This is a genomic window from Legionella lytica (assembly GCF_044626755.1).
GTDB lineage: Bacteria > Pseudomonadota > Gammaproteobacteria > Legionellales > Legionellaceae > Legionella > Legionella lytica_A.
The window spans coordinates 115,344-230,686 of record NZ_JBGORX010000003.1 but is presented as its reverse complement, the minus strand read 5'-3'; the positions used below and the strand labels follow the sequence as shown (position 1 = coordinate 230,686).

The window sequence follows — 115,343 nt, the reverse complement described above, 5'->3', positions numbered from 1 at the left end:
GAATCGATGGAATAAAAGGTTCTATTCCTAAACTTTTTAGCGGATCAGGCTTTTTATCATCCAGAACCCAATTGGCTAAAGGTAAGGAAATTTGGCTCTGTTGCCCATTTTCTAAAGATTTGACAACAAGGTGCACCGTTTCATTAGAACCCACCATTGGCATCAGGGCGTATTGAAAATCCCGCCAACTATTTATCTTGGCATCATTTAAGGAAATGATCTCCTCTTTTGCCTTAAGCCCCGCCTCTGCAGCAATACTGCCTGGACGTACCCCGTCAATCATAGGCGCCAGAGAGGGCATGCCAATAACCAAAACCAACCACAAGGCAAAAAAAGCAAAAATGAAGTTAAACATCGGGCCAGCAAGCACAATAGCAATACGCTTCCAAACCGATTGATTATTAAAGGCTAAATGGCGCTCGTTTTCTGGCACCTCGCCTTCAGACTCATCCAACATTTTGACATACCCGCCAAAAGGAAAAAGAGACCAGGCATACTCCGTTCCCTTTTTATCTGTCCAGCTTGCCAAAATCTTGCCAAAACCAAAAGAAAAGCGCAGTACCTTTACTCCACACCACCGCGCAACTTGAAAATGACCATATTCATGGATAGTAACCAATAACAATAAGGCCAATAAAAAATACAGCAACGTTAAAAGCATGACGCTACCCCACCGTTAAGCCAAAGTAAAAGACAGGGAGAGCAGCAATTAAACTATCCAGGCGATCTAAAATACCACCGTGGCCAGGAATCAGCGTTCCGGTATCCTTTAAATGACAGCGCCGCTTGAGAATACTGATAAACAAATCGCCGAAAATTGAAATAATTACCGTGCAAAAAGCTAAAAATAACCAGTACCCCATAGCAACGGGATGAAAATACATACTGCCAACCCCTGCTATAATCATAGACAAAATTAAACCACCTAGCACGCCCTCCCAGGATTTTCCTGGGCTAACTTGAGGAATCAGCTTATTTTTACCCATCAATTTCCCACTCAAATAAGCGCCAATATCAGAAGCCCAAATCAAGAACAGTAAATACACAAACAGCGCCTTTCCCTTTGGCAAATGGTATAAATGAACCAGGCTTTGAACAAATAAAGGTAGAAGCACGATACAAGCAGCAGCAACCACGGCAGGATAGCCCCAGTATTCCTGAGACTTAGGAAAAGTAACAATCGCGGCAATATTAAAAACCCAGAGAACTAACCCTAATCCAAGCCAAAAAGAAAATAGCTGACCACATACCCATAATGCCAAGAGCATTACAGCAAGAAAGCCGATTTGCATGCCTAAATTTTGTAAGGGAATTAACTGAAAAGCCTCTCTGCCTGCAGCTAAAAAAATCAAGATGACAATACTTGCCAATAGCCAAGGTGGGCCATAGAAGATAATAAATAAAACCAAGGGCACTAAAATTAAGGAGGTAATTAATCGTTGTAAAAACATAAGACTGCCCTCTATAAGTAATTTAATGCATGCTCTTAGCTCCGGGTCATTAACGGTTGACCGACAGGCTGCATGCATTAGTTCAATTAGTAATTTGGCCGAAACGCCTTTTTCTTTTGCTAAATGAAGCTAAAGCTTTTTCTAGTTCTTCCTCACCAAAATCCGGCCAATGTACATCTGTAAAATAAAGCTCGGTATAGGCAAGCTGCCAAAGAAAGAAATTACTGATGCGTAATTCGCCACTAGTGCGAATGAATAAATCAGGATCCGGTAAATTCACCATATCCAAATAACTGGCAAAACGAGCCTCATCAAGTTCATCAAGGCTCAACTCACCTTGAGCAATTGCTTGTGCCGCTTTTTTCGCTGCGGTAACCAAATCCCATTTGCCACCGTAGTTAACCACAATATTCAGCGTTAATTGCGCATTATCTGCAGTCACAGATTCCGCCTCGCGCATTTGTTGTTGCAGTGAGGGAGACAATAAACTACGGTCTCCGGTAAAACACATGCGCACACCATTCTGATTCAACTCGCTAAGTTCTCGCCGTAAAGACTCTATAAATAGCTCCATTAAAAAAGAAACCTCTTCCATGGGGCGCGCCCAGTTCTCAGAGCTAAATGCAAATAAACTTAAACAGGCAACTTTTTTTTCCATGCATGCGCGAATCATTTTGCGTACGGAGTCAACTCCCGCCTTATGACCCTCGATGCGTGGCAAACCTTGATTTTCAGCCCAACGTCCATTCCCATCCATCACGATGGCAATGTGTTGAGGAATTTTTTGTTCCAAAACGACTCTTCCAACCTTACAAAATGTGCATAGTCTAACCTTTTTAACATCAAATTTTAAGAGTTATTCCACGATGTGTTGCGATAAATCAAGTAAATTCAATAGAAACAAGCCCCCTAACTTCAGATTGTGACCGTACAAAAGATAATAGTATAATCGGCTTCTATTTAACGTATGGAGCGTTGCATGCATAAGAAAGCTCCCCTGCTGCTGATGATTTTAGATGGCTGGGGTTATAATAAGAATAATAAACACAATGCTATTGCTCAAGCCCACACCCCTCAATGGGACGAATGGTGGCAAACACGCCCTCATATTCTTTTAAATGCTTCAGGCTTGCCTGTTGGCCTACCTGATGAGCAAATGGGCAACTCAGAAGTAGGACATATGCACATTGGCTCCGGCCGTGTGATTCAACAAGATTTTACTCGTATTAATCAAAGCATTACTCAGGCTGAATTTGCTAAAAATCCAGTATTTCTTAATATGCTCCAGGAACTAAAGCAAACCGGCAAGTCGCTCCATATTATGGGTCTATTCTCACCCGGGGGGGTTCATAGCCATGAGCAGCATTTATTTGCTTTACTTGCACTCTGCGCCGAGCATAATTTTCACTCAGTTTGTTTGCATCTTTTTCTGGATGGGCGTGATACTCCACCGCAAAGTGCACTACAAAGTATTAAACGCTTAAATACTGAATTACACAAATATCCGGTTGCCCGTATTTGCTCCATTAGTGGCCGCTATTATGCGATGGACCGTGATAATCGTTGGGAACGTATTGCTCCAGTCTATGACTTATTAACCTTGGGGCACAGCCAACACCAATTCCCCGATGCAGAAACGGCCATTAACACTTATTACCAACAAAAACTCTCCGATGAATTTATTCCCCCAACCCAAATTGGTTCAGAGGCAATCGTTAGTGATGGAGATGCGATTTTATTTTTTAATTTCCGTGCTGACCGGGCAAGACAATTAACTGGCGCATTTATTGATAGCGCATTTACGCAATTTAACCGCCAGGCATGCCCGCGTTTATCGCATTTTGTCAGTATGACTCAGTACGATAAAAATTTAGCGACTACCTCCGCCTTTCCCCCTATCCCTTTAAATAATACCTTAGGGGAAGTGATTGCTGCTCATGGGCTGAACCAATTACGCATTGCAGAAACCGAAAAATATGCGCATGTCACCTTTTTCTTTAATGGAGGTAAGGAGCAAGTCTTTGATAATGAAGAACGGATCTTAATTCCTTCACCTAAAGTGGCGACCTACAACCTTCAACCAGAAATGAGCGCACCTCAATTAACTGACCGTTTGGTAGAGGCAATTAATAACCAAACCTATGATGTCATTATTTGTAACTATGCAAATGCCGATATGGTAGGACATTCAGGTGATTTCCCGGCAACCATTAGGGCGATTGAATGTTTAGATCAATGCATGCATCGAGTATGGCAAGCACTGGAAGCACAAGGCGGGCAACTACTTATTACCGCCGATCACGGTAATGCGGAAGAAATGTTTGATGAGTCCACACACCAAGCCCATACTGCTCATACGACTGAGCCCGTCCCCTTAGTTTATGTTGGCGGCGATTGGCACTTTAGCCGCACTGAAGGAAGTTTAACGGATATAGCGCCCACCATTCTGGCACTATTGGGAATTACGCCTCCTGCAGAAATGTCTGGCCATCAATTATTAGAAAAAGACTCATGATTAAATGTACAAAGAAGCTAAGCAATAACCGGGTTAGCATGTCGTTAGGCATGCTGCTTTGTTTGAGCGTGCATGCAGCCCCCTCCAACCTGCAACAAACCCAGAGCCAACTCAAACAAATCGATGTGCAAATTAATAGTTTGCAGCAAACATTAACAAACGCCCATGACAAGCGCGGCGTGTTAAACCGTGAATTAGCCGTCACTGCAAAACAAATCAGCAAAAGTGTGCAAGAGTTAAGAATCATCCAAAAAACTTTAGATAATAAAGCCGCAAAAATAATTACCTTACAAAAACAGGTTAATCAACTGGACCAACAACTATCTGCACAGCAACAATTGTTAGCCAATCATATTCGGGCTCGCTATCAAATGGGGGAATATCAGCCCTTAAAGTGGTTGCTTAGTCAGGACGACCCCTACAAGGTAAGCCGCATTTTAACCTATTACCAATACATCATTAAGTCACGACAACAGCTTATTGTTCAAGTCGATGCCACCCTAAAAGAATTAACTCAAAGTAAAGAAGTACTTCATAATGAGTTAGCTGCCACCCAAAAGCTGAAACAGGAACTGACCACAAACCAGCAGCAACTGGAAAAAAATAAAAATTATCATACCTCTTTAATCAGTTCATTAAATAATGAAATTCAAAGCAAACAAAATAAATTGCAAGAGGCACAAAAGAATAAAAATAATTTAGCCAATCTGTTAAAAACACTTGCGGTCCAAAGTGTTCCGCAACCTAGCATGCCCTTTAATCAAATGCGCAAAAAATTGCCGTCTCCCATACATGCTAAAAAGCAGGCCTTACGTAAGATGAACCAGGGAGTGACATTTTTTGCCGATGAAGGCTCAGTGGTTACTGCCGTTTATCCAGGCAAAGTTGTTTTTAGCAATTGGTTAAAAGGCTATGGTTTACTCATAATTATTGATCATGGCCAAGGATTTATGACCTTATATGCCCATAATGAATCGTTATTTAAAAAGAAGGGAGAACCGGTCAAACAAAATGAACAAATTGCTACTGTAGGTCATAGCGGCGCAATTAAAGAAAACGGTCTATACTTCGAAATAAGACTAAGGGGAAAAGCAATCCCTCCTCTAGCTTGGTTGTCCTAGGTTAAAAGGCAGATTGTTGATTACTTTAACAAATAAGAATAAAGAGGGCTTAAAGTAATCGCCTACACCTCTGGCACTTAAATTGCATTAAAAATATTAAGAATAAAAAAAGAAGACGGCTTATTTTGTTGGCCTGCATCCGAGGAGATCGCTATGTTGATAAGAAAATTATATCCTTGCACGCTTGCTGTAGTCTATGCGTTCACATTGATGTTACCTCTGACGGCCTTTACAGCTGATGAACCCCAAGATAGTTCTGAATCTAAAGGGGTACCATTGGAAGACGTACAACGCTTTTCCAATGCAATAGGTGAAATTAAAAAATATTATGTGAAACCCACAGACGACAAGGAATTATTTGATAATGCCATCCGCGGGATGCTCAGTGGTTTAGACCCTCATTCAAGTTATTTAGATGAAGAAGAGTTTAAAGAACTACAAACATCAACTAGTGGTGAATTTGGTGGATTAGGTCTGGAAGTGACCATGGAAGATGGGGTGGTTAAAGTGGTAACTCCTTTAGTTGATACCCCTGCCTTTAAAGCGGGAATCAAATCAGGGGATTACATCATTAAATTAGGGAAAGAATCGGTTCAAGGCCTCTCTCTAAAGGATGCGGTTAACCTGATGCGGGGTAAATCCGGCAGCACTATTCAGCTAACCGTGCTACGTAAAGGCGTAAATAAAGCCCTGACCTTTGATTTGGTACGTGAAGTCATTCAAATCAAAAGCGTACAAAGCAAAGTATTAACTCCGGGCTATGGCTACATCCGTTTAACTCAATTCCAAGCCTTAACGGGAAGAGATATGTTACAAGCCATTGAGCGTTTAAAACAACAATCAGGCGGCAACTTAAAAGGTCTTATCCTGGACTTAAGAAACAACCCAGGAGGGTTACTTGATGCGGCAATTCAAGTGTCTGATTCCTTCCTTGGTAAAGATAAAACCGGTAAACCCGAAACAATTGTGTCTACTAAAGGCCGTTTACCCGGTACCGACTTTACCGCACTATCTAAGGGAATTGATGTCTTAAATCATGCCCCAATGGTAGTGTTAATTAACAATGGCTCAGCTTCTGCTGCAGAAATTGTCGCGGGAGCGCTAAAAGACAACAAACGTGCAGTGGTACTTGGTACTACCAGCTTTGGTAAAGGTTCAGTACAAACGGTATTACCACTTGATAGTAAAACAGGAATTAAGTTAACTACTGCTCTTTACTACACACCATCAGGTGCTTCAATTCAAGCGAAAGGAATTGTGCCTGATATCGTGGTTAATGAGTTGGAAATTCCTAAAAATACTGCAACTAAAAATAAAGATGCGACTGGATTTAGTGAAGCAGATTTAAATGGTCACATACTTAATAAAACCAAGGCAGAAAAAGCTGCAAAAAGTCCTCAGGCTCAGCTTGATGATCTCTTGCATAATGACTATCAACTTTATACAGCACTCACTGTATTAGAAGGTATGGCTTTAGCTGCTAATAAATAAGCAATAACACATCAGCTGGGCTGAAAATGCCCAGCTCACCTTACCCACCCTACTCCCACGTTCAGTCCTTCGCTTATAAACGATTATTTAAATCCAGCCACGACTTGATAAAAATAGAACAAAATGGTAAATTATTAACGCAATAGACGAACTAAAGGAACATATGGGTATCTTGAAGTCAATTTTTATATTCTTGGCGAGTATCATAACCAGCATCGTAGCAACAGCAGCTCCCATCAGCTTGCACGATAAAATTGGTCAAATGCTACTTATTGGATTTGATGGGAAACATATTAATGCTCAGTCAGAAATAGTAAAAATAATTGCCAAAGATAATATTGGCGGCGTCATTCTATTTGACTACAATGCGCAAACACAAACCTTTGATAAAAACATTGAATCTCCCGCGCAAGTAAAACAATTAAATCATGATTTACAATATTTTACCCAACAAGCTAATTTAAAATACCACCGTCTTGCATTACCACTCCTCATTTCGGTGGATTATGAAGGCGGAAAGGTTACGCGCCTCAGTGAACAATATGGATTTCCTGCAACTCTGACTCCCAGCGAAGTCGGTAAACAAGGTCCCCAAGCGGCTGAGGCAAACTCCGAGCTTATGGCTCAAACTTTGGCCGAGTCAGGTTTTAATTTAGATTTTTCGCCCTTACTTGACGTCAATATCAATCCCAATAATCCCGTCATTGCCAAAAAAGACCGCAGCTTTTCTAGCGATCCCAATAGGGTTATTCAAAATGCGGAAATTTATTCACAAAATTTTTTAAATAAAAAGCTCCAATGCGTTTATAAACATTTCCCAGGGCATGGCAGCTCCACAACAGACTCCCATATAGGCTTTGTAGATGTCACTGAGACCTGGAGAATGTCTGAATTAGAACCCTACCGCTACTTATTAGGGCAAAAGTATTCTTGTGGCGTAATCATGAGCGCCCATATAGTAAACCGTCAGCTTGATAGTTCAGGGCTTCCAGCTACTTTATCCCACAAAATGTTAACTGACCTTTTACGCCATCGAATGCATTTTGATGGTGTTATTATTACTGATGACCTGCAAATGAAGGCAATTAGCGATCATTATGGCTTAGAGCAGGCCCTAGTGTTGGCAATCAATGCGGGTGCAGATATCCTTATTTTTGGTAATACCTTGGCCGCCAAACAAGATCCCGCGCAAGTAATTCAGATTATTGAAGCCAAGGTACGCTCCGGTGAAATTAAACAAAAACGGATTGATGAGGCCTATCAGCGTATAGTTACCTTGAAGAAATCCTTAGTGCACTAATCCTCCTAGCCTCCCACGCCCAAACAATCCTGCTATTGCGGAGGCTTAAGGGGCGCAATAAATTGCCCTATCCTAATAAATGATTGACACACTCCAATGAAAGAAAATAAAATTTCCCATGCTTTTTTCACGATGATTATTATATGCTTTATAAAAAAACAGGGATGTCAAAATTTAAAAAATATATTTCTTACCTCGTTATCTTTTCACAACTCTCATCGATAGCCATAGCAGCTCCCAATATCAATACCGGTAATCGCTCGTTGCAAAAAAACTCGGACACCTCGGTCAATAAATTTATGCCCGCATTTTCAAATGCTCAAGAATCAGTCCCTCTTGATAAATTAAATTTCACTAATAACAGTTTCAATCTCATAAGCCCTTTGAATTGGGGAGTAACCTATAGCGATTTAACGGGAACCTTTGTCAATGCTCAATATGTGCATTCCTTAGGAGACTCTTTTGCCTTTGGGGTACTGGGTGAATATGGCGCGTCGCAATATCGTTTTAACGGAACATTAGGTTATGAACTATCCTCTTTTGCGCAAATAAAATTTAGCGCTGAACGATTAGAACAAAAATTACCCTTTCAATTTGAATTTGAAAAAACGAATTACCGTGTTCATCAGGACGCTTATGGTGTACGCCTGGAAAATGTTTTAAATAACCCTTTTTTACACGACTTAAATTTAGGTGGGTATTATGCCCAAGCAAATAACAAGCGATTTGCTGGGGTTGCTTATATTTCTGACGGGATGAATTGTAACGGTTTTGAAGCAGGATTGAATTGTATTAATTATCGTAACCTTGCAGGAGCTACAAGTTCTGGTGCAGATATTGGTACGAAGTTTTTATTATCTTCAAAAACATTGATTAACACAAATATTTACTATGACACTGTTCGTTACAATACCATTTTTTCCAATACTCCCAATCACAATCGACAAGGATTAGGGCTGGGTGTTCGCTTAAATCAATTGCTCACCGAGCAATTTAAATTAAGCGGTGAAGCCACTGCAAGAGAAATCTATAATACCTATCAGGCCGGCCTCAATTGGCGGCCCACTTTTTTAAAAATGCCTATAGAGGTTTCTCTGATTGGACAACATATCACCTCTCGTAATGCAACACCGGACAATAATAGTATTACCTTGCAGTTCTCACTGTTAACTCATTCAAATCAATATGAAACAAAGTACTCACAGGGAAATCGTATCCTCCATAACATTACTCAATGGGTTAAAGATCCCGCGGTGAAAATGCAGCAAGTTCTGGTTATTTCGGAAGAGATCAACAAACTATTAGCACCACAAATCTTCAATATAACTCCGGCAAGTGGCCCACTTTCAGGTGGTAACCTGGTTACTATTCGAGGCAGCAATTTTGCACCTGGAGTACTAGTATTTGTTGCAGGACAACTTATAGCAAATATACAACAAAACCAAAGTACACTCACCTTTACCATGCCTGCATTCAATGGAAATGAAAATAAAACCGTAGACATTGTCGTTCAAAACAGGGATGGCCAAAAATCCACTTTGTTGTATGGCTACACCTACCTCGATGTGCCACCGCCTTCAGCACCTACAGCAACTATTAACGCAACGGGTACGCTAATCACAGGCACTGCACAACCAGGAACTACCATTACTGCCACGTCAAATGGTCTTCAGCTAGGCACCACAATTACAGACATGAATGGTAACTATTCATTACCACTTAATCCCGCCCAAACGAATGGGCAACTAATCGCCGTAACTGCTTCGCTGTCTGGACTTGTAAGTCTGCCGACCACAATAACCGCACCCAACATTCAAACCCCCACCATTACCATTAATCCCGTTGCTGGGGATAACACTATAAATGCCGCTGAGGCAGCAGCAGGAATAGTGGTAACGGGAATAACTACAGGTACTGAGGCAGGAAATGTAGTTTCCTTAACAGTGAATGGCATAACTTACTCCGGAACCGTAGTTGCTGATGGCTCCTGGTCTATTGCCCTAAGTCCAGCCGATTTAGCTGTACTGCCGCAGGGTACTGTTCCCTTTACTGCCAGTGTGACTAATGCAGCAGGCAATATTGCCACCGCCTCAGTCAATGTGACAGTAGAGACAATTTCTGTTCCCACCATCACCATTAATCCAGTTGCAGGGGATAATGTCATTAATGCAGCTGATGTAGCAGCAGGAGTGGTGGTAACGGGAACAACTACGAGCATTCCGGCAGGAAATACAGTTACCTTAACCGTGGGTGGTACAACCTACTCAGCAACTGTACAGGCTGACGGCTCCTGGTCTATTACCTTACCTGCAGCTGATTTAGCTACCCTGCCTCAGGGTATTATTCCCTTTACTGCCACAGTGACCGATGCAGCAGGCAATGCTGCCACCACTTCAGTCAATGTGACTGTAGATACCACTCCTCCCACCATTACCATTAATCCCGTTGCTGGGGATAACACTATAAATGCCGCTGAGGCGGCAGCAGGAATCGTGGTAACGGGAACGACTAATGCGGGAAATGTAGTTTCCTTAACAGTTGATGGTATAACCTACCCAGCAACTGTACAGGCTGACGGGTCCTGGTCTGTTCCCTTAAGTTCCACGGTTTTATTGGCCCTGCCGCAGGGTAGTGTTCCCTTTACTGCCACTGTGGTTAATGTAGCAGGCAATACTTCTACTATATCGGTAGATGTGACTGTAGATACCACTGCTCCCATCATCACCATTGATCCAGTTGCAGGGGATAACATTATAAATGCCGCTGAGGCAGCAGCAGGAATAGTGGTAACGGGAATGACTGGTACGGGAAATATGGTTTCCTTAACAGTGGATGGTATAACCTACCCAGCAACTGTACAGGCTGACGGGTCCTGGTCTGTTCCCTTAAGTTCCACGGTTTTATTGGCCCTGCCGCAGGGTAGTGTTCCCTTTACTGCCACTGTGGTTAATGCAGCAGGCAATACTTCTACTATATCGGTAGATGTGACTGTAGATACCACTGCTCCCATCATCACCATTGATCCCGTTACAGGGGATAACATTATAAATGCCGCTGAGGCAGCAGCAGGAATAGTGGTAACAGGAACGACTACCGCTGATGCGGGAAATGTAGTTTCCTTAACCGTGGATGGTATAACCTACCCAGCAACTGTACAGACTGACGGGTCCTGGTCTGTTCCCTTAAGTTCCACGGTTTTATTGGCCCTGCCGCAGGGTAGTGTTCTCTTTACTGCCACAGTGACCGATGCAGCAGGCAATGCTGCCACCACCTCAGTCAATGTGACTGTAGATACCTCTCCTCCCAACATCACCATTGATCCAGTTACAGGGGATAACATTATAAATGCCGCTGAGGCAGCAGCAGGAATAGTGGTAACGGGAACGACTGATGCGGGAAATATGGTTTCCTTAACAGTGGATGGTATAACCTACCCAGCAACTGTACAGGCTGACGGGTCCTGGTCTGCTCCCTTAAGTTCCATAGTTTTATCTACCCTGCCGCAGGGTAGCGTTCCCTTTACTGCCACGGTGGTCAATGCAGCAGGCAATACTACTACTATATCGGTAGATGTGACTGTAGCTACCCTTCCCCCCAACATCGTCATTAATACGGTTGCAGATGATGATGTCATCAACGCCAGTGAGGCAGCAGTAGGAGTATCTGTCACGGGAACAACTACTGCAACTCCAGGAGAAACTGTTATCCTAACGGTGGGTCCAGGGAACTACCTCGCAACGGTGGATGCTAGTGGCAACTGGAGTATTTTCTTGTCCTCAGCGGTTTTAATGGCCCTGCCCGACGGGACTATTACCTTTACGGCGAGTGTAACCGATGTTGCAGGAAATGTTGGGAGCACATCACGAGATGTGGTAATAGATATTAATCCTTAGCTCTCTTTGGATAGATGGGATTATGTGCATGAGTTTTAGAAGAATAACCGAGCAGGAAACCTGCTCGGTTAGTTAAAATGATAGTTCATCATCTGCGTTGTAGAAAAATACACCTGCTACTGACCTCGCAAAAGCGGGCTTTGCAAATAAGCCTGCATTTTCTTAACGTCTGAATCATAAAGATTAATCCATTACCTTTATCCGGAGAATTAAAAAAATGCTCCTACTCTCCAAACTAATTGCCATGCAGGCGCATTCTCATAAAGAGTAGGGAAAAAAAATCGCATTAAACAACCTCTTTTAGCGAGTTAGTCTTGGTATAGGCAACCCCATTTTTATTCAAATTAAACGCTCCCATAACACCAGTACCCGAGCCAAGCGCTAATAACCGTGCTGCTATAGCCTCGCAAGAAAACTCTGTGTTCGCTTTCATTGCGATCAGGGCGCTACTATTTAATAAATGAAAAATATCATAAGCATAACCCGCCTCAGTAACGGGTTGGCTCAAATACTCCTCTTTGAACTGGGCTACAAACTCAGGCTTTATGGTGCTTGCTAATGCTGCTCCACGTTGGTGGTTTGGGCTTTGTGCCTGAAAATTATTTTTACCATCAGCAACCGCATCACAGCCTAGGCAGAAATGAATGACATTATTTTTTGCGGCTAAAGGGGCGACAACCGTGCCAGATGCAGAACCTTCTGTCAAAAGCACATTAATATGACGTGCCTCAATGAATTTCTGTAAGGTCTCCGCGATATGCTTGTTCTTGGGTTGCGCATCCAAAGTATAAAACTCATAATTAATTTCAGCAGATTTGCTTTGCTCACGGGCAATTTCCATTGCAGCCAAGATGTTTCGACCGATATAAGCTGATTTAGTAGAAAATGGCGCATAAATACCAATATTAATGGTTTGCTTCATCGTTTTTGCCGAAGCACTGCCCCCAGCGATTATAAGGCCGAGATAAAACATAACGCCCATAAAAACACTCAAAATAGCGCTAAATCTTGATAGTAGTTTGGTCATATTTATTTAATTTGGTTAGATATTGGTAAAATCATTTTGCAATGAATAAAGTCGAAATACAATGCTTATAATGAAACCCTCAACAAAACTCAAAATATCTACGCTTGTTAGGTTCACGTTTTAATCCTCACTTTTTTTATGAGATAATCCAACTTTAATTGGGACCCCAAAGGACATTATGAACAAACCACTCTCCTCCTTGCTTGGCCTTTTTCTTATTTCTCAAGCGCAGGCCAACGTTCAAACCTATTTTGATCAGGCGAAAAATGATCCCAATGCCCTATACGCCTTTTTCAAAAAAATGCCTAAGGGAGGAGAGTTACATTACCATTTAGCCGGAGGTGCTTACCCAGAAGCAATGCTTGAAATAGCCGCAAAAGGTAACTATTGCCTGGACACCAAAACATTGGCGGTCAATGACAATGTAGAACTCTGTAGAGACAAAATAAGTATGGGTGAACTGACCAATACGCCTGCACTCTATACTAAAACAGTTAGAGCCTGGTCACTACAAGATTTTATCCCTGGTGTCGAATCAAGTCATGATCACTTTTTTAATAGTTTCTTCAAATTTTTACCCATCGTCAGCAATCACAGTCCTGAACTTATCGTTGACGTGGTTAAAAGAGCAGCTAATCAACAGGAACAATACTTGGAATTGATGATTTTACCAGATAATGCAAACTCACTTAGTTTTGGCGTACTCCTAAAGGGGGCCAGCTCGTTTGCGGAAATGCGGGAAATTTTATTAGCGAATCAAGAGTTTCAAAAAAATATTGAACATACCATTATCGAGACTGAAAGAGCACTAAAACAAGCGCGACACGAATTAGGTTGCGATAGCAACCCGGAATCCGAAAAGTGTAAGCTTACCCTTAAGTTTTTATATTACTCCTTAAGAGAACAACCTTTAGATGCTGTTTTTGCCCAAACTCTAAATGCCTTTGAGGCCGTTTCCCGTTCGCAAAGCAAAGGGGGAAGTTTAGTGGGGGTAAATCTGGTACAAGCAGAGGATGGCATTATTTCCTTGCGTGATTATCGACAGCAAATGCAAATCTTTCAGTACCTGCATCAACTCTATCCCCAGGTTAATATTTCCCTGCACGCAGGTGAAATTACTTCGGAAATAGTCACTCCATCGGACTTAAACTACCATATTCATGATGCACTTTTCATCGGACAGGCACAAAGAATTGGGCATGGTGTGGATATTGCTCATGAAGATGATGTCGATAAAACCTTGGACTATATGGCCAAACAACAGAAAGCGGTGGAAATTAATTTAATTAGTAATAAACGAATCTTAAATGTTTCCGGGAAAGAGCATCCTTTAAACTATTATTTAAAACATCATGTTCCCGTGGTCTTATCTACTGATGATGAAGGAATTTTGCGTACAGACTTAACCAGTCAATACGTAGAGGCCGTGATTGGGCATGGTTTAGATTATCCCACCATAAAACAGATAAATCGTAATGCCCTAACCTACTCCTTTGCTCCAGGGAAAAGCATTTGGGCTGATGCGGTGAAGGCGCAATTGGTGTCAGAATGTCAGGATTTAAATAGTGTGGAGTGCAAGGAATTCATTAAGAATAATCAAAAAGGGCAATTGCAATGGACGCTGGAACAGAAATTAAAGGCCTTTGAGAGTCAGTATTAAGAAGTTTTATATTGACCTTGTACTCATTGAGCTCATGGCTACCTTAAACCTTAAGTATTATTGAGCAGAATTACCGCGATATCCAGAGAGTTATTGCCTCTACCCCGAACTTATGAATACCGCGGTCAAGCCGCGGTAATTCGAGAGTATTATAATGGATGCGAAAAACGAAGAGCGTGCCATAGTCCAACCTATGACCTAGTTCTTAAACAGTAAACGGATCCTGAAGAATAATAGTGGAATCGCGCTCAGGTCCTGTTGATAACATATGAATAGGAACCTTTAACAGGGATTCAATACGCTTCAAATAAGCGATTGCATTCGCTGGTAAATCAGCCATATTGGTCACATCTGCCGTAGACTCACTCCAGCCAGGCATCTCTTCATAAATAGGCTCTAAACCTTCAAAATCAGCCGCTGCTTGAGGTGGGCGTGAAATTAAATTGCCTTGGCTGTCTTTGTACGCTACGGCGATACGCAATACGTCCAGATTGTCTAAAACGTCTAATTTAGTGATGCACAAGCCAGTAATGCTGTTCAACTCAATAGAACGCTTTAATAAAACCGCATCGAACCAACCACAACGTCGCGGTCTACCAGTCACTGCACCAAATTCTTGACCACGCTCAGCAATGCGCTTGCCCACATCATCAAAAAGCTCGGTTGGGAAAGGCCCACCACCAACACGAGTGGTGTATGCTTTGGTTATACCTAAAACATAATCAATGAACTTAGGACCAAAACCAGCACCATTAACTACCGAACCGACACAGGTGTTTGAAGAGGTAACAAAAGGATAAGTACCGTGGTCAATATCCAAATAAACCCCTTGGGCTCCTTCAAATAGGATGTTATCACCCTTTTCACGGTGCTCATGCAAGGCGGTAGGAACATCACAAACCATAGAACGAAGCTCATCAGCCCATAGTGCAGCAGCATCCAAAATCGGTTGCAGTTCAACCGCAGGTTGTTTGAAATATTGAGTCAGTACGAAATTGTAATAATCTAATACGTCATGCAATTTTTGGGTAAAACGCTCAGGATGGAATAAATCCCCCACTTTCAACGCGCGTCGCGCCACTTTATCTTCGTAAGCAGGACCAATTCCACGACCAGTAGTACCAATAGCGGATTTCCCCATATGCGATTCACGTGCCTTATCTAAAGCAACATGGAACGGGAGAATTAATGGGCAAGCCAAACTAATGCGCAAGCGAGAACGAACATCAAGTCCGGTCGCCTCCAGCTCTTTAATTTCACTCAGTAAAGCTTCTGGCGACAAAACCACGCCATTCGCAATGTAACAGGTTACGTGCGGTCTAAGCATACCTGATGGGATTAAACGTAGAACCGTTTTCACCCCTTTAATTTTTAAAGTATGCCCCGCATTATGTCCGCCTTGATAACGAACAACAACCTGCGCGTCTTGCGTTAATAAATCGACGATTTTGCCTTTGCCTTCATCGCCCCACTGTGTACCTAAAACAACAACGTTCTTACCCATGATCCACTCTTAATCTGAAAACACTGCCAGGAATTGAACCTGATTTCAGCAAAATCGGACATTATAATTACTTTTTAGCAGCGATACCATCATTTTTTGGTATTGGTTGCTTAAAATAATTAAAAAATGCACTGCTTTGATCCAAAACCAGGATGTCTCTTTTACTGTTAAAACTACCTTCGTACGCTAACAAGCTACGATATAAAGTAAAAAAGTCCTTATTCTTACTGTAGGCTTCCGCATAGATTGATGCTGCTGTTGCCTGTCCTACTGCGCGCACTTTTTGTGCTTGGCTTTCTGTTTGGGCAATTAATACCATCACATTCGCATCCGCCTTCGCTTGAATTTCTTCAGCCGCAGCCTGTCCATCGGCTCGATGTCGGTTAGCAATTTTTTGCATGTCTGCACGCATACGCTGATAAATTGCATTGCTGGTATTAGCAGGCAGTTCAATGCCTTTAATACGCACATCCACAACATTAATACCCAACTCACCGGCTTGCTTTTCCGCGGCAATGCGTAATAAATCCATCACATTATCACGACCACCGGACACTACTTCAGAAATAGTACGCTTACCAAATTGAGCCCGGAGTAAGGTATTTAACTGCTGCTCCAGTAAGGTTTCTGCTTTAAATTCATTACCACCGGTGGATTTAAAATAGCGCGCCAAATCAATGATTTGCCATTTCACGTAATAATCAACCATTACGTCTTTCTTTTCTTTGGTAACAATACGTGTTGATTTAATATCCATTGTTTGAATACGGGTGTCAAAAATACGTACGTTTTCAATGAAAGGCACTTTGAAATGCAAACCTGGATTGAATACTTTAACCTTATTCGTATCACCATCATTCACTAAACGACCCAAGCGTAAAATAATACCTTGCTGTCCTTCAGTGATGGTAAATACGCAGGCAAAAAACAGCAACAGCGCAATGAATAATAAAATACCAAGAGTTCTAGTTGAATTCTTCATTATTGCTGCCCCCCTTGATTGTAAACTGGTCTGGTAAGCATACGCCCGTCAATTAAATTGCCTGACTCCGCAGTCGTTCCACGCTCAGCTTTGGCATTGTGTTTGCTAGCAGTCAGGGAATTCTCTGGTTGGCTTTTAGCCAGTTTATCTAAGGGTAAATACAATAAATTACCTGCTTTACTATCAACAATAATCTTGCTGCTCTTAGTTAAAACCATTTGCATGGTTTCCAGATACATACGCTGCGCGGTAATATCCGGCGTAAGTATATATTGCGGAAGTAATGCTAAAAACTCAGCAACCTCACCTTGTGCCTGCAACACAACCTGTTTAGAAAAAGCTTCCGCTTCTTGCTTGATACGGCTGGCATTACCTTCGGCAATCGGCACTACCTTCGCAGCATAGGCCAGAGCCTGCTCTTTAAAACGCTTTTCATCTTCTTGTGCTTTAATGGCATCATCAAAAGCATCTTGCACACTCTCAGGAGCACGAGCTGGTTGAGGTGATACGTTGACAATCACAATACCCGTCTTATACATCTCTAGGGTTTTAGTTAAGGTTTCGTGTACTTGATTACCCCAAATCTCTCGCCCTTCGGTGATAATCTGGTCTAACGTAGTTGTGCCAACAACCTGTCTTAATGCGCTGGAAGTAGCCTGTTGTAAGCTTTCTTCCGGATTTGCTACATTAAACAAATACTGTTGTAAATCCCCAATACGATATTGTACAGCCAAAGATACAGAAACCAAGTTTTCATCACTAGTCAGCATTTGGGCTGAATAGGAATAGTCTAAAAGCCTATCGACGTTCATTACTACTTTAGACGAAATAAGTCTTGGTATCCAATGCGGTCCTGGCCCTACAGTTTCGACGTACTTACCAAAACGAAGAATAACTGCTTGTTCAGCAGGATCGACAATAAAAATCCCTGCTAAGGCCCACAATATGAATGCAGACACTGCAACCATAATGGCGATTAAGCTGGTATTCGAACTGGATGTTTTAGGTGGCTCAGTACCTGACTTACCCGCAGTACCAAAAAACATCTTTTTCAACTTGTCATGAAGACGTTTTAGAGCTTCATCCAAATCTGGAGGTTGATTTTTACCTTTCCAGGGATCTTTGCCTTTATCTGGCTCGTTCCACCCCATGCACTACTCCTGACCGATTTTAAGAAAGCTAGGATTTTAGGAGGTATATGAAGTTTAAGCAAGTCCTCAGCATCGAGAGGATGCTCCATTATCAAGCATTTTGGAGCTCCCCCTCAACATACAGGATAAGGTTATGCTTTATTTTAAGGTGTAACGAGCACTGGAGCACTGCCATTCGACGGGATCTCTTCATGCAAGCTTTTTGTCTCTGATTTAATCATGTCTTTAATAATAAGACGGGTTCTACTGGTAGGATGCTCCTTTGAATACTTAAGTACGGTCGCCCAATCCCCCAATCCCTCGGCAATCATCCAATTCATCGTGCTCCAAGGATTGGTAATTCGTTGGCTGTTATAGGCTAATTTATAACGTTCCACAAATACAGCGTATAACTTAAGCGGGTCTTCCTTTCCGGTGTAAGTTGAACCAGCCTTAGAAGGAAGCTCTACACTACCCAAATCATGTTCTGCATTATCGCCATATTTTCGCGTAACCCAGCTTTCTACCATGGAGCCCGCAGCACTAGGACGGCCAAAAAGTTGGCGCAACGCATAACCCCAGGAATGGTCCACATAGATGATTGAATGCAAAGAAGTACCCATCAAATGACATCGCCTTACAAAGGGATCAACCAAGTCAGGGTGTTTTTCAAGGTAAGAATCAATCGCTTTGAGCAACTCCATGCGCTTATTTGCTAATGATTGGCACATTTCTTCCCGACGAGGTGGCTCTGCGCCATGACAAAGTAACATGGCTACGCCATCAATTAGCGATGCTTTTTGTGGTTCCAAGACTAACTGTTGGCACAATGCCTCAATCGAATTATGGCCATGCTCATAAGATTCAGCGCGATCATTATTTTCAGCCTCAAGGTCAAGCTCTCCCGCAGGAGATGTCAGCAAGGCGGCAAGCGCCCTAATTTTTCCTAAGCGCGCCGCAAACAAAAGAGGCGTCTCCATCAAGGGCCCTACAGGATTGTTTAGTTGTGCTCCTGCCCGCACCAATGCTCTCACCCCGACACCAAAATTAAATAGAATTGCCTGATGTAAGGGCTGATATTCAATGGGCTCTTCTGATAATTGATTGCTTTCATGAACATTAGGATTCTGTGCTAAAACCGCTTGCAATAATTGCCTGTTTTTAGTGTCTAATGCCAAGGATAATAAAGTACGTCCTTCCTTATTGCGGCGATTTACATCAAAAAATCGTTGTTCTAAGAGAGAGCTCGCCAAACTAAGCTTGCCTAAAGAAATTGCATAATGTACTGGTTCCCCGACATTTTTATTCTGGACACGGGCTAAAACAAAAGAAAGATGAGGAGTCAAATTAGATGAGGCGTCATTCCGCTCCCCATCATTATCGGGTTCCTGGTGTTGGTGGATTAAATAATTTACTACCGTCAACTGTGTGGAATCAGGCATCCAAAAGGATTGTTCTAGATAACCCTCATCTGCCTCGAGTTTTTGAATAATAAACTCTTGGAATCGCTCCTTCCCTGCTTCAATGGCTTTGTGTAGCTCAATAACAAATCCCATGATATGACATCCTTTTCTGGTTGCTATCGAACTAATACTACACAGGGGTTAATCGAATATCAATGCAGACTGGCACGTCATTCTAGCCAAGCTAAAGGATGACGTGTCTACAAGGCTATCCTACGATTTCAAGAAAATAAGATCCCAAACGCCATGCCCCAAGCGCTCACCTCGCAACTCAAACTTAGTCAATGGTCGCGACTCAGGCTTAGGAGAATAGCCTCCTTCAGCTTGTGAATTGTGTAAGCCCGGAACTGCCGACAGGACTTCCAGCATATGTTCTGCATATTCCTGCCAGTCGGTAGCACAATGAATAAATCCACCCGTTTTAATTTTCTTGGTTAGTAATTGAATAAACTCCGGTTGCACTAAACGACGTTTATGATGGCGTTTTTTATGCCAAGGATCAGGGAAAAAGATTTGTATTCCCGCAAGCGTGTTATCCGCAATCTGTGTCTGAAATGCTTCCACCGCATCATGAGCCACAATACGTACATTAGTTACTTGCTGATCATGCAAATCAGCCGCCAGACTCCCTACCCCTGCTTGATGTACTTCAATACCAATATAATTCAGCTCGGGATGATGTTGCGCCATCTGCAGTAAAGAGGTCCCCATACCAAAACCAATTTCCACAATGGTATCTGCTGCGCGCCCAAATTCTTCGGTTAAATTCCACGGAGAATCTGACATGGATAAAGCATAATCCTTAATCCACAGATCCAATCCTTGCTGCTGACGATTACTTACCCGCCCTGCTCGCAATACATAACTTTTTATTTTACGATGCATACTAATAACTCAATTTATAAAAATTGCGATTATATGTTTCTAGAAAAATCTTGCAACTGTTGCGTTTTTTTGATATAAAACCGCTCTTGTATTTCACATCCGGCTATTTGCCCAGAATATTACAAAGACAACCATAAAATTTCTAAATTTGGAGTAACACAATGTCTAGAGTATGTCAGGTAACTGGCAAGCGACCCATGACTGGTAACAAAGTGTCGCACGCTAACAACAAAACCAAAAGACGCTTTCTACCCAACATTCAAAATCACAGTTTCTGGGTTGAAGAAGAGAGCCGATTCGTCACTTTACGCGTTAGTACTAAAGGTATGCGTATAATTGATAAGTTAGGCATCAAGAAGGTTCTGGATCAAATCAGAGCTAATGGCGAAAAAGTATAATTAAGGGGATAAACCATGGCAGCTGTCACCATCAAAGTGAAAATGGAATCCACAGCAGGAACTGGATACTATAAAACTACGACTAAGAACCCTCGAAACCATCCTGAAAAGATGGAATTGATGATGTACGATCCGAAAGTTCGTAAGCATGTTCTATTTAAAGAAAAGAAAGTAAAATAATTATTGAGCCCCGTTTTGGGGCTTTTATTTCCCTCGTTACAGCTGTATTTCCTTGGCTGGGCTTTTCTTCGTTCAAAATTAACCTCTATTCTTTTTAAATAGCACTCGATTTTACTCAACTTCAATGGAGTTAGGTTAATTTAAGCATCGCAGATACTGGATAATCCTCACGAATCGTTTAAACTGATAGTTAATGGCAGTAGAAAGAAACAAAGAGGATTTGCATGAAACCGTCACTGCAGCTTAGTATAGGCCAACATTTGGCGCTTACCCCACAGCTACAGCAAGCAATTAGGCTCTTGCAATTATCTACTATCGATCTACAACAAGAGATTCAACTCATTGTTGAATCTAATCCAATGCTAGAAGCGACCCCAAATGAAGATAAAGAGGAGTTACTTCAGGAAGCGCAAGCTAGAAGCAACGATGAGTCCACCGATTTTCAATGGTCTGAGCTTTATCAAATTTCCAATAAGCGTCATCAATTTGACGATAGTGATTATAATTTTGATAATTTGCATTGCACTACTACCAATTTACAAGACCATTTACGCTGGCAATTAGCGTTGTCACCAATGAGTGATGTAGACAGAGCTATAGCAACCACCCTAATTGACGCGATTAATAATGATGGTTTTTTAAGTACCTCTATTGACGATTTGCATGCCATACTCAACAGCGAAGAACATCCGATTGACCAAGAAGAAATAGAGGCCGTACGCCATCGTCTACAATTATTTGATCCTGTAGGTTGTGCGTCTTTAGATCTAGCAGAAACGTTAATAGTACAACTCGAACAGTTACCTCTAGAAACCAGCCATCTGGAACTTACTAAAAAAATTATTCTCGAAGATTTGGATTTACTTGGCCAACACAATTACAAACAATTAATGAAAAACCACCAGGTTAACGAAAAAATCATTAATGAAGTGTTACGTATCATTCAAGGCTTAAATCCCAAACCTGGGCATTTGATTCACCATGATATTACTGAATATATTATTCCCGACTTGACGGTTAAAAAGATAAATAATGAGTGGAAAGTCGTCCTAAATCAAAATGTTTTACCCAATTTAAGCATTAACAATCAATATGCCTCATTGATTCAACGTGCAGACAATAGTGCCGACAATTTATTCTTAAAAAATAATCTGCAAGAAGCGCGATGGTTTTTAAAAAGTATTCAAAGCAGACAGGAGACTTTGCTTAAAGTGGCACGCTGCATTATGGAGTATCAACAAGGTTTTCTCGAGTTGGGTGAAGAAGCGATGAGGCCATTGATTCTTAATGATATTGCTTCGGCCTTGGAAATGCATGAGTCAACTATTTCTCGCGTTACAACGCAAAAATTTATTCATACTCCTCGCGGAGTTTTTGAGCTAAAATACTTTTTCTCCAGCCATGTGAATACCGATGCTGGCGCTGAATGCTCCTCTACTGCTATTCGAGCAATAATTAAAAAATTAATTGCGGTAGAAAATGGAAAAAAACCATTAAGTGATAGCAAAATTATGCTCTTACTAGCAGAGCAAGGTATTCAGGTAGCACGAAGAACCGTAGCAAAATATCGTGAAGCGATGGGGATAGCTCCATCGAATGAAAGAAAGAAATTCGTATCTTAAAAGTAAACCGAAGGAGGTTCCTTATGAATATTAACTTTACTGGACATCGCATGGAGGTAACTCCTGCTATCAAAACCTATGCTGAAGAAAAATTTACTAAGCTTGAGCATCATTTCGATCATATCACTAAAATTAATGTAATTTTTGATATTGAAAAACTAAGACAAATTGCAGAAGCAACTATTTTTGTTGCGGGTGGAGAATTACATGCAAGTTCAGAATCAGAAAATTTGTATGCCGCAATAGATGCATTGATTGATAAACTCGATCGCCAGTTGCTAAAACATAAAGAAAAAATTCGTAGTCATTAATCACAAGAGTAGCCTCCTCTGCAACTGAGGAGGTGTTTTCTTTGCTTAAAAGCAAATATAATAAAACCGTGTAAAAAAATACCTATTCAAAAATCCACTTGACTTTTTTTGTACAAGAATCCCTGTACCCTAAGCATTCTTCGTGATACATTAGCTAAAACGCAGTCGCTCTACCCGAGAGTCTGTTCACATTGCGTTTTTAGGACTTAAATACGCTTATGATAAAAACAACGATTACAATCATCAATAAACTTGGCTTGCATGCTCGCGCATCGGCAAAATTTGTTTCAACTGCAGCGCGATATCAAAGCCAAATCAATGTCACCAAAGGTACCCAAACAGTTAATGGCAAAAGTATCATGGGAGTCATGATGCTTGCGGCCAATAAAGGCAGCTCGATAACCATGGAAATTGAAGGCCCAGATGAAGAGCAATTGAATGAGGCATTAGTCCAATTGATTAATAATTTCTTTGGTGAAGGCGAATAATTCTTCCACACCTTTAAATAATGAATATTGAGCACTCTCCACTGCCATCATACAAGCCAAATAAAGCCAGGCCTTTCTACTACTTCCCGTTCAACAAGAGATACGTGACTCAATGAAGGCAGCAGAATCATCCTCTAGTCCCGCTCTGGGACCTATAGGCTAGTAACCATAACTTGATTGCTTCCAACCAAGTTATGCTTTTATATCTTAGTGTTGTCTTTCACTATGCTTTCTTTGCTTTCTCACCTTATGTACCGCCAATAAAGTAATTATTAAGCCTGAAAAAGCATAAAGCCCAAAAGTGATGAAGATAACCCAGGATGGATTTGCAGCAATCGCGACAAATAAAACAATCATCACCAAGACATATAAAAAAGGAACCTTTCCTTTAAAATCCACCTCTTTAAAACTGTAATAGCGGAAATTGGAAACCATCAATGCCGATGCGACTAGAGACATAATCGCCGTTACTACCGCGACAAACATGTTATGCCAGTCATTTTGGTAGCATAACCAAGCAAACGATGCCATAACTGCTGCTGAAGGCGGGCAAGGCAAACCCTGAAAATAACGCTTATCTGCGATTTCCAGCTGGGTATTAAAACGTGCCAATCGTAAAGCAACCGCTGCCGTATAAACAAAGGCAACTAACCAACCTACTTTACCTAAATGACTCAGTGACAAATTGTACATTAATAAAGATGGAGCAACCCCAAAGGTCACCAAATCCGATAAACTGTCATATTGAGCGCCAAATTCAGACTGCGTATTGGTTAAACGAGCAATACGTCCATCTAAACCATCAGCAATCATGCCAATAAATATAGCAATAACAGAAGCCTCATACTGCCCTTTCATCGAAGCAACTAATGAATAAAATGCTGCAAATAAACTAGCGGTAGTAAACAAATTCGGTAACAAATAAATACCTGAACGATTTTCTTTTTCCATTGTCGCGATCAACCCTCAATAAACGCTTTGTTAACAATCACACATGATAGGGATAAAATTCGCTTTTGAAAACACAAATATATTGCAGTAAAGCGAATAAATTTCAATACAGAAACCTGCATTTGATGTTATACTTAGCACAGTGTACTTTAATTGAATAGAATTATGGCAGATTCACAAAAGAAAACAATCATTATTGAAGGAATAACCGCTCAAGGGAAGACTTTTCGCCCTAGTGACTGGGCAGAACGCATGAGTGGCTCACTCGCAAGCTTTAAAAACAAACGCATCCATTACTCCCCTTTATTACGTCCAAGTGTTAATAGCGATGGATATCAGTGTGTCCTTCTTGATCCAAAACTTAAGGAATCCAGCCCCTTACTTTACCAATCCATTATGGACTTTGCCAAAGCAAATAACTTGCGGATTTGTGGAGAGGAAAATTAATTGCCACCGAGGCATCTAGCCACCTGCGCACTCTAGTACCCCTGGCTTTGCTTAATCGCCATAGTCCAGCTCGCAACAGAGCCCATCATATTATTCATTATCGCCACGGTATTATCAAAGTTCATCGATAATATTCCCGCTAAAATAAATATTAATCCTTTCGGCCCATCTTGAGCCCCGGGCTCACTGGATTGCGCCACGAGAACACACCCTCGCACGAACCATAACACTCCAGCAGTACGAATCAATAAGCCCATGGAACTGTAAATATTAGTTGGATCGTAATTAGTATACGTTAAAATATTACCCACACCAAAGGCCGTATTGGCCGCGAGATTAAGTGCCGAGGGTAAGTACAATAAAAGTGCGCCAAAGAGCAAATACATCATCGGCACAAACATCCTCTCTTGCGATTGAGATTGGGCTCGATGATCCCCTATTTTCATTAGCTTCATAACCGCAGTAATGAAAAATAAGACTCCCAATAAATACGCCCCCCCTGTAATTAGCCGCTGCAGAGGGTATAAAGATTTGCTTAGATTGCCTAAAATGGCTATTAAGTCGATGGTAGTCATAAGTTAATTATATGCCTCGAACCCTTGCAATGCATAATTTTTTCCTTATATTAAGCACTTTATATTAAAAGTTGATACATTTATGCAAATAAATACTTTTCCAGTCACCTTAGTACAATCCGTTATGATTACGCCCAAGGTAAAGCATCTTATTTTTAAATGCGATCTCAATCCTTGCTTTAATTATATACCAGGACAATTTATTACCATTCATTTTGAACATGAAGGAAAAATGATAAAGCGTAGTTATAGTATTGCAAATGAACCAAAAAAAGACAATACGATTGAATTTGCAGCCGGATACTTTGAAAATGGTCCAGGAACCCAACTTTTATACAACTTAAAGCCGGGGGATATTATCAACATAAACGGTCCATTTGGACGGTTAGTCATGAAAGACGAGGCTCCAGGTCGTTACATTCTAGTCGCCACCAGCACCGGTATTACCCCTTATAGAGCGATGCTGGCAGAGCTTGGTAGACGGATGGAGCAGAATCCGGAATTACAGGTTGTTATTCTCCAAGGCGTGCAACGACGTGATGAAATCCTCTATCCTGAGGAATTCCGTAATTTTACACAAAAATATCCCAAGGCAACATTTATGCCTTTCTTAAGCCGTCAGCCTATTGAAGAATTACAAGAACATGAGTATCACGGCTACGTACAACATGCCTATCCTAATCTGAACTTAAATCCGCAACAGGATGTAGTTTATTTATGTGGAAATCCAGGTATGATCGACGAGTCATTTAATTATTTAAAAGAGCAAGGCTTTGCCATGCAACAAATTATTCGTGAAAAATATATTTCAAGATAACGACCAGGAGCAAATAGATTATGAGCTATGAAGAATTATCAGCCACTATGGATGACATGTTACAACTAGGCAAAGGTATTTTAGCCGCAGATGAAAGCAATGGAACCATTGGCAAGCGTTTTGCCTCCATTAATATTGAAAACACGGAGCAAAATCGTAGAGATTACCGCTTAATGCTTGCAACCACTCCTGATTTAGGAAAATACATTAATGGGGTAATCTTATTTGAAGAAACCTTTGAACAGACTGATGAGCAGGGCACTCCCATTGCAAAATTATTTGCGGACCAAGGTATTGTTCCAGGAATCAAAGTAGATAAAGGACTTGTTGATTTAGCTAACACTGAAAATGAGAAAGTTACTCAAGGTTTAGATGGCTTAGCTGAACGTTTATTGCACTTTAAAAAATTAGGTGCACGCTTTGCAAAATGGCGTAACGTCTACTCTATTTCAGACACTACTCCCAGCTTATCGGCAATAAAAACTGGCGCAGAAAACCTAGCGCGTTATGCAGCCACCTGCCAATCAGTAGGAATCGTGCCGATTGTAGAACCGGAAGTGTTAATGGATGGTGATCACAGCATTGAACACTGTGCTGAAGTTTCTGAAATTGTATTACATGAAGTATTCCATGCACTATTTATTCACCAAGTTGAATTAGAACACATTATTTTAAAGCCAAGCATGGTTACTTGTGGTAAAGCAAACGCTAAATTCAGCGAGCCTGATGAAGTTGCAGATTACACTGTTGGTGTATTCCGTAATAATGTTCCTGCAGCGGTACCCACCATCAACTTCTTATCTGGTGGCCAAACTCCACAGCAAGCTACAGCGAACTTAAACGCCATTAATAACATCATCCACCAACCATGGTTACTGAGCTTCTCTTACGGCAGAGCATTGCAAGAAGATTGCTTAGCGGCTTGGGGTGGGAAAAAAGAAAATATCAATACGGCTCAAGATGCCCTGTTAAAACGCGCTCGTTTAAACAGCTTGGCATGCCTTGGTGATTATCAAAACGATATGGAATAATATCGTGCCCATGCTAGGTCCATAATAAGGGACTCGCACAAGCTTTGTTTGCTGGGCCTCACAGCCCAGCCTACCTGTTTCCTATTTCTATTGCGATTTCCCTCTTAAATCAATATCCCATATCTCCACTACTTCATTATCCCGAACCATCACAAATTGATCATACAGATTAATCGTTGGATCACAGTGAGGAACCACCATTTCAATTAAGTCTCCATTCCTTGGCAAAACTCCTGGAGCGATAATTTTTCCATGTTCATCGCCAAATCCACCCCAATCATAAGATAAGTGAGGATGGCTAATAATCCGAGGTTGATACTTAGGATCAAAATAAATAGCCTTAGTCCCCGCATCGACCGTAACATGTTCTGATCTATTGCTGCTAATAACGGTACTCCAAAGCGTCATGGCATTTTGAAATTGTCTAAACTGCTGCGCGTTATCTTTAGAGCCGATACGTTCATATTGCACATCCATAACCGTATAAGAACCCGGTTGAATTTCGGTAACTTCAGACGCATCAGGATCAATATCAAACGTCCCGGTGCCAGAACCGGTTAATATATGCAATTCAGGAAAAAGCGGTTGCAGCGCACGAAAGATCTCCGAGGCCATTTCCATAGTTTTTAAAGAGCGCTCTTTACGCTCCTGATAATCAGCAACATGCTGTAAATTTCCTGCATAACACTGCATTCCCTGCACTCGCAGCCAGGGTAGCTCTTGTAGGAAACGAGCAAAGTTCAGCGCATTATTAGGATGAACACCAGTTCGACCAATTCCCGGATCAAGATCAATTAACACCTGAATAGGTTGATTCAGAGTATGTCCAAGCTGATTTAAAGCCTCGGCATTCTGCGGATTATCAAGCACTAAAAGCAGTCTTGGTGCTTTTTTTAAACAACGAGCCAAGCGCTGTAATTTGCATTCAGAAACAATAGGTGAGGTAATTAAAATATCGACAATTCCCTGTTCAATCAGGATTTCTGCTTCGGAAAGCTTTGCTGCGGAAATGCCAATAGCCCCTGCGGCAAGTTGTAGTTTCGCAATTCGCGAACATTTATGCGTCTTACAATGCGGGCGCAGGCCAACTCCCATCTGGGTGGCTAAATTCTGCATCAGGCCAATGTTTATCTCGAGTTTAGCCAAATCGATCACTAAGCAAGGAGTATCAATTTTTTCCATGTTCCTAAATCTACCTTATGTATGTAAGTATGAGACAGCCTTTAAGCTACGACTTTTGTTTAAGTTGTGGCTGTTGTACACCTTCTATCAACTCAAAACGCGCATAAAGCGGTAAATGATCCGAGAGCATTCGCCAAGGTTTTCCCTGTAAGCAAGCAACCTCCTGTACGCGCATGCCGCGGAAATAGACACGGTCAACACAAAGTGCGGGGCGAATCGCAGGAAAAGAACGGGCATGTTGCCCTTCTAAAGAAATAAAAGCCTCCTCCACATTTAAATCTTCAGCTAATGGCTGGGAAAGTACATTGCGCCAGTCATTAAAGTCTCCGGCCATCAGCAAAGGTTCATGAGCAGGTACCACTTCTTTAATTCGCTGCATTAAGGCCGTAGATTGCTCCATTCGCTCTCGTTTAAAAAGACCTAAGTGCACGCATAATAAATGAACCATCACGCCATTTACTTCCAATTGAGCATGCAAAATGCTTCGAGAAGCACGTTTTATGTTTGCTAAATTAATATTCTCGACATCTTTGAAAGCATACTTACTTAAAATTGCATTCCCATGATGTCCTGATTGATATACTGCATTTTTGGCATAGGCATAATGCGGCCAAATGTTTTCGGCAATGTATTCGCACTGAGGGGAGTCAGGCCAGGCATCAATTCGTTTTTTACGTTTTCGATGTTCGCCCTGGACTTCTTGTAAAAAAACAAAATCAGGATTCAAACTGCCAATTGCTTCTCGCATTTTAGGAAGCAAGAAACGAATAGCGCCAACCCCAAAACCTTTATGGATGTTATATGTTATCAAAGACACGCTATGTGCTTCGTGTGGCATCACCTCACCCTTCCCTAACGTGAAACTTTCTTACTAAGCATATCATTAAATTGGAGAAAAAAAACACTAACATCATCATTATTTGTACAAATAATCAATTGCTCTTTAGTTTAAAGCAACATATTAACCGCTAATTCGCTTTTGGTTTATACTTGAAACATAACTTGTTACGGGTACAACCAATATAAAATGCAAGAAATAACCCTTTCTATCCCCGGATTCTCAATTGCCGGCAAAACATGGGGAAATCCCCAAAATCCCCCCATTCTCGCCTTACATGGCTGGTTAGATAATGCCAACAGCTTTGCCCTGCTGGCCCCATACTTGCAAAATGACTTTTACTTGATTGCCGTTGATTTTCCAGGCCATGGACTATCCTCTCACCTCCCGCCTGGATGTAACTATCATTTTTTTGATGGCATTTTTATTATTATCGAAATAATTAAAGCCCTAAAATTAGATAAAGTACATTTACTAGGTCATTCAATGGGTGCTTGCATGGGCAGCTTAGTCGCAGGTGTTGCTCCTGAGCGCTTACACTCCCTTTATCTAATCGAAGCCTTAGGCCCTTTTTCGGCTCCAGCAAAAACAGCATGCAATCAATTAGCCGAATACGCCCAATTTATTAGCCACGCGCATCGCCCCCCCAAAGGTTATGAGCAATTTGAAAGTGCAGCCTTAACCCGTTCACAAAAAGGTTATGTGTCTATAGAGATTGCCCGACTTCTTTGTGAACGTGGTTTAGTGGAACAGGAGGGACGCTTTTATTGGCGTCATGATCGACGCTTAATAGCCCCCACCCCACTGCGCATGACTGAAGAACAAGTACTCTCCTGTTTACACAGTATCAACACTAAGGCTCATTTATTACTAAGTAATGAAGGATTTGCTTTTGATACGGAAATCATGGAAAACCGGATTAAAGCGGTGAAAAACATGGTGGTACATCGATTAGCAGGTGGTCATCATATTCATATGGAAAAGCCCGAGCTTATTGGGCGGATGTTGGTTGAATTTTATAAATAAACGATTGCTCATACCAAAAAACCTGATTACGGGCAATCAAGCGACACTATTTACAAACCTTAAGTAATAAAAAGGCCTAAGAATGGAAACAATTCTTAGGCCTTTTTACAGATAAATTAACGACTAGAAGTACAACGAGAGTAATTAATCGCTACTGTTTTTAGCGCGGCTTTCACAGCATCCACTGAGTAACCTAAATCAGATGCGGCACTAATCACCCCACAAGCACCTTCATCAAAAGTTGAATACGGTGTCCAGTAATCCATATTGGCTTTAACCATTACGTCAAAGGCTAAACGAGCATTCCAACCTTCCGTAGTAGACATCAGATAGAATAAACGGTTGTACACTCCACTAGAATAGTGCACATCTAAACCACCGTAATATTCGTCGGCGGAGTCAATAGAGGAACCGTCACGGCTCGGTACGTCCATATAACGTAGTGCATCGTAACCGCTGTCTTCTTTCATGATCTCACCACCAATACTCCAAGTATTTTTTCCTACAGAATAATACTCAGCTGCTTGTGCTGCCATATCAGAGAATGCTTCGTTCATACCCCCAGATTGTCCATAGTATTCAAGATTTGAATGCTGTTCCGTGAAACCATGGCTGATTTCATGACCGCCAACCCCCAGTGATACTAAGGGATACATCATTGTATCACCATCACCAAAAGTCATTTGACGACCATCCCAGTATGCATTTTCATAACCTTGACCATAATGTACGCGCATTACTAATTGCATTGGCGAACCATCAGACTTGGTTAAGGCTTCAACACCATACCAATCATGGTACATGTGCTTGATAACATAACCAGCATAAAGAGCATCATTTGTTGGTGATGCAGCTCCATTTTCGCGATCATAACCATCCCCTTTATAACCAGTCATGTAAATGCCTGAGTCATTTGTTTGGCAATCAAACTTCATTGCTTTGGTTTTTGCGCTGTACTTATGGAGCATATCAATAACTTTCACATCCGTATTTTCCATGAAACAGGCAGCAGCACCCTCATCACGTGTTATTTCTAAATAAGGGAATTCACCACCATCATATTTATATTCACCCGTTTTGCTGTTTCCACCAAAACCAAACCCTTTAACGACTGGTTTTGCTGTCTTCACATCATTCCATTGTACAAAGGTCTTGTGTGTTTTAGCATCAATAATTGCTGTTGGGCGAGCAGGAATTTTATCTTTATAAGTTACGAAAACACTCACCTTATAGGCCCAATGTGCTTGATTTTTATCATCAACATAAACCATGGGCGCAACATGCTCTTCGCTTAATTCATTCCCTGCGTATTGAGCTTTAAATTGCTCTAAAGCAGCAGGCGCATTTTTAACAAAAGAAGCTTCTGGTTTGCCTAATTCAGATTGTAAACCCTGGTAAACAACGCCATTCATCGCTACATTAGCTTGGGCTTGTCCTAGTGATTTTGCGGGATAGGCACTGTGAAGAATTGCATAACCGCCATGAACAGGAAATCCTGCATAGTGCTGTTGCATACGCACGTGGGTCATTTTGTTGCGGTCGGTATGTTCTCTTACAAAACTTAGACTATCAGTGCCCACAGAGGCACCTTGAGTAGTCAGCGAAAACTTTTGTTTTAATTGAGTAATCGATGCCTGATGTAAAGGCATTGGCTCTGCAGCGCGCACAGGTGAAGCGATTCCTAAAGCTAAAGCAACAGCCAAAGGCGACAGATAGTAATTTTGATGCATAAATTAACTCCTTGAATTGCAACTCTACTACATATAAAAGTAACTCTCCTTCAAAACCAATAATCGTCCTGAAAATCAAGCCATGGAATAACTTGTTAGCTTCAAGGGCGAGTCACACCGAAAAAGTTATAAATCCTAAAAACGTCACCCTTTATGGCGAACAAATAATGTTTTTTTAGGTATAAAACCGCTACAGCTCAACAAACTAATCCAAGCTAGCACAATTTTATTGTTTTTGAAAATACTAAATGCATTTGTATTTGATTCAGGAAACTTACGCCCAAACTCTTGTAGGCCTTATGTGGTAAAAAGCAAACTAACGTGCAGAGAACATGCCGAGATCCTCTTGGATATGGACAATTACCTAAAGATAAGGCAAAATTTGCCAAAAATTATTCTATAATTACGGAATGATGAAAAAAATCCTGGTCTTGCATGGCCCCAATCTAAATCTTCTGGGAACAAGAGAACCCCATATCTATGGTGCTCTCTCGTTAGATCAGATCAATTCTCGTTTAACTCAAGAAGCAACTCGCGCAGGGGTAGCGCTATCTTGCTATCAAAGCAATTCTGAAGGAGAGTTAATCAATGTGATTCAACAAGCAGGTGCCGACAAGATTGATTACATTATATTCAATCCCGCAGGTTATACCCATACCAGTATAGCCCTGCGCGATGCACTAAGTGCAGTTGCCATACCGTTTATTGAAGTACACCTTAGTAACATTTATTCCCGCGAAGCTTTTCGTCATCACTCATACTTCTCTGATATTGCCAAAGGCACCATCAGTGGTTTGGGTGCACAAGGGTATTCGCTTGCATTAACCTCAATTATCGAAGAATTAGAGAGAACCAAATAATGGATATTCGTAAAATAAAAAAATTAATCGAATTATTAGAAGAAACCGGTATTTCTGAAATTGAAATCAAAGAAGGTGAAGAGTCTTTAAGATTAAGCCGTTACAGCAATGCTCCTGTTGAAGCACCTGCCGTTCATTATGTTTCTGCTCCAGCGCCTCGGGTTGAAGCGGCTCCTGTTGCAAGCGCCCCTGCTGCTCATGAAAGCAAACCTGCAGCTGCAATGAGTTCCGGCCATAAAGTACGCTCTCCTATGGTAGGTACTCTGTACGCCTCTCCATCCCCTGAAAGCCCCCCTTTTGTTACTGTGGGCCAATCAGTAAAAGTTGGTGATGTACTATGTATTGTTGAAGCGATGAAAATGTTCAACGAAATTGAAGCCGATCGTGCAGGTAAGATTGTTGAAATATTAGTAGCAAATGGCGAAGCGGTTGAATATGACCAAGTCTTGTTTGTTATTGAATAAAAGGTGCACTAATGCTCAATAAAATTGTTATCGCCAACCGCGGCGAAATTGCGCTTCGTATTTTGCGCGCCTGTAAAGAGCTAGGCATTCAAACCGTAGCCGTGCATTCGGATGTAGATAAAGATCTACTGCACGTGCGACTTGCGGATGAAACCGTATGCATCGGCCCTGCTCCAGCGCAAAAAAGTTATCTTAATATTCCAGCAATTATTTCTGCAGCAGAAATCACCGATGCCGTAGCCATCCATCCTGGCTATGGATTTTTATCGGAAAATGCTGATTTTGCTGACATTGTCGAACAAAGTGGATTTAAATTTATTGGCCCTCGTGGTGATACCATTCGCATGATGGGCGATAAAGTATCGGCTATTCATGCGATGAAAGCAGCCGGGGTACCCTGCGTTCCAGGCTCTGACGGCCCTTTAGGCGATGACGAGCACCATAATCTGGAAATTGGCCGCAAAATTGGTTACCCAGTGATTATTAAAGCTGCCGGTGGTGGGGGTGGACGGGGAATGCGTGTCGTACATAGCGAATCTAATTTGCTAACCGCCATTGCTTTAACCCGCAGTGAGGCAAAAGCAGCCTTCAACAATGCCACCGTTTATATGGAAAAATTTCTGGAAAATCCGCGCCACATTGAGTTCCAGGTATTGGGTGATGGTAAAGGAAAAGCGATTCATTTAGGTGAGCGCGATTGTTCCATGCAACGTCGCCATCAAAAAGTAGTGGAAGAAGCCCCTGCCCCTGGCATCAGCCCGGAATTACGCAAAGAAATTGGGGCAGCCGTAATTAAGGCCTGTGAAGAATTGCAATATCGTGGTGCGGGAACTTTTGAGTTCTTATATCAGGATGGTTGTTTTTACTTCATTGAAATGAATACACGTATTCAGGTAGAACATCCCGTCACGGAAATGATTACTGGTATTGATTTAATTAAAGAACAAATCAAAATTGCCAGCGAGATACCAATGACCTTAACCCAGGATGACATTACACTTCGCGGTCATGCCATCGAATGTCGCATCAATGCTGAAGATGCTAAGACGTTTATGCCTTCTCCAGGAATGATCAAATTGCTGCATCAACCAGGTGGACCAGGAATTCGTTTTGACTCGCATATTTACAGTAGCTACACCGTGCCCCCTAATTATGATTCTATGATAGGGAAACTCATAAGCTACGGTGCAACACGAGCGGAAGCTATTGCTCGCATGCGCAATGCCTTAGATGAAATTATTATTGACGGCATCAAAACGAATATTGAATTGCATCAACGTATCCTCCACGACCAATCATTCGTTGCTGGCGGTACGAATATTCATTATCTGGAAAAAATGTTGAAAGGTTAATATTGTGTGGTTTCAATTAAAAATAGAACATTGCCCTGTTGAGCAAATAGAGCAATTAAGTGAAGAACTGGAAGAGTTTGGCGCCCTGTCGGTTATGCTCACCGATAAAAACGACAATCCAGTGCTTGAGCCTGAACCAGGAACAACTCCGTTATGGCCTGAGGTAATCATGCAGGCCTTATTTCCTGAGGCCATTCAGGCGCAGTACACTCGTGATCAATTAACGCAAATACACCCAGGGTTATCCCTAACCCTGGAAATCCTCGAGGATAGGGATTGGGAACGTGCGTGGATGGATGACTTTAAACCACAGCGTTTTGGTCAACGTTTATGGATTTGCCCAACCTGGTCAACGCCCCCGGAACCTGAAGCAGTTAATTTAATGCTGGATCCGGGATTGGCTTTTGGTACCGGAACTCATCCTACGACCTCCTTATGCTTAACTTGGTTAGAACAAGCAGCCTTGCAACACAAATCGATTATTGACTATGGTTGTGGCTCCGGTATTTTGTCTTTAGCTTCGTTAAAATTAGGTGCTAAGGAAGTTTATGCGGTGGATATTGATCAACAAGCCTTACAAGCAACGCAAAATAATGCGCTGACGAATGGTCTTGACACGAATAAACTTCTCATTAGTTTCCCTGATGAGCTAAGAAATCCCGTAGATTTAATTATTGCCAATATCCTGTTAGCACCATTAATGATGCTTAAAGAGCGTTTCCAGCAATTGCTGCAACCCGACGGCATGCTGGTCGTTTCTGGAATACTCCAAGAGCAAGCACCTCTGCTTATTGAAGACTACACGCATCTCTTTATGCTGGTAAGCCAAGAAAACCTTAATGGCTGGTCCTTATTAGTTTTTGCGCGTAAATAATTACCCCGTTGCAATGACCGGGAGCAATGCATTTCGAGCAGAGCTCCCGTATATGCCAAAATTCTTTAGCTATATTGATTCAATAACCCCACCATCTCCTAAGACAAAGACTCACTCCCTTAAGATAACCATAAGCTTTCAATGATAAAATGGTTTTCATTTATACCGATGTGTTAGGAGAAATATGTCTTTTGCTAAATTTTTTGATTCAAATAAAACTCATGTCATTGAGCTTTATAGTTATAGCGATGAATCAATAGAAGAAATGATGCACGAAATAATTTCTGGCACTGACGCAGGCTCCATTTTAACCGATATTTACGGGCAAGAGCTTAGATTCGTCTACGTACCTCAAGCACCAAAATTTCGACAACTTTTAGCAGAGGCCAAAGCAAGAGGCTATACCCAATCGATAGTAAATCTGTATGAACCAAATAATATCTCCTATTTAGCATTTAGATTACAACATGGCGATTCGATACTTATTAATGCTCAAAGTGATATTCAGAATAACTTAATTGCCGGATACGAGGCTGAAGAATTAGCAAATATCCTTAATGAAGATTTAGGTTTAAACAAATTTTTACTGAAAAATTTAGACGTCGACTCGTGTATGATGGGAAGAATCAAAAGCTATCGTGATGAGCTAAAACGGTATTTAACAACTTTTCAAACTATTACAACCTATACTGATTTATGTTCGGTGTCTAAAAAAAATAATAATCCCTCTAGAATATGGATAGCAGAAAAAAAAGATTGGGACATTTTTTATAGCGAAAATGAATTAAATGAAAAAGGGACCCGTATTATTGAATATACAGACGCTTATATGAATCAATTAAAAGCGAGCAGCCTTAACTTCGAAGAAAGTGAGCTAAAGAAACATGATACTTTAACTGCTTAGCACTGCAAGCGTACCCCAGACATGTTATTTAAAAATAGTCCTGAAAAATGCCGTCATAACTGAGAAGAATTATTCTCCTTAGTTTGACGGCAATGCAATCCAGATCTTATCTCTATTTAATGCGCGGGACCGTTACCACCGCCTTTATCGGTACCAATACCTTGAGTATTTCCTCCATTCCCTAAACCATCATTGTCACCAGGAACACTACTTGGAGTGGGCGTTGGAGCCGGAGTAGTACTAGGATTAGGTGGAGACGGGGAATTAGGAGGAGGATTAGTATTCATACCTGCACCATTATTATGGTAGGTTCCGCTCCCACTAACATCCCCACAGCTTGCATACGCAGAGTAAAGCGCTCCTAATCCGCATAAAAAAACCAATATTTTCTTCATTAGCGTCTCCTTTTCATTGCATTTATCATCCTTCCAGTACTTATTGTAGACAAGTAATACCTGAAGTTTTAGGTTACTATTCTTCCTCGGCCCTACCCTTAATGCAAAAAATTATCCAATTGCTTGATAATCCTCAATAAACATTCCAAAATAAAGAATTCATGTTATTTGTGTCCCAGGAGTTAAGGAATGACCCACGACAGAGAGTTTAGTGATTTAATGCATGCTGTAGCAGAAAAAAGCCTGCAGATTATTAATGACATTCAACAAAAGCCGCTGGATGTGTCATCCTTGATTGACCAATACATTGACTTAACAGAGCACTTTCAAAATGTAGTGTCGGTGATGCTAAAAAACCCAGAGAAAATATGGGAAATGCAATTAACCTATTGGAAAGATGCCATGGAACTGGCACAAACCCAATTCGCCCATTGGCTTGAGGGAAAATCAATGCCCATCACTGACTCTCGCTTCAGTGGCGAAGATTGGCTGCATAATCCTTTTTTTAACTTGCTAAGCCAGCACTACCTTTTAGCAACACAGCATATGAATGACTTATTTGAAAAAATGGAGTATTCAGATAAGAATGCCGCCAAACGCATCAAGTTTTTTACCAAACAATATTTAGATGCTCTCTCGCCGGCAAACTTTGTGCATACCAATCCACAGTTAATGGATGAAACCCTAAAAAGTCGCGGCAAAAATTTACTGCATGGATTACATAATCTACTTTCAGACGTAGAAGTTGGCTCCTCACGCCTAATGATTAAAATGACCGATGTGGATGCCTTCAAGATTGGCAAGAATCTGGCCGTTACTCCTGGAAAAGTGGTTTTTAGAAATGAAATGATGGAGCTCATCCAGTATTCACCTACGACCACCAAGGTAAAATCAATACCTCTATTAGTTATTCCACCCTGGATTAACAAATATTATATCCTGGACTTAAGCCCGCATAATTCATTTATTCGCTGGGTAGTAGAACAAGGGATTACGGTATTCATTATTTCCTGGATAAACCCGGACGCAAGCTTTGCGCATAAAAGCTTATATGACTATTTAAAAGAAGGCCCTCAGGAGGCGATAAACGTCATCAAAGAGCAGATGCAGGTACCTCAGGTTAATACCTTAGGATTCTGCATTGGCGGCACCCTATTGTCTTTGCTTCTCGCTTATAATAAAGCCCATAAGGATAATTCAATTCACAGCGCCACATTCTTGGCAGCCATGATTGATTTCAGTGACCCCGGTGATATTTCCGTGTTTATTGATGAGCAACAAATTGCCAAGCTGGAAAATGAAATGAAGTCTAAAGGCTATTTGGCCGGAAAATTTATGGCTTCCAGCTTTAACTCATTAAGAGCGAATGACTTGGTATGGTCATTTTTTATCAAAAATTACTTACGTGGGCAAAATCCTGTTCCCTTTGATATTTTATATTGGAACTCTGATTCGACGAATATGCCCGCAACCATGCATTCTCAATATTTAAGATGGATGTATTTGCATAATAACCTGTCGCAGCCCAACAAAATTCATCTGAATCATACCCCCATCGATGTAAGCAGCATTGATGTACCTACATTTTTCCTATCGACGGAAAAGGATCATATTGCTCCCTGGCAAACCACTTATACAGGTTATCAGCTGATGAGTGGGCCAAAACGCTTTGTTTTAGGCGGCTCAGGGCATATCGCAGGAATTATTAATCCGCCAACAGCCACCAAATATGGCTATAAGGTAAACCATCATGCACCCTCCACCCCTGAGGAGTGGCTAGCACATGCAAGCGAACATGGAGGCTCCTGGTGGCCTGAATGGATGGATTGGTTAAAAACACATTCCGGAAAATTAATTCCAGCCCCGATTTTTGACAATTTGAAACACCTCCCTATTATGGATGCTCCGGGCAGTTATGTATTATTAAAGAAATAATAGCTAGGTAGCCTGGTTGCCAGCAACCAGGCTAGAAGGATTATAATGAGGTAGTTTCTTCTAGTTGTTTTTCTAAAGTAATGTAATCAATTTTTCCTGAGGCTAATACAGGTATCTTTGCTGCAGGATAAATTTGAAAGGGAATCAGCAGTTCAGAATAGCTCAACTCTTGCACCTTCTTAATGAAGCTTGCCTTGTTTGCTTCAGTTGCTTCACTAAATAAGAGAATCTGCTCACCTTTTTTAGCACATTTTCTAGAAACAGCAGCATGTAATAACTCAGGCCAAATAGATGCCGCAATTCCCTCAACAGCGGTTAAAGAAACCATCTCACCCGCCAGTTTTGCAAAACGTTTTGCACGTCCGGCAATAGTAATAAAATCTTCTTCATCCATGGTGACAATATCTCCAGTATCATGCCAACCATCTTGAGGACCATTAACCATTCCTTGCTTTTCCGAAGACAAGTAACCTTGCATGATATTCGGGCCTCGTAGGAACAAACGTCCTCCTTCAGCAATTCCATCCACCGGCTCAATACGACGCTCCATGAACGGTAACATCATTCCTACGCTTCCTGGAACATAGGCCAAAGGACAGTTCATTGAAATCACCGGCGATGCTTCCGTAGCACCATAACCTTCATACACTTTGACGCCAAAATTATCGCTCCAGTAACGCATGGTCTCTGGTTTTACCTTTTCTGCACCCGCAAAAATATAACGAATACTACTAAAATCATGCCGTTCTGCAGCACGCGCATAACCAGTTAAAAAGGTATCAGTACCAAACATAATGGTTGCGCCAGACTGATACACCAGGCCTGGAATAATTTTGTAGTGCAAAGGAGAAGGGTAAAAGAAACAATTTAACCCTGTCACTAAAGGAAGAATGCCCCCCGCAGTTAAACCAAAACAATGGAATATAGGCAAGGCATTAAAAAATATGTCGCGTGAAGAGAAATCGACACGTGAGGTCAACTGCCAACAATTAGCAAGCATATTGGAATGACTTAAGACGACGCCCTTTGGAATACCCTCAGATCCCGATGTAAATAAAATCACCCCAGTCTGCTCAGGAGTCACGGGCTCGCCAATCAATTGATAGGACCATACCGGAAACATTCCTTTGGCTAAGCCCGAAAGCTTATGACCCAAATTAATTGAGGATTTAAAGTCTTCTAAAAAATGTATTTTCAAGCCCGCATTTTGTAGCTCATCCACTAAAGTTTCTAATTTAGCTGTAGCCACAAATTGTCTTGAAGTGTATATATTTTTTATTCCCGCTGAATGGCAAGCAGAAAACAAATTATAAAAGCCCATGCTGAAATTCAACATCGCCGGAAGACGGCGATAAGCATGCAATGCGAAAAAAGTCACCATCCCCGCAATAGTAGTAGGCATCATCACGCCTACGTGCTCGCCAGCCTGAGTTTGCTTTTTAATTTGTCGCCCTAAAATAAAACAACGCGCCAAAAATTGACGATAACTCAGCGGGGTGCGATTCGAATCTTCAATCTTTGCTTTGTGCTTAATACCTAAATAGGCACCATCAATTAAGGCACGAAATAAAGACTTCGGACGAAAGCTGTTTGCAAAAGTTAATTCACTGATTAGGCGAAATAAGCGCAAGCTAACAGTAGCCCTATCGACAGACCTATCTTTAAGGCGCAAATAAGAAGGGGCCGGTGATACATACAGCGTTACTTTAGGACGAGCTTGAATACGATTCTTGTCCTTACTAATGGAAAATATACTGTGCTGTGCTCCCTCAATACGGATAGGGATCACCGAGGCTCTTGCCTTTTTTAAGATCAACCCTGGGCCATCAAAAACACGAAGACTATCTTCCTGAAGTCCAATTCCCTGAGGAAAAATAACACAACGCTTGCCCGCACGAATAGCTTTAACCAAAGCTCTGGCCGCTTGTGCGCTAGTTGAATCAACGGCGATGACATCGGTAAATAGAGTCATCATTTTCATCCAGAACCACCCGGTAGCATGGGGATGTAAGGCAACGGTTAAGCGCTCAGGCAATAACATTGCAAGCAATAATAAATCGATTTTGGACGTTCTATTGGCAATAATTACAGAATTAGCTTCAGGCTGATATTCACCTTGCAAACTGACTCGAAACCAATAGGTTAATGCTGCTTTAATCCAGCGTTGGGCACGTTGCTTTAGCCCTTCTTTCCACGCGACTTGTTCCATATCTCTTATCTCTAAATAAAAAATTCGCCATCGGTTATACCCAATCAATCTTAATTTTGCAAGATTATTGCCCCTCAGGGCATGTAATGGATTGTGTTCTTATAGTGAAATTCAGTAATATGACAGCGTTCCTAGATAGCCTAAAAAATTTGTCGAAAGGAGTCTTAATTAATTGACCGACACTCATCCCGCTAAATTCGTTTATATTGCCATAGTGTTCACCTTATTTTGTAGCTCCGCGTTCTTTTTTCATAAATACGCCCAAGCAATTATCTCCTGGGTTGAACAATTAGGATGGCTCGCCCCCGTGCTGTTCATCATCATCTATTGCCTGGCTACCATTATGTTTGTGCCAACAATGGTCATTACTTTAGCCGGAGGTGCTCTTTTTGGTCCCACCCTAGGTACCCTGCTCAACTTACTCGGTGCAACTTGGGGAGCCGCCTGCTCTTTTCTAATTACTCGCTATTTCAGTGGCACTTGGCTGTCGCAAAATAAAAATGGCAATGTAATGAAGCTCATTCGCGGCGTAGAACAAAAAGGCTGGATGTCCGTTGCAGTATTGCGCTTATTTCCTATAGTTCCCTTTAGTCTGGTCAATTACGGTTTGGGCGTGACCGGAATAAGATTTCGTACCTATTTATTAACCACTTTTATTTTTTTGATTCCGCTAGAAATTATTTATACTTATTTGGGCTATGCCGGAATGGATGCCTTATCAGAACAAGGCTCTTTTTATCGTCGTAGTGGTATTATTATTTTAGGACTTGCTTTGTTGCTGCTGTGTTTATGTAAATTAGGGGGCCTGAAACTGAATAGCGTTTCCTTCAATCCGTCAAAAAAGACCTTAGCCGCTCAAGCAAAGGATGACTTAGTATAAAATTAACCCCTGCGAAAGAGCGAACCACTTGAAGCCCCTGTAAAGAGTTCGTGATAAAAACCGCCTCAGCTGCCTCTATTCTGGCTTGGGTTAATGATTGTTCATAACAGGGAATATGGTGTTGCTGACAGAAGGTCAGAATCCTCGAGCGCGTGATACCCGGTAAAACACCATCCGTCAGTGGCGGAGTGAATAAAGCATGCTGCTGAATAATAAATAAATTGGCGCAGGTGGTTTCTGTTGCATGATGCTCTGAATTAAAAAATAAGGCATCATCCGCACCCGCCGTCAGCGCCTGACGTCGCGCCAAAATCGCTTCTAAATAATTAACTGATTTTACACTATAGATTGGATTTGCAGCATCCCGCAACCAGGGGGCAGAAATTAAACGTAAAGCTTGTGTTTGAGCGGTAAATTGGAAGCTTTGCAACACTAATTGGCTGTGCTGCCCATATTGAGTCAAACCACGAGGTGCACTCCCGCCACTTAATATGGCCTTAACTCCCCCATTAACCAGCTGATCTTTTTGGATTCTTTTTACTAAATGTTGCAACCAATGCTCATAGGGAAGAGTGAAAGGAATACCTAACTGCTGTGCGGAGCTGTTTAGCCGTTGCCAGTGTAAATCAGCCCAGCACGGCTTGCCATGTACTACTTTAAGTGTCTCAAACAATCCTTCTCCTAAAAGGATACGATCATCTGCTGCGAACACTTTACTCTCCTCCTCCTCCATGAACACGTGGGTATGCATAATCTGGGTGCTGTCTAATAGTCTCCAAAATCATCCAATTCATCTCGTAAACGCTTTTCATCCAACATTTGTTCTAAACGTCGGCGCGCATCAAGATCTTTAGGATTCGCATTTTCGATTTCTGGATCAATCTCCAAATCCTCTTCGAGGTCAAACTCTTCAGCTACTTCGCTCGTAGTATCATCATCATTTTCTTCAAACAAATCACTCATAACGTTCTCTCAATGATTTATTAATATGTCTAATCGGGTAAAACCGAAACGCGTATATACCTTATTTTTTTTTCTTTGCCTAGGGTTTTAAGCAGTTTAATTTGTCGGGGCATTGCGATAAAAATAATATTTGTGCTACAAGAATTCAATTTTACTAAAAGAGCAACAACTTTCATTTTCGGCCTTAACAGAAAAAGAGAAAACGCTCTCATTTTTTAGCCATATTCCCTTAGCCTAATCACTTGAACTTTGAGCATAAAAAAATGATAATTTAATCAGAACATATAGAGATCTATATCAATATGGCGGACAAAGTAAAAAAAGCATTAAGAGATACCATGAAACAGATACGTTCTAAAATGTCTGTTGCATATAGCACTACATCGTCCAATCAAGTATGTACTCGTATACGTTCTTTGGAACAATATCGACATGCAAAACGTATTGCTTTGTATTTTGCGGTGAATGGAGAAATTGATTTAAGTGGTATTTGGAGTACAGCACCCTTGCAAGGAAAATTTTGCTATTTCCCCGCAATCAATGAAGAAGATTTAACGCTTTCCTTTTTACCAGCAACGCCTGTGACTCCATTTAAAAAGAATCGCTATGGCATTCCTGAACCTGATGTGAGTCATGATTTAGCAATACCCGCAGAAGAGCTAGACTTAATTTTAATGCCTTTAGTTGCTTTCGATGTTCGTTGTACACGCTTAGGAATGGGAGCGGGTTATTACGATAGAACATTTAAAGACAAGACGAATTGCACCTTAGTGGGTGTAGCTTATCAGTTCCAGCGGGTGAATTTTATTCAGCCTCATCCCTGGGATATTCCTCTGGATGCAGTGGTTACTCAACGAGCGATTTATTGGCGTAACCCAGCATAGCCAATAATCGCATCATTTTAGGGAGATGATGACGAAGTCACTCTGATGTACTAAGCATGCAATCCTGAATTGCTCGCTGACATAACGAGCATTTATAGACATTCCTCTAGCTAGCTTAAAGCATCAGCCCCAATCTCCCCAGTACGCACCCGCACAACTTGCTGCAAATCATAAACAAAAATCTTCCCATCGCCAATTTTACCGGTATAAGCCGATTTACAAATTGCCTCGATCGCCGCTTCAACCATATCGTCAGGCAAAGCCAGCTCAATTTTAATCTTCGGGAGAAAATCCACAACATATTCTGCTCCGCGATATAATTCTGTATGACCTTTTTGCCGTCCAAATCCACGTGTTTCAGAAATAGTAATCCCGGGTACATTGATATCCATTAAGGCTTCATGCACATCGTCCAATTTAAATGGTTTAATAATCGCAGTAATCATTTTCATAATATATTCCGTATGCTTTTTTTAGGTTGATACTTTTGTTAGACTCGTTACAAATATAATAAAGGAGTGAACCATGTTCGACCCCAAACAATTTGACGATTTAGCGAAAAAACTTTTCGCAGCACTTCCTCCAAGTCTACAAAACATTGAAAAAGACATCCAACAAAAATTTAAAGAAGTGTTGCATGCCGCATTTTCACACATGGATCTAGTGACTCGTGAAGAATTTGACGTACAAACCAAAGTATTAGCACGGACCCGCGAAAAATTAGACCATATTCAAGAACAGGTTAATGAATTAATGAGTCATAGTGAGAAAAAGAAAAAAGAAAAATAAAAAACTAGCGCCTAGTTCATTTTGACCAGGAAGTAGAAATGAACGCAGACCAACAAAGTCCAACCGATTAACAAGGAAATTAATCCACATGAATCTTGCATTTACAAAGACACGTAGTACCGTAGGTATATTAGCGCACCCAGTATCCGTAGAAGTCCATTTATCGAATGGGATGCCAAGCTTCGCGATTGTAGGACTTGCGGAAACTGCAATCAAAGAAAGTAAGGACCGAGTACGCTCAGCCATTATCAATAGCCAATTCGAATTTCCCTGCCGCAAAATCACCGTCAACTTAGGTCCTGCCGATCTCCCAAAAACAGGTAGTGGTTTTGATTTACCCATCGCATTAGGCATTCTTGCTGCATCAAATCAAATCCCCCAACAAAGCTTATTGCATCATGAATTTATTGGTGAGCTTGCATTAAGTGGAGAGCTTCGTGGTATTTCTGCGATTATTCCTGCCGTCCTTGCTGCCCATAAAAGTAATAATCATTTAATTATTGCCAATGCGAATGCCATCGAAGCTTCATTAACCGGCTATCAAAATATCAGCACCGCCAGTAACTTACGGGAGGTGTGTAGCTATCTATGTCAAGGAACCCCTTTACATTTTCTACCTCCTCGCCCCGAACAAAATAGCAGTCAATCCGAACTGGACTGGTCAGAAATAAAAGGACAGCTTCATGCCAAAAAAGCGATGGAAATTGCCGCCGCTGGAGGCCATAGCATTTTGCTCAGTGGTGCTCCAGGAAGTGGTAAAACCATGTTAGCCAAACGCTTTAGCACCTTATTGCCGCACCTTTCAGAAACCCAAGCCTTAGAGTGTGCCGCGATTAGCTCCCTTCGTGGCAAGCTGCCTGATTTTACTGAATGGCAATCGCCCCCCTTTCGTGCTCCGCATCATACGGCCTCGCCGGTGGCTTTAGTAGGTGGTGGCAATCCTCCCAAACCCGGAGAAATATCCCTGGCCCATAATGGCGTATTATTTTTAGATGAGTTACCTGAATTTAACCGCCATGTATTAGAAACGCTAAGACAGCCTTTAGAATCGGGCACGATTTGTATTTCCAGAGCTGCGGCACAAGTGGAATTTCCCGCCAGCTTTCAATTACTAGCCGCCATGAATCCTTGTCCTTGCGGGCAATGGGGAAATAGCCAGGCAGACTGTTTATGCAGCCCCGATCGCATTAATCGCTATTTAGGCAAGCTCTCCGCCCCACTCCTAGACCGTATAGATATGCAAATCACCATCCAAGCCTTAAGCCAAGAAGAGTTAATAAAACCCAACAGCAATCCAGAAAAACAAAGTGAGCGAATTCGCGAACAAGTGATCCAAGTACGCACAGTACAAATGGCGCGCCAGAATTGCCTCAATGCCAATTTAAGTGCAAAAGCCTGTGAACAAGTATGTGACATCGGTACTAAGGAACAAGAATTCTTAAGTCGAGTTATGAGGCAACTCAAACTATCGGCGCGAGGCTATCATCGCCTCCTTAAAGTCGCGCGAACCATCGCTGATGTGGGTGGAAGTACCGCTGTAAATTTAGCGCATTTACAGCAAGCATTGTCGTTTAAACATACTTTGCAAAAACCAAAGTAGACAGAAGTCCTGGCTAATCACATCATCGATGTGCCACAGCTTTTCGGTGGCACGTCGATTAATGAGCGAATTTATTTTGATTTAATTATTGATTTACCACCGCATCAAAAACCGCCATACGTGCAAATACGCCATTCTGCACCTGTTGTAGAATAAATGAATGAGTGCCATCAGCTATATTAGAATCAATTTCAATGCCTCGATTCATGGGGCCTGGATGCATCACCATCACATCCGACTTAGCTAAAGCCAGGCTTTTCTCAGTTAAGGCAAAGTCGTGACGATACTGTTCTAAATCCATCTGATCATCCGCCAGTAAACGTTCCCGTTGTACGCGCAGGCACATCACCACATCTGCATCAGCCAAACCTTCACAAATATTAGTCGTAACGCGCCCGTAATGGAGCGTCTGGGGCTGCCAAAGTGCTGGGGCGATTAAAACCAACTCCCCCACCCCTAAGGCTTTTGAGATACATTGAAAGGAGTTAGCAACACGTGAATGACGGATGTTTCCCAAAATCGCGATTTTTAATTGTTCTAATTTTGGTTTACGCTCCAGAATCGTCATCATATCCAGTAATGCCTGGCTTGGATGAGCATGGGTCCCATCTCCAGCATTAATTATGTGAATACCTTCACCCAAGTTTTGGGCCAGACTTTGTTGCAAACCATCTTGTTGATGACGAATTACAAAGTGACGAATTCCCATTGCCGCAAGCGTTTTGATCGTATCCTCAATTACCTCACCTTTAGTTTCAGATGAGCTTTGCAGATCCAAATTAATCACCGGCATCGATAAATGATTCGCGGCTAACTCAAAACTGACTCGAGTCCGTGTGCTGTTTTCATAAAATAAATTAGCCACCGTATGCTGCGAGTAGGCAGGATAATTTTTTTGTTGTTTAAAGGAAAAGGCACGCTGTAATAAAGATTCGATTTGTTGGCGAGATAATTGACTAATTTCTAGAAAATGCTTCATAAAACCTCATTCAGGATATTGCAGCCACTGCTCGAGTATAACACAGGCAGCAATGCTATCCACCTCGGTTTGTTTGATTTTACGATACCCGCCTTGTTCAAATAGCTGACCACGAGCTTCTACAGTAGAAAGACGCTCATCGACTAAATGTACCGGCAAAGCAAAGCGTTTACGCAATTGTTTGGCAAAACGTTTTGCCGCGGCAGTGGTATAGAGTGCGCTGCCATCAATACAGGTAGGAATCCCTACAATCAATGCTTGGGGATTCCACTGAGAAATAACGTTTTCTACCGCGTCCCAATCAGGTACTCCCTGTTGCGCACGCAGTGTCGCTAAAGGCGATGCGCTGCAAGTTAATCGCTGCCCTACAGCCAGACCAATACGTTTGTAACCGAAATCAAAAGCTAAATATACACCATCAGGCATGACCAGAATTTACACTCAGTTGATTCATTTTGATGCCCAAAGTTAATCCGGCATACTCCCAACGATCTTCAAAAGGAACTTCATAGAGAATTTCTGAACGGTATGGACAAACTAACCATAGATTATTCAAAATTTCTTTTTCCAATTGATTATCCACCCAACCGCTGTAACCCAAAGTAACCAAAACATCTTTTGGTCCCTTATCGTCAGCAATGGCGCGAATAATATCATTGGACGTGGTTACCGTCACGTCCTCTTGTAAAAACAAACTGGAACGCCATTCACCCAAGTCCTTGTGCACCACAAAACCGCGCTCTGGCTGTACTGGGCCTCCAAACATTAAAGGCAAACTACTTTGCTCAACCCGTATGGGCTCAATATCCAACTGCTCAAAAACTAAAGATAAGGAAAACTGCATCGGGCGATTAATAATTAAACCTACAGACCCTTCCTCGCGATGTTCACACAGGTAAATCACTGTCTTTTCAAAATTTGGATCGTGTAGTGAAGGCATCGCGATCAACAAATGGTTTGCCAAAGAGTTTATTGTTGTCATACTGCCTCCTCATAAAGAGCAGCTGTCTATTTTAATTATACACTATAAACAACGTGCCCATTTACTAATCACCAAGTATCAACTGCATTTGTGTTTTTCTTTGGTGCAGCAGGATTTTGCCCCATGATAGTAACCTTAATGTACAATGCTGATTGCTGAGCAAAGGTATTGCCTGCGGAAAAAGACCGCGATGAATTATCCGTTTGTTGTGCTCCTTCCGGGCTACCTAAAGAAACCCATTTATTAAGAGGAATCATTAGCTTAGTATCGATTTTTTGATTATCAAATTGTTGTCCACCAGCAGGATTCATTTGCTCTCTTAAACGACGCACGGACAATTCCACTTGTGAACCACGCAAAACCGGCTGCACCAAAATACCATTTTTAATCTGATGCTGCTCATAACTAACGCCAGAGCCATAAAAGCCAGCACCGACAGAGGTCACAATGGGTACCTCTTGATTCATCGTAACCAAAGCCGACTCACCATTCATTACCCGCACCGATTGACTTTGTAACATTTGCGATTGAGTCTGAGTACTGTATGTTACTGAATTATCGTTCTGAGCGCTAAGCCACTGGGGGTCTCCTTGATAAACAAAAACATTAAAAGTAACTGGAGGCACATCAATCTGATGCAAGATTGTTCTGAGTTGCGTTAGCGTTTTTGCATCCACCTTGGTCACCAAGGTTTGTCCTGTGCCACTGAGTGCCTGCCCTTCTGGCATCAAAGGTTCCATTAATTTAATTACTTTTTCTGCAGGGATGTACTGTAACTGAATAACCTTTGTAATTAATTCTTGAGCAAATACATTATTTACGAAAAAAAATAGCCCAATTAACCATAGCCGTTTCATTATCAAACTCCCTGTAAGCACGATTTATTCTTTTTTAACGACAATGTACCTTCAAAATATACATAAAAAACAACTAATCTTTTCAATTGTAGCACCAATATCCGGAGTCAATGGGTTTTGTTCCTATAAAAGTTTGGGTATACTTCAACAAAATCTTTTTACCGAGATCACTATGGGTAGCATTTTTAACATGTTTGGTCCTTCTCCAATAAGGCCGATAGAACAGCACATGCGTAAGGTACATCAATGTGCAAAACAGCTATACCCATTTTTTGAAGCTGTATTAAAAAAAGATTGGCCCGCAGCAACCAGTATTAGAAACAAAATTGTGTCTTTGGAAAAAGAGGCTGACCTCATTAAACGAGATCTGCGGCTTCATTTACCCACAGGCTTATTTTTACCTGTTTCCCGCACTGATTTGCTTGAGTTGCTTAGCGCTCAAGACAGCATAGCCAACAAAGCAGAGGACATTGCTAATATTATCATCAGCAGAAAAATGATAATTCCTGAAGCACTGACATCACTGTTCATGCCATTTTTACACCGTTGTTTGGATGCATCCAAACAAGCATGTAATGCTATTAATGAATTGGATGAACTCCTGGAAACGGGGTTTAGAGGCTCTGAGGTTAAAATCGTTGAAGAAATGATTATGACTCTCTATGAAATAGAGCATGACAGCGATGAACGGCTTGCAAAAATAAGACACCGTATTTTTGAAATCGAAAAAGATTTATCGGCAATCGATACAATCTTCCTCTATAAATTGGTCCAATGGATCGATGACTTGGCTGACAACGCTCAAACAGTGGGCAGTCGACTACAAATTCTAATTGCTCGGTAGTAAATTCCTATGGATTATTCATTTGTTTATCTTTGTATTGCTATTATTCTTTGTTTTTTAATGACTTGGGGGGTGGGGGCCAATGACTTGGCCAACGTCATGAGCACCACCATGGGTTCAAAAGCAATCACCGCGCGGCAGGCTATGCTCATTGCGATTATCTTTGAATTTGCAGGAGCATTTATTGGTGGAACCGAAGTCACCGAAACCATGCGCGATGGGATCATCAATACCAGTCAATTGTCGGAGCAACCCTTAATACTCATTGAAGGGATGCTCGGGGTTTTATTAGCCTGTACTATTTGGATGAACCTTGCCAGTTATATTGGGGTTCCCGTATCCATTACCAATGCGTTAGTAGGTTCAATGGTGGGTTTTGGCGCGGTAGTGCTTGGCTCTGATGCCATTCATTGGAATCAGGTAAGTCATATTGCAATCAGCTGGATTACCTCCCCCCTGATTTCAGGAATCGCTGGATACATGCTATTTATCAGCATTCAACAGACCATTTTTGTGAAAAGTAACCCATTAGCCAAAGCAAAAATTTACATCCCTGTTTACCTGTTTTTAATTGGTACTATTTTATCATTTATTACCGTATTTAAGGGTTTGCACCATTTTGGGATTCATTTTAATTTTAAACAAAATTTAGCGGTAACCCTGGCTACCAGTATTGTTATTACCTTGATTGGAATGATCTTTATTCGACGTATACCTGAGCACCCAAGAATCAGACGCAGGGAACGTTTTATTCAAGTAGAAAAATACTTTGCGGTACTCATGGCTCTTACGGCCTGTGCTATGGTTTTTGCCCATGGCTCAAACGACGTGGCCTTGGCTGTTGGCCCATTAACCATCATTCATAGCCTGGTGATGCATTCTCATCAAACGTTTGATGCCAATAATTATCCCGCCTGGATTATTTTATTGGGCTGTGTTGGGGTAGTAACGGGCTTATTGATGTATGGAAGAAAGGTAATTGAAACCGTAGGTAGCTCCATTACCGCCCTTACTCCCAGCCGTGCCTTTGCCGCAACCTTAGCAGCAGCAACAACGGTTGTGGTGTCAACCAGCATTGGTATTCCAGTTTCAGCAACTCAAACCCTAGTAGGTGCGGTGCTGGGTGTTGGTTTAGCACGGGGTATTGGTGCATTAAACTTGATAGTGATTCGCAATATTTTCATGTCGTGGGTGCTGACCTTACCTGCAGCATCGCTCTTAACTATCTTATCGTATAAAGTATTGCATTGGTTTTTAGGCTAATGTAAAACAATCTCTATGAGCTGAGCTCATAGAGATATTGATTACTAAAAAATTTTGATCTAAAGGAAGTGCGGCTTAATCCTAAAACAAAGCTCATAAAGCCTCACTCTTTGATTATACTTGTATCTTATTAACCTTGAGCGAACGTTGACGATGACTACCTCTCAAATGAGCTATTAAGGCCTCTTTACTAGGGGATAACTTGGCTGGCTCCCACCACCAGAACATCATGACTAAAAATTACCTTTTTTTCAAAATGATGCTCAATTTCAGAAGGCACTAAATATTTTTCACATCCCTCCGAACCTCTCGAATACGTTTTTCTCGCATAATAGCATCCCAATTGATTTAAAAATAATGCAGACAAAGTACTGGTCACTATTTTTATCTATTAGTTTTACTCGAGAATTCCGCAAAATCCTTAGAGCAGTGACCGAAGGAGTTGAAAAGTGAGGTTAATCGAGATGAGTTCTCGACGTCCAAAATAAAGATTCATACCTTATCGTCTATTCTGGATGGCTGACAAGATGGCTTTCCCTTCATTCGGGAGGAGTTGTTTACTAAATAGGACAACGGCTCAGGTAAGGCATCTCATCCTGAGCTGTTATGAAATCAAATAACTGGGTAATTAGGAGGAGAAAACTTAGAATCCTTCCCAAATTTCCCCTTTTTGTTCTTGATGGTCTTTGTTATCACGAATGTTATCTAAACGTTTGTGCTTAGTAATTTCTTTGATTTGTGATTCTGACTTACTATGAGTTGCATCAAATTCGAATAAAAATTTATCATAAGGGCTTACATAGGCTTTATCTATATCATTGCTATTCATAATCAATTCCAAAATTCGCACATTCTTAAAACAGCTATTTTATAACTTTTTCACCTAAGTTACCATTGGCTATATTTAAAGAAAACACCGAGGCAAATCATGAGCTTAAAAAAAGCAGAACTGCATGTCCACTTAGAAGGCACAATTACTCCAGCTCTGGCCGCAACACTAGCCAGCCGCAATAAATTAACCTTACCCTCTGGACTTGTTGCCCCCGATGGAAAAAGTTATTTGTCTAAAGATTTCCTAGATTTTCTTAAGGTTTACGACAGCCTTGCGGCGGTAATTAAAGAGCCTCGCGATTATTATGATATTACTTTTGATTATTTAAAGGCTCGAGCGCAAGAAAATGCCATTTATGTAGAAATGTCCTATTCTCCTGATCATGCCGAACTATCCAGTGGTATTCCTTCTGCAGAACACCTGGTTGCCATTCAACAAGCCATTGATGATGCAAAAGAACAATTCAACATTATAGGGCGCATTATCCTTATTGCTGTTCGTCATTTTGAGGTTGAAGCTGCTGAACGTTTGGCACGACAAGCGCATAAAGATGTTTTCCCATGTGTTACCGGTTTTGGCTTAGGTGGTGATGAAGCAAACTTTCCGCCAAAGCAATTTGCTAAAGCTTATCAAATTGCCGCCGATGCCGGTTTAGGATGCACCGTGCATGCAGGTGAATTTGCCCCTGCAAGTGGCATGGTAGAAGCGATGGAGAATCTAGCGATTACACGTATTGGACACGGCGTTAATTCAATCTACTCTCCAGATACCATGGCCATGGTTAAAGAGAGAGGAATTACCTTAGAAATTTGCCCAACCAGTAATATCTTTTTAGGTTTGTTTAAAGACATGAAGAGCCACCCCCTCCCTAAATTTTATGAAGCGGGTATGAAAATCTCTATTAGCTCAGATGACCCTCCATTTATGAGCACCACCCTTGGACTAGAATATCAACGTGTTCAGCAGTCTTACAATTACAGCGATGAAACAATGAATGCCATTACGCGTATGGCAATTGAAGCTGCATTTGTTGATCAACAAACCAAAGAGGAATTGTTAGCACGCATTTAATAAGGCAGGCCATCTAAGCACATTAGATATTGCGAACAAAGTGAAGCACCCAGAACTGAATTTTAACACAGCATCATTCTGAGTTGCTTCGCCAAGGCTTGCAATGACGAAATTTACCTTTCCCGGAACACGTATCTTGCGATAGAGCCCCTGTTCATGAGCTCTTCGTCGTAAATGCCTCAGGAGGACATATTATTGTTATGCAACTGTTCCAGCAATTGTTCAATATAACGTCGACACGTTAATGGATTATTTAAATAGTTAATAACTCGACGCGTTCCTCCGGTACCAGTAATCGATACCATTCCATAACGTAAAATACTGCCCATAATTGATTGGCGGATATCGATGGCTTCAATCTTGCTTAACGGGATATCAATTGTACGTCTGACGATGATACCAGTACGTAAAATTACCTGGTTCGTCTTAATCGTCAGCGAGGAAAAGTAGTACGTAACCCAGGTCATAAACATCCATGCCAATGCAAAGGCAGTCAGACCATAACCCACCTCGCGAAAATGAGGGCTATAAGATGTTAGTCCCAAAGCACCGCCTAAAGCGAGGCTAGGCCAAAAAAATATAATCCAATGCATGCGGGTAAAATAGACAATATTACTGTCTGTTTTTTTATCAATCATTATTCACCTATATTTTTAAATATCCTTGGCAGATGCCAAAACAGCTTCAATTACAAAGCGTATTTGTACTTTTAAGGACCATCTATATAAAATTATAATATTGTATTTCGTATTAATTTGCTATTCTATAGTTGATCCAGTTTCAATAAAGATAAAACTATGCGCTCTATTAATCGTTGCCTGAATAAACAACTCGTTGACCTTTGCCAACGTTCCTTACAATTGGAAGAGCTTTCTAATAAGCTACGCCAATTTCTTCCAGAGGAGTTAGCTAAAGAATGTCTGGTGGGAAGTTTTAATAAAGGTTGTTTATTGATAACCACATCCAATGCGGGTTGGTCATCACAATTACGTTATTTAATTCCTGAACTCCGTGATAATTTGCGTAAAGCAGGCCTCTATCAATTGCTCTCCATTAAAGTGTCTGTGGTGGCCCCTGTTGCACAGTATGAAAAGTCCGCAGAGCCGCAAAAACAGCAATTATCAGCGAAAGCCAAAGAAGTAATTATCAGTGAAAGCCAGCACTGCAGTTATGAGCCCTTACAAAAGGCATTACTGCATTTAGCCGAGGATGCTTAAAACGCATCCGCAAAGCGTCGAGCCACCCATTCTTCACCTAAATAGCCAAAGCAGTCTTGCAAATAATCCCGCAACTCATCTTCTTCCATGAAATGCTCAAAGCCAATCGGTTCAACATCATGATGCACATAGGCCCCAAAATAGTGCTGGGAAAAATGCATATAGTCCTTGGTATGCAAAATGAAGGCATGCCATAAATCATCAAGAATAAGCAAAGGGCCAAAGAGATAGGTTTTTTTACCCTGTTGCGCTCGTTGTTGATTGAGCCATAACCATCCCAAAAGATCGGTAAACAAAAGCTCTCCCTCTTGCTTACTAAACTCAGGATGGTGATGGCAAAAATAACTGACTACTGCAGGGTTACGGTAGCTCAGTACGTGCCTCAGTTCCATGCTCATTAACCACAACAAGTCTTTTGTGTACTTGGTTTTTGGGTTACGTAACGAAGGATACGGCAAATCATTTCTTCTTTAGTCATTAGATTCTCCAAAATAATCGAATTGACTCAACAGTCTACCTAATGTATAGAAATCTTGCAATTGCATTCTTGTTTTTCTTTCCTTTTACGACATTACCCTTCCATACCTTTGTATTGAACACCGACAGAAAGCACCATGTTTTTATTATTTAATCCGGCACTCGCTGGAATGTAAGCTTCTTCTCGGGTGGTATTATCCCTCATGTTCATGCCAGCAACTTTATTAGGTACATAGCTAAAAGCGCCTTCAGCAAAGAGTTTAATTTGCGGTCTTACATAGTAACCGGCATTAACCGTAACATTATAAAACTCAAAATTGTGCCCGCCATCATGGAAGGTAAGATCACGCATATAATGCTGATCCACATCTTTTGCCGTGACCCAGCTACTGTATTTAAACAGCGCATTAAGCTCATAGGCGTTCATACGATAATTACCTAATATTCCAATATAAGGAGTACTAAAGGTTTGCTTATAGCCAATCCCCTTCTCACCTTCAGGGAAGCAACCAACATCCGCACCATCATTATAAATGTAACATCCCCCTTTGGCTAAGAAGCTGAATAAAGTTCGTTGGTATCCAACCATAGCGGCAAACTGTACCGATGAGAGTTTAAAAAAGCGTGCTCTAAGATTAAAATCAAATTCATTAGCTTGGCGTAAATCGGTGTCTTTGCTATGCGACCAGTCACTCCAATGTTTTTCGAATGGATTTAACCAATCGTAATCATCCATTACTGCATCGCCCCGGGCTAAAGTTATCCATCCTTGCGCATTAAAATCAAGCCAGGGTAACAATTTGTAATTCCCTTCTCCCTTGATTACTGCAGCACCATTAATTTTCCAATTTAATTGGCTTAACTTTTCAGCCCCTTCATTTTCATACACAAACTCTTGTGATTTTCCGGCTAAATAGCCAATTGATGCATTCACGCTCAGGCGATCACTTAGTGACGTACTGGCTGCGTAAGTAGTGGAGGTTGCTATTGTTAGGGTAGTTAAGGTTAACTTTGACCATTTGCTTTTCATTATTATTATATCCCTTACTTCTTATTTTTCAGGAGCTCCTTTTACCCTATTTAGCAATTTTTTTGAAGTCTAAAACGCCTTATTCTTTGTGAATTACTGCATTTACGACTATTTATGCAAAGATGGCTAGTAAAGCGTAAGTTAGAGGCAAATGGCTCTGCATTAAATCAAAGTGTCACCTTGTCCGGCCTCCAGGATATCGATGCACAAAGAGAATTGTAAATTCCGCGAACAAGTCGCGGGATCTTGATGGTGGAGCAATAGAAGCAACACACATAAGGGAGCGCCATTCGTCACCTACATTGAGTGACAGCGAGTTTTTAACCACCCTATTTTTTAAGCCATTAACCCACCGTCAACGCCAATGAATTGACCAGTAATATAAGGAGCATTGTCCGAAGCCAAGAAAACAATAGTTTTGGCAATTTCATCAGGACGCCCTAAACGTTTTAAAGGAATCTGGTTAATAACTACCTCTTTTACTTCATTGTTCGCTGTAAAGCGGTCAAACATGGCGGTAGCAATTGGCCCTGGGCAAACGGCATTCACGCGTACATTCGCGCCTGCAGCCTCAAGTGCTGCTACTTTAGTAAGGCCTTCAACAGCATGTTTGCTCGCACAATAAATAGAAGCGCCTGGAAAACCTTTTCTGCCGGTAACGGAAGAAATATTAATAATAGAGCCTGAACCTTGGGGGATCATTGCCTGCAATTCATATTTAAGGCAGAAAAGAACACCAACCACATTGGTATCAAACACCGCATGAAAACTCTCCACCGTGCTTTCAACTATTGGCGCATTCTCCCCTTCGATACCCGCATTATTCACCGCGACATCCAAACGGCCAAAACGCTTTATGGTCTGTGCGACTAAGGTCTTAACATCATCTTCGATGCGAACATCAGCACGTACAAACTCAACCTCAGCACCTAGCGCCCTTAACTCGTTTGCCAAAGACTCCCCCTCTTCTTGTCGTCGTCCAGAAATAATAAGATTTGCTCCTTCTTGAGCAAAAGCAAAGGCAGTTGCTCTGCCAATACCTGCAAGAGCCCCAGTAATGAGAACCACTTGTTTGTCCATTTTTGACTCCTTGGTGATCAAGCATCTGCGCGTGCTAATCCTTTTAGTATAGTAAATTGTAGGCTAGCTCTTTAGCTCAAACAACTCCGGAACTATAATAAGTATTAAGAAGTTTTTTATAGGATGATTTGTTTTGCTCCCCAATATTACCACGACCTCGTACCTGCAATTACCGGATAATTTTTATGAAAAAATTGCCCCTACCCCAATTACAAATCCCTCTATGGTGCAATTCAATCACGAATTAGTAGCAACTCTTGGAGAGCCTGATGCTACACCCTATAGCAAAGAAGAAACACTAGCAATTTATGCGGGTAACTGGATCCCCCCGCAGTTGCAAAGCATTGCCTTAGCTTACTCTGGCCACCAATTTGGTCATTTCGTCCCAGTGCTTGGTGATGGGCGTGCGGTTATGTTGGCGGAAATTATTGCCCAAGATGGCACCCGCTGGGATATGCAGTTAAAGGGCTCCGGAAGAACCCGGTTTTCTCGTAATGGAGATGGACGGGCACCACTGTCAGCGGTATTAAGAGAATACATTATTAGTGAAGCAATGCATGCGTTAAAGATTCCCACGACCCGTTGTCTTGCAGCAATTGCCTCTGATGAGAAAATCTATAGGCAAACAGGCTTAGTCCGCGCAGGAGTACTTACTCGGATTGCCACTGGTAGTTTACGTGTAGGGTCCTTTGAATATGCTGCGGCTCAGAAAGATACTCATCTTTTAAAATGTTTAGCTGACTACGCTCTAGAGCGTAATTTTCCAGAATTATTGCAGCAAGATGCGCCTTATGTGGAATTATTTAAAGCGATTGCCGAACGCCAGGCAAGTCTGATGGCTGAATGGATGGGGGTTGGTTTTATCCATGGAGTTATGAATACTGATAACATGGCCATTTCGGGAGAAACCTTGGATTATGGTCCCTGTGCGTTTATGGATGAATTTACTTTTGAGCGGGTATATAGCTCGATTGACACTATAGGCCGGTATGCCTTTGGCCAGCAACCGACTATAGCTCGCTGGAATTTAACCATGCTTCGTTTAACCATGCAGCCCTTGTTTAATGAACAAGAACAGCAAGCGGTAGATGAAATTCTCAACGCATTTCCTGCTCGTTTTCATCATTATTGGAGTGCTAAAGTACGGGCTAAGCTAGGCTTACAAGAGCTTAATCAGCAAACAGTGAAACTCATTGAACTATTTTTTTCCTTGTTACAACAGCATAAGCCTGATTTTACAAATACCTTCCGCTTATTAAGCCTGGCGATTGATTCTTCTGAGCAGCAAAAAAGCTTAATCCAAGTCTTGGGAGGGCAAGCCCAAAGTGAGCAATGGGTTAAAGACTGGTCTCATTACATAAAACAGCAAGTGGGGGATATAGACGTTATAAAAAAGGAAATGAACCAGGTAAATCCTGCTTACATTCCGAGAAATCATTTAGTAGAAAATGCGATTAATCTTTTTATTAGGGACAATGACCGTCGTTTAATGGATGCGCTGTTGACGGTTTTAAAGAGTCCTTACGAACAACAGGCCGATACGCAGTATTTGCAGTCTTTACCACAGCCTGAAGAGCGAATAATACACACTTTTTGTGGAACCTAGGGTTAATACCAGCGAGAGGGATATGTCGCAAGAAACAAAGTGATGAGACACACCAGGAATTCACAGCCTGGAACTCTGGGTTGCTTCACTTTGTTCGCAACGACGGCATCCGAATTAAATTAAAACTATACTTAACTATTTTTCTCATTGCTAGCAATGGAGGGGTCAAGCGTTTTTACATAAAGTACTTCTTTTAATAAAGCGCCCCCCTCATAAAACTCTTCAAATTTAGATGACTCTGAAAGCTTAAAGCCAAGGGCCTCATAAAAATTCCGTGCTTGGCTATTCTCTTCTAATACCCACAGCCCAACCTTTTTATAACCCAATTCAACTAACTCCGCCATTGCAGCCAAACACAACTGGGAGCCTAAGCCCATGCGCCAATAATCGGGATGCAAATAAATAGCACTTATTTCCCCGAACGCACTTTGCGCGCTGTTGCCACGAAAAGCACATATACTTGCAAAACCCACAAGTTGCTGTTCCAGTTCACAAATTAATACCCGAACATTCTGATTGATGAGCGCAGACCACTGTTGGGTTCGCTCACTTAAAGACAAGTTTTTTAAAACCTCTTCAGGAATGAACTCTTTATACATCTTTTGCCAAGAACAAATATGTACTTGAGATATTGCTTCTGCATCCTGTACTTTTGCTATACGGATAGCAGTCTTATTTTTATTCATAATTAATGTCTTTAGGAATTCTTCGGCTATTATCGCTAATTTTTACCGGGTAGGAAATGGTGTTTTTCATTTCCCCGTATTTCAAGTACTTGGAACACGAGGAAAACGTGCATTATTCTTCGACCACACTTAGACACTGCTCACCTTTAGTAACCAGTGTAATCGTCGTATCTTTGGTTAAAACACGAGAGCCACAAGTAATATTTGCACCAACAATCGAATTTTTTCTATAGCCAAAAACATAGGTTCTATTTTTGGAGCCTTTGCCTGTATATGATTTACCAATTGCACCGGAACGCTGTCCATCCACAGAAAAACCAATACCAGCAGCAGTACCTTCTTTAGTTTTTACGGTTATGCGGATACTTTCTTCAGCAACAGCGTGCAGAGAAAACAAAGTAAATATGATGCCACTAAATATTTGGATTGGGTTCCTTATCATAATCTCTCCCTCTGTTTTTCGTTCCAAAAAACACACTTATCCTAATATATAGAACAAGTTAATCGATTTTGCCCAAAACGATATTTTAAATACACTAGCTTTTCTGCCTTCCAAATCCATCATACATGAAACAAATATCTAGGGTAAGGCTTATTTAAATAATTTAGGCGCTGGCAAAATCGATTTAATTACCCCGATAAATTGCATTACGTATACCACAATTATTGCGATCATTGCGCAATTAAAAAGTAAATTAATAATAGGGGCTAAAGGAACATATTCATTCACAAAAAAGAATAAAACTAACATTAAAATAGCCATTAACAACTGGTTAAAGTTCATAATTGCCAATCCTTAGTAGATTGTCGCTACTTTTAGTATAATACGGGTTACATAGCACTACATACTTTTCTGTATTTTTGCTATTAATTCCTTACAAATAGGATATTTAGCTTGATTACAATTCGTGGAGACATTCTTTTTAATCGCCTTTATCTCCGATCAGATAAGGACTTGCGTCACTCCATGGGCAAATTACCGCGATTACGGCGCGGTAATTCATGGTTATCCTTCAGTATGCCTTAGGCAGATTAGAATTCACCGTTACCAAATAACACAGCGAGTTGCATTCACCATAGGACTATTATTAGGGATATTAAACGCCTCTTGGAATTGCGGAATATTTGCCAAACTTCCATTAACGCGATATTTAGCTGGCGGATGGGGATCGGTTGTCACCTGATTCTGCAATTGCTGAGGCCGCATGTTCATTGCCCAAACATGTGCGGTACCCAAAAAGAATTGTTGATCAGGAGTCATGTCATCAATTGTTTTTGCTTTTTTATAAGCATCGGAGTGATGAAACGCTCGGTATGCCAAAGTGATCCCACCTAAATCAGCTGCCGCCTCACCCACAACTAATTTTCCTTGCACATGCAAATCACCATTCACTACATATTGCGAATATTGATCAATAATACATTGAGTTGCCGCTTTGAACTTGGTCAAATCCTCAGGAGTCCACCAATTCTTTAGATTGCCATGACCATCAAATTGAGCTCCTTGGTCATCAAAGCCATGGGTCATTTCATGCCCCATAACAAAACCAATAGCCCCATAATTCACTGCCGCTGGCGCATTAGGATCAAAAAAGGGTGCTTGCAAAATTCCTGCTGGAATATTTAAGTTATTCATTGATGGATCGTAATAAGCATTAATCGTTTGTGGTGTCATACCCCATTCACTGCGATCAATGGGCTTACCAATTTTATTAAGATCACGGTTGACTAAAAATTGATTGGCACGTAACACATTCAACACATAAGGACCACGATCTATCTTCAATGACGAATAATCCCACCATTTAGACGGATAACCAATACGCTCTTCCATTAAGTCTAATTTTTTCAGTGCCGCCTCGCGAGTAGCCGGAGTCATCCAGGCAAGACTCTTAATATCCTCACGCAAGACATAGCGAATATTTTTCAGTATATCTAAAGCTTGTTCTTTTGCTTGCGGTGAGAAATAACGCGCTACATACAACTTGCCAATAGCAAATCCTAAAGCCGCATTTTCAGTACCCACTACTCGTTTCCAACGAGGCAGTATTTTTTCGGTTCCAGTTAAAGCGGTTGCCATCTTAAAGTTTTGCTCGACAAAAGGCTTAGATAAATAAGGTGCGTAATTATCAAGTAAGTGCCAACGTAAATAAGTTTGCCAATCCTGAAGCGGTACACTTTTCAATTGATCATTGAGCGCTGTAAAAAAGCTGGGCATGGCCATATTAATGCTTTTAAGATTTTCTTGCCCTCTAGCTTTAAAATAAGCAGGCCAAGAAAAATTAGGCGTCATTTTCTCTAATTGAGACATATCCATAATATGATACACCGCATGAGGATCACGTTGTTCGACTTGTGACATAGACGCTTGGGCAAGTTTGGTTTCTAATTCCATTACGCGCTGTGCTGCAGCAGCAGCTTTTTCAGGCTTATCGCCCAATAACTCCAACATTTTCGCCACATGCGCCACATACGCATCGCGAATCTGCTTAAATTTAGGTGTATCTTTTAAGTAATAATCTCGATCAGGAAGTCCTAATCCCCCTTGTACGGCGGCAGCAATCATTTCGCTACTGTTTTTATAATCCTGCATACTGCCAAAACCAAAAAATGCATCGACGCCAATCTGATGTAAGTGAGCGATTTCATTTTGTAAGTCTGCTAAATTTTTAATATTTTGAATACGATCAAATTCTGGCTGTAAAGGCGTTATCCCTAATTTGTTAATATTTGCCTCATCCATGCCGCTGAAATAAAAATCACCAACTTTCTGCTCAACACTCCCTGGCTTGGCTTTAGTATTTGCTGCCGCCTTAATCAGCATTTGATGCACAATGTCCTGTACCTTATCATGTACTATATTAAAACTTCCCCAACTTGGGTATTCAGGAGGAATAGGATTATTTTTTTGCCAATTCTTATTTGCATAAGAATAAAAATCTTCAGCCGGTGAGACACCAGGATCTAACCAATCCATATGCAGCCCATCATTCGTTTGTTTTTTTGCGGTATCCATATTCGCGGAAAAAGCAGATGAGGTACATAACAAGGCTAGAGTTAATGCTTTAATTTTGAATGTCATACTACGGCTCCTTTTGCGTCAACTTAGAATTATAGTCTATTGAAGGCGAAGTGCTGAGAAACAAGCTTATTTTTACCCTTGACCTGCTACGGGCGTCGAAAAATAAGCGAATAGCGCAGAGGCTAATCCATAGTCTACTCAGCTCAAATGCAAATTCTAGCTAAAATTGCATTCCAAACTATAATGGCAGTAAGTTTATTATTTCGTTTAAAATAATAAACTTACTCTCTCTATACCTTAGTATCAAGCAAAATTCATCGCTTTAAATCCGATTAATTCGATCTTAATGTACGTCCTGGCTCAATTAGCTCATCCTTATTCAGCGACTGCAAATAGCTAATTAAGCTTTCTTGAGCAGCAATCAGTTTTGTAGCAAAGTCTATTTGTTTTGCTGTAATAAGTTTGGTTGCCATATCGCTTTCTAGCACAGCCACAGGCGCTTGTTGCGGGTCAAAAAACTTTGATAAATTACGCATAGAACCACTTCGTGGAGAGCTTGGTGAGCGGGGTCTACCTTTGCTGATATCAGGCGAAGCTGAGCGAGGACTATTTTGATGCTGTATCACTTTAGCTTTTTTGGCATCCATAAATTGCTGGTGGTATGTTTCTATTTGCTTTTGCATACGATCTATTTTATCAAGCGATAGCGACTCTCGACTTAATAGCAGCTTTTTAATCATAATAGCCTGCATGTCCATTAACTTATCTAAGGCTCTTAATTGTTCTGGAGCATTTTTCGTAACCCCTTTAAATAAATTTATAGGCACCATTTTCGGGGATGAGGTTTGAGAGGACGATGCTTCAGGCTCCGACTGAGGGCTTAATTTATCGAGTTTTTCTCGTATAACTTTTATTTGCAATTCTAATCGGGGTATGAAACTTTCAGTATTGAGATGGCAAATATCTCCAGAGGTAAAAGGAAGTATTTGTAAGGAAGTAATGCCGGTATTTCCGAGCAGATTAATTTCTTGTAACGAAAGATTATGACTTATTCGTTGCAATAGAAACTCTTGCCCTTCGTCACTAAGAAAATTATTAGATAAATCAAGACACGCTAGCATACTAAACGACATAGAAACTAATGAAATTAGGTCAGAGTCCGTAACATTACAATTAACTAACTCAAGTTTTTCTACATTACTTCCACTTCTACTCAAATTCAATAGCACCATCGCAGCATCCAGATGTGGATTATTATTTAGACATAGCGATCTTAATTTTACATATTTAAGTGCAGGCTGTTGCAATAGATTATTATTTAAATCAAGTTCAGTAACGTATTTTAATTGACCTAGCCGCTCTTCATGAAGATCACTAAGCTGGCAATTGCCAAGCGTTAATTTGCCAATGGAAGATAGTTCGTTAAGTGCCCTGACTAAATCATTAACATCATCTTCAGACAATTTTATATTACTAAAATCCAAGGCAATCACCTTCTTTTCAATTTTTATACTTAAAAAATCACGATAATCGTCCCATGTAGTTAAGACCAGCGTTAAGTTTTCAGATAAGTCAGCTTTTTGTGCTTGTGCTGCTACATAAGCATTCATTGCGATTATTGGCATTAGATCCTCCAAGGATTTATGGTCAAAATAAGTATAAAATAGCCATATTTTATACTTTGATTAACTAATGTACAAGTTTAAGAGGCTACGATGATTAAATTTTGACCGAGGTGACTTGGGAGCAATTAGGCTCTTTAAAAACGAATATCAAACAATGTTGAGGAAGATGCAACTTAAAAAGGCCGTCCTGGTTGCAAGCAACCAGGCTACGCTAATTGAATAAGGAGGGTTTTAGGCTTCTACAGGGCGAAACTCATTATGCATTGCAGGTAGATAATCTTCTGCATCAAAAGTAGTATACTCCCACGCGTCTTGTCGTACCATTAACTCACGTAATAATCGGTTATTCAGCTCATGTCCTGATTTATGGCCTTCAAAGGCACCAATTAGGTTTGAACCTAATAAATAAAGATCGCCAATCGCGTCTAAAACCTTATGAGTTACAAATTCAGATTCAAAACGCAGTCCATCTTCATTAAGAACACGGTAATCATCTACTACGATTGCATTATCCAAACTTCCACCTTTAGCTAAATCACACTCACGTAGCTTCTCGTAATCGGAAAGAAAGCCAAAAGTACGCGCACGGCACACTTCTCTAACATAAGAGGTTGTAGAGAAATCAAAGCTTACTTTTTGTGGCTTATCATTGAATGCCGGATGGTCAAAATCAATAGTAAAAGAAATTTTATACCCATTGTATGGGTAAAATTGTACATACTTGCCATTATCTTCTACACGAATGGGCTTAGTGATACGAATGTATTTCTTAGGCGCGTTTTGCTCACGAATACCTGCAGACTGGATTAAAAATACAAATGGTGCGGCACTACCATCCATAATAGGAAGCTCAGGCGCATTAACATCAATGTATGCATTATCAATGCCTAAACCAGCCAAGGCCGAAAGCAAATGCTCTACAGTAGCAATCTTCACCTGGCCATGATGCAATGTAGTACATAACATCGTATCACCAACATGCTCGTAAGATGCAGGGATTTCAACCACTGGCGAAAGATCAACGCGGCGAAAAACAATGCCAGTATTAACAGGAGCAGGTCTCAGGGTTAAAAGCACTTTATCACCTGAATGCAATCCCACGCCAGTAGCCTGGATTACTTTTTTAGGAGTTCTTTGTTTTATCATTCAGTGCTCACCTTGTTCCTATTCCTCATAATATTATTATTTTACGCGCAAAAAACTTCGAGATTTTACCAATAAATTATAAGTTCGTCTATTTTTTTATAAATCGAATAAAACAAAACCCGGGCATTTGCATTACAAACCCCGGGTAAGTCTTATCTACAACCGTAATGCTTACTACGCTTCTTCTTGGCGACGCAAGAAAGCAGGTATATCTAGATAATCAACATCAGGGACATGATCACCATTTGCTTTCATTGTGGAAGACGCTGCGGTTGAACCTTGCTTACGTACTACCGCTGGACGGTCTAACTCTTGGTAGTCAAATGAACCATCACTTCTCATTGACTCAATTAAACGCGCGCGATACGCTTGTTGTGGTTGAGCTTGCTGATGACGTTGTCTTCCATCACCCAAACCAGTAACAATTACAGTAACTCGCATTTCATCAGTCATATCTGGATCAATTACCGTACCAACTACCACAGTAGCATCATCAGAAATAAATTCTTTAACAACATCGCCAACCTCTTCAAACTCACCGATTGACATATCGAGGCCTGCAGTAATATTCACCAGGATTCCACGGGCACCTGAGAAATTCACATCTTCTAGTAACGGCGAAGCAATTGCAGCTTCCGCGGCTTGACGAGCTCGTTGCTCACCTACCGCACTACCGGTTCCCATCATCGCCATACCCATTTCGGACATTACTGTACGCACGTCCGCGAAGTCGACGTTAATTAAACCTGGACGCGTAATCAGGTCAGAAATCCCTTTTACAGCTCCAAGCAGTACATTATTAGCTGCTTTAAATGCATTCAATAAACTAATATTCTTACCTAAAACGCTGAGCAACTTATTGTTAGGTATGGTAATTAGTGAATCGACATGTTCTGCAAGACGACGAATTCCGTCTTCTGCAGCCATGGCTCGTTGCTTACCCTCAAATGAAAAAGGCTTGGTTACAATCGCAACCGTTAAAATTCCTAATTCTTTGGCAATTTCTGCAAACACAGGAGCAGCACCCGTTCCAGTACCACCGCCCATTCCGGCAGTAATAAATACCATATCAGCGCCTGTAAGCATTTCACGAATTAATTCGCGGTCCTCTTCAGCGGCTTCACGGCCAATTTGTGGGTTCGCCCCAGCACCTAAGCCTTTAGTTAATTCATCACCCAACTGAATGTGAATTTTTGCATTAGAGGCTCTTAGCGCTTGAGCATCTGTATTTGCACAGATAAACTCAACGCCATCAATCTTTTCAGCAACCATGTGCTCGACCGCATTACCACCGCCGCCTCCGACGCCAACTACCTTAATGACTGCATTACTATCTTGTAGTTGGCCTTCCATTAATTCAAACATAACCGTGCTCCCCATACGTTTATTCTGTAATCGTAACTAGTAAAAATTTCCTCTTCCGCTCTCTTAATTGGTAAAGCGTTTCCAGTTACATGTATCTTAAAAATTTCCTTGAAACCATTCTTTCATACGCAACCACAAGCCCTTAGAGTTTTCACTCATTGCCGGAACATTATAGCGTGCATCGTATTGTTGCTGGTATCCGTGCAACAGCAAACCTACACCCGTAGCAAACGCAGGATTTTCAGTAACTTCAGCCAAGCCAGATACGTGTTGTGCATAGCCTTTGCGCACTGGCGTTTCAAAACAAAGTTCAGCCAGTTCAATCGCGCCGTGTACATTCGCTGCACCACCAGTAATTACAATACCAGCTGCCATGCGATCTTCAAAACCGCTGCGACGCAACTCATTGCGCACTAAAGTAAATAATTCTTCATATCGTGCGGAAACAACATCAGCTAATGCTTTTGCTGAAATTTTTCTTCCTGGTCGCTCATTAACACTGGCAACTTCCAACATTTGGGTTGGATTTGCTAATTCAGGTAATGCACAGCCATGAGTTAATTTGATTGCTTCTGCTGCTTTAGTTGGTGTACGTAAAGCCATTGCAATGTCATTAGTTACTTGATCACCAGCAATCGGAATTACTGCCGTATGCTGAATTGCACCTTCACAAAATACAGCAATGTCGGTAGTCCCCGCACCGATATCTATCAAGCAAACACCTAGGTCTTTCTCATCCTCAGTAAGCACTGCGTGACTTGAAGCCAACTGTTCAAGGATAATATCACTCACATCTAAGCCACAGCGACGAACACATTTAACAATGTTTTGTGCCGCACTCACCGAACCAGTCACTAAATGTACTCGTGACTCAAGACGTACACCCGCCATACCAACAGGCTCACGAATGCTGCCTTGATAATCGATAATGAATTCTTGTGGTAGGATGTGCAGAATTTTTTGATCCGCGGGAATCGCAACGGCCTTTGCCGCTTCAATCACGCGCTCCACATCGGCTTGTGATACTTCTTTTTCACGAATGGCAACGATCCCATGTGAATTTAAACTGCGTATGTGACTGCCAGCAATCCCAGCATAAACTGTTCTGACTTCGCAATTGGCCATTAACTCAGCTTCTTGTACTGCTCGCTGAATCGAATTAACGGTGGCCTCTATGTCAACAACTACACCGCGTTTTAAACCACGGGAAGGATGACGACCAATCCCAATTACTTCAATTGTTCCATCGGAGGATACTTCACCTATCAGTGCATTAATTTTTGAGGTGCCTATATCCAAGCCAGTGATAATATTTTTTTCTATTTTCTTAGCCATTATCGTTCCGTTTGTTGTTTCCACTGCACTGCCATACCACGTGGATAGCGTAAGTCTACACTTGCCAGCTGCTCGATCTTTTGAGCAAATACAGCTGGATAGGCCTTACAAAATCGCAGCAATCGTGCGTCTAACTCGTTCTTTCCTAAGTATATTTTTATGTTACTTCCTATTAATAATACCCAAGATTGGTTATCTCTTAAATGCAGTCCAGTAGCATTCACTCCGTACATTGATAATATCTTACTCAATTTTTCATAAACTTGTAAGACTTCTAGTTGCTGAGATGATGGTCCTTTTAACTTGGGTAGACTTAAATCGCCAATATCTGAGCCTTCATTAAATAACCGGCCATCGCTAGTCATTAGTGATTTACCCCAAATGGCAACTGGTTTCTTTTCGATTAGCCTGATTTTTAACGTATCTGGCCAAACGCGTTCAACTATTGCCCTATCTACCCACGTCATTTCATTCAGCTCGCTTTGCAATGCCCGTGCAGGCAATGCAAAGAAACTATCTCCTACATATTTAGCTAAAACATCCTCTAACTCTTTATGAGTCACATGTTCATAACTTGCCGCCACTTTAATCGTAGTTATCGGAAAATACTCTGGATCAGATAGGTACCAATAGCCCAGGCGACTTGCCAATATTACCGCGCAGAGAATTAACCCCCACAACAGGCAAATATAACGTAAGCTTCCAGACTCATTGCTCCTATTCGTACTCATTGCACTCACAGATAATTAGTTACTAAATGTTCACGACAATTTTGATGAACCTGGGCAATACGAATCAGTTCATCAAGTAAATCAGGATAAGCTAAACCGCTGGCCTGCCATAACTTTGGATACATGCTTATGGAGGTAAAACCCGGCAAGGTATTAATTTCATTAAAATAAATAGTTTCTGTTTTATCATTCACAAAGAAATCTACACGTGCCATACCTTTGCATTTTAAACGGGTAAAAACATCTGCAGAAGCTTGCTTTAATCGCTCAGCAAGAGCTGGGCTTAAAGGAGCTGGAATAATTAAATCAGTTTGATTACTCTCAAGGTATTTTGCCGAATAAGAGTAAAAACCATCAGGATGATGTACGCAAATTTCACCTGCCATACTTACTCTTGGAGCCGCAGAGGGGTCTAGGCTTTCGAGTACAGATAATTCGATTTCACGCCCTTCAATGAACGATTCTACTAAAATTTCTTCATCGTAGCGCAAAGCATCATCCACTGCAGCCAATAATTCGCTCATATTTTTAGCTTTATGGATGCCCACACTGGAACCCATAGAGCATGGCTTCACAAATAATGGCCAACCAAATTCGCTGGAAACTTCTTGGCAGAAACGTTGTCGTTCTGCAGAGGGCGCATGCCAGGATAAAAGCTTGTAGCGCGCGGATTGCAAACCATCAATACAAGCCACACGGCGTGTCATGTCTTTGTCCATGCCAATCGCGGAGGGTAAAACATCACATCCAACATAGGCGATCCCCGCCAGTTCCAAGATACCTTGTAAACAACCATCTTCATACAAGGGACCGTGTACTACAGGAAACACTACTTCGGCATCCACAGCAAAATGTCCATCAATTAATAAGCTTGCTAAAGGCTTAGAATGCTCGGTAACTACTGGAAGCTTGTCTTTATAAGCCAATAGATCTTCATATTGATGCACATGAAAAAATCCCTCTTTATCCATGGCAATCGGGATAATATGATATTTTTCGGCATCCAAATGAGTTAAAACAGATGCAGCCGAAACTAATGAAACTTCATGCTCTCCGGATTTTCCACCATAAAGCAGTGCCAGGTTGATTGGCTTAGACATTAAGCGTCTCCAATAATATGAACTTCGCGCACCAACTCAATAGTTGTTTGCTCACGAACTTTAGTTTGCACCAAATGAATCAATGCTTCAATATCAGCTACAGCAGCTGAACCCTGAGGTTTGATAATAAAGTTGGCATGTTTCCGAGAAACCATTGCCCCCAAACTAAATCCTTTTAGCCAGCAAATTACGTAAAAAACAAAGCCAAATCAGTAGTATTTGCCGGCTTATCCAGCTTGACGGCTGTCCCGCCACTACGCCGGCGGTGTATTCTGCCAAAGATTCATTCTAAAGCAAAGTGCCTTTAGATTCTGCAACTCGCTTACACTCTTTTTCAGTACTACTCATCATCGCTTTTTACAGTTCTTCTTTCATCAGGTTCACTGCAATTTGACCAATATTCCCAGCGCCTTGCATTAGAATAACATCACCATCTTGGATAAATTCATCCAGCATAGCCTTAAGCGAGCGCTCATTCACTAAAGTCACATTTTTTTCAGAGCTTTCGATTTTTTGCGCTAAGCTTTCACTGCTAATTCCAGGAATAGCTGCTTCACCAGCAGAATAAATATCAAATAAAAATAATTTATCTGACAATTTTAATACATCGACAAATTGATCATGCAAAGACTGTGTTCTTGAATAACGATGAGGCTGGAACACATGCACTAAACGTTTATTCGGCCACACACGGCGAAATGCGTCAATGGTTGATAAAATTTCTTGGGGATGATGACCATAATCATCAACGATCAATGCTGAACCACGCTCAAAATGCTTTTCACCCAACATTTGAAAACGACGCCCTACTCCTTGGAACTTAGCAAGAGCACTCTTAATGGCTGCATCGTCAACACCTAATTCAGTTGCAATGGCAATAGCTGCTAGAGCATTTAATACATTATGACGTCCTGGATATTGGAAGCGAATATTGAGCACGGCATGGGGTGCAGGGCGAATTACTGTAAATTCACTAATTAATTCATTCTGAGTCCAATCAACGGCGCGATAATGAGCATCATCACTAAATCCATAAGTTAAGGTAGGACGTTCAATTTGGGGTACGATACCTCGAACCTCAGGATCATCCACGCATACTACGGCAAGACCATAGAATGGTAAATGATGTAAGAATTCCAGGAATGTGGTTCTCAACTTATCAAAATTATCATCATAGGTGCTCATGTGATCAGCATCAATATTGGTGACAATTGCCATCATAGGCTTGAGGAATAAAAATGAGGCATCGCTCTCGTCAGCTTCAACAACGAAATAAGGTGACTGGCCCAGCTTGGCATTCACCCCTGCGCTATTTAATTTACCGCCAATAACGAAGCTGGGATCTAAGCCCCCTTCTGCCAATAAGCTACTGACCAAACTCGTGGTGGTTGTCTTACCGTGCGTTCCGGCCACCGCAATGCCATGACGAAAACGCATTAATTCTGCCAACATTGCCGCACGGGGTATGACCGGAATCATCTGTTCGCGCGCTGCTGCAACTTCAGGATTATCCATACCTACGGCGGAGGAGCGTACAACAACATCAGCCCCTTGAATATGCTCTGCCTCATGGCCCAGATAAACCGGAATGCCTAAAGATTTTAATCGTTGTACCGTGCTGCTTTCACCTGCATCAGAGCCAGTGATGCGATATCCCTGATTATGTAAGACCTCAGCAATACCACACATACCCACACCACCAATTCCAACAAAATGAATTTGTTCAACACGCCCCATCCTTGGAGATATAAATGGTCCTGAATAACTCACAATTCCCCCTTATGCTGACAGTGGTTTTAATCCTAAAGCCTGCCAACGATTTTCATGATCAATTCGCAATAATAATGCTACGACCACACAATTAATTACCATACTTGCACCACCGTAACTCATCAGTGGTAAAGTTAACCCTTTTGTAGGGAGTAAACCTGAATTTACCCCCATATTAATAGTTGCTTGCAGCCCTAACCAAAAGGTCAAACCATAAGCTGTATATGATGCAAAAAACCGTTCCTGCAAAAACGCATTGTACGCAATCGTCAGACCACGAATAACCAAAATACTATACAAGGCAATGACCATCAAAATGCCTATTAAACCTAACTCTTCTGCCAATACTGCGAACAAAAAGTCGGTGTGTGCTTCAGGTAGATATAATAACTTCTGAATACTCTCCCCGAGCCCTGCACCAAACCAGCCACCACGCCCAAAGGCAATTAATGACTGCGTCAACTGATAGCCACTATTATACTGATCGGCCCAGGGATCTAAAAATGCGGTTAAGCGGGCAAGTCGGTAAGGGGAAGAAACCGCTAAGAATGCCAATGCCGCCATAACGATGAGCAATAGCCCTATATAATACCGTAATTTAACGCCAGCAAGAAATAACATAGCCATAACCGTGCCAGAGATCACCACGGTTGCGCCAAAATCAGGCTCACGTAACAGTAATACGGAAACCACCCCCAAGACCACCATAGGCTTGATGAAACCTAAAATACTCTCACTTACTGCTTTTTGCTGGCGAACCAGGTAGCCTGCGAGGTAAAAAATCATGGTAAGTTTTGCAATCTCAGAAACTTGCACCCCTATTGGTCCAACCGATAACCAACGGCGACTGCCATTTACCATTTTTCCAATGCCAGGAATTAATACGATGAGCAACATAAACAAACAGACCATGAGCAAGGGACCACTAATACGTTCCCAAAAGCTGCTGTCCGTACGCACCACGATTAAGGCAAGCATTAAGCCGGCAAATAAATAACAGGCCTGACGAATTAAAAAATGAAAGGGTTGATGAAAATATTTAGTTGAAATCATGACTGAGCTTGATGCAACCATCATCAAGCCAATAATCAATAAACCAATGACAACGCTAATCAACCACTTGTCATAAAGAGAAATGGGTTTGCTTACAGGTTTACCTCTTTGATTAACGTGTCTTGGTTTCATGCCCTAAAGCCCACATACAAGAGAAGTAAATAATTCTCCGCGATGATTAAAATCACGGAACATATCCAAACTGGCGCACGCTGGAGATAATAACACGACATCTCCAGGTTTAGCCTGCATTTTAGCGACCGCCACTGCATTGTCTAATGAAGATGCGCGTGCGATTGGAACCACATCAGCCAAAGCCGCCTCAATTTTATCGGCATCTTCACCAATCAAAACAATCGAACGAACAAAATCTGCGATGGGTTGTGCCAATTCAGTAAAATCAGCTCCCTTTCCTTGTCCCCCCGCAATAAGCACAATCCTTCCTTGCATAGAACCTCCTATTCCATTAATCGCAGAGATTGTCGCACCGATATTTGTTCCTTTGGAATCATTTATCCATTCGACCCCATCGAGGGTTCGCACCCACTGACAACGATGGGATAAACCAGAGAACATAGTGAGTACGTGTATAATGTGCGACTGCGCAATCCCTGCAGCATCAGCTAAAGCACATGCGGCCAAAGCATTGAGCCAATTATGTACTCCTTTGATTAATACAGACTCTGCAGCCAAAATGCAAGTAGTTCCTTTAGCTAAATAAATTTTTCCGTCTTGATTAATTAATCCCCAATTTCCCGCTGTAGGTGTATCTTGACCAAAAGAAATGGAGTGTGCTGATAATGCAGGCACAGTGTGCTCATCTTCACGATTGTACAACGATACCTCGGCATGGTGATACACACGTTGTTTGGCAGCGATGTAAGCTTCCATCGTATGATGTCTATCTAAGTGATCTGGCGAAACGTTAAGGATAGTTGCCGCAACCGGTTTTAAGGAATGCGTTAAATCCAACTGAAAGCTCGAGAGCTCTAAAACCCATAAATCATACTGATGTTCATCATCAAGCATATCCAATACTGGGGAGCCAATATTGCCAGCAACGGCGACCTTAAAGCCGGCGGCCTTGGCCATTTCCCCGACTAAAGTAGTTACAGTGGACTTGCCATTAGTTCCGGTGATCGCAATCACTGGAGCATGGATTTCACGTGCCAAGCATTCAATATCACCGTAAATAGGAATGCCCGCAGCACGTGCTTGATTTAAAAAAGGCATATCTAAGGCTAATCCGGGGCTGGCAATAATATCTGTTAATTGCCCAAGCACTTCCTCAGGAAGCTGTTGCGTATAAACATTGGCCTCCGGAAATTCAGCAGCAAATTCAACTAAATTAGGGGCTTGTGGCCGCGTATCAAAAGCAACAAACGGCTTGTTATTTCTCTGTAAATAACGTGCTACTGAAAGCCCTGTTTTACCTAACCCTGCAACTAAATATAGAGGATGTTTCATGAATGCACCTTGTCTATCGAAGTTTTAAAGTAGCCAATCCGCATAACACAAATACAACAGTGATAATCCAAAAACGTACGATTATCTTTGGCTCAGACCAACCTTTTAATTCAAAATGATGATGCAGTGGTGCCATTCGGAATAAACGCTTGCCATGGGTGTATTTAAAGTAACCCACCTGTAAAATTACCGAAATCGTTTCAATCACAAACAAACCGCCCATCAACAGCAATACTAATTCTTGACGCACTACGATTGCGACAATCCCTAAAGCCGCGCCTAGGGCTAAAGAACCCACATCTCCCATGAATAACTGAGCGGGATAACTATTGTACCAAAGGAAACCAAGTCCTGCGCCCACAATGGATGCACAGAAAATGGTTAGTTCACCTTCATTCGGAACAAAGGGTATTCCTAAGTAATGAGCATGCACCGCATTACTGGAAGCATAGGCAAAAATCCCTAAAGCCCCAGCTACCATGACGATTGGCATAATGGCTAAACCATCTAAACCATCAGTCAGATTTACTGCATTTGAGCTACCGACAATAACAAAATAAGCCAGAATTGGAAAAAAAACGCCCAGGCCAATAGTCACTGATTTAAAAAATGGTACGGTTAATTGGGTATGTACAGGTAAGGTAGCGTTCATATACAAATAAACTACCGCAATAATGGCGATCACCGACTGCCAAAAATACTTCCAACGCCCGGGCAATCCTTTACTATTTTTTAGAACTAATTTGCGATAATCATCGACCCAGCCGACAATTCCATTACCTAAAGTCACGAGCAATACCAGCCATAAGCTAGACTGTTGCAAATCTCCCCAGAGCAAACAACTTACAGTAACCGCAAGCAGAATCAAAATCCCGCCCATGGTTGGGGTGCCTGCCTTTGACAAATGCGACTGAGGACCGTCGTCACGAACCATCTGACCAATTTGCATGTTGCGTAACCAGCGAATGGTATAAGGCCCACAAACTAAACCTACGATCAATGCAGTTAATGCTGCCAAAATGGATCTAAACGTTAAATATTGAAACACACGTAACGCATGATATTGTCCTTGAAATAACTGCGTTAGCCAGTAGAGCATGTTGTTGTTCCTCTTGTTAGAATAGCACCTTAAGATCTATCGTATTGCATCATACGCAAAAACGTAAGCATTCACCTAAACACTGCAAGCTAAGAAACTGTAGTCCGTATTAGCAACGCATAATAGAGGAGCAAAGTCTGATTCAAGCACGCTGAGCAAGAGCCCTACATCAAGACCACAGTTTCCTTAAATTACCACCACAGGTGAATACTCACGACAATCAACGACTTTCAAGGCATGAAAAAAAAGTGGCCAAGCATATCACACTCCGGCCGTATCAATTAAGCAGTTTATTCACTATTTTTTCCATCGCGCTGGATCGTGATCCTTTTACCAAGACAACTGTATCAGAAGACAACTCGTTGACTAAACTTTCAACCAGAAGTTCCTGATTCTCAAAGTGCTTTCCACCGGAGCCAAATGATTCGGCTGCCAATTTGCTAAATGCACCACAACTCAGTAATAAATCGATGCCTAAATGACGCGCGGCAAGCCCTACTTCTTGATGATGTTGGGTAGCCCAAGTACCTAATTCACCCATATCGCCAAAAACAAAAATCTTTTTACCTGGACGCTCAGCTAAAACCTCTAAAGCAGCCAGAACAGAACGTAAATTAGCATTATAAGTGTCATCAATGATAATCGATTCATTTTTACCAGACAGTACGGTTAAGCGTCCTTTCACACCGCCAAAATTAGTGAGACCCTGTTGAATATCTTTAATCGTAATGCCTATCGCATAGCAACAGGCAGCAGCAGCCAAAGCATTACGTATATTGTGCATCCCAGGAACATTTAATTGGATATCCGCTCGTCCATTAGGCAGAATTAATGAGAATTGTCCGCATCCTCGAGCATCTAAACGAATATCTTGTGCATAAACATCGGCAGGATGTTCGATTGAAAAACGTAATACTTTTTTATGCGTTAATAACTCATCCCAAAAATGAGCATAGCTGTCATCATCGTTAATTACAGCAGTACCGGCTGTTGCAAGGCCTTGATGAATTTCGCCTTTAGCATGAGCAACGCCATCAATGGAGCCAAAGCCTTCGACATGCGCGGGTGCAATGTTATTAATTAGGGTTACATCGGGATGAACAATTGCTACGGTATGTGCAATTTCCCCAGGATGGTTTGCTCCCAACTCAAAAACAGCATAGCGGTGTTGGTTATTGAGCTGTAAGACGCTTAAGGGAGCGCCAATATGGTTGTTTAAGTTGCCTTTAGTGGCATGCGAGGGTGCAGGCAAGATAGCCGCGATCATTTCCTTAGTCGTGGTTTTACCATTCGAACCCGTTAAGGCAATAACGGGACAATGAATATCTTGACGATGAGCCGCCGCAATTTTAGCTAAAGCCTGCAGTGGGTCTGGCACTACAAACTGAGGGATACTCACCCCGCCCACTGCATGCTTAACAATAGCGGCCAAGGCCCCCTTTGCTTCAACCTCTTTAATGAATCCATGTCCGTCAAAATTGTCACCCTGAATCGCAACAAACACATTTCCCTGTTTTATTTCGCGACTATCAGTGCAAATACCGGTAACTTCAGCATTAATCTGACATGATTGAGTAAGTAATGCAGCAACTGTATTTAAATTCATATTAGTAAGGAAAGACCAAAAGTCTAGTGTACTAACACTTTAGCTTGGAGTTCAAGGGGTATTGTAGGAAGCCGTAATTTTAGTTACTTCCCGCGGGAAGGAGAATGAGAATCGTAGCCGTATTACTTGCGCTAATACGGGCTACAATTTCGCAATAGAATTCAAAATTTTGCCTGGATTAAAACAGAATACCGCAGACAAGCCGCGGTACATTGGATTTTTCTAAGCTAACGCGGCATCAAGATGGTTCAAGTTCAGTGCCTGCTGATAACGTGCTATACGTTCCTCCGTTAAAGGACGGCGTTGTTCATCGAGTAAATGTGCATCTAAGCCATCGCTTAATTGTTTCGCGGTATCCAACATCGTAGCAAAACGTTGAGCATCAATCTTAGGATTATTCGTTGCCTGCATATAAAGACACAAACCGCGAACAGAAAATGCACCGATATTCTGTAAATCAAAAATACCCGTCGCCGTTGCGGCAGCTAAGCTGCATATAATCGGGCCATCACCGTTAGTAAATTGATGGCGATGAAATAAGCCATTATCACCGAAACGTAATCCTGCAGCTAAAACCGTTTGTAATAACTCATATCCGGCAAACTGTCTGCTTTCCTTCGCCAGTAAAAACATCATGTGTGTTGGGCCGGTCGCTTCTTCAACAGGTTCTTGCTCACATGCATCAACCTGCCCTAAATCAACTCTGGGTGTTGTTTGCGTGTCCGTATTTAAAACAGCCTCTTCATCTTCAGGCATTAAGCGAGGTTGCGATGGGGTAGCGTTGTTTTTTACTTTCTCTGCGGCCGCAGATTCAGCATTTAATTTCCGTACAGCAATGATGTCATCATTATTATAACTTGGCCCATCATAAGCAGGGTTAGGCTCTGCTCGTCCCCTACTCGGTTTCGGTTGTCGTACTGTGTTTAAGCCCTGTCTACGAGCCTTCATTAAGCGCCCAATGGCAACAATTACCCCAATCAACAACAGGACATTAAGAATTAAACTCCAATTTGCCTGCATTCTTTACTCCATAGCCAAAGCTTGTCTTACATCAACAGCAACCAAGCGAGAAACACCAGGTTCACGCATAGTTACCCCCATCAAATGATCTGCCAACTCCATCGTTACTTTATTATGTGTAATAAAAAGGAACTGTACGTATTGTGACATCTCTTTTACCATAGCGCAAAAACGCCCTACGTTAACATCATCTAAAGGTGCATCTACCTCATCCAACATACAAAATGGTGAAGGATTTAACTGGAAAATAGCAAATACTAAAGCCACTGCCGTCATCGCTTTTTCCCCACCGGATAATAAATGAATCGTACTATTTCGTTTTCCAGGTGGCTGTGCCATTACTACAATACCAGCTTCTAGTAAATTATCACAAGTTAATTCGAGTTGTGCGCGGCCACCACCAAAAAGCCGTGGGAAAAGTGCCTTAAATGAAGTATTTACTTCATCAAAGGTATTTTCAAGACGTACTCGAGTTTCCTTATCCATCTTTTCAATGGCAGTTTCAAGGGTGGCTAAAGCTTCGCACAAATCATTATGCTGCTCATCTAAATAAACTTTACGTTGTTGTTCGCTGGCAAACTCTTCGATGGCGGCTAAGTTAATCGCCCCTAAACGTTTAATTTTATCCGTCAAGGCCAGCAGCTCATCTTCGCGCATTCCTTGGCTGATACCTTGAGGAAGGTGTTCTAGCACAGCCTGAGCTTGTAAACCAGATTCATCCAAGGACTCTTGTACAGAACTGGCACGAACCGCTAAAGCTTGTTCTTCCATGCGGGCGTGTCCAATTAACTCTTGCACCCGCTTGACTTCAAGATCACAATTTAAAATATTGTTCTCAAGACCTTCAAGATCCATACGCAATTGGGCCTGCTGTTCACGGCTCATGGTTAATTGCATTTCCACTTCAGCTTGTTGCAGTAGTAGGTGTTCTAATTGCTCTTTGAGTTCGGAACCGGGATTTTCCGATTGTAAGCAGAGTAAAGCCAGGTTTTCCAAGCGTTCTTGAAGAATATCCAAGCGTTCCTGTTCACGAGCAATACGATCGCCTAATTGCTGTATTTTATTTTTTTCCCGATCCTGCTCTATTTCTGCATGATGTAAAGCCATGCGAACGTCTTCCAACTGCTTATTGTGCGAGGCTAAAGCATTGAGCCATTCTTGCTTTTCATACAGGCATTGCTCGTGCTGCAATTCAGACTCGTGACATTGCCCTTCTAATTCCTGCAAGCGCTCGTTAATGCCCATGTGCTCAGCAACAGTCTCTTCCAGAACCATCTGCAACTCTTCACATTCATTCGCCAAGGTGGCTGCAAGTTTTTCAGCATGCAGTATGCCCTGCTCATTGGTGCTTAAGGCAGCACTGTTGGTTCTTAATGCCTCATTAGAAGAGTTCACGTTCAGTTGCTGCAGCTCAATATCTTTAATACTGTTTTGCACCTCTTGATGATATTCATCACGCTGTTTTCTTAACGTGGCAATTTGGTGCTCGAGTGAACTAACAACCTGAGTTAGATCAGTTATTTTCTGTTGCCGTGCGAGTAAGCCTAACTCATCCTGCTCCTTAGCTGGAACAAATTTAACCCAACCTTGACCTAGCCAGAAACCATCAGGCGTAATAATCGATTGGTACTCAGCCAATTCCGGCAACCAGCTTAATGCTTCATCAAAATGTTCTGCGGTAAAAATATGCTCTAAAGGATGGACATGGGCGGGCAGGGTGCCTTGTATTTTATCAAGGAGGCGAGGACGCGTCGTAGTTTTTTCGGTAACTGCGCGCAATGTAACAATATTTTCCCCTTGACGTTCACAAAGTTCTCGTTGCGGCCATAATTCCTCAAAGGTTTCCAAAACATAAGCGTGCAGCGCCTCATCCAGTACACGTTCACAAGCTACTTGCCATTTGGGTTCTGCCTGCAGCACATCCATTAAGCGCGGCTTGTCGGTCCAGGCACTAATACCATTTTGATTCGTTTGCATTCCTTGTCTGGCAGCACGCTGGGCCGCTTGCAAGGCAGCATGTTCGCTGTTCGCTCGATGAAACTCATCTTGCAATTGATGCAATTGCTGTTCTGTTTCTTGTAACTTCGACCTTAATTGATTGGAATGTTCTTGGCATTGCTTTAATTGTGCTTCATCAAATTGGTGATTTTCTACCAATTTTTCCCGCTGTTGTTCTAAATCATTGCGGGTTTGCTGTAATTCAGTAATAGAGATGGATTCTTGTTCTAAGTGCAGCTTTTCCAAGCGCACTAAGGTTTGTTGTTGTTTTTGCTGCAAATGCTGCGCATGGACTTGCGCCACTTGAAACTCTCTTTTCAAGTTATTCGCTTGCGCCTGCACTTCTTGCCAACGCATATCCCATTGAGTCTGTTGCTTTTGGGTTTCCTGCGAGCGCCCTTCTTGCTCTTTAAACTGAGTTCGTAATTTAGTTAATTGCACATCAAGACTTACCGCTTTTTGTTGGCACTGTTGCAACTCATCTTGATCTTGCTTTAATTGTTCTTCTGCAACCTGCCAATCATCTTGCATTTGCTGCTGATCGTGTTCCAAACGTTTTTTTTCACGAGCCTGTTGCTGAATGGTTTCTTCTAAACGCGCAATTTCCGTCCCCAACTGATAAAAGGTTGCCTGTATTTGTTGGGTTTGCTCATCGGCATCATGGAGTTTCTCATTGAGGACCACGCGCTCGGTATTAGCCTTAGTCAAAAGACTTTGCTGTTCGGCATGCCTCACTGCTAAATCGTGTAATTCGTGCTGTTTCACCTGCTGCTGTGCGACAAAATCACGCCATTTCAAAGCTAAGATTTCCGCACGACATAGTTGCTCTTCATCTTTCAGAATAAGATAGCGTTCGGCCGCTTTAGCCTGGCGCTCCAGGCGCTGCAATTGCTTATCTAATTCGTCACGAATATCGGCCACACGAGTAAGATTTTCGCGGGTATGGGCGATACGCTGTAGCGTTTCTTTGCGACGTTCCTTGTATTTAGAAACCCCAGCCGCTTCTTCAAGAAAAACACGTAAATCTTCCGGACGTGCTTCAATCAATTGGGAAATGGTACCCTGACCAATAATGGAATAACCACGTGCCCCCGCTCCAGTACCTAGAAAAATATCGGTAATGTCTTTGCGACGACAACGACTGCCATTTAAATAATAAGAAGAATCGCCATCCCGCGTGACCACCCGCTTTACCGCAATTTCACCATAGCTGGCGAATGGCCCGGTTAAGCGTCCAAGGCTATTGTCAAAAACTAATTCGACGGAAGCCTGTCCGACTGGTTTCCGATGGGAAGAGCCATTGAAAATAACATCCGTCATGGACTCGCCACGTAAATTACGGGCAGAGCTCTCCCCCATAACCCAACGTACGGCATCAATGATGTTGGATTTTCCACAACCATTAGGACCCACTACGGCAACCAACTGACTTGGAAAATACACCACCGTAGGATCGACAAAGGATTTAAAACCCGCTAATTTCAATTGCTTTAAATGCATGGCCTTGGCAATTTAAACAAAATAAACGCGCATTATAACTGAGGAAATACAAAAACGCTGCATTTTACGCAGGTTTGTACTACCAAATTATTAACTATCTTGCGTATAATGCCGCCATCGATAAAACATAGGTATTTAAATGAAGCGACTCCTCAAAAAATTACCCCTCACAGCCTTAGCTTTTTGTTCCGCTCTTACCGTTACCGCAACAACTTATGCAGAACCGCCAAACTTAACCTGGGTAAAAAACGAACTAAAACAATACCATGATTCAGGCCGTTATGAGAACGATTTAGCGCAAGTGGTTGCTAAAGCTCAGCATTTTATTAATCAGCAAGCGCGCATGAATGCAAAAAGACAAAACCCCAAAAAGCTAGCAATTATTTTAGATATAGACGAAACCAGTTTATCTAATTATAAATATATGATTAAACGTGATTTTACAGGAACAAAAGCCCAGTTTCATCAAGAGGTCATGGCAGCGAGCTCCCCTGCAATTAAACCGACTCTCAGTCTCTATAATAATGCGATACAACATGGAGTGAACGTATTCTTTATCACTGGAAGGCGTCAACCTGAAACCCACGCAACCATAAAAAACTTACATCGTGCAGGTTATCATAAATGGGCAGGCCTTTATTTGCGTCCCAGTGGTTATGAGCAAAAATCCATTATTCCATTTAAATCCCGGACTCGCGAACTAATTACTCAACAAGGCTATACCATTATTGCAACGATTGGGGATCAGTATAGTGATATAAAAGGTGGGTATGCTGAAAAAGGATATAAATTACCTAATCCTTATTATTATTTACCCTAGTATTAAAAACAGTACGTCATCCCAGGAATGCTTGCGGCATTCAGGATGACAAACGCCGTATCCTTTTTCGTGAGATTGATATGACTATTGCTTTAGTCTGGTTTCGCCAAGATTTAAGATTAAACGATAATCCTGCATTTATCGAAGCCTGTACCCAACATACTGTGGTAATTCCGCTGTATATTTATGATGAAAAAAACAGCGTTTTAGGAGAGGCTCAAGCCTGGTGGCTGCATCATAGTATTAACTCGTTAAGTGGCTCTTTAAAACAGCGGGGGTTAAATCTCCTGCTTTATAAAGGTGAACCCCTAGAGATAATATTAAATTTACTCAAGACGCTTCCCATCAGTGCGGTATTTTGGAATCGCTGTTATGAACCCAAAGTGATTGCTCGAGATAAACAAATTAAAGCAACCCTATTGGAGCAAGGTATTGAAGTACACAGTTCCAATGGAAGCGTACTGCACGAACCATGGACGATAAAAAATAAAAGCGGTGACTATTTTAAAGTGTTTACTCCCTATTGGACGCACTGCAAACAAAGCCTTATTATGCAACCGCCCATGCATTTAAGCTCCCAACCTAGTGGGCTGGATCTGCAAAGCGATGAGCTTGAGCAATGGGGCTTATTACCCAAACTCAATTGGGCTTCACGATTTAGCGATTATTGGACACCAGGAGAAGACGGTGCACAACACAAACTTCATGAGTTTATCGAGTATCACCTCCACGCTTATAAAAAAAATCGCGACTACCCAATAAAAAACGCAACGTCGCATTTATCTCCTCACTTACATTTTGGCGAAATCAGCCCAGCAATCATTGTACGTGCTATTGAATTAGCTAAACTTGAGCCCGATTGTGATATCGCCTCCGCCGAACATTTCCTCAGCGAGTTAGGCTGGAGAGAGTTTTCCATTTATCTACTCTATCATTTCCCCAAACTTCCCCATGAACACTTTAAAGCTGAATTTAATGCATTTCCTTGGCACAATGAAAAGCAGTTATTAAGCTGCTGGCAGAAAGGATTAACAGGATATCCCATTATTGATGCGGGCATGCGAGAGTTATGGGCAACCGGTTACATGCACAATCGTATACGTATGATTGTGGCTTCCTTCCTTACCAAGGGACTGCTGATTGATTGGCGTTTAGGTGCAGCTTGGTTTTTAGATACTCTGGTGGATGCGGACCTGGCCAATAATAGTGCCAGTTGGCAGTGGGTTGCGGGTTGTGGGGTTGATGCGGCACCTTATTTTCGTATTTTCAATCCGGTATTACAAAGTCAAAAATTTGATCCTGAGGGCAGCTATATTCGGCAATGGGTGCCAGAGCTTTCTCAATTAGACAGTCAATCCATTCATGCTCCATGGGAGTCGCCCCATGCTGGAAAAATTTATGCGCAGAGCAACTACCCAAAGCCCATTATTCATCATAAAGAAGCAAGAGCGAAGGCATTAAGTTATTACCAGCAATTAAAAAGCTAAGCATAAGTAATTCTGTCACTGCGGATGCGGGGGCCTTACAAGGCCCAGCCAATCTGGTGCAATACGAGGATTCAACAGATGTACTTATTTGCCCGAAAATCCGTGATGCTGCTGGTCGGCATCAGGATTACTGGTTTCTTCCTTTACTAATTTGTGAATCACCTGATTCATAAGCAGGGTTATTTGCTTTTCATACATAGGGCGATGATAGCCTCCCTCTAAGCCCCAATAGACTCCAGCAATTAATTTTTTATGCTCATGATACAAATCAAATATTTTCTCATAAAAGGTAGTCATATCCGCATCACTGAAGCGTTGTTTTTTGGCCTCGAGTTTACTCATCATGCGGTTGCCAATGTATTTACCGCAATAGGCCGTTTCATCCTCGTGAGAGTCCCAGCCGCTGGGTAAGAAAATCATGATTTGCTGTTTGTCTTTTTGGGCCTTAGCAAGCTGTTCTTCCATTTGGTTTATGGCAAAGGCCAGAGCAGGATGGAGCTCTTGGTTTTGACGGGAAGTAAATCTTAAATCTACCGCTAAATATTGCGCCCAACCATTGCGCCAACGATTAATTCCTTCTTTTATTTGTTCACCGGCAAATCTCAAGTTTTTTTGGATAAAAGAATGATCTTGCCTAGGATAGACCCGTGAATCAAAAATATCCACATGGCAAACCGACAATTGATCACCCGCAGTGATTAAATCATCGCCTAACCCATTATCGCGGTTAACATCCGTTCCAATCACCAGAAAATTTAAATTTGGATTGGTTAATGCCATGTATTTAATTAAAATTTCAGTTTTATCCAGGATACAAAAACCACTGCCCTCATTTTTAAATGCATGATGGCTGGGTAAACCAAAAGAAAAATGAAATTTTGCGCCCAGAGATAAAGTGGTAGCCAGATCCTTAATCAGAACTTCAAACGCTCCTGGTGTTATTACTACGTCATTATCTAAAGCCAGAACACCACTTGCTCTTGCCTCAATACAATCATGCACTAGCCTTTGCAAGTAGGTAAAGGAATGGGTAGTGAGTAAGGCCTGTAACACTATATCCCGTACCGAAATTTGGCTTAAGTACCTAAGTGCTGCAACCTTATCCCCCTCTTTAATTGCTGTAAAGACCTTACTCCACGATTCAGGGAGGGTAATTTGATCGGTATTGATAAGGGGTAACGAGGAATGCTGTGACTGGATTTGTTGTATTATTTCCGCCATATTCGTTAAGCGCTGATATTGATCCTCTTGGGCACCAGCAGGCATTTCATGCATTTGTTGAATATCGGCAGGAGAAGGAATTTGAATCCCATATTCCTGATAATTTGATGTATTTTTTAACGTCCGGGATCTAAAAAAATAGTTTTGTTTCTCTTGCATTTTCATTTCCTATGAAAATTTAAGTGACGATATGAAGCCCTATAATCTCTTGTTTCATTCAATAGATTATAGGGCTTAATTAAAGCTGGCAATGAGGAAATTAGTGATACATCGGTTGAACATAGTATGTAGGTTGCTCATCAGCCAAAGGAGCTGTAGGGCCTGCATGCGTCAATGCAGCATCATAAGTATCCATCAAATCTTGTGACAAACCTTGTCGAGCACTGGCATTTACCGTACGAGCCCCCCAAAATGTAAGCCCGCTACCCACTGCCGCAGTGATAGTACAACTCAAAGTAAGAGCAGCAACCTGAGTTTGGATAAGGTGAAGTCCGAAAGCACTACCCCAAGCACTAAGAGCAGAAGTGCTACCAAGGGAAGATGCAAAGGCGGCAAGACTGGTAATGACCATCATTGCCCCTAAAACAACCATTAAAGCGCCTAACAGTTTCTTACCTACTGATGAGGTGCCGGTTGCTTGCTCTGCTATATGGTGCAGGCGCTCTGTCGCACGTAAATTACTGCTGTCATAATGCAACTGCGTTAAGGTATTAGCCAAACAGATATAAAAATGATAGTCAATCGGTTCATTTCGACGCAGCTTTTCACAGATCTCAATATCAATCGCTTCAGCGCTTCGTCTAATACTCTGTTGTAAATAGGTGGCTTGCACTAACGAATTACTCAATAAGCGATTCATCGTTTGCTGATACCTCTGCACTTCATCGCTGTATAAGTCAGACTCAGTAATAGCAAAAATGTGAGGCTGTCCTTTTGTCGCAGCACGAAACCAAGACATAGCATTCCATGGAATGTTTAGTTCATCTAAAAGATCTTCTTGTGGATCTAAATGGGTTGTATTAATAACCTCAGCCAGAGTGCTGAGAAAAACATCATTTTTATTTTCTCGTTGTACTCGAGAATACATATCGGCTACAAAGCCACACAAGCGTAAATAATTTTCCTGCTGCGTTTTGATATCAGCTACATCGAAAATTAATGAAGGTAAGCCACTATGAATTGCGTGCAAACAGCTACGAACAGCCAATGATTGGTTGCTCATATGCTTATCTTCATAAGCACTTACCACCGCGAGTAATTTCTCGCGTAAATCCATTACGAGAGTACGTGGATTAGAGACTAAGACGTTTAAGAATGCCCTTGCAGATTCGATCTGTTGCTGTATCTGCTCATTCTGTACGAGTAATTTATTCAGCTCTTGAGTTACCGTGCTAATGTTATTTTGATAAGGGCGCATATCATTAACAAGGGCTTTTCTTTGCTGATCCAAAGAGCCTAAGTGGCGTTGTAACTCAATAATTCGATAATTAGTATTGTGGTCGCCATGTCGAGGAGGGTGATAGTTTGGATTAAGATAAGCTGACATATCCAAAGATACACCAGTATTCGAATTTAATGCTGCAAGCGTTTCATTGAGAGTCTGGTCTAAGAGTTTTAATTGCTCTTCAAAGGGAGTTAATACAAGCTGATATTGCTGAATACGAGTGATATAATTATTAATAAAATTTTGATTGTTTTGTAATGTAATATCCCAGAATTTTAACTCAGATGGCGTGTAACGAACAACGTCAATAGCAGGCATAAGTACCCTCTCGGTTTAATTATGTAGGCAGCACGAATTATACAGCATGTAAACATTTAAGGCAATAACAATTGTTCCATATTTGCGCAAAATATTCCCTTTAGTTGCAATTCGTCCTTCTTAAAGTGTAAAAATAGCATTTGCACTACCTTGGGTATAAAATACCAACCTTAAAAACCTCTGCCGAAAACTGAAGGAAATCACTACATGGCTGCAGCAAAAAAAATTCTGGGAACTTATTTTTTTCCTTTTATTTTAATTTCCTCTATTCTACTGGGAGGATTGACCGGCTATTACCTTGGTTTCATCACGCCTTATTTGAAACCTTTTGGCGAAATTTTTCTAAATCTGATTTTCACCGCCATTGTGCCTTTAATTTTTTTCAGTGTGACTTCTGCCATTGCGCGACTTGGCTCAATAGGCAAGCTGGGTAAAATCATTTTTAATATGGCTATAGTCTTTCTTTTTACCAGTTTAATCGCCGCCATTTATGCCCTGTTTGTAGTTAAAATGTTCCCCCCAGCCCAAGGGATTACCTTGCCACTAGCAACGACGACGCAAGCCAATACCGCAAGTATCAGTAGCCAAATTGCCGGCATCTTTACGGTAAAAGATTTTAGTCACCTGCTGTCTCATCAACATATTTTAGCCTTAATTGTATTTTCTGTTTTAGTAGGCATTTCCACCTCACACCTCAGTGAGAAGGGGCAAGTGTTTATTGACTTTTTGCAGGCAGGCGAAGAAATTTTCATGCGGGTTTTCACCTTAATCATGTATTACGCACCCATAGGTTTTTTTGCCTACTTTGCGGTGCTAATCAATGAGCTAGGCCCCCGGTTAATGGAAAGTTATCTGCGCATTGCAGGCCTTTATTATTTTTATACATTATTATACTTTGTGCTGGGCTTTACGGTGTACGCCTACATCGCTGGAAAAATGCCAGGCGTGAAATTATTTTGGCGTGCAATTTTCCTCCCCTCAGTCACCTCGGTTGCTACCTGCAGCAGCGCCGCAAGTATTCCCGCCAACTTAATGGCTGCGAAAAAAATGCGTATTTCCCCTGAGATTTATGAAACGCTGATTCCCTTAGGCACGATCATCCATAAAGAAGGTTCTGTTATTGGGGGCGTTTTTAAAATTGCCTTTTTGTTTGGGATTTTTCATTGGGACTTTTCGGGTGCCAGTGTATTACTTACAGCCGTAGGCGTTTCTTTATTAGTGGGTACAGTCATGGGGGCCATTCCTAGTGGTGGAATGCTAGGGGAGTTACTCATATTAAGTGTCTATGGCTTTCCCCCTTCGGTTTTAATTGCGATTGCAGCCATCAGCATCATTATTGACCCATTAGCCACCATGCTTAATGTTACCTGTAATACCGTGGGCAGCATGATGGTGGCCCGATTAGTGGAGGGCAAAGATTGGTATAAAGCAAGACTCAATGACTAGCCCGTATAGACCATGTCATAATACGGGCTAGTTGAGGAGAAAACTCCGTATTACTCAAGAGTTAACGCTAAAGCTGCTGCATTAAGCACGGCAGCAATACGTAAAGACGCTTGAATCGCCAGCATACTTATTCCCTCCTCACTTAGTTGGGCCACATGAGAGTGAATGCACATCCCACACCCATTTAAAGCGGATACGGCGAGAGCAAACAACTCAAAATCTGCTTTAGGCACTCCAGGATTTGCCATCGCATTCATACGTAAATTAGCAGGTAGCAATGACAACTCTTTATTGCCTGCCAAATGGATCGCACGATAGTACACATTATTCATGGCCATCAATGTTGCAGCTATTTTTGCAGCTTGGTGTAATTCTGAGGTTATATGTGTCTCTCCTTCTGCTAAAATCGCCTCGAGTATTTGTTTATTTTTAAGGCTGTATGCAATAGCCAAGCTAACCCCGTAAAATTGCCTTTCGGTTAAAGCCGTTTGCACGATATTCCCAAATAGGTTACTCAGGTTAAGACGTATGTCTTTAGCATAATCAGGAATACTTTGTTTTAATTCTTCGATAGACATAATAACCTCTCATTACTCGTGGTATTGAATTCTATTCATGTAGGCTAGGCGGTTAAGCCTAGCAGTGGGCCCTCGCTATAATCCAGTTTGCTCGGCTTTGTTACAATGTATCCCCACCCACAGGGCGATTACAAGGACAGAGCTCATCAGTTTGTAATGCATCCAAAATACGTAAGACCTCTTGTGGATTACGACCTACGTTTAAGGAATTAACGCTGACATGTTGGATGACATTATTAGGGTCAATAATAAAAGTCGCCCTAAGCGCACAACCGCTTTCCGCATCACGAACTCCTAAGCCATCGGTTAATTTTCCATTCACGTCCGCAAAGCTGTACTGATCGAGGGCATGTAAGTCTTTATGCTCCCTACGCCATGCCAGTTTTACAAACTCATTATCGGTACTGCCTCCTAAGACAACTGCATCACGATCATTAAACTCAGCGTTTAATCGAGCAAACTCCACAATTTCTGTTGGGCATACAAAAGTGAAATCCTTAGGGTAGAAATAAACTACTTTCCATTTACCCGCAAAACTTTGCTCGGTAATTATTTCGAAAGCACTTAGCCCATTTTCCTCATGGTTATTGAAACCAGGTTTTACCGCCACTACAGAAAACTCAGGTATTTTTTGGCCAACAGTTAACATAATCATCTCCTCATTACGGGTTACTCTTTTAGTATAGTGATGGTGTATAATTATTTAAAATGAATAAAACAGATGTATTTAATCGGAAAAAGCGATGAGAAAGTTAACCAATCTAAAACAGTTACATTATTTGCTAAGCCTTTATGAGCATCAGCATTTTGGTCGTGCCGCCGCAGCTTGCTTTATTAGTCAATCCACCCTAAGTGCAGCCATTACTAATCTTGAGGAAACCCTTGAAGTACAGCTTTTAGAACGCGATCACAAAACCTTTTTGTTCACCCCAGTGGGTGAAGAAATTGTCAAGCGTAGCCGCGCACTGCTTGAGCAAAGTGATGCCTTAGTCGATTATGCAATGACCCAGGGAAAAATGATGCAAGGCAACTTTTACTTGGGAATTATTCCTACGATTGCTCCCTTTATATTAAATGGTCTGCACACTCTGTGTCAGGAACGCTATCCGGACTTAACGCTCTTTATTAGAGAAGATACCACTGAAAATGCATTAAAACTTTTAAGCGAGGGCAAGCTCGATATGGTAATCCTGGCCCTGCCTTACCCTACCCCAGATCTGCATACGCGTATCGTGGGGAAAGATTATTTCCAATTAGTTTTACCCAAAACCTGGCAACAGCAAAACCTTGATCCAGAAATCAACAATTTACCTGAAAACAGTGTCTTTCTGCTGGAAAAAGAACATTGCCTGACAGGACATGCTTTGCAAGCCTGTGAATTGAAAGACAGTAAACAAATTAATCATTTCTTTGCCACCAGCTTGCATACCTTAATTCAAATGGTCAATCATCAGCCCGGAATTACCTTTTTACCCACCCTGGCCATTAATAGCGGGATTCTTAATGGAACGAAGTTAATTGCCCTGCCCTTAACCAAAAAACAAGCTTATAGAGAAATTGGTGTGGTTTGGCGAACCACCTCTTATAAAGCAACGATGTATGATAAATTGACCCCGCTCATTCAACAGGTAGTTACGGATACACTTCAACACAAGTTTGTATTATAGTTTTCTTTTATTTTGCTAAAAGGGTGAAAAAAGATGCGTCAACTTACTGTATTAATTCTGATGTTAATTTCGTATTTAGCCCATGCTAATACCACTCACCGTATTCCCATACTCGCAAATAACAAGGTTCAGGTGTGGAAAACTTTGATTTATCCCAATAAAGAGCAAATCTTAGCCATGCATCGCCATGAGCATGATCGGACCCTCATCGCGTTAACTTCAGGCAAACTAAAGATTACCAATAATAAGGGGCAGGTACATTATCTTGAGCTAGAAAAGGATCAGGCTTATTATTTGCTCAAAGATGTGCCCGGTGAATTGCATACCGATGAAAATGTGAGCGAGCATCCCATAAAGGTTATTGTGGTTGAACTAAAGTAGCATTGGCGCAGCAAGATGCCTTAAGGAATGTCGAATTACCGTGGCGTGGCCACGGTAATTCAAAGAAAGAGCGTACCAAAAAAGCTTAGCGCTACTGAGCAGCCTTATTGTCATGATGGCATTTATGATGATGCCTGAAAGGCATCAACACCCCTGCTTTTTGAAATGCATCAAATCGACTTTTAGCAACAATCATCGTGATTTTATTATTCACTTCATTACTTTTCGCCACCAAAGCTTCAACATTATTCCATTGGGCATTAGGTGTGGTAATTGCCGTCTTGATTTGCGCTCTTAAGGCACGTTTTTCGCTAATTAATGGTTTCATGTCAGTACGCATACTTTTTCTTATCGCCTGCAATTGCGCACGTTGTTCTGTAGAAAGTGATTTAAATTTAGCGCATTGCTCTTGTTTTTGTGCCTCTTTCTCCCCATTCGCGGTTGAAGCTTGCGCAAAGACGACTGAAGCCCCGACTAATGCGAAGGCGCAACTATTAACAAGTAGCAAACGTTTAATATTCATTTTTTTCTCCTATTATTTAACTCTCATTGCTAAGTGTAATGGGCCAATGTAATAGGAATATGACAAATGGATTGTTTCTTGTAACAATGTTGTTACAATAAATCAAAGACTTCCTACCCTAGCTGTAGGCCCTGCATGAATAGCAAAAAACACCATATTTTGATTATTGATGACGATCAAGAAATCATTGATTTAATCAACGATTATCTGATTAAAAATGGTTTTCGTACCACCTGTGCATTAAATGGGCTGATGCTCAAGCAACTGGTGCGAGAACATAATTTTGATCTGGTGATTCTCGACATCATGCTGCCGGGAATGGATGGCCTGCAACTCTGCCAAATAATTCGTCAAACATACAGCATGCCCATTATCATGCTCAGTGCCGCCAACAGCATTGCCGATAAAGTGGCCGGGCTGGAGTTAGGTGCAGATGATTACATCTCCAAACCCTTTAGCGCTCGTGAGCTTTTAGCACGAGTCAAAGCACAGTTAAGGCGTACCCAAGGTGAATTAAGTGAAGAGCGCAAAAAACTCGCTCCCCTGCAACAAATCCACTTTGAAAGCTGGATTCTCGATCGCAACACCCACGCATTGATCGACCAAGATGCGGTTGCTATTCCCCTCAGTCAACGCGAATATGAATTATTGCTTATTTTTTTAGAGCATCCTGGACGCATCTTAAGCCGCGATCAACTGATGGATCTTTTATACGATAAGCATTTTGATTCGCAGGATCGCACCATCGATGTATTAATTGGTCGTTTGCGTAAAAAGATCGAAGTCGATCCCCGCAATCCGCAAATCCTATTAACCATTCGTGGCGGTGGTTATCAATTTAAAACGAAGGTCGATATGTTATGAGCCAGTTAACTAGCACTGCGAAAAAAACACTGCTGGGCTTGGTCCTTGGTAATCTCATCATTGGCTTTGCGCTGCTGCAATTAGGACAATATTACGCCCACAGCCATTCCTTTGTTTCTGCTAATGCCATACGCTCATTAACGCGCCTAGTGAATCAATTGCAAAAAAGCCCGCAATCCAGTTGGCCCTCCATTCTGCAACATCGCCATTCTCGCTGGTCTGAAATTAGCCTATCACCTACCCCCGTATATGAGCAAAATGCATTGTTAACCTTAAAGGCTCCTGTCTTGTTCAATCTGATGAAGCAAAATAAAAAACTGGAGTTTTCTTTATTCATCCAAGAAAATGCCTGGCTCAATGTCAGTATGATTCCTCCCGTATCGAATCAACTAAGTTTTATTATCAGCCTCTTACTTATTTTATTAGGTGCCTTAATACTGCTTAATTATTGGGCCGTAAGAACATTAAACCAACCTATTCAAACCTTAATCCAAAGCCTAAGTTACAATGAAAACCAAGACAATTGGCTGCCCATCCCTCTGACGGGAAACTCTGATCAAAAAGCCATTTTTAAAAAAATTAACGACCTGCAAGAAAAAGTAAATAAACTTTTAGCTAACCGCACTCGCGTTGTGACCGCTATTTCCCATGATTTACGCACCCCATTAACCCGATTGAAACTGAGAACGGAATATCTGACCAATAATCCCCACTATGCCAAGATTAGTGCGGATATTAATGAGATGGAACTGATGATTCAGGAAACCTTAGATTATTTTCGTGACATTAATCATGAAGAAAAACCACAACGTTTTGATTTGGTCGCGCTGCTGTCCTCATTAAGAGATGATGCCTTAGAGTTAAATTATCAGGTGCATTTTACGAGCGACTGCTCTAAATTGATTTACTCAGGCTCGGTGAACTTATTAAAACGCGCCTTAAGTAATCTAATTAATAATGCAGTACATTATGGGGTTCAAGCAACAATCCACTTGCAGCAACCATTACCTCAGCAAATTCAAATCACCATTATGGATAAAGGCCCAGGCCTGCCGGAAATCGAGTTAGAGCAAGTGTTTCTCCCCTTCTATCGTGGGGAGCAATCTCGCTCACGTAGCACTGGCGGTACCGGTTTAGGATTAACTATTGCCCGCGAAATTATCCAAATGCATCAAGGTGATATCGCTCTAAGTAACTCATTAGAAGGCGGTTTAAAAGTTCGAATAACATTACCAATTAAATCATTGTAAGAATACATTAGCCTCATTAAAATTGCCTACTATTAATAAATTCAACTAAACTAATGAAGTGGATGTACAATAAAGGCCAAGGACTGAACCGAAATGCTCTATAAGATTTTCAGCTATCTAAAACATTCTGATAGCATCGAAAAATATACTCGCCAATATCGACTAATTCAATATGTTACTTGGGAACTTCTTTTTGTCTGTATTATCGTCGCGATTTTCTACTCCATGTCACAACTGTGGATTTTAATCACCACCATTAGTATTACGGGTGGATTAGCCTTCGCTAATTTATGGCTACTGCAACGAACTAAAAATGTACACTTATGCAGCCAGCTCCTGGCTGCAATTATTTTTTTCGCAATCGTTCTTGGTAACTATTTGGTTTGGGGAGTCGGCCCACTGCATACCCAATGGTTCTATGTAATGCCCTTACTTGCCGCATCACTTACGGGAATGAGTGGTTTATTGATTTACTCCATTGCTTCAATGCTAATACTCCTGAGCTTTAATCAATTGGTCATCCCTCCTTATTATGATTTACCCCCCTATCAATTCCTGGCGATTGAACTGATTAATCATTTATTCACTTATCTTATTATTGTAACGACTCTTGCTAGTTTGCTGCGTGAAAACGAGCGTTATGAGCAAGAATTAAATGATAGGAACTATCTGTTACAAACCGAAAAAGATAAATATCATTATTTAGCTCGTTTTGATCATCTGACTAACTTACCTAATCGCCGCTATTTCATTCAGCATTTGCACGAATTAATTAATACCATACACCCCAATCATTGCATTACCGTATTCTTTATTGATTTGGACAATTTTAAACACGTTAATGATCGCTACGGCCACAATATAGGGGATCAATTGCTTTTAGAAACCTCCAGACGTCTGCAACTTTGCTTTCGTGAAAAAGATTTCATTGCCCGCCTGGGTGGTGATGAATTTACTGCCATCGTCCCGCATGCTCCCAATAAGCGAACACCCCAGGTTATTGCAGAACGTATCATCGAAGAGTTTCACCCCCTTGCTACTCTTGAAAATGGAGAACCTTATTGTTATTCCATTAGCATCGGCTCAGCCACCTATCCGGATGATGCGACAACAGCAACAGATTTGGTCGTTAAAGCAGATTTGGCGATGTATGATGCCAAGAAGGTATATGGCTGTTCTTATAGTAACCTTGATGGCGTACGAAATAATCAGGGCTTGTTACGGAATAATGGTTAAAACAAGGAAGTTCAGAAGCAGGCTGGGCGCCGGACCCAGCTTTGAACGTTGTGCAAATCTCGTTTGCTGGGCCCGGCGGCAGCTCGTCCTATTTACGCGCTTGCTTGCAAACGAGCTTTCAATAGGAACAAAATAGTTTGCTTTTTCTCTTTAGACACAGAGTCTGATTGAATTAAATGTAAACAATAATCCGTAAAGGCATTCAATCGCTCTTGGCTTGACTGTGCTGCATCATCAGTCATTTGAGTGTTGTATCCACTCTCTAGCTCAGTTGCAACTGCCATTGCTGCTTGTTCATCAGGCTCTTGGGTATTAGCTAATCCTTCTTGCTTGCTTACTGCAGCAATTTTATCTAACAGGGTAATCAGCTGTTGTTTACTTACCTCAGTCGCGGGAGCTGGTTGGCTGCTTTTGATACCTCTTCTCACTAAATCATCGTGATCACGTCGTTGTTCTTGTTCCCAATACTCTCTATCCCCTTGGAAAGCAATAACCGTCATCAATACTCGTGGATCAATACCTTTATGATCAAATAATTCTCGGTCCGTCACATGGAAAGTCCAATCATTTTTTAGTCTAAAGAATGAACGAGACATATGAGCCATTTCTTGGCTAGTTACTGGATCATAAATAGTAAATGTTGTTCCCCAAAAGTTCATTGAGGCTTTAGCAAGTCTCGTATAACCATCACGGTCATAAATATCAAAGGTAGGGAAAAACGAAAATAGGCGCTCGTCAGCAGCACCTAAATAATTTTCAAAATTATCGTATACATCAAAATGTGCCGTAAATGAAAAGAATTTTGAACGTGCGTAAGCAATTTTATTATCAAAAGGATCATAAAAATCATAAGTTAACAAAAAGCTAAAAAATCTGCGATATAAAGTGCCTAATTTTTGAGTTCGGGTTTCAATATCATAACTGGTAGTCATGCTCAACCAGTGCTCTTTCACATAAAACTCATCTGGAACACGATTAGGAACGCCTTCTGCAAAAGCACTAAAAGAACTAAATAGCATCAACGCAGCTGCAAGAATTTTTTTCATATAATGGCCTTATCCTTTATTATTAGATGAGGCGCATTATATTTAAATATTATTAAGGCAATATTAAGTTAGCTTAGCAGGTAAGCTCTTAACATCAGGGTTCTTGGAATAGGCATCAAGGATGTCATTAATTAATTGTTCTACAATACTTTCCTTCATGTCCTCTTCGATTAAACCCATCTTTTCCTTCATCCCGGCCAACCGAGTTTCAATCTCTTTAGCAACAGAACCATTCGGGAATAAAGCGGCCAACAGACGCCGTGCCTCTGCCGGTCCAAGATGTCGATATAAATGGTTTCTCACTGACGCATCCTCAGCGGTGGTACTAAATGCCCACAATTCAACCGGTCCTAAAGTTAGTGTAAGTAATTGTACGTTTACCCCATTTTTAGTAGCGAATTGAGCGAGGAAGGTAGCGCCGCCAAGTCGCGGACCATGTACCCGAGTACGTAAGGCATTCTTTGCAGTTTCCGAAAGCCCGAATATAGACGTGGTTTTTTCAATCGCTTGAGAAGGGCCGGCATCCATAATATAAATTGCAGTCGCAAAATCGATCATCACTGGATCAAAGTCATCCACAGACTGAGAGAGCAAAGCAATTTGTACTTTCCATTTACGTCCTTCACGCATGTCGATGATTACTTGTTCACGCACAGCAGCTGATTTCGAAGTACGATGGAATTCGTCATAAACAATACGTTTATGGTCTTCCCGTATCTCACGCACACGCTCTTTATGATACTCCTTGTATTGTTCGGGAATATTATTCAAGCTTTCTTCAGTTAAATAATAATGTCGTGCCAAAACATAACGTGCCAACATATACATTACCGCTGTTTGGCGATCCGCAGCGTCCCCACCACTCTTAGCTACCTCATCAAGGTCTAGAGAAACGACACGCGCATCCCCTATATCAAAACTAGTTACCCGTGAAAGGATGGGGTATTCGCGCACCGCAGCAGAAATCATGCGCGAAAATGCATTAATTAATGACTCCCCGGTAGGTGCAGTAATCTTTTCATACAAGTCTTCAATCGAAGGAGTACGGCAAATAGAAGCTGCATCTGCAAGTAATGGCATAGCATAGCGTTGAGCCAGCATCGCTTCATGCTCAAATCCGGCAGAATAGAGTGAATCCGTTACTTCCCACCAAGTAGATTTTGAATCGCGTACAAAACCAATCTCCTCCAAGATACTATCCAGAAATACTTCAACACCTGGAGCATAAGGAGTTGGATTATATTCATCCGCCATACTCTTAAATAATTCATCCACAACCATACCCGCTAGATCGGGCATACCATCATAGGGCTTTTCTGCGCCTAATGGGGTGGTCAATAAGGTAATAAAGTTCACCAGGAATGCACGCTCTAAAGCAGTTGGGTAACGACAGCCTAATTGGGTATCAAAGGGATTAATTGAATAATCGGGCGTCATCCTTAAGCGGTGATAAGCCACTAAATGGCGTTTTGAAGCGGGTAATGCTTCTTGTAAAAGTGAAATCAATCCACTACTGGAGGGTCCAATATCAATAATAGCAATACGTGGTAGGCGTAATAAACCACCAGATAAACATAAGGCTAAATTGATCGCGTTAGAAAGAACGGATTTACCCGAGCCAGGACGCGCATAAACCAGATCAATCCATGTAGTTTGCTCTGTAGAACCGGGCTGGAATGGCCAAGGCTTTCCATCAGGGGATCTAAAAAGTAAGGCTCCTTTACTCCAGGGTGATGCAGGACGTGTAATCGGTAGCATAGAAACTACAGCACTCAAAGGTGCAACAGTGGGTACTGCTGTACTATTCAATGTTCCTGCTAACATGCTGGAGACAAAGCCGCCAAAAGGATCACCACAAATTTCAGATACGTCCGTAGACCCCCAGCCCTGAACCGCTTTAACTAATTCAGAACTGCGTTGACGTAGTAAAGGTATTCGTCCTTCAGGGGCCCAAGTTGTGGCTACCACACGTAAACGAACAATTGATTCATCCGTATTAAGTTGCAAATATTTGAGCAAGTTAACTGAATCACTAATTAAACGGTTTTGTGCTGAACTGAAACTTAAAATTCCAGCCAAGAGACCTTTTAATTTAATTGTAGTCAGTCCTTCACTTTCAATTAAAAATGAAATTTTCCAAGGAATATGTGAGGGTAAAATACGTCCAAACAAATACACAAAGGGTCTTACATCCTTGGGAAATAAATCAATGTACGTAGATGAGTAAATCTTATCGCCTACTTGAACAGTGCGAAGGTCAAGAACCTCAGCATCACGCGGAAGCACTTGTTTAGCTAATGAGGGCCATAATAGATCCGAAGGATCACCATCAAAATTATTAAACTCGCGTACAGGGATCATGTCTCCAGGCAAGGTAGCACGCCACTCATCAGCGGTATAATCCGGGTCAGCAGTCATACGAATCGCATGCACTGCGTCATGAACCTCTAATAATTTTCCGGCAACATGTAAGGAATCTAAGTCATTCATAATGGCACGAACATAGGCATCATGAGTATCACGTAATTCAGGAACTGCGGCATAAATTGTTTGGCTGGTTTTAAATGGCGGTGCTTTAGAATCTTTTAGCATCTTCATTTTTGCTTTATTAGCTGCTTTTAACTGTTCCGTTGTTAAGTTAAAGGGTCTGGTAATTAAGACAAAAAATAAACGCTCTTCAGCACAATACTGTGCCATATAGTCAGTGCGCTCTTCAAATAGGTCACCTAAATTTAAATCAAGGCGTTTGGCGGTTGCAGTTGCCGGAGCGTAAATGTCACGAATTAACTTTCTAATGTTTTGCTTATCATGGCTAAAATAAACCTGTAAGCCATGGCCTGGGCGCCCCATAGCCGCTTGAAACGCGTTGGTTAAGCCTGCGACCAACTGATCAAATTCATCAGGACCTGCAAGTGCAGAAATCCCTTCGATTTTAATGATTGATAATAAAGAACCATCATGATTTACCAGAACGGTTGGACTATCCGCCGTTTCTAAATCGATGTAGGACTCTGTTGTTTGCTTAAGTGAAGTACTTAGCCAGGCAAAGAAGGTATCAACCCCTTCAAAAAAAGATTCTGACCAATGCGCCATTTTTATTATCCCCATTTAGTGTAGCTTAGGGTCATTTTCCATTTCTACTCTAGTGGAAAAATGGAAACAACCACTAGGGCAACGAACCTTATATAGTAATTTCTTCTAAGGCACTCGCAGCCCATTTTTCAATCTGTTTACGAAATTTTGCTCGAGAAGGCAATAAGAGTATGTTTTTAAATAGTTGTGACCTTCTTTCTTCATCATTCACCCCAGCGTCAATCATTAATTGACCAAAAATAGCAGGATCACTGGTACCCTCACCAAACTTTTCTTCGACTAGCTGTGAACGAAATTTAAATCCCCGATAAATGTTTTGTGCACTGGATTTATATCCCGTATCGTTTGTTATCGCACAAAATAACACATGGCATAGACTATTTAACTCTGTCTGGGTTAGTTCAGGAAGATAGACAAGTGTTCCACCACCGTATCCACCAACACCAACCGATTCAATAAAAAAACACTGTGCACAAAAGCAACAAGCCGTTACCAAGTTGGGTAGTTTATTATTAGAGTAATTATTATCAAGGTTAACTACTTCTTGAAACAGACGTGCTTGAAAACCACAAAACTGACAGGTATAACGATCCCGTTGCAAAACTTTTTGCTCATATGACTTAAATCGTTCGTCGACTTTTCTAGCAGAATATAAACGCCATGAACCTGGCGTAGCCAGTAACTTCAACTGTTTTTTTTCTTGATTCACTGCCATATTTTCAGCCCACGTTGCCTAATATAAGCTTATTATTAACTGATATTTTTATTATCAAGGCCTATTGGCCCATTAGAAAACCAATACTTTACATAAACAAAGCGGGTAAATTAAATTTACCCGCTTTTATTACAATTAAACTATTATGAACCAGTGTAGACAGTACCAGTAGGACCAGCAGTTTTACCACCTGAAGAACCAAACATGGTCGCGCCAGTTACCCCTAAAATTGAAGGGAGGAACAGTAACGCTGCAGCAATAAACACTAACGCGATAGGTGTACCAATTGGAATTTGAGTTGGGTTATCTTTGTGCTGTTTAAACTTCATAATCGCACCGATAGAGAAACCCAAACCAGCCAAATAAGAACCTGCTGTGATTAATTTGGTTAAGTTCGTAAATGACCCCGTAATTGATGACGCCATAGCACCGATAGTCATACTTCCACCAGCAACTGCATCCTGACAAACCAAGGCTAATAAGCTTAGACAAACAATACTGCTCAACCAAGACTTGAAGCCTGCTTTACTAATGATTTTACTTTTCACTATTGTCTCCTAAATTTAAAAGTAAAAATACACACCAACATACTATCACGTGCCGTATATTGTATTATTAATCATATTGATAGTCCCTACAATATTGATTGCCAAAATTCCCCCAAAAACATGAACTAAACCCTTTCCTGTTCCTCCTGGAGGCTGCCCTTGCGACGCTGAACGCGCGATCAACACCCACCCTCTCACAAAAGCTACCAGTCCAATCACCTGGATGATAATCGTCAGCGGCCTTCCGACCACACTCCCATTACCAAACAAGAAATCTAAGGTCTGATTGCTACTGCTTACTGGGGCGTATTGAAGAATATTTTGATAACCAAAAGTACTCTGCATTAACGTTGCAAAAGCTGTCGGGAAATAAATAAATATTGCCCCTACCATCAAATAGACTACAGGCTCTTTAACACTTGTGTGACTGGACATCATCGTCCGCGCCTCACCATACACTTTTAGGCTGTAAATTGCTTTAAATAAAAAAGCGCAACCTATTAGATATGCTCCGCCCGTGATTAAGCGTTGTACAGGCACCAATGAATTTGCAATATTGGTTAGTATGTTTGCCTGACTCGCAACCCAGCACGCAACCGTCCCGCCTGTACATGTTGAATCAGCCATATATAATTACCTCAACTATCGTCTTGACTAAACCTAATTGTCCGTCCAGAACTCGTTAAGACTCGACCTTCCATAGAATCAATAAGCTTAACGACTCCATATCCCGCAATCTTTGTCCCTTCTCTTACTGTAAGTGTAGAACCATTTGTGCCAATTAGCCAAGCCCTACCCGGAATTACTGCATTAATATAATAAATATTTGCATGACCATAACGTTGAGGAGGTAGTACCCTGCGAACCACCTTAGGTTTTGTACGCTCCATTAAGACAGCTATTACTTCTGACTGCTTATTTAACTGATTGGTCAAATCCGTAATTGTTTGGTTCAATTGAGTAATTTGCGCACTTAAATTGTTAACATTGTTATTTACATTACCAACCTGTTCGTTCATTGAAGAAACCTGTGATTGAACATTTTGTTGGTTTGTCGCAATAGATTCAACTTGTTGCTTCAGCTCCTTGTCCTGTGGGACTGAAGGAGTTGGTTGCGGAGCAGCCTGTTGAATCGGTTGTGGTTGCAGTTGTGGTATTGGTTGTATTTGCTGCGTAGGTGCAACCGCAGTAACTGGTGCAGGAGGAAGATTCCCTCCTTTCTCAGTTGTACTTTTTCCAGAGAAAATGCCACCAACAACTTTATATCCCACCATAGCAGCCACAATAACGCCTACAGCAATTAATGCGTTACGTCGCACATCCTTATTCGGCCCCTTGGGAGATTGCCCTGGTGGTTGTGGTGAAGGGCTTGAACCTGACTGAGAATTGTCCGTTGACCCTTGGTCATAAGACTCATACTCGTCGAATTTATATTCATCATTTTGATCGTTTTCTGCCATTGTCTTCTACCGTCAAATTAAAGTGATCTTACATCTTGTGTAAACAACACGCCTAAAGGACTACCTGCATATACCTCAACAGTCGTTGGTCTATTAAATAATTGCTGTGCTTGTTGCCCCCAGGTTTTACCCACTGTTGCCAATCCAATGACCGCATTTTGCAAAGTTGAGCGCCCCACACCGTTAGCAACAGTTACGTTGTTTCCTCCTCCAGTACCACCAATAGTAATCGTGGTATTAGCTGACTGGAACGCGTTACCAAATCCTTCAAGGAACGAAGAAGCGAACAATGAACCATAGCGTAATAAGTAATGATGGTCTGTTCTACTTGATAGAGCCGTTCTCGCAGTGTTTGGATCAATCGCAAACGCGGAAATCGATATAGTTTTTGGAGCACCAGGTACTGACATAGTGTTAAAGGTAATAATCATCTTGCTTGCTTTTGAAGGCAAATTGAAGCTACCAATTAACTTGGTTCCCTTTAATTTCCCAGCAACAATCGTTGCAAGAATAGGGCCAGGCTCATCACTATTTACCGACGTATCCATCACCGCAAACAATACGTCACCTGTTTTAATTATGGCCGCTTGTTGCTCTTGTGAACCACCCATAATTTCTTGTGAGCCAGCTCTGCCCCCAGCTCCATTATTAGCGCCACTCGCAATAGCATCCTTATCTTCATTACCAGCAACATAGTTTTGTCCGCTAACATTTTTCCAATCTACGAGTAACTGATTTGCTGCTGAAAGCATATCTGCACTTCGCTGTTGGATTTTTTGTTGGTACTTCTGTTCTGCCATTTGCTGAGTCTGGCGATTTAAAATAGCTTGCAATTGCTGGTTTGATGCAGCAGCGCCTTGATTGGCGACACCACCTTGACCCACACTAGGCACCCCGCTAAGACTAAATGCACCTTGTTGCACATTAGGGTTACCTAAGCCAACTAACTGCATCTCTGCAGGAGTAAACCCTGCAGCATTTAAATCAGCTGCTGTAAATCCTGCATCTTTTAAATTTTTAGCACTGTAGCCGGCAGCTTTAAGCTCAGCGGCACTAAAACCTGCATCCTTAAGTTGGGCTGCGGTAAAGCCTGCTGCTTTAAGTTCAGCCGCAGTGTAACCTGCATCTTTTAACTCTTTAGCACTAAAGCCTGCATCTTTAAGTTGTGCTGCAGTAAAACCTGCATCGTGGAGATCTTTGGCACTAAAGCCTGCATCTTTAAGCTCTTTAGCACTAAAACCAGCATCCTTAAGATCCTTGGCACTAAACCCTGCGGCCTTAAGTTGGGCCGCCGTAAAGCCTGCATCTTTTAAGTCTTTGGCACTAAATCCTGCATCCTTAAGCTCCTTAGCACTAAACCCTGCGGCTTTTAATTGCGCCGCAGTAAAACCAGCATTTTTTAATTCTGCCGCAGTAAAGCCTGCATCTTTTAACTCTTTTGCAGTATAGCCAGCATCTTTCAATGCTTTCGCAGAACAGCCTAAGGTTTTTTTAATCGTTGTCGCACTAATACCAGCCGCTCGAGCTCTTTTCAATGAATCAACACTGCAATCCGACACACGGCCTGCAGCTAAAATATCCGCTGGAGATAAGCCCGCATTTTCTAGGTCTCCGGTTGTGTAACCCGCTGCCTGCAACTGAGCAGGAGTATAGCCGGCATCAAGTAATGACTTAGCATCATAACCTGCATTTTTTAGCGCATCGGCACTACAACCATTTAAATCTTTAATACGCTTTGCACTAACGCCCGCAGTAAATAATTTTTTCAAGGCAGTTGGATCGCAGCCTGCAGCCTTGATTTGTGCATCAGTCAATGGAGTGGCCGCACTTATCTGTTGGGGGGTAAACCCAGCATTAGCTAACTCTGCATCAGTAAAGCCTGCGGCTTTTAATGCATCGGCGCTACAACCTGCATATTGTTTTATTAATGTGGCGCTAACACCCGCTGCCCTCTCTTTTTTTAATGCCTCAGGATCACAACCTGCCTTTCTGACGTCATCGGCACTAATTCCTGGTGGCAGTTCGGCTTCGGCCTCTTTAATCTGAGCAGCGCTGTATCCGGCCTTCGCCAAATCTTCAGGGGAGAAACCAGCATTTAATAAATCTCTAGCGCTGTAACCAGCAGCTCTTAATTGCTCTGGCGTAAATCCAGCCTTTCGTAGATCCGCGGCGCTAAACCCAGCATCTCTCAATTCTTTAGCTGTATATCCCGCTGCTTTTAAAGCTTCAGCACTACAGCCGCTGATGCGTCGAATCGCCGAGGCACTTACGCCTTGTTTCCGTAATTTTATTAAGTTATCAACATTACATCCTGCTTTGAGTACATCCGCGGCAGAAATACCCTGTGGCAAACCGCTCGCCCGATTAATTTCATCATCGGTAAAACCAGCACCTTTTAATTCACCATCAGAAAACCCTGCATCTTTCATTTCTTGGGCAGTAAAACCTGCACTGCGTAATTCGCAAGCGCTAAAACCACAATCTCTCAAGCGGCTTGCCGTATATCCAATATCTCTTAATTGCCGCGCATTAAATCCGGCCGCCTTCAAATCTTTACAAGCACAAACCTGATTTAGGTCCTGTAACTTATAACCATTATCTTTTAATTGAGCACAGCTACATGCTGATTTAATATCGGACAATTGTGCGCCCTGACCTAAAACTTGAGCGAGCACAGATTTTGAACACCCACTATTTTGTAAATTTTGAATCCATAAAGAGCGTTGTGCACCTTCTTCATTTTCACGAGCCAATGTTGCAAAGCCAACCCCACTTTGGCCATTCTGGGAACCAATAACCCCAACCCCCTGGCCTAAAGCTTGTGTACGAATAATAGTAGGAATGGCACTACCCCCAGTCTGCTCTGCTTGCTGAGCCTGATTAACGTTTTGTTCCTCTTGTAAGCGAGCATATTGGGCGGTGGGATCAAGTACCCCTGGAATCGATTGAATACTTCCGGGAGCTTGACTGAGAGTTGCCTCAGCACTGGGTCCAGTATTAATGGCTCTCAACTTAACATAGCCAATTACTACTGCAAGTACTAAGAGTACTCCGGTAAAAATGATAATAACCCGGGAACGAGTATTAGAAAAAAGCGATTTAAGATTTTCTTTTCTGCCAGCCATGTTATAACCCTTCTACCTTGAGCTGCATGACTTTTCCATGCCAGGAGACTAATAATACCGGAGACTTTTGCATTTCATAAGCATGTGTACCATCTGCGCTGGTCATACTTGCAAGCCAACCCGGTGACAATATAGTAAGATTTGTACGAATAAACATTCTATCGTTGGATAACCAAGCCCGCGCATCACCGCCGACAATCCCCAAGCGTTTACTTCCAGGAGGTGGAACCCCATCAAGAACGTGTAAAAGCAACTCACTAGCGGAAGGAGGTAGCCCCGCCTCCATAGGCCGGTTTTTAGCATTTGGACCAAAGCCTTGAACGCGTAAATCCACCCGATAATCTACCGCTTTTTGACCCGGAATGAGGGTTAGCATTACTGGAGTATTTAATCCCTGCAAACGCACCGCCAGGTTCCCGTAATTGTATAATTTCAATGCCTGAATCATTAGAGTATTACTTGTTTTATCCCATTGAATATTAAACGCGGATGGATCACCCAAGTCGTAGGCCGCAATTGGCCATGGCGAACCTGTAGAATCTAAAAATACCAGTGAAGATACAAATCCTTGTGCCAAACGAATAACCGGAGGCGTAGAACCTGGGGACAAGTTAACAAATTGGGATGTCGCTGTAGGTTTCGGTGGAGTGCCCGGAGTGGAGGCTTTTGCATAGTCCATAGTCTGTTGCATTTGTCTTAAATGGACAATTTGTTCTGGAGTTAAAGGATACAAACCACGGCTCATATCTTTGAAGGCTTTATTATCGATGACTTCTTCATCCGATTGACTAACTACCTGCTCATTAGGATTTTGAGTTTGTGGTTGAGCTGGTTCCGGCTTTTGCGGAGGAGCCTGGTATAAAGAATCAGATAATGGAATCGGAATATTGGTGCCACCCGCCTGATTTTGTCCTTGAGCCTGGGGTGCTTGACCTTGATTTCCGCTTTGCCCTAAACGCTGTTGTAACATACGTAACTGTTGCAATGCTTGTTGTGCACTATCCTGCTGTTGAGGAGGAGCAGCAGCAAAGGAGACGCTAGCCCCCCAATGAGCAATACTACATACTACACAAAACTTAAAAAACTGATTCACCTTTTTCATTGAGAAACTCCACCACTGGCAGGTCCAACAACAAACTGTGATATACCAATTCCTCTAGGAGAATTCAACGTTGAGACTCGGGTGATTAACATAGTCACCACATTATTTTGTTGCGTAAATTCGCTGGCACTCTGATAAGTTACGAGAATTGGCATTTGTACGCGCCACGAGTAACTGCCATTTAAAACCCCTTTCTGCAAAATAATTGGCGCTCTAGTCGCTACCGCAGAGACAATCAATTTTTTAGCCTTAACCGCATCAAGGTTATTCGATTGTTGCAGGGCATTTAGGAACTGATCCCAACCTTCTGCAGTGAAAAACCCTGATGAGGCTTGTAACTCATCTCGGTAGTTCACAAAGTTATAAGTAAATGCAGCAATAGCCGCCTGGTTCGCCCATTGCAATACTGCAGAGTCAGATTGGTTTGGCTCATTTAATGGGAATAAGGGCGTAATGCGACCATTGAGACTAGTAGCAAAATATCTAGGCGCAGGAGGATGGGTCAGCATATAAACCAACATAGACGCCAACACAAGGTTAACCAATAATGCAACGAGCAAAGCAAGCATTACCTTTCTCTGGCTATCCTTATAAAACTTATTTCTCAATGTAACGACTGTTAAGGCATCTTCAGCCATAATATCCTCTATTTTTATTGTGCTTATTGCGGTATCAGTTTTTCTTCCTCATCAGAGGGCGGATCTGGAGGTAACAACGCCTGTGATGACATATTTGGCGCTAACATAGGGGACAACTTTATTGGAGGAGCTACCCCACTAGTAGCATAAAAATCTCGCTCAGGCTCACTTAAATGGACATAAAACATTAACAAACCCAAAATACAACTCAATGCTAAAGAAACAATTAAAGAAATTAAACCCCGTCGGAACACATTGACATGAAAGCTTTTGTTCTCTTTGATTAAGGCCCAACCTTCACGATTCATTTTTACTCCTAACCCGCAGCTCGCCTAAAGGTAATTTCTATTCGCGCATTGGCGGAATAATCGCCACCGAGTGGGTACGCAATAATAGGTTTATCACTACCTAAACCTTGGGTAAAGATAAAACGGCTATCAATACCTTGAGACCATAAATACTCACCAACCACGCGAGTACGCGCCAAAGTTAGCGCATGTTCTCTGGCCGGAGATCCGTATTTACTACTGTATCCGGTGATGAATACTGAAATTTTGCGAAACTGTTTTAAAAATATTGCCACATCATTTAACAGTCCATAAGAGCGCCATTTGATGTTGGGTGTTTGCGGATGAAATAAATAGGTTGCAGGAATGCTAACCATGTAGTCTTGGCCAATGCTAACTACTTTCACCCCATGCTTATTAAATTTTTTCATGTATTTGATGATGGTGGTATCACAAGCACCAGTATCTTTACACGGACCTCTGGGTAACTCTGGGGGTAAAGCCCAATAGTCCCTACCACACGAAGTTATCATGATACATAAGGCAATCGCTCCTACAGCCCTAATTAGCCAGACTATATATTTAGTAAGTACTGATCTCACTTTTGATCCCTCATGTTACAAAATAAAAACCACTTCGAATGGCTGTAATTGACAAAAAGTCTACTAACCCAGGTTAAGATAAATTTACAAATCATTACGTTACAATGAATTCAAATAAATTGCTATTTTTTTAAATATTTATTTATGTCTTAACATTTTTTTTATTAATTTCAGTCCATTTATGCATCATATCTGTAAAAATATTTACCATATATCTCTTTTAATGTTAAAGTTTCGTTTCCTCTCGTTAATGAAATCAATGATGAAACAAATAGTAACTCCTATGCCCAAAGGAATAATCGCACTCTATTTGGTGCAGGCTCTGACCACCTTTTCTTATGCTACCCTTTATTCATCTCTTGCCTTGTTTCTTACCAAACAATTACAGGTAGAACATCGACTATCCAATAGCATTGTAGGGCTTTTTCTCGCACTTAATTATGTATTGCAATTAATTGGTGGCCTGCTAGGAGGGCGTTTTTTAAGTAATCGTGCTTTATTACTGCTTGCATCAGTAATTGAAATTTTTGGTCTATTTGCTTTAGCTACTCGCTCTATGTCACTTTTATTTGCCAGCCTAAGCATGTTTTTAGTGGGCTGTGGTATTAGTTTTACTTGCTACAACAATATGCTTACTCAGCGCTTCAGCTCTGAAGACGAACGTAGAGAGACGGCTTTTATCCTTAGTTATGCGATGATGAGTATTGGTTTTTGCGCAGGATATACCTTAAGCGGTTTCTTCGATTACACCAATCAATATCAGGGACTCTTTTATATTGCGATTCTCATGGATATCGTTACGATCTTCTTTATCTTACGCAACTGGCCCATTTTAGTAGACATAAACACTCCCTTAACTCAAGTGAATTCATCGCAACGTCTAAGAATTAATTGCATAGGCACCTTAATTACACTGGGTTGCATTCCCTTCCTGATGCTTTGCTTTAAAGCAACCCAAATAAGCAATGGCCTGGTTGTCAGCCTAAGTTCGCTCATGTTTTTAATTATTCTCTATCTCGGGTATCACCAAAAATCTCCAAAAGATAAAGAGCGCATTATGGCTTATTTACTCCTGGCAATTATTTCCGTACTGTTTTGGATGATTTATTTCACGGGTCCAATGGGAGTCATTCTCTTTATTAAAAATAATACGGATCGACATCTTTTCGGCTATGAGATTGCCACTCAATGGCTATTAAATATAAACCCCTTGGTCATTATTGCCTGTGCCCCAATACTGTTCCTGCGCATCAGTTCGCTGCAAACTAAATTTAATTTTTCTGTTTCCAGGCAATTCGCCTGTGGCTTTATTTTATTAGCGCTGTCCTTTTTTTCCCTGGCCTGCGGGATCAACTTCGCTGGCGCAGAGGGATTTGTATGCCTCTCGTGGATTATCGCTTATTTTATTTTCCAGGGGCTCGCAGAGTTGCTGATTGCGCCTGTAGGCTATGCAATGATTGGCCGTATTGCTCCGACACATTTACAAGGTTTAATGATGGGCTCATGGATGATGATTGCAGGTGCAGCGGCCTCATTGTCGCATTATTTTGCCAATGAAATGGTAAAAAACGAAGCTCTTGCACCAACGCTTACTAATGAGCGCTATTTATCTATTTTTGAACAATTAGGAATGTGGGCTGTTGCGGGAGCCGTATTTTTATTTTTAGTTTCTCGAAAAATTAAGACCTTTATTAATCCGACCGTTGTTGAAGGAATTTAAATAATGGCTCCCGCGGTCAAACCCGCGGGAATTCGGAAACATTGAGGTTTATTCTAATCCATCCTCATTCTTCTTGTTTACTTTATCACGTTCGCTTGCAAATTTAACGGCTAGATCTCTGACTATATCCGTTAAGGTATGTGGATCGATAAAGTCACGCTCTTCAGGCGGATAACTGGTTGCCAATTGGAAGTCCTTAATTAACTCATTAGCGACCGTGCCCGCATATTTATCTTTAGCTCCCGATAGACGCTCAATCGTCAGCATTTGATTACGCGTTTCATTAATTGGTAATAAGGATTCCGAGAAGGTTTCTTTATCACGCACTAGTAACGGAGGATCCCCTACGTTGACACGTAATGGGCTAAATATGGTTAAGGCGCCCTCAACTTCTTCCTCAATTAACTCCTCAACCGGCTCTGGTTCATTAAAATTGTGGAATGCAATTAAGGCAGTTACGCCACGCTCAATCGGTTCGCTTACGGTAGATTCGCGCAATAACTTACTGATGAGTGTAATTTCTTCACTATCCGCTGTCTTATTAATCGTCAAATCACCACTATCAAGAATGGACAGGAATGAAGTTAACTGTTTTTGCAACTTCATTAAATACTCATCTGGTGGTGGCTCAACTTTTAGGAATTGGTTGATTTTTAATTGCTTAACTGGTTTGGGGTTCGCATAAAACATACGGGCACGAACAATTTTTGATTTGAAGAATATATGCGCCTCACCCTCGGTTTGCTCTTTAAGGTCTAAAAGATCGACCCGCGCTCTTTTTTCAAATGAAGAGCTCTTGCTGTCCGCATAGCTGTTCGACATGGTATTTTCTTTAGCCTGGAATGAGTCAACCTTAGTAACATAAGCCTCACCCGCAGTTTTGGTAAAGAAGTCCCAGGTTTCCGTAGGGTCTTCCAGTTTCATACAAATTTTAATGTTGGTGTTTGCACCGATTGATGCTGCCTCTTCTTTAGATGCTTTTTGGAATGCCGGCAAATCCTGGCCCGCAAAAATAGCGGAGAATCCAAGCGAACGCGCCTGAGCAGGTACCACCGCAAACCCTTGCACTGCATAATATCCGTACTCATCAAGAATACACATATAAGGTGTAGGTGCGTTAGTCGGTTTTCTTAAGATAACGTCACGGTAATCCCCTTCAACGTCTTCCCCCAAACCTGCTGCCATCATCGCTTTTAAGGATGACACGATAATCTTACCTAAGTTTGCCAACTCATCCGGTGATTTTTCTAGTGCGGGCAATAACACAACCAAAATTCGACGATTCAAGATCACATCTTTAAAGTCCACCTCGGCCAAGTTGGTACGAATGATGTGCCCATAGGTATCTGCTAAAGAAGAGAAACTTCGTACAAGCTGCATGGTGATGAAACCATGTTGTTCCAATACTTGCGATACTTGTTTCCCTTTTTTTTCTTTATTGTAACCAGGTAAGGTATTTAAATAGTTACGTAAGGGGTCTGTAACCAACTTTGGAACCTGCTCAATGTTAATACTTTCCATATCGTCACGTGGAAAGACTTTATCAACCACGATGGATTCCAAGCGAGTTAAGTCAAAGTAGTTACGAATACTGTTCGCATCCAAAAGAATCGCGCCATCATCGCGCATGTAAACTAATAAACGCATTAAGGCCTCAACGAATGCTATCGCACGGCCTTTCCACATGTCGCCATCGCCACCACCTTGGGAGGACCCCATTAAGCTCACCACCAGCTGTGTTAACATACTGGAAGAACCCTGACAAAATGGATTAAGGGTATTAGATAATCTTTTTTCCTGAGGCCCCACAATATCTCGCGCACCAGTCATGAAGTTAATTAGTAATAAATCATCCTCACGTCCCATGCTCCGCACCATGGAGAATACTTTTGCATAAAGGGAGTTATCCCCTTTTCCGTCCACATAAATAAAGCCGCTACCTTGAACCAAAGCATTATAGGCAAGAGAAACCAAACATTCTGTTTTACCACTACCGGTTGAACCGAAAATCAACGCGTGGGTACGCATGTCATCGTTGGCAAACCATAATTCCTCTCCACTTTTACGGTCATTGCCAAAAAATGCAATGCCTCGAGCCGTATTGGGCTTATTGATACCAGGCTTCAAGTCATTGTAATCTTTTACTCGGGAGATAAGGGGTAGTCTAAAAGGAAGTTTTTGTTTACGTGTATAACTGTAAGCAAAGGTTCCACCACCGATTATCAATAACAAGGTTGCTACTTCAGAAATATAGAATGACGCAGCAGCCAGGGAAAAGAGAATAATCGAAACGTTTGTCGGATCACCAAAAAAATCTGCCATTCTCTGCGTTAGGGTTCGCGTGTCCCTAAGGAGGAGGGTAGGATCTAATTCATGACGAGAATCAATACCGCGCATCATGGTTCTAACTCCTGCATTTGACGAGGTGATAATTTAACTTCTTTCACAGCGATTTCCAAAGCTCTAATTGCTTCATCGATCATTGGCACTAAAGAACGTCGCCCCATTTCTTTCTCTGCACGCCAATGGGCAAAGGCACCTGCTACTTCCGCATAAGGTGTTTGTCTACCTACACAATTCAACATATACCACAAGCGTCGATCAACGGGTTTTAGCCATAAAAATTCGGCACTGGGAACAACCCCATCTTGCCGAGCCTTCTCTAGTAATGAAGCAAGTACAGTTAGAGTATAGGCGTGTTTTCCGGTTATTTCCTGGATCTCCTCGGTATTTTTGTATTTTTCGACTATGGGTCTAGCCACTGAGAAATCAGGTTTTCCTTCCACAAAAGTACGATCTAAAACAGATAAAATGTTATTCGCTGCATCACGGTCACGATTTAAACGCGCCATAAACACTCCGGCCAAAGCATAAGCCTGAGGCGAACAATGTTCAAATCCATCCCAATAAGGGCCTAACTGTAAAGTAAAGACACGCTTAGCATCTCCTCGTCTTAGGCCCGCAGTCATTTCCATACCAGGAACAGGATTATCCAACAAGACATCATCTTTTTTTAACAAATGGTGTTTACGAGCAAACTCCATAGGGGTTAGCGCCATAGCCCAGGGCCCCACGTTCACATCCTGACTCACCAAGTCTTCCTTTACTACGGGCATAATTGCCGGCCAGTTGAATTGCTCCTGAGCCCGTAAAGACTTCATATCATGAGCTCTGCGGTATTTCAATTTAAGATTAGATTGGTAAATAACAATGGCCATTACCCCTAAACCCAATACTACGGGATAACGCATAAAATCACCAACAGCGCGCGTGGTATCCACCAGCTGATCCCAGTCGACTGCATTTGGATCAATGGTTTGCATCAGATAGATTAAGCTGGTTAATTGCTCACTATGAATGAACAGGTTAACTAATTTCGCCTGCAAGATATTTATTTGAAAAACAAACATCACAATATATTGATGTCCTGTTCTCCAAACCAGAAAGACAGTAATAAACAATAGCACCGTAATCCATACGGGAGCCATACCGCTATCGGTGTTTTGTTGTTGCTGCTGAGCCATTAATACGCTCTTATATTAGTTTCATTAATTCAAGTATATACTGCTCTGAGGCATTTTTGCGAGAAATTCAAGGGGAAAATGACAGCATTCTTCTCTCTGGCGGTCCCTATCCTCACCTTCTCATACAACGATAGGTACATAAGGCATGCTTCGCCCCGTATTACGCGATGCGAATACGGGATACATTTTACTCGAGCCCCTGGAAAAGGGTAGTAGTAGGACGAGCTTAAGCGGATTCTTTGACTAAACGGCCGCGATCATAATGATACACACCTGACACGTGCACGAAACGGCTAATGTTATCTAGATCTAAGGTTCTATCTTTCAACGTCAGTAAAAAATTACCTAATTTATCGGATAAGGCTTTATCTGGGGGAAGAGCAATGACGGCGCTTTGATTAATAAAAATACCTAAATAAGCTTCATTAATCTTGTTTTCTTTAGTTTTGATTATTGCTTTAACATGCTCTTCAGAGGCATAAATAGGACGCGAAATCATTTGTCTTGGTAAATTAGCAACAATACGCTCCCAAGACTGGATGTTTGAGCCATCAGCCGAATAAAGCGACACAAATACTTCTTGCTGCCCACTTCTGAGCGCCATACGATTTGCTAGTTGTGTTTCAGCTTGTATTTGGGCCTTAGTACGCGTCCCCAGCTGATTCACAAAGTTTTCCCGAATGTCATTTAAATTTTTACCAATGGCGCGTAAGAAATTAGACTCTTCCCAAGGACCATTGTTAATCGCCTCATCTAAGGCTTGAAGAATTGCTTCATTTTGTTGATCTGAGAGTATTTCTTTCATAAACCCCAACACTCTATCTATTGAGAGGCCTAACAGCCTCCCGCATTAAGCTACGAACAATACGTGACTATATTCTAAAAGAAGGAGTTGACACTACATCATCTGCTGCCGCTGTATTTTCTTGCTCCACTGTATTTTCCTGCTCTATGGTGTTCTTATTATTCATCACAGAAGCTACACGGTTATAACAGTTATTTAATAATTCGGCAGCTTTTTGATTAGGCTCAAAATCAGCTCGAACATGCGCAGCCTTTTCTGTCTGTGTTTTTGCAATGTTCAATGGGTTGACTACTATCCGATGAGCATCTTCAGGTGTCATTGGAACCATTGCACTTACAGAATTCAACCCAGTAGCGAAATTCACACCGCTAGTTTGGAAAAGAGTAATTTTATATCTATCTGATGCTGCCATATTACTGCTCCTCAAAAAACTCATACCTATAACCTGAGTCTAACAAAACAAATTATAAAGTGAACACAAATTTCAATTTACTTTCGAATTCTTTACAATTCACTTAAAAATGACGCGCTTAGTCATACATTAACTCATCCAAGGGGGTATAATCTTTACTTGGACCACCTTGAACTAATTCATTTACTACATCCGTCATACACAACAACCGCAAAACATTAGGTGTCACTTCATCAAAAACGACACGCAACCCTAATAAAGCCCCTTCTGACTCATCAAATGTTGCTCCCAAGCCATAACCTAGGCACAAAGAACATAATTGATCTGCTCGCTTGGCAATTGCCGGTAATAGGCCGGTCTCTGCAAACACTTCATCATAACTTACAAATCGGTCATTCAAGTAAAACTTGGCATTCATACTTGCAGCAATGATGCCCATACATTGACTAATAGTTCGTTCCATTTATCACCGCCACCATGGTTGTGCAGACTTAAGATTCCCTGCTAGGAAACCTCTTATCCAACGTAAGAATACCGGCACAGTAAAGCCATAATGTTCGATGATACCAAAAAAAATTGCGGAAATAAGTACAACAACCCCTGTCCAAACTCGAATATGCATTAGAAATATAAATAAAGGAAACGCGGCACGTGCATCCACCAGAAAGAAACGAGCACTGCGCGCAGAATCCCTCCAGTGCGCTGTTTCAGCAAAGCCCCCAGCAGCCATATACTTATACCTCAAAAAATAAATTATCTATGGAAAAAGTATATACCTAAGATGCTTCAAAATGCTAGTTTTTGTGCGACTTGTTTTCTATGGATGCGCTGCGATAAAATAAACAGTAATTTGTTTTCCTAGCATTTATCCATTGGCGTTAATTGTTTAGATGGGCCACCTAAAGCATTCATTAATACATTTTTCATATCAGGCACAGGTCGGGCTGAAAGTGTTAATTTGGGGGTGTCATCGCTTTGCAGTTCAGATTCAACATCTGCTTGTTTGGCGTGGCGAGGCTCAACAACGGTAGATAGGCCTAATCTTCCTAACATTCTGGCATGGCTGCTCATCTAAAACTCCTCTTGCGACACATATAACTTCTAAGATAACACAAATAGCTTAAGAAACTATTAAGGCACCAATTATTCAAAACTCATTACAGTAAGAACCGGGCCGAATCAGCCCCCAGGTTTTATTAAACCCTGTTCGTCTTGTTCTGATTCTATTTCAGAGGAAGAGCGCAATTCTGTCAAGTGCTCTTTGAAGGATTTTTGTTTGTCTTGCAAAGGTTCAGGGTCTGCTGTAACCGAATTGATGATTTCGCTTGTTGCATGATGCGCAATTTTACTGGAGCGGGTATGAAACAAAAAACCAGTGTCCAATGCACGATTAATATCCTTATTTAAAACATGCAAGCCGGTCAACTTCACCAGAGCGGTCAAAAGTACTTTAAGCGCCACACGGATGCCGTCATAATCTCGACTCAATTCCGTTGCATTATCATGAAATTTTTTTTCTGCAGCCGCTACAGTCACGATAAAGTCTATTTTATCAGCCTTTCCAGGGTTTGCATTGGTAAGAAAATTATAACTCTTTTCAAAGAGTATCGTTTTAAATTCGGTTGCTTCTCTATGTACCGCTTGAGACTTATCCGTTGTATAACTGGTGCGAACAATTTCCATTGAGGCATTTCGCTGATACACTTCTTTCCTGGTTGTTGCTTCTATATAAGCACAACAATCATTCGCCTTATTAATAATTCCAATAAGTTGATTTGCTTTAGAGGCATCACTGCTCATAAACCTCATGATTTCTACTTTCTTCTCTGAGCTTAAAGAAGAGTTATTAAGCGCCACAATAGCTCTTGCTCGCTCCGTATCTTTCTTTTCTTGCTCGGCATTATTTTGATTTTTTTGATGAGACCTAATGAATGTGTGCTCCATGCCTAGATCACTCATTATTTGACCAGCCTGCCTTTTCATCATGTCTGAATATGCCGGATCTACAATGATACGACTATTGTCCCCAAAAACTTTTTGCGCGAGTTCTTTAGGGGTAAAAAATAAGGTGGGATTTCGAGCATACTCCCATTCTATCCGATATAAGTGATCTGCTGTGCTTGAACTAAACCCTATTTCTTTC

At 41.5% G+C, this 115,343-nt stretch carries 108 protein-coding genes and 1 pseudogene (2 of these 109 cut by a window edge); 39 read left to right on the top strand and 70 right to left on the bottom strand.

Translation table 11 applies throughout. The features are described 5' to 3' along the window. The 3 genes from rseP to uppS all read right to left on the bottom strand — a co-directional run. Positions 1–661 carry the 5' end (the start) of an RIP metalloprotease RseP gene (rseP, locus tag ACD661_RS10750; RefSeq protein WP_400187855.1) on the bottom strand. It extends 692 nt beyond the left edge of the window, so only the first 661 of its 1,353 coding nucleotides appear in the window; it begins with the start codon at positions 659–661; its stop codon lies off the left edge, out of view. A 4-nt stretch (positions 662–665) separates the two neighbouring features. Further along, the gene (locus ACD661_RS10745) at positions 666–1,451 is read right to left on the bottom strand and encodes a phosphatidate cytidylyltransferase (RefSeq protein ID WP_400187854.1); all 786 of its coding nucleotides are present in this window, start codon (positions 1,449–1,451) and stop codon (positions 666–668) included. An 82-nt stretch (positions 1,452–1,533) separates the two neighbouring features. Continuing rightward, a complete protein-coding gene (uppS, locus tag ACD661_RS10740) occupies positions 1,534–2,244 on the bottom strand; it encodes a polyprenyl diphosphate synthase (RefSeq protein ID WP_400187853.1) in 711 nt (236 codons plus the stop codon). A 186-nt stretch (positions 2,245–2,430) separates the two neighbouring features. Here uppS and gpmI point away from each other — a divergent pair, with 186 nt between their 5' ends. The 5 genes from gpmI (at position 2,431) to ACD661_RS10715 (ending at position 11,771) form a co-directional block, all read left to right on the top strand. Continuing rightward, positions 2,431–3,966 carry a 2,3-bisphosphoglycerate-independent phosphoglycerate mutase gene (gpmI, locus tag ACD661_RS10735; protein WP_400187852.1) on the top strand — a complete coding sequence of 512 codons (1,536 nt, stop codon included), beginning with the start codon at positions 2,431–2,433 and terminating at the stop codon, positions 3,964–3,966. Next, complete coding sequence (locus ACD661_RS10730) at positions 3,963–5,087, top strand: murein hydrolase activator EnvC family protein (RefSeq protein ID WP_400187851.1); 1,125 nt, start codon at positions 3,963–3,965, stop codon at positions 5,085–5,087. The genes gpmI and ACD661_RS10730 overlap by 4 nt, the downstream gene beginning before the upstream one ends. 153 nt (positions 5,088–5,240) lie before the next feature. After that, positions 5,241–6,578: a S41 family peptidase gene (locus ACD661_RS10725; protein ID WP_400187850.1), complete on the top strand. Its 1,338-nt coding sequence runs from the start codon at positions 5,241–5,243 to the stop codon at positions 6,576–6,578. 163 nt (positions 6,579–6,741) lie between these two features. After that, positions 6,742–7,878, top strand: a complete 1,137-nt coding sequence (locus tag ACD661_RS10720; protein ID WP_400187849.1) for a glycoside hydrolase family 3 protein — start codon at positions 6,742–6,744, stop codon at positions 7,876–7,878. Positions 7,879–8,021: 143 nt separating this feature from the next. Beyond that, positions 8,022–11,771, top strand: a complete 3,750-nt coding sequence (locus ACD661_RS10715) for an Ig-like domain-containing protein (RefSeq protein ID WP_400187848.1) — start codon at positions 8,022–8,024, stop codon at positions 11,769–11,771. A gap of 286 nt (positions 11,772–12,057) precedes the next feature. Here ACD661_RS10715 and ACD661_RS10710 read toward each other — a convergent pair whose 3' ends face one another. Next, positions 12,058–12,753: an ABC transporter substrate-binding protein gene (locus ACD661_RS10710; protein ID WP_400187847.1), complete on the bottom strand. Its 696-nt coding sequence runs from the start codon at positions 12,751–12,753 to the stop codon at positions 12,058–12,060. A 223-nt stretch (positions 12,754–12,976) separates the two neighbouring features. On the opposite strand from ACD661_RS10710, the gene ACD661_RS10705 reads away from it, so the two are divergent. Then, on the top strand, positions 12,977–14,458 hold the full coding sequence (locus tag ACD661_RS10705) for an adenosine deaminase family protein (RefSeq protein WP_400187845.1): 1,482 nt from the start codon (positions 12,977–12,979) through the stop codon (positions 14,456–14,458). 205 nt (positions 14,459–14,663) lie between these two features. Here the strand turns inward: ACD661_RS10705 and ACD661_RS10700 are convergent, their stop codons facing one another. From ACD661_RS10700 to trmB, 5 genes are all read right to left on the bottom strand, one after another. After that, positions 14,664–15,962 carry an adenylosuccinate synthase gene (locus ACD661_RS10700; protein WP_400187844.1) on the bottom strand — a complete coding sequence of 433 codons (1,299 nt, stop codon included), beginning with the start codon at positions 15,960–15,962 and terminating at the stop codon, positions 14,664–14,666. 67 nt (positions 15,963–16,029) lie between these two features. Then, complete coding sequence (gene hflC, locus ACD661_RS10695; RefSeq protein ID WP_400187843.1) at positions 16,030–16,944, bottom strand: protease modulator HflC; 915 nt, start codon at positions 16,942–16,944, stop codon at positions 16,030–16,032. Continuing rightward, complete coding sequence (hflK, locus tag ACD661_RS10690; protein WP_400187841.1) at positions 16,944–18,095, bottom strand: FtsH protease activity modulator HflK; 1,152 nt, start codon at positions 18,093–18,095, stop codon at positions 16,944–16,946. The genes hflC and hflK overlap by 1 nt, the downstream gene beginning before the upstream one ends. A 143-nt stretch (positions 18,096–18,238) precedes the next feature. Next, positions 18,239–19,630 carry a Dot/Icm T4SS effector AnkC/LegA12 gene (gene ankC / locus ACD661_RS10685; protein WP_400187840.1) on the bottom strand — a complete coding sequence of 464 codons (1,392 nt, stop codon included), beginning with the start codon at positions 19,628–19,630 and terminating at the stop codon, positions 18,239–18,241. Positions 19,631–19,750: 120 nt separating this feature from the next. Then, entirely contained in the window at positions 19,751–20,422 is a 672-nt protein-coding gene (trmB, locus tag ACD661_RS10680) for a tRNA (guanosine(46)-N7)-methyltransferase TrmB (RefSeq protein ID WP_400187839.1), read from the bottom strand. Between the two features lie 161 nt (positions 20,423–20,583). Between trmB and rpmB the strand changes: the two genes are divergently transcribed. The 5 genes from rpmB (at position 20,584) to ACD661_RS10655 (ending at position 23,421) form a co-directional block, all read left to right on the top strand. Continuing rightward, the gene (gene rpmB / locus ACD661_RS10675; protein ID WP_133136967.1) at positions 20,584–20,820 is read left to right on the top strand and encodes a 50S ribosomal protein L28; all 237 of its coding nucleotides are present in this window, start codon (positions 20,584–20,586) and stop codon (positions 20,818–20,820) included. Between the two features lie 15 nt (positions 20,821–20,835). Next, the gene (rpmG, locus tag ACD661_RS10670; protein WP_003635328.1) at positions 20,836–21,000 is read left to right on the top strand and encodes a 50S ribosomal protein L33; all 165 of its coding nucleotides are present in this window, start codon (positions 20,836–20,838) and stop codon (positions 20,998–21,000) included. A gap of 224 nt (positions 21,001–21,224) precedes the next feature. Then, a complete protein-coding gene (locus ACD661_RS10665; RefSeq protein ID WP_400187837.1) occupies positions 21,225–22,622 on the top strand; it encodes an RNA polymerase factor sigma-54 in 1,398 nt (465 codons plus the stop codon). A 23-nt stretch (positions 22,623–22,645) separates the two neighbouring features. Next, on the top strand, positions 22,646–22,933 hold the full coding sequence (hpf, locus tag ACD661_RS10660; RefSeq protein ID WP_400187836.1) for a ribosome hibernation-promoting factor, HPF/YfiA family: 288 nt from the start codon (positions 22,646–22,648) through the stop codon (positions 22,931–22,933). A 218-nt stretch (positions 22,934–23,151) separates the two neighbouring features. After that, the gene (locus ACD661_RS10655) at positions 23,152–23,421 is read left to right on the top strand and encodes an HPr family phosphocarrier protein (RefSeq protein ID WP_400187835.1); all 270 of its coding nucleotides are present in this window, start codon (positions 23,152–23,154) and stop codon (positions 23,419–23,421) included. A 207-nt stretch (positions 23,422–23,628) separates the two neighbouring features. On the opposite strand, the gene pssA is transcribed toward ACD661_RS10655, so the two are convergent. Continuing rightward, entirely contained in the window at positions 23,629–24,372 is a 744-nt protein-coding gene (gene pssA / locus ACD661_RS10650) for a CDP-diacylglycerol--serine O-phosphatidyltransferase (RefSeq protein ID WP_400187834.1), read from the bottom strand. Between the two features lie 165 nt (positions 24,373–24,537). Between pssA and ACD661_RS10645 the strand changes: the two genes are divergently transcribed. Next, entirely contained in the window at positions 24,538–24,819 is a 282-nt protein-coding gene (locus ACD661_RS10645) for a DUF3579 domain-containing protein (RefSeq protein ID WP_133136962.1), read from the top strand. A gap of 32 nt (positions 24,820–24,851) precedes the next feature. On the opposite strand, the gene ACD661_RS10640 is transcribed toward ACD661_RS10645, so the two are convergent. Continuing rightward, positions 24,852–25,394 carry a type IV secretion protein IcmC gene (locus ACD661_RS10640; protein ID WP_400187833.1) on the bottom strand — a complete coding sequence of 181 codons (543 nt, stop codon included), beginning with the start codon at positions 25,392–25,394 and terminating at the stop codon, positions 24,852–24,854. Positions 25,395–25,476: 82 nt separating this feature from the next. Between ACD661_RS10640 and ACD661_RS10635 the strand changes: the two genes are divergently transcribed. Both ACD661_RS10635 and ACD661_RS10630 read left to right on the top strand, forming a co-directional pair. Continuing rightward, positions 25,477–26,211, top strand: coding sequence for a ferredoxin--NADP reductase (locus tag ACD661_RS10635; RefSeq protein ID WP_400187832.1), 735 nt, complete (start codon positions 25,477–25,479; stop codon positions 26,209–26,211). A 20-nt stretch (positions 26,212–26,231) separates the two neighbouring features. Continuing rightward, positions 26,232–27,242 (top strand): class I fructose-bisphosphate aldolase, encoded by a 1,011-nt coding sequence (locus ACD661_RS10630; RefSeq protein WP_400187831.1) that lies wholly within the window; start codon positions 26,232–26,234, stop codon positions 27,240–27,242. Positions 27,243–27,329: 87 nt separating this feature from the next. Here ACD661_RS10630 and ACD661_RS10625 read toward each other — a convergent pair whose 3' ends face one another. Both ACD661_RS10625 and ACD661_RS10620 read right to left on the bottom strand, forming a co-directional pair. Then, positions 27,330–28,424 (bottom strand): DSD1 family PLP-dependent enzyme, encoded by a 1,095-nt coding sequence (locus ACD661_RS10625; protein WP_400187830.1) that lies wholly within the window; start codon positions 28,422–28,424, stop codon positions 27,330–27,332. Between the two features lie 46 nt (positions 28,425–28,470). Continuing rightward, positions 28,471–29,262: an endonuclease/exonuclease/phosphatase family protein gene (locus ACD661_RS10620; RefSeq protein ID WP_400187829.1), complete on the bottom strand. Its 792-nt coding sequence runs from the start codon at positions 29,260–29,262 to the stop codon at positions 28,471–28,473. Positions 29,263–29,451: 189 nt separating this feature from the next. Between ACD661_RS10620 and ACD661_RS10615 the strand changes: the two genes are divergently transcribed. Beyond that, positions 29,452–30,288, top strand: coding sequence for an alpha/beta fold hydrolase (locus tag ACD661_RS10615; protein ID WP_400187828.1), 837 nt, complete (start codon positions 29,452–29,454; stop codon positions 30,286–30,288). A 116-nt stretch (positions 30,289–30,404) separates the two neighbouring features. Here the strand turns inward: ACD661_RS10615 and proA are convergent, their stop codons facing one another. Next, on the bottom strand, positions 30,405–32,018 hold the full coding sequence (gene proA / locus ACD661_RS10610; RefSeq protein WP_400187827.1) for a zinc metalloprotease ProA: 1,614 nt from the start codon (positions 32,016–32,018) through the stop codon (positions 30,405–30,407). 413 nt (positions 32,019–32,431) lie between these two features. On the opposite strand from proA, the gene aroQ reads away from it, so the two are divergent. The 5 genes from aroQ to ACD661_RS10585 all read left to right on the top strand — a co-directional run bounded on the left by aroQ (position 32,432) and on the right by ACD661_RS10585 (position 36,472). Beyond that, entirely contained in the window at positions 32,432–32,878 is a 447-nt protein-coding gene (aroQ, locus tag ACD661_RS10605) for a type II 3-dehydroquinate dehydratase (protein WP_400187904.1), read from the top strand. Continuing rightward, positions 32,878–33,342: an acetyl-CoA carboxylase biotin carboxyl carrier protein gene (accB, locus tag ACD661_RS10600; protein WP_400187826.1), complete on the top strand. Its 465-nt coding sequence runs from the start codon at positions 32,878–32,880 to the stop codon at positions 33,340–33,342. The genes aroQ and accB overlap by 1 nt, the downstream gene beginning before the upstream one ends. 11 nt (positions 33,343–33,353) lie before the next feature. Continuing rightward, on the top strand, positions 33,354–34,694 hold the full coding sequence (accC, locus tag ACD661_RS10595; RefSeq protein ID WP_400187825.1) for an acetyl-CoA carboxylase biotin carboxylase subunit: 1,341 nt from the start codon (positions 33,354–33,356) through the stop codon (positions 34,692–34,694). Positions 34,695–34,698: 4 nt separating this feature from the next. Continuing rightward, positions 34,699–35,568, top strand: coding sequence for a 50S ribosomal protein L11 methyltransferase (gene prmA, locus ACD661_RS10590; RefSeq protein ID WP_400187824.1), 870 nt, complete (start codon positions 34,699–34,701; stop codon positions 35,566–35,568). Between the two features lie 184 nt (positions 35,569–35,752). Further along, positions 35,753–36,472, top strand: a complete 720-nt coding sequence (locus tag ACD661_RS10585) for a hypothetical protein (RefSeq protein WP_400187823.1) — start codon at positions 35,753–35,755, stop codon at positions 36,470–36,472. Positions 36,473–36,588: 116 nt separating this feature from the next. Here ACD661_RS10585 and ACD661_RS10580 read toward each other — a convergent pair whose 3' ends face one another. Then, the gene (locus tag ACD661_RS10580; protein WP_400187822.1) at positions 36,589–36,867 is read right to left on the bottom strand and encodes a hypothetical protein; all 279 of its coding nucleotides are present in this window, start codon (positions 36,865–36,867) and stop codon (positions 36,589–36,591) included. A 189-nt stretch (positions 36,868–37,056) separates the two neighbouring features. On the opposite strand from ACD661_RS10580, the gene ACD661_RS10575 reads away from it, so the two are divergent. Further along, complete coding sequence (locus ACD661_RS10575; protein WP_400187821.1) at positions 37,057–38,802, top strand: PHA/PHB synthase family protein; 1,746 nt, start codon at positions 37,057–37,059, stop codon at positions 38,800–38,802. A gap of 40 nt (positions 38,803–38,842) precedes the next feature. Here the strand turns inward: ACD661_RS10575 and ACD661_RS10570 are convergent, their stop codons facing one another. Beyond that, a complete protein-coding gene (locus ACD661_RS10570; RefSeq protein ID WP_400187820.1) occupies positions 38,843–41,011 on the bottom strand; it encodes an AMP-binding protein in 2,169 nt (722 codons plus the stop codon). 205 nt (positions 41,012–41,216) lie between these two features. Here ACD661_RS10570 and ACD661_RS10565 point away from each other — a divergent pair, with 205 nt between their 5' ends. Continuing rightward, a complete protein-coding gene (locus ACD661_RS10565) occupies positions 41,217–41,891 on the top strand; it encodes a TVP38/TMEM64 family protein (protein WP_400187903.1) in 675 nt (224 codons plus the stop codon). On the opposite strand, the gene ACD661_RS10560 is transcribed toward ACD661_RS10565, so the two are convergent. Together ACD661_RS10560 and ACD661_RS10555 are read right to left on the bottom strand one after the other, a co-directional pair. Further along, positions 41,839–42,642: an aminotransferase class IV gene (locus ACD661_RS10560; RefSeq protein ID WP_400187819.1), complete on the bottom strand. Its 804-nt coding sequence runs from the start codon at positions 42,640–42,642 to the stop codon at positions 41,839–41,841. The two genes, ACD661_RS10565 and ACD661_RS10560, sit on opposite strands and share 53 nt — an antisense overlap. A 14-nt stretch (positions 42,643–42,656) precedes the next feature. Then, positions 42,657–42,854, bottom strand: coding sequence for a PA3496 family putative envelope integrity protein (locus ACD661_RS10555; protein ID WP_400187818.1), 198 nt, complete (start codon positions 42,852–42,854; stop codon positions 42,657–42,659). A gap of 302 nt (positions 42,855–43,156) precedes the next feature. On the opposite strand from ACD661_RS10555, the gene ACD661_RS10550 reads away from it, so the two are divergent. Next, entirely contained in the window at positions 43,157–43,738 is a 582-nt protein-coding gene (locus ACD661_RS10550) for a 5-formyltetrahydrofolate cyclo-ligase (protein WP_400187817.1), read from the top strand. 110 nt (positions 43,739–43,848) lie between these two features. On the opposite strand, the gene ACD661_RS10545 is transcribed toward ACD661_RS10550, so the two are convergent. Further along, positions 43,849–44,190: a P-II family nitrogen regulator gene (locus ACD661_RS10545; RefSeq protein WP_058533172.1), complete on the bottom strand. Its 342-nt coding sequence runs from the start codon at positions 44,188–44,190 to the stop codon at positions 43,849–43,851. Between the two features lie 73 nt (positions 44,191–44,263). Between ACD661_RS10545 and ubiK the strand changes: the two genes are divergently transcribed. Next, positions 44,264–44,527 (top strand): ubiquinone biosynthesis accessory factor UbiK, encoded by a 264-nt coding sequence (ubiK, locus tag ACD661_RS10540; RefSeq protein ID WP_400187816.1) that lies wholly within the window; start codon positions 44,264–44,266, stop codon positions 44,525–44,527. A gap of 88 nt (positions 44,528–44,615) precedes the next feature. After that, the gene (locus ACD661_RS10535; RefSeq protein WP_400187815.1) at positions 44,616–46,127 is read left to right on the top strand and encodes a YifB family Mg chelatase-like AAA ATPase; all 1,512 of its coding nucleotides are present in this window, start codon (positions 44,616–44,618) and stop codon (positions 46,125–46,127) included. 85 nt (positions 46,128–46,212) lie between these two features. Here ACD661_RS10535 and ACD661_RS10530 read toward each other — a convergent pair whose 3' ends face one another. The 4 genes from ACD661_RS10530 to ACD661_RS10515 all read right to left on the bottom strand — a co-directional run bounded on the left by ACD661_RS10530 (position 46,213) and on the right by ACD661_RS10515 (position 48,945). Further along, on the bottom strand, positions 46,213–47,106 hold the full coding sequence (locus ACD661_RS10530) for an aspartate carbamoyltransferase catalytic subunit (RefSeq protein ID WP_400187814.1): 894 nt from the start codon (positions 47,104–47,106) through the stop codon (positions 46,213–46,215). A gap of 6 nt (positions 47,107–47,112) precedes the next feature. After that, positions 47,113–47,532, bottom strand: coding sequence for a Holliday junction resolvase RuvX (ruvX, locus tag ACD661_RS10525; protein WP_400187813.1), 420 nt, complete (start codon positions 47,530–47,532; stop codon positions 47,113–47,115). Beyond that, entirely contained in the window at positions 47,525–48,088 is a 564-nt protein-coding gene (locus ACD661_RS10520; protein ID WP_400187812.1) for a YqgE/AlgH family protein, read from the bottom strand. The genes ruvX and ACD661_RS10520 overlap by 8 nt, the downstream gene beginning before the upstream one ends. A 68-nt stretch (positions 48,089–48,156) precedes the next feature. Then, the gene (locus tag ACD661_RS10515) at positions 48,157–48,945 is read right to left on the bottom strand and encodes a type II/III secretion system protein (RefSeq protein WP_400187811.1); all 789 of its coding nucleotides are present in this window, start codon (positions 48,943–48,945) and stop codon (positions 48,157–48,159) included. A gap of 190 nt (positions 48,946–49,135) precedes the next feature. Between ACD661_RS10515 and ACD661_RS10510 the strand changes: the two genes are divergently transcribed. Beyond that, the gene (locus ACD661_RS10510; RefSeq protein ID WP_400187810.1) at positions 49,136–49,789 is read left to right on the top strand and encodes a TIGR00153 family protein; all 654 of its coding nucleotides are present in this window, start codon (positions 49,136–49,138) and stop codon (positions 49,787–49,789) included. 9 nt (positions 49,790–49,798) lie between these two features. Beyond that, positions 49,799–51,052, top strand: coding sequence for an inorganic phosphate transporter (locus ACD661_RS10505; RefSeq protein WP_400187809.1), 1,254 nt, complete (start codon positions 49,799–49,801; stop codon positions 51,050–51,052). Positions 51,053–51,695: 643 nt separating this feature from the next. On the opposite strand, the gene ACD661_RS10500 is transcribed toward ACD661_RS10505, so the two are convergent. Further along, positions 51,696–51,881: a CBU_0585 family protein gene (locus tag ACD661_RS10500; RefSeq protein ID WP_133136938.1), complete on the bottom strand. Its 186-nt coding sequence runs from the start codon at positions 51,879–51,881 to the stop codon at positions 51,696–51,698. A 99-nt stretch (positions 51,882–51,980) separates the two neighbouring features. On the opposite strand from ACD661_RS10500, the gene ACD661_RS10495 reads away from it, so the two are divergent. Beyond that, the gene (locus ACD661_RS10495; RefSeq protein ID WP_400187808.1) at positions 51,981–52,955 is read left to right on the top strand and encodes an adenosine deaminase; all 975 of its coding nucleotides are present in this window, start codon (positions 51,981–51,983) and stop codon (positions 52,953–52,955) included. 179 nt (positions 52,956–53,134) lie between these two features. Here ACD661_RS10495 and ACD661_RS10490 read toward each other — a convergent pair whose 3' ends face one another. After that, complete coding sequence (locus tag ACD661_RS10490; RefSeq protein ID WP_400187807.1) at positions 53,135–53,593, bottom strand: PH domain-containing protein; 459 nt, start codon at positions 53,591–53,593, stop codon at positions 53,135–53,137. A gap of 159 nt (positions 53,594–53,752) precedes the next feature. On the opposite strand from ACD661_RS10490, the gene ACD661_RS10485 reads away from it, so the two are divergent. Next, positions 53,753–54,172 (top strand): DciA family protein, encoded by a 420-nt coding sequence (locus ACD661_RS10485; protein ID WP_400187806.1) that lies wholly within the window; start codon positions 53,753–53,755, stop codon positions 54,170–54,172. Here ACD661_RS10485 and ACD661_RS10480 read toward each other — a convergent pair. The 3 genes from ACD661_RS10480 to ACD661_RS10470 all read right to left on the bottom strand — a co-directional run bounded on the left by ACD661_RS10480 (position 54,169) and on the right by ACD661_RS10470 (position 56,759). Further along, complete coding sequence (locus ACD661_RS10480; RefSeq protein ID WP_400187902.1) at positions 54,169–54,570, bottom strand: glycine-rich domain-containing protein; 402 nt, start codon at positions 54,568–54,570, stop codon at positions 54,169–54,171. The two genes, ACD661_RS10485 and ACD661_RS10480, sit on opposite strands and share 4 nt — an antisense overlap. Positions 54,571–54,743: 173 nt before the next feature. Further along, a complete protein-coding gene (locus ACD661_RS10475; protein WP_400187805.1) occupies positions 54,744–55,679 on the bottom strand; it encodes an omptin family outer membrane protease in 936 nt (311 codons plus the stop codon). 336 nt (positions 55,680–56,015) lie between these two features. Next, positions 56,016–56,759 (bottom strand): SDR family NAD(P)-dependent oxidoreductase, encoded by a 744-nt coding sequence (locus tag ACD661_RS10470; RefSeq protein ID WP_400187804.1) that lies wholly within the window; start codon positions 56,757–56,759, stop codon positions 56,016–56,018. A 133-nt stretch (positions 56,760–56,892) separates the two neighbouring features. Here ACD661_RS10470 and ACD661_RS10465 point away from each other — a divergent pair, with 133 nt between their 5' ends. Continuing rightward, positions 56,893–58,365 carry a protein adenylyltransferase SelO gene (locus ACD661_RS10465; protein ID WP_400187803.1) on the top strand — a complete coding sequence of 491 codons (1,473 nt, stop codon included), beginning with the start codon at positions 56,893–56,895 and terminating at the stop codon, positions 58,363–58,365. A 131-nt stretch (positions 58,366–58,496) separates the two neighbouring features. Here ACD661_RS10465 and ACD661_RS10460 read toward each other — a convergent pair whose 3' ends face one another. The 18 genes and pseudogenes from ACD661_RS10460 to smc all read right to left on the bottom strand — a co-directional run bounded on the left by ACD661_RS10460 (position 58,497) and on the right by smc (position 80,888). Beyond that, complete coding sequence (locus ACD661_RS10460; RefSeq protein ID WP_400187802.1) at positions 58,497–59,051, bottom strand: GNAT family N-acetyltransferase; 555 nt, start codon at positions 59,049–59,051, stop codon at positions 58,497–58,499. 112 nt (positions 59,052–59,163) lie between these two features. Further along, entirely contained in the window at positions 59,164–59,493 is a 330-nt protein-coding gene (locus ACD661_RS10455; protein ID WP_400187801.1) for a hypothetical protein, read from the bottom strand. Positions 59,494–59,643: 150 nt separating this feature from the next. Beyond that, positions 59,644–59,835 (bottom strand): hypothetical protein, encoded by a 192-nt coding sequence (locus ACD661_RS10450; protein WP_400187800.1) that lies wholly within the window; start codon positions 59,833–59,835, stop codon positions 59,644–59,646. Between the two features lie 261 nt (positions 59,836–60,096). Further along, the gene (locus ACD661_RS10445) at positions 60,097–62,133 is read right to left on the bottom strand and encodes a M13 family metallopeptidase (protein ID WP_400187799.1); all 2,037 of its coding nucleotides are present in this window, start codon (positions 62,131–62,133) and stop codon (positions 60,097–60,099) included. A 272-nt stretch (positions 62,134–62,405) separates the two neighbouring features. After that, on the bottom strand, positions 62,406–63,698 hold the full coding sequence (locus ACD661_RS10440; protein WP_400187798.1) for a leucine-rich repeat domain-containing protein: 1,293 nt from the start codon (positions 63,696–63,698) through the stop codon (positions 62,406–62,408). A 231-nt stretch (positions 63,699–63,929) separates the two neighbouring features. Continuing rightward, positions 63,930–64,844, bottom strand: coding sequence for a UDP-3-O-acyl-N-acetylglucosamine deacetylase (lpxC, locus tag ACD661_RS10435; RefSeq protein WP_400187797.1), 915 nt, complete (start codon positions 64,842–64,844; stop codon positions 63,930–63,932). Between the two features lie 174 nt (positions 64,845–65,018). Beyond that, positions 65,019–66,209, bottom strand: coding sequence for a cell division protein FtsZ (gene ftsZ, locus ACD661_RS10430; protein WP_400187796.1), 1,191 nt, complete (start codon positions 66,207–66,209; stop codon positions 65,019–65,021). A gap of 96 nt (positions 66,210–66,305) precedes the next feature. Beyond that, positions 66,306–67,544 carry a cell division protein FtsA gene (ftsA, locus tag ACD661_RS10425; RefSeq protein ID WP_400187795.1) on the bottom strand — a complete coding sequence of 413 codons (1,239 nt, stop codon included), beginning with the start codon at positions 67,542–67,544 and terminating at the stop codon, positions 66,306–66,308. Continuing rightward, positions 67,544–68,275: a cell division protein FtsQ/DivIB gene (locus tag ACD661_RS10420; protein WP_400187794.1), complete on the bottom strand. Its 732-nt coding sequence runs from the start codon at positions 68,273–68,275 to the stop codon at positions 67,544–67,546. Before ACD661_RS10420 ends, ftsA begins: the two co-directional genes overlap by 1 nt. Positions 68,276–68,280: 5 nt before the next feature. Then, the gene (locus ACD661_RS10415) at positions 68,281–69,375 is read right to left on the bottom strand and encodes a D-alanine--D-alanine ligase family protein (RefSeq protein WP_400187793.1); all 1,095 of its coding nucleotides are present in this window, start codon (positions 69,373–69,375) and stop codon (positions 68,281–68,283) included. After that, positions 69,375–69,560 (bottom strand): annotated as a pseudogene (locus tag ACD661_RS10410) (UDP-N-acetylmuramate dehydrogenase); the annotation flags it as partial. The gene ACD661_RS10415 and the pseudogene ACD661_RS10410, both read right to left, overlap by 1 nt. A 172-nt stretch (positions 69,561–69,732) precedes the next feature. Beyond that, a complete protein-coding gene (gene murC / locus ACD661_RS10405; RefSeq protein WP_400187901.1) occupies positions 69,733–71,112 on the bottom strand; it encodes a UDP-N-acetylmuramate--L-alanine ligase in 1,380 nt (459 codons plus the stop codon). A gap of 42 nt (positions 71,113–71,154) precedes the next feature. Then, the gene (gene ftsW / locus ACD661_RS10400; RefSeq protein ID WP_400187792.1) at positions 71,155–72,330 is read right to left on the bottom strand and encodes a putative lipid II flippase FtsW; all 1,176 of its coding nucleotides are present in this window, start codon (positions 72,328–72,330) and stop codon (positions 71,155–71,157) included. A 3-nt stretch (positions 72,331–72,333) separates the two neighbouring features. Next, positions 72,334–73,665: a UDP-N-acetylmuramoyl-L-alanine--D-glutamate ligase gene (gene murD / locus ACD661_RS10395; RefSeq protein WP_400187791.1), complete on the bottom strand. Its 1,332-nt coding sequence runs from the start codon at positions 73,663–73,665 to the stop codon at positions 72,334–72,336. A 13-nt stretch (positions 73,666–73,678) separates the two neighbouring features. Beyond that, positions 73,679–74,764 (bottom strand): phospho-N-acetylmuramoyl-pentapeptide-transferase, encoded by a 1,086-nt coding sequence (gene mraY, locus ACD661_RS10390; RefSeq protein WP_400187790.1) that lies wholly within the window; start codon positions 74,762–74,764, stop codon positions 73,679–73,681. A gap of 277 nt (positions 74,765–75,041) precedes the next feature. After that, the gene (locus ACD661_RS10385; RefSeq protein WP_400187789.1) at positions 75,042–76,370 is read right to left on the bottom strand and encodes a UDP-N-acetylmuramoyl-tripeptide--D-alanyl-D-alanine ligase; all 1,329 of its coding nucleotides are present in this window, start codon (positions 76,368–76,370) and stop codon (positions 75,042–75,044) included. Positions 76,371–76,592: 222 nt separating this feature from the next. Then, positions 76,593–77,390, bottom strand: coding sequence for a cell division protein ZipA C-terminal FtsZ-binding domain-containing protein (locus tag ACD661_RS10380; protein WP_400187788.1), 798 nt, complete (start codon positions 77,388–77,390; stop codon positions 76,593–76,595). A gap of 3 nt (positions 77,391–77,393) precedes the next feature. Continuing rightward, the gene (gene smc, locus ACD661_RS10375; RefSeq protein ID WP_400187787.1) at positions 77,394–80,888 is read right to left on the bottom strand and encodes a chromosome segregation protein SMC; all 3,495 of its coding nucleotides are present in this window, start codon (positions 80,886–80,888) and stop codon (positions 77,394–77,396) included. A 139-nt stretch (positions 80,889–81,027) separates the two neighbouring features. Here smc and ACD661_RS10370 point away from each other — a divergent pair, with 139 nt between their 5' ends. Continuing rightward, a complete protein-coding gene (locus ACD661_RS10370; RefSeq protein WP_400187786.1) occupies positions 81,028–81,708 on the top strand; it encodes an HAD family acid phosphatase in 681 nt (226 codons plus the stop codon). 80 nt (positions 81,709–81,788) lie between these two features. Beyond that, complete coding sequence (locus tag ACD661_RS10365; RefSeq protein WP_400187785.1) at positions 81,789–83,195, top strand: cryptochrome/photolyase family protein; 1,407 nt, start codon at positions 81,789–81,791, stop codon at positions 83,193–83,195. An 84-nt stretch (positions 83,196–83,279) separates the two neighbouring features. On the opposite strand, the gene ACD661_RS10360 is transcribed toward ACD661_RS10365, so the two are convergent. After that, a complete protein-coding gene (locus tag ACD661_RS10360; protein WP_400187784.1) occupies positions 83,280–84,575 on the bottom strand; it encodes an acetylpolyamine aminohydrolase in 1,296 nt (431 codons plus the stop codon). A gap of 100 nt (positions 84,576–84,675) precedes the next feature. Continuing rightward, positions 84,676–86,178: a hypothetical protein gene (locus tag ACD661_RS10355; RefSeq protein WP_400187783.1), complete on the bottom strand. Its 1,503-nt coding sequence runs from the start codon at positions 86,176–86,178 to the stop codon at positions 84,676–84,678. A gap of 207 nt (positions 86,179–86,385) precedes the next feature. Here ACD661_RS10355 and ACD661_RS10350 point away from each other — a divergent pair, with 207 nt between their 5' ends. Beyond that, positions 86,386–87,624, top strand: a complete 1,239-nt coding sequence (locus tag ACD661_RS10350; RefSeq protein WP_400187782.1) for a dicarboxylate/amino acid:cation symporter — start codon at positions 86,386–86,388, stop codon at positions 87,622–87,624. Between the two features lie 50 nt (positions 87,625–87,674). Here the strand turns inward: ACD661_RS10350 and ACD661_RS10345 are convergent, their stop codons facing one another. Then, positions 87,675–88,202, bottom strand: a complete 528-nt coding sequence (locus ACD661_RS10345) for a carboxymuconolactone decarboxylase family protein (protein ID WP_400187781.1) — start codon at positions 88,200–88,202, stop codon at positions 87,675–87,677. A 100-nt stretch (positions 88,203–88,302) separates the two neighbouring features. Beyond that, positions 88,303–88,851: a peroxiredoxin gene (locus tag ACD661_RS10340; protein ID WP_400187780.1), complete on the bottom strand. Its 549-nt coding sequence runs from the start codon at positions 88,849–88,851 to the stop codon at positions 88,303–88,305. 94 nt (positions 88,852–88,945) lie between these two features. Between ACD661_RS10340 and ACD661_RS10335 the strand changes: the two genes are divergently transcribed. Further along, complete coding sequence (locus ACD661_RS10335; RefSeq protein ID WP_400187779.1) at positions 88,946–89,869, top strand: hydrogen peroxide-inducible genes activator; 924 nt, start codon at positions 88,946–88,948, stop codon at positions 89,867–89,869. Positions 89,870–89,902: 33 nt separating this feature from the next. Further along, the gene (locus ACD661_RS10330; RefSeq protein ID WP_400187778.1) at positions 89,903–90,250 is read left to right on the top strand and encodes a cupin domain-containing protein; all 348 of its coding nucleotides are present in this window, start codon (positions 89,903–89,905) and stop codon (positions 90,248–90,250) included. A gap of 91 nt (positions 90,251–90,341) precedes the next feature. On the opposite strand, the gene ACD661_RS10325 is transcribed toward ACD661_RS10330, so the two are convergent. Beyond that, on the bottom strand, positions 90,342–90,773 hold the full coding sequence (locus tag ACD661_RS10325; RefSeq protein WP_400187777.1) for a Spy/CpxP family protein refolding chaperone: 432 nt from the start codon (positions 90,771–90,773) through the stop codon (positions 90,342–90,344). Between the two features lie 135 nt (positions 90,774–90,908). Between ACD661_RS10325 and ACD661_RS10320 the strand changes: the two genes are divergently transcribed. The 3 genes from ACD661_RS10320 to ACD661_RS10310 all read left to right on the top strand — a co-directional run bounded on the left by ACD661_RS10320 (position 90,909) and on the right by ACD661_RS10310 (position 94,123). Beyond that, a complete protein-coding gene (locus ACD661_RS10320) occupies positions 90,909–91,637 on the top strand; it encodes a response regulator transcription factor (RefSeq protein WP_400187776.1) in 729 nt (242 codons plus the stop codon). Further along, positions 91,634–92,887 (top strand): sensor histidine kinase, encoded by a 1,254-nt coding sequence (locus ACD661_RS10315; RefSeq protein WP_400187775.1) that lies wholly within the window; start codon positions 91,634–91,636, stop codon positions 92,885–92,887. The genes ACD661_RS10320 and ACD661_RS10315 overlap by 4 nt, the downstream gene beginning before the upstream one ends. A 93-nt stretch (positions 92,888–92,980) precedes the next feature. Next, positions 92,981–94,123: a diguanylate cyclase domain-containing protein gene (locus ACD661_RS10310; RefSeq protein ID WP_400187774.1), complete on the top strand. Its 1,143-nt coding sequence runs from the start codon at positions 92,981–92,983 to the stop codon at positions 94,121–94,123. Between the two features lie 92 nt (positions 94,124–94,215). Here the strand turns inward: ACD661_RS10310 and ACD661_RS10305 are convergent, their stop codons facing one another. The 11 genes from ACD661_RS10305 to icmN form a co-directional block, all read right to left on the bottom strand. After that, positions 94,216–95,169 (bottom strand): LURP-one-related family protein, encoded by a 954-nt coding sequence (locus ACD661_RS10305; protein ID WP_400187773.1) that lies wholly within the window; start codon positions 95,167–95,169, stop codon positions 94,216–94,218. A gap of 63 nt (positions 95,170–95,232) precedes the next feature. Continuing rightward, positions 95,233–98,262, bottom strand: a complete 3,030-nt coding sequence (locus ACD661_RS10300) for a type IV secretion protein IcmB (RefSeq protein ID WP_400187772.1) — start codon at positions 98,260–98,262, stop codon at positions 95,233–95,235. Positions 98,263–98,350: 88 nt separating this feature from the next. Beyond that, positions 98,351–98,977, bottom strand: coding sequence for a type IVB secretion system protein IcmJDotN (gene icmJ, locus ACD661_RS10295; RefSeq protein WP_400187771.1), 627 nt, complete (start codon positions 98,975–98,977; stop codon positions 98,351–98,353). 143 nt (positions 98,978–99,120) lie between these two features. Further along, the gene (locus ACD661_RS10290; RefSeq protein ID WP_133136898.1) at positions 99,121–99,525 is read right to left on the bottom strand and encodes a type IV secretion protein IcmD; all 405 of its coding nucleotides are present in this window, start codon (positions 99,523–99,525) and stop codon (positions 99,121–99,123) included. A gap of 45 nt (positions 99,526–99,570) precedes the next feature. Next, positions 99,571–100,152: a type IV secretion protein IcmC gene (locus ACD661_RS10285; RefSeq protein WP_400187770.1), complete on the bottom strand. Its 582-nt coding sequence runs from the start codon at positions 100,150–100,152 to the stop codon at positions 99,571–99,573. 11 nt (positions 100,153–100,163) lie between these two features. Continuing rightward, a complete protein-coding gene (gene icmG / locus ACD661_RS10280; protein ID WP_400187769.1) occupies positions 100,164–100,985 on the bottom strand; it encodes a type IVB secretion system protein IcmG/DotF in 822 nt (273 codons plus the stop codon). 17 nt (positions 100,986–101,002) lie between these two features. Continuing rightward, on the bottom strand, positions 101,003–104,110 hold the full coding sequence (gene dotG, locus ACD661_RS10275; protein ID WP_400187767.1) for a type IVB secretion system protein DotG/IcmE: 3,108 nt from the start codon (positions 104,108–104,110) through the stop codon (positions 101,003–101,005). A gap of 1 nt (position 104,111) precedes the next feature. Then, the gene (locus ACD661_RS10270) at positions 104,112–105,212 is read right to left on the bottom strand and encodes a DotH/IcmK family type IV secretion protein (protein ID WP_400187766.1); all 1,101 of its coding nucleotides are present in this window, start codon (positions 105,210–105,212) and stop codon (positions 104,112–104,114) included. Continuing rightward, complete coding sequence (locus tag ACD661_RS10265; RefSeq protein ID WP_400187765.1) at positions 105,209–105,850, bottom strand: type IVB secretion system apparatus protein IcmL/DotI; 642 nt, start codon at positions 105,848–105,850, stop codon at positions 105,209–105,211. The genes ACD661_RS10270 and ACD661_RS10265 overlap by 4 nt, the downstream gene beginning before the upstream one ends. A 23-nt stretch (positions 105,851–105,873) precedes the next feature. Then, entirely contained in the window at positions 105,874–106,158 is a 285-nt protein-coding gene (icmM, locus tag ACD661_RS10260) for a type IVB secretion system protein IcmM/DotJ (RefSeq protein WP_400187764.1), read from the bottom strand. 8 nt (positions 106,159–106,166) lie between these two features. Beyond that, positions 106,167–106,739, bottom strand: coding sequence for a type IVB secretion system protein IcmN/DotK (gene icmN / locus ACD661_RS10255; protein ID WP_400187763.1), 573 nt, complete (start codon positions 106,737–106,739; stop codon positions 106,167–106,169). 259 nt (positions 106,740–106,998) lie between these two features. Between icmN and ACD661_RS10250 the strand changes: the two genes are divergently transcribed. Then, a complete protein-coding gene (locus tag ACD661_RS10250) occupies positions 106,999–108,459 on the top strand; it encodes a peptide MFS transporter (protein WP_400187762.1) in 1,461 nt (486 codons plus the stop codon). Between the two features lie 48 nt (positions 108,460–108,507). Here the strand turns inward: ACD661_RS10250 and ACD661_RS10245 are convergent, their stop codons facing one another. The 8 genes from ACD661_RS10245 to ACD661_RS10210 all read right to left on the bottom strand — a co-directional run. Continuing rightward, positions 108,508–110,859, bottom strand: coding sequence for a TraM recognition domain-containing protein (locus tag ACD661_RS10245; RefSeq protein ID WP_400187761.1), 2,352 nt, complete (start codon positions 110,857–110,859; stop codon positions 108,508–108,510). Beyond that, on the bottom strand, positions 110,856–111,983 hold the full coding sequence (icmP, locus tag ACD661_RS10240; protein WP_400187760.1) for a type IVB secretion system coupling complex protein DotM/IcmP: 1,128 nt from the start codon (positions 111,981–111,983) through the stop codon (positions 110,856–110,858). Before icmP ends, ACD661_RS10245 begins: the two co-directional genes overlap by 4 nt. 226 nt (positions 111,984–112,209) lie before the next feature. Further along, positions 112,210–112,788 carry a Dot/Icm secretion system protein IcmQ gene (icmQ, locus tag ACD661_RS10235; protein WP_400187759.1) on the bottom strand — a complete coding sequence of 193 codons (579 nt, stop codon included), beginning with the start codon at positions 112,786–112,788 and terminating at the stop codon, positions 112,210–112,212. Between the two features lie 67 nt (positions 112,789–112,855). Beyond that, positions 112,856–113,200, bottom strand: coding sequence for a hypothetical protein (locus ACD661_RS10230; protein WP_400187758.1), 345 nt, complete (start codon positions 113,198–113,200; stop codon positions 112,856–112,858). A 118-nt stretch (positions 113,201–113,318) separates the two neighbouring features. Beyond that, positions 113,319–113,663 carry a type IV secretion IcmS family protein gene (locus tag ACD661_RS10225; RefSeq protein WP_400187757.1) on the bottom strand — a complete coding sequence of 115 codons (345 nt, stop codon included), beginning with the start codon at positions 113,661–113,663 and terminating at the stop codon, positions 113,319–113,321. A gap of 3 nt (positions 113,664–113,666) precedes the next feature. Further along, positions 113,667–113,930 carry an IcmT/TraK family protein gene (gene icmT, locus ACD661_RS10220; RefSeq protein ID WP_400187756.1) on the bottom strand — a complete coding sequence of 88 codons (264 nt, stop codon included), beginning with the start codon at positions 113,928–113,930 and terminating at the stop codon, positions 113,667–113,669. A 128-nt stretch (positions 113,931–114,058) separates the two neighbouring features. Continuing rightward, positions 114,059–114,271: a hypothetical protein gene (locus ACD661_RS10215; RefSeq protein ID WP_400187755.1), complete on the bottom strand. Its 213-nt coding sequence runs from the start codon at positions 114,269–114,271 to the stop codon at positions 114,059–114,061. Between the two features lie 108 nt (positions 114,272–114,379). Then, on the bottom strand, positions 114,380–115,343 hold the 3' portion of the coding sequence (locus ACD661_RS10210; protein ID WP_400187754.1) for a hypothetical protein. 728 nt of this gene lie beyond the right edge of the window; 964 of the gene's 1,692 nt are visible here — the last part of the coding sequence; its start codon lies off the right edge, out of view; its stop codon occupies positions 114,380–114,382.

What these genes read in the sequence shown, in the direction of transcription:
- ACD661_RS10745 (WP_400187854.1), bottom strand. Translation starts at nt 1,451, where the DNA reads ATGTTTTTACAACGATTAATTACCTCCTTAATTTTAGTGCCCTTGGTT.
- gpmI (WP_400187852.1), top strand. Translation starts at nt 2,431, where the DNA reads ATGCATAAGAAAGCTCCCCTGCTGCTGATGATTTTAGATGGCTGGGGT.
- ACD661_RS10730 (WP_400187851.1), top strand. Translation starts at nt 3,963, where the DNA reads ATGATTAAATGTACAAAGAAGCTAAGCAATAACCGGGTTAGCATGTCG.
- ACD661_RS10725 (WP_400187850.1), top strand. Translation starts at nt 5,241, where the DNA reads ATGTTGATAAGAAAATTATATCCTTGCACGCTTGCTGTAGTCTATGCG.
- ACD661_RS10720 (WP_400187849.1), top strand. Translation starts at nt 6,742, where the DNA reads ATGGGTATCTTGAAGTCAATTTTTATATTCTTGGCGAGTATCATAACC.
- ACD661_RS10715 (WP_400187848.1), top strand. Translation starts at nt 8,022, where the DNA reads ATGCTTTATAAAAAAACAGGGATGTCAAAATTTAAAAAATATATTTCT.
- ACD661_RS10710 (WP_400187847.1), bottom strand. Translation starts at nt 12,753, where the DNA reads ATGGGCGTTATGTTTTATCTCGGCCTTATAATCGCTGGGGGCAGTGCT.
- ACD661_RS10705 (WP_400187845.1), top strand. Translation starts at nt 12,977, where the DNA reads ATGAACAAACCACTCTCCTCCTTGCTTGGCCTTTTTCTTATTTCTCAA.
- ACD661_RS10700 (WP_400187844.1), bottom strand. Translation starts at nt 15,962, where the DNA reads ATGGGTAAGAACGTTGTTGTTTTAGGTACACAGTGGGGCGATGAAGGC.
- hflC (WP_400187843.1), bottom strand. Translation starts at nt 16,944, where the DNA reads ATGAAGAATTCAACTAGAACTCTTGGTATTTTATTATTCATTGCGCTG.
- hflK (WP_400187841.1), bottom strand. Translation starts at nt 18,095, where the DNA reads ATGGGGTGGAACGAGCCAGATAAAGGCAAAGATCCCTGGAAAGGTAAA.
- ankC (WP_400187840.1), bottom strand. Translation starts at nt 19,630, where the DNA reads ATGGGATTTGTTATTGAGCTACACAAAGCCATTGAAGCAGGGAAGGAG.
- trmB (WP_400187839.1), bottom strand. Translation starts at nt 20,422, where the DNA reads ATGCATCGTAAAATAAAAAGTTATGTATTGCGAGCAGGGCGGGTAAGT.
- rpmB (WP_133136967.1), top strand. Translation starts at nt 20,584, where the DNA reads ATGTCTAGAGTATGTCAGGTAACTGGCAAGCGACCCATGACTGGTAAC.
- rpmG (WP_003635328.1), top strand. Translation starts at nt 20,836, where the DNA reads ATGGCAGCTGTCACCATCAAAGTGAAAATGGAATCCACAGCAGGAACT.
- ACD661_RS10665 (WP_400187837.1), top strand. Translation starts at nt 21,225, where the DNA reads ATGAAACCGTCACTGCAGCTTAGTATAGGCCAACATTTGGCGCTTACC.
- hpf (WP_400187836.1), top strand. Translation starts at nt 22,646, where the DNA reads ATGAATATTAACTTTACTGGACATCGCATGGAGGTAACTCCTGCTATC.
- ACD661_RS10655 (WP_400187835.1), top strand. Translation starts at nt 23,152, where the DNA reads ATGATAAAAACAACGATTACAATCATCAATAAACTTGGCTTGCATGCT.
- pssA (WP_400187834.1), bottom strand. Translation starts at nt 24,372, where the DNA reads ATGGAAAAAGAAAATCGTTCAGGTATTTATTTGTTACCGAATTTGTTT.
- ACD661_RS10645 (WP_133136962.1), top strand. Translation starts at nt 24,538, where the DNA reads ATGGCAGATTCACAAAAGAAAACAATCATTATTGAAGGAATAACCGCT.
- ACD661_RS10640 (WP_400187833.1), bottom strand. Translation starts at nt 25,394, where the DNA reads ATGACTACCATCGACTTAATAGCCATTTTAGGCAATCTAAGCAAATCT.
- ACD661_RS10635 (WP_400187832.1), top strand. Translation starts at nt 25,477, where the DNA reads ATGCAAATAAATACTTTTCCAGTCACCTTAGTACAATCCGTTATGATT.
- ACD661_RS10630 (WP_400187831.1), top strand. Translation starts at nt 26,232, where the DNA reads ATGAGCTATGAAGAATTATCAGCCACTATGGATGACATGTTACAACTA.
- ACD661_RS10625 (WP_400187830.1), bottom strand. Translation starts at nt 28,424, where the DNA reads ATGGAAAAAATTGATACTCCTTGCTTAGTGATCGATTTGGCTAAACTC.
- ACD661_RS10620 (WP_400187829.1), bottom strand. Translation starts at nt 29,262, where the DNA reads ATGCCACACGAAGCACATAGCGTGTCTTTGATAACATATAACATCCAT.
- ACD661_RS10615 (WP_400187828.1), top strand. Translation starts at nt 29,452, where the DNA reads ATGCAAGAAATAACCCTTTCTATCCCCGGATTCTCAATTGCCGGCAAA.
- proA (WP_400187827.1), bottom strand. Translation starts at nt 32,018, where the DNA reads ATGCATCAAAATTACTATCTGTCGCCTTTGGCTGTTGCTTTAGCTTTA.
- aroQ (WP_400187904.1), top strand. Translation starts at nt 32,432, where the DNA reads ATGAAAAAAATCCTGGTCTTGCATGGCCCCAATCTAAATCTTCTGGGA.
- accB (WP_400187826.1), top strand. Translation starts at nt 32,878, where the DNA reads ATGGATATTCGTAAAATAAAAAAATTAATCGAATTATTAGAAGAAACC.
- accC (WP_400187825.1), top strand. Translation starts at nt 33,354, where the DNA reads ATGCTCAATAAAATTGTTATCGCCAACCGCGGCGAAATTGCGCTTCGT.
- ACD661_RS10585 (WP_400187823.1), top strand. Translation starts at nt 35,753, where the DNA reads ATGTCTTTTGCTAAATTTTTTGATTCAAATAAAACTCATGTCATTGAG.
- ACD661_RS10580 (WP_400187822.1), bottom strand. Translation starts at nt 36,867, where the DNA reads ATGAAGAAAATATTGGTTTTTTTATGCGGATTAGGAGCGCTTTACTCT.
- ACD661_RS10575 (WP_400187821.1), top strand. Translation starts at nt 37,057, where the DNA reads ATGACCCACGACAGAGAGTTTAGTGATTTAATGCATGCTGTAGCAGAA.
- ACD661_RS10570 (WP_400187820.1), bottom strand. Translation starts at nt 41,011, where the DNA reads ATGGAACAAGTCGCGTGGAAAGAAGGGCTAAAGCAACGTGCCCAACGC.
- ACD661_RS10560 (WP_400187819.1), bottom strand. Translation starts at nt 42,642, where the DNA reads ATGCATACCCACGTGTTCATGGAGGAGGAGGAGAGTAAAGTGTTCGCA.
- ACD661_RS10555 (WP_400187818.1), bottom strand. Translation starts at nt 42,854, where the DNA reads ATGAGTGATTTGTTTGAAGAAAATGATGATGATACTACGAGCGAAGTA.
- ACD661_RS10550 (WP_400187817.1), top strand. Translation starts at nt 43,157, where the DNA reads ATGGCGGACAAAGTAAAAAAAGCATTAAGAGATACCATGAAACAGATA.
- ACD661_RS10545 (WP_058533172.1), bottom strand. Translation starts at nt 44,190, where the DNA reads ATGAAAATGATTACTGCGATTATTAAACCATTTAAATTGGACGATGTG.
- ubiK (WP_400187816.1), top strand. Translation starts at nt 44,264, where the DNA reads ATGTTCGACCCCAAACAATTTGACGATTTAGCGAAAAAACTTTTCGCA.
- ACD661_RS10535 (WP_400187815.1), top strand. Translation starts at nt 44,616, where the DNA reads ATGAATCTTGCATTTACAAAGACACGTAGTACCGTAGGTATATTAGCG.
- ACD661_RS10530 (WP_400187814.1), bottom strand. Translation starts at nt 47,106, where the DNA reads ATGAAGCATTTTCTAGAAATTAGTCAATTATCTCGCCAACAAATCGAA.
- ruvX (WP_400187813.1), bottom strand. Translation starts at nt 47,532, where the DNA reads ATGCCTGATGGTGTATATTTAGCTTTTGATTTCGGTTACAAACGTATT.
- ACD661_RS10520 (WP_400187812.1), bottom strand. Translation starts at nt 48,088, where the DNA reads ATGACAACAATAAACTCTTTGGCAAACCATTTGTTGATCGCGATGCCT.
- ACD661_RS10515 (WP_400187811.1), bottom strand. Translation starts at nt 48,945, where the DNA reads ATGAAACGGCTATGGTTAATTGGGCTATTTTTTTTCGTAAATAATGTA.
- ACD661_RS10510 (WP_400187810.1), top strand. Translation starts at nt 49,136, where the DNA reads ATGTTTGGTCCTTCTCCAATAAGGCCGATAGAACAGCACATGCGTAAG.
- ACD661_RS10505 (WP_400187809.1), top strand. Translation starts at nt 49,799, where the DNA reads ATGGATTATTCATTTGTTTATCTTTGTATTGCTATTATTCTTTGTTTT.
- ACD661_RS10500 (WP_133136938.1), bottom strand. Translation starts at nt 51,881, where the DNA reads ATGAATAGCAATGATATAGATAAAGCCTATGTAAGCCCTTATGATAAA.
- ACD661_RS10495 (WP_400187808.1), top strand. Translation starts at nt 51,981, where the DNA reads ATGAGCTTAAAAAAAGCAGAACTGCATGTCCACTTAGAAGGCACAATT.
- ACD661_RS10490 (WP_400187807.1), bottom strand. Translation starts at nt 53,593, where the DNA reads ATGATTGATAAAAAAACAGACAGTAATATTGTCTATTTTACCCGCATG.
- ACD661_RS10485 (WP_400187806.1), top strand. Translation starts at nt 53,753, where the DNA reads ATGCGCTCTATTAATCGTTGCCTGAATAAACAACTCGTTGACCTTTGC.
- ACD661_RS10480 (WP_400187902.1), bottom strand. Translation starts at nt 54,570, where the DNA reads ATGAGCATGGAACTGAGGCACGTACTGAGCTACCGTAACCCTGCAGTA.
- ACD661_RS10475 (WP_400187805.1), bottom strand. Translation starts at nt 55,679, where the DNA reads ATGAAAAGCAAATGGTCAAAGTTAACCTTAACTACCCTAACAATAGCA.
- ACD661_RS10470 (WP_400187804.1), bottom strand. Translation starts at nt 56,759, where the DNA reads ATGGACAAACAAGTGGTTCTCATTACTGGGGCTCTTGCAGGTATTGGC.
- ACD661_RS10460 (WP_400187802.1), bottom strand. Translation starts at nt 59,051, where the DNA reads ATGAATAAAAATAAGACTGCTATCCGTATAGCAAAAGTACAGGATGCA.
- ACD661_RS10455 (WP_400187801.1), bottom strand. Translation starts at nt 59,493, where the DNA reads ATGATAAGGAACCCAATCCAAATATTTAGTGGCATCATATTTACTTTG.
- ACD661_RS10450 (WP_400187800.1), bottom strand. Translation starts at nt 59,835, where the DNA reads ATGAACTTTAACCAGTTGTTAATGGCTATTTTAATGTTAGTTTTATTC.
- ACD661_RS10445 (WP_400187799.1), bottom strand. Translation starts at nt 62,133, where the DNA reads ATGACATTCAAAATTAAAGCATTAACTCTAGCCTTGTTATGTACCTCA.
- ACD661_RS10440 (WP_400187798.1), bottom strand. Translation starts at nt 63,698, where the DNA reads ATGCCAATAATCGCAATGAATGCTTATGTAGCAGCACAAGCACAAAAA.
- lpxC (WP_400187797.1), bottom strand. Translation starts at nt 64,844, where the DNA reads ATGATAAAACAAAGAACTCCTAAAAAAGTAATCCAGGCTACTGGCGTG.
- ftsZ (WP_400187796.1), bottom strand. Translation starts at nt 66,209, where the DNA reads ATGTTTGAATTAATGGAAGGCCAACTACAAGATAGTAATGCAGTCATT.
- ftsA (WP_400187795.1), bottom strand. Translation starts at nt 67,544, where the DNA reads ATGGCTAAGAAAATAGAAAAAAATATTATCACTGGCTTGGATATAGGC.
- ACD661_RS10420 (WP_400187794.1), bottom strand. Translation starts at nt 68,275, where the DNA reads ATGAGTACGAATAGGAGCAATGAGTCTGGAAGCTTACGTTATATTTGC.
- ACD661_RS10415 (WP_400187793.1), bottom strand. Translation starts at nt 69,375, where the DNA reads ATGTCTAAGCCAATCAACCTGGCACTGCTTTATGGTGGAAAATCCGGA.
- murC (WP_400187901.1), bottom strand. Translation starts at nt 71,112, where the DNA reads ATGGGGCGTGTTGAACAAATTCATTTTGTTGGAATTGGTGGTGTGGGT.
- ftsW (WP_400187792.1), bottom strand. Translation starts at nt 72,330, where the DNA reads ATGAAACCAAGACACGTTAATCAAAGAGGTAAACCTGTAAGCAAACCC.
- murD (WP_400187791.1), bottom strand. Translation starts at nt 73,665, where the DNA reads ATGAAACATCCTCTATATTTAGTTGCAGGGTTAGGTAAAACAGGGCTT.
- mraY (WP_400187790.1), bottom strand. Translation starts at nt 74,764, where the DNA reads ATGCTCTACTGGCTAACGCAGTTATTTCAAGGACAATATCATGCGTTA.
- ACD661_RS10385 (WP_400187789.1), bottom strand. Translation starts at nt 76,370, where the DNA reads ATGAATTTAAATACAGTTGCTGCATTACTTACTCAATCATGTCAGATT.
- ACD661_RS10380 (WP_400187788.1), bottom strand. Translation starts at nt 77,390, where the DNA reads ATGCAGGCAAATTGGAGTTTAATTCTTAATGTCCTGTTGTTGATTGGG.
- smc (WP_400187787.1), bottom strand. Translation starts at nt 80,888, where the DNA reads ATGCATTTAAAGCAATTGAAATTAGCGGGTTTTAAATCCTTTGTCGAT.
- ACD661_RS10370 (WP_400187786.1), top strand. Translation starts at nt 81,028, where the DNA reads ATGAAGCGACTCCTCAAAAAATTACCCCTCACAGCCTTAGCTTTTTGT.
- ACD661_RS10365 (WP_400187785.1), top strand. Translation starts at nt 81,789, where the DNA reads ATGACTATTGCTTTAGTCTGGTTTCGCCAAGATTTAAGATTAAACGAT.
- ACD661_RS10360 (WP_400187784.1), bottom strand. Translation starts at nt 84,575, where the DNA reads ATGCAAGAGAAACAAAACTATTTTTTTAGATCCCGGACGTTAAAAAAT.
- ACD661_RS10355 (WP_400187783.1), bottom strand. Translation starts at nt 86,178, where the DNA reads ATGCCTGCTATTGACGTTGTTCGTTACACGCCATCTGAGTTAAAATTC.
- ACD661_RS10350 (WP_400187782.1), top strand. Translation starts at nt 86,386, where the DNA reads ATGGCTGCAGCAAAAAAAATTCTGGGAACTTATTTTTTTCCTTTTATT.
- ACD661_RS10345 (WP_400187781.1), bottom strand. Translation starts at nt 88,202, where the DNA reads ATGTCTATCGAAGAATTAAAACAAAGTATTCCTGATTATGCTAAAGAC.
- ACD661_RS10340 (WP_400187780.1), bottom strand. Translation starts at nt 88,851, where the DNA reads ATGTTAACTGTTGGCCAAAAAATACCTGAGTTTTCTGTAGTGGCGGTA.
- ACD661_RS10335 (WP_400187779.1), top strand. Translation starts at nt 88,946, where the DNA reads ATGAGAAAGTTAACCAATCTAAAACAGTTACATTATTTGCTAAGCCTT.
- ACD661_RS10330 (WP_400187778.1), top strand. Translation starts at nt 89,903, where the DNA reads ATGCGTCAACTTACTGTATTAATTCTGATGTTAATTTCGTATTTAGCC.
- ACD661_RS10325 (WP_400187777.1), bottom strand. Translation starts at nt 90,773, where the DNA reads ATGAATATTAAACGTTTGCTACTTGTTAATAGTTGCGCCTTCGCATTA.
- ACD661_RS10320 (WP_400187776.1), top strand. Translation starts at nt 90,909, where the DNA reads ATGAATAGCAAAAAACACCATATTTTGATTATTGATGACGATCAAGAA.
- ACD661_RS10315 (WP_400187775.1), top strand. Translation starts at nt 91,634, where the DNA reads ATGAGCCAGTTAACTAGCACTGCGAAAAAAACACTGCTGGGCTTGGTC.
- ACD661_RS10310 (WP_400187774.1), top strand. Translation starts at nt 92,981, where the DNA reads ATGCTCTATAAGATTTTCAGCTATCTAAAACATTCTGATAGCATCGAA.
- ACD661_RS10305 (WP_400187773.1), bottom strand. Translation starts at nt 95,169, where the DNA reads ATGAAAAAAATTCTTGCAGCTGCGTTGATGCTATTTAGTTCTTTTAGT.
- ACD661_RS10300 (WP_400187772.1), bottom strand. Translation starts at nt 98,262, where the DNA reads ATGGCGCATTGGTCAGAATCTTTTTTTGAAGGGGTTGATACCTTCTTT.
- icmJ (WP_400187771.1), bottom strand. Translation starts at nt 98,977, where the DNA reads ATGGCAGTGAATCAAGAAAAAAAACAGTTGAAGTTACTGGCTACGCCA.
- ACD661_RS10285 (WP_400187770.1), bottom strand. Translation starts at nt 100,152, where the DNA reads ATGGCTGATTCAACATGTACAGGCGGGACGGTTGCGTGCTGGGTTGCG.
- icmG (WP_400187769.1), bottom strand. Translation starts at nt 100,985, where the DNA reads ATGGCAGAAAACGATCAAAATGATGAATATAAATTCGACGAGTATGAG.
- dotG (WP_400187767.1), bottom strand. Translation starts at nt 104,110, where the DNA reads ATGGCTGGCAGAAAAGAAAATCTTAAATCGCTTTTTTCTAATACTCGT.
- ACD661_RS10270 (WP_400187766.1), bottom strand. Translation starts at nt 105,212, where the DNA reads ATGAAAAAGGTGAATCAGTTTTTTAAGTTTTGTGTAGTATGTAGTATT.
- ACD661_RS10265 (WP_400187765.1), bottom strand. Translation starts at nt 105,850, where the DNA reads ATGGCTGAAGATGCCTTAACAGTCGTTACATTGAGAAATAAGTTTTAT.
- icmM (WP_400187764.1), bottom strand. Translation starts at nt 106,158, where the DNA reads ATGAATCGTGAAGGTTGGGCCTTAATCAAAGAGAACAAAAGCTTTCAT.
- ACD661_RS10250 (WP_400187762.1), top strand. Translation starts at nt 106,999, where the DNA reads ATGATGAAACAAATAGTAACTCCTATGCCCAAAGGAATAATCGCACTC.
- ACD661_RS10245 (WP_400187761.1), bottom strand. Translation starts at nt 110,859, where the DNA reads ATGATGCGCGGTATTGATTCTCGTCATGAATTAGATCCTACCCTCCTC.
- icmP (WP_400187760.1), bottom strand. Translation starts at nt 111,983, where the DNA reads ATGGCTCAGCAGCAACAACAAAACACCGATAGCGGTATGGCTCCCGTA.
- icmQ (WP_400187759.1), bottom strand. Translation starts at nt 112,788, where the DNA reads ATGAAAGAAATACTCTCAGATCAACAAAATGAAGCAATTCTTCAAGCC.
- ACD661_RS10230 (WP_400187758.1), bottom strand. Translation starts at nt 113,200, where the DNA reads ATGGCAGCATCAGATAGATATAAAATTACTCTTTTCCAAACTAGCGGT.
- ACD661_RS10225 (WP_400187757.1), bottom strand. Translation starts at nt 113,663, where the DNA reads ATGGAACGAACTATTAGTCAATGTATGGGCATCATTGCTGCAAGTATG.
- icmT (WP_400187756.1), bottom strand. Translation starts at nt 113,930, where the DNA reads ATGGCTGCTGGGGGCTTTGCTGAAACAGCGCACTGGAGGGATTCTGCG.
- ACD661_RS10215 (WP_400187755.1), bottom strand. Translation starts at nt 114,271, where the DNA reads ATGAGCAGCCATGCCAGAATGTTAGGAAGATTAGGCCTATCTACCGTT.